Source organism: Neisseria sp. P0013.S005 (assembly GCF_051958425.1).
GTDB classification, from domain to species: Bacteria; Pseudomonadota; Gammaproteobacteria; order Burkholderiales; family Neisseriaceae; genus Neisseria; species Neisseria subflava.
In genome coordinates this window covers 56,053-171,395 of sequence record NZ_JBQCVL010000004.1, presented here as the reverse complement: position 1 = coordinate 171,395, position 115,343 = coordinate 56,053, and the positions used below count along the sequence as shown (strand labels likewise).

The 115,343-nt window shown below is 49.5% G+C and carries 100 protein-coding genes, 2 tRNA genes and 2 pseudogenes (2 of these 104 only partly in view); 43 read left to right on the top strand and 61 right to left on the bottom strand.

The window, feature by feature from the left end; genetic code table 11:
* On the top strand, positions 1-626 hold the 3' portion of the coding sequence (locus ACTHTA_RS06045) for a glycosyltransferase family 2 protein (protein ID WP_440364281.1). The gene continues 97 nt to the left of window position 1, outside the view; 626 of the gene's 723 nt are visible here — the last part of the coding sequence; its start codon lies off the left edge, out of view; it ends in the stop codon at positions 624-626.
* Entirely contained in the window at positions 590-832 is a 243-nt protein-coding gene (locus ACTHTA_RS06040) for a hypothetical protein (protein WP_241479498.1), read from the top strand. Before ACTHTA_RS06045 ends, ACTHTA_RS06040 begins: the two co-directional genes overlap by 37 nt.
* A 65-nt stretch (positions 833-897) precedes the next feature.
* On the opposite strand, the gene ACTHTA_RS06035 is transcribed toward ACTHTA_RS06040, so the two are convergent.
* Positions 898-2,574, bottom strand: a complete 1,677-nt coding sequence (locus ACTHTA_RS06035; protein WP_440364282.1) for a formate--tetrahydrofolate ligase — start codon at positions 2,572-2,574, stop codon at positions 898-900.
* A gap of 177 nt (positions 2,575-2,751) precedes the next feature.
* Here ACTHTA_RS06035 and ACTHTA_RS06030 point away from each other — a divergent pair, with 177 nt between their 5' ends.
* Complete coding sequence (locus tag ACTHTA_RS06030) at positions 2,752-3,183, top strand: EamA family transporter (protein WP_063076147.1); 432 nt, start codon at positions 2,752-2,754, stop codon at positions 3,181-3,183.
* Between the two features lie 70 nt (positions 3,184-3,253).
* Here the strand turns inward: ACTHTA_RS06030 and ACTHTA_RS06025 are convergent, their stop codons facing one another.
* Complete coding sequence (locus tag ACTHTA_RS06025; RefSeq protein ID WP_137041143.1) at positions 3,254-4,396, bottom strand: extracellular solute-binding protein; 1,143 nt, start codon at positions 4,394-4,396, stop codon at positions 3,254-3,256.
* A gap of 308 nt (positions 4,397-4,704) precedes the next feature.
* Here ACTHTA_RS06025 and rpsT point away from each other — a divergent pair, with 308 nt between their 5' ends.
* From rpsT to lpxH, 6 genes are all read left to right on the top strand, one after another.
* Positions 4,705-4,968 (top strand): 30S ribosomal protein S20, encoded by a 264-nt coding sequence (gene rpsT / locus ACTHTA_RS06020; RefSeq protein ID WP_002212556.1) that lies wholly within the window; start codon positions 4,705-4,707, stop codon positions 4,966-4,968.
* Between the two features lie 168 nt (positions 4,969-5,136).
* Positions 5,137-6,276, top strand: a complete 1,140-nt coding sequence (locus ACTHTA_RS06015; RefSeq protein WP_440364283.1) for a phospholipase A — start codon at positions 5,137-5,139, stop codon at positions 6,274-6,276.
* Positions 6,277-6,427: 151 nt separating this feature from the next.
* Positions 6,428-7,129, top strand: coding sequence for a DUF502 domain-containing protein (locus ACTHTA_RS06010; protein WP_070630594.1), 702 nt, complete (start codon positions 6,428-6,430; stop codon positions 7,127-7,129).
* 64 nt (positions 7,130-7,193) lie between these two features.
* Positions 7,194-9,002, top strand: a complete 1,809-nt coding sequence (gene aspS, locus ACTHTA_RS06005) for an aspartate--tRNA ligase (protein WP_049328847.1) — start codon at positions 7,194-7,196, stop codon at positions 9,000-9,002.
* Positions 9,003-9,243: 241 nt separating this feature from the next.
* A complete protein-coding gene (locus ACTHTA_RS06000) occupies positions 9,244-10,629 on the top strand; it encodes a PIG-L family deacetylase (protein ID WP_308887634.1) in 1,386 nt (461 codons plus the stop codon).
* 153 nt (positions 10,630-10,782) lie between these two features.
* Entirely contained in the window at positions 10,783-11,493 is a 711-nt protein-coding gene (gene lpxH / locus ACTHTA_RS05995; protein WP_440364284.1) for a UDP-2,3-diacylglucosamine diphosphatase, read from the top strand.
* Between the two features lie 71 nt (positions 11,494-11,564).
* Here the strand turns inward: lpxH and serB are convergent, their stop codons facing one another.
* Positions 11,565-12,395 (bottom strand): phosphoserine phosphatase SerB, encoded by an 831-nt coding sequence (serB, locus tag ACTHTA_RS05990; RefSeq protein WP_308887636.1) that lies wholly within the window; start codon positions 12,393-12,395, stop codon positions 11,565-11,567.
* Between the two features lie 551 nt (positions 12,396-12,946).
* On the opposite strand from serB, the gene ACTHTA_RS05985 reads away from it, so the two are divergent.
* The 4 genes from ACTHTA_RS05985 to argC all read left to right on the top strand — a co-directional run bounded on the left by ACTHTA_RS05985 (position 12,947) and on the right by argC (position 21,020).
* Complete coding sequence (locus tag ACTHTA_RS05985) at positions 12,947-15,154, top strand: TonB-dependent siderophore receptor (RefSeq protein WP_308887638.1); 2,208 nt, start codon at positions 12,947-12,949, stop codon at positions 15,152-15,154.
* A gap of 194 nt (positions 15,155-15,348) precedes the next feature.
* Positions 15,349-17,568 (top strand): TonB-dependent siderophore receptor, encoded by a 2,220-nt coding sequence (locus tag ACTHTA_RS05980; RefSeq protein ID WP_308887639.1) that lies wholly within the window; start codon positions 15,349-15,351, stop codon positions 17,566-17,568.
* Positions 17,569-17,805: 237 nt separating this feature from the next.
* Positions 17,806-19,527, top strand: a complete 1,722-nt coding sequence (locus tag ACTHTA_RS05975; protein WP_308887655.1) for an ABC transporter ATP-binding protein/permease — start codon at positions 17,806-17,808, stop codon at positions 19,525-19,527.
* A 446-nt stretch (positions 19,528-19,973) separates the two neighbouring features.
* A complete protein-coding gene (gene argC, locus ACTHTA_RS05970) occupies positions 19,974-21,020 on the top strand; it encodes an N-acetyl-gamma-glutamyl-phosphate reductase (RefSeq protein ID WP_308887640.1) in 1,047 nt (348 codons plus the stop codon).
* A gap of 75 nt (positions 21,021-21,095) precedes the next feature.
* On the opposite strand, the gene ACTHTA_RS05965 is transcribed toward argC, so the two are convergent.
* Complete coding sequence (locus tag ACTHTA_RS05965) at positions 21,096-21,371, bottom strand: hypothetical protein (RefSeq protein ID WP_003748371.1); 276 nt, start codon at positions 21,369-21,371, stop codon at positions 21,096-21,098.
* Between the two features lie 261 nt (positions 21,372-21,632).
* Here ACTHTA_RS05965 and ACTHTA_RS05960 point away from each other — a divergent pair, with 261 nt between their 5' ends.
* From ACTHTA_RS05960 to ACTHTA_RS05950, 3 genes are all read left to right on the top strand, one after another.
* Positions 21,633-22,319 carry a S24 family peptidase gene (locus tag ACTHTA_RS05960; protein WP_003680158.1) on the top strand — a complete coding sequence of 229 codons (687 nt, stop codon included), beginning with the start codon at positions 21,633-21,635 and terminating at the stop codon, positions 22,317-22,319.
* A 132-nt stretch (positions 22,320-22,451) separates the two neighbouring features.
* Positions 22,452-22,790, top strand: coding sequence for an iron-sulfur cluster insertion protein ErpA (gene erpA / locus ACTHTA_RS05955; RefSeq protein ID WP_003680162.1), 339 nt, complete (start codon positions 22,452-22,454; stop codon positions 22,788-22,790).
* A 330-nt stretch (positions 22,791-23,120) separates the two neighbouring features.
* On the top strand, positions 23,121-23,795 hold the full coding sequence (locus ACTHTA_RS05950; protein WP_440364433.1) for a hypothetical protein: 675 nt from the start codon (positions 23,121-23,123) through the stop codon (positions 23,793-23,795).
* Between the two features lie 80 nt (positions 23,796-23,875).
* On the opposite strand, the gene ACTHTA_RS05945 is transcribed toward ACTHTA_RS05950, so the two are convergent.
* Positions 23,876-26,065: a primosomal protein N' gene (locus ACTHTA_RS05945; RefSeq protein ID WP_440364434.1), complete on the bottom strand. Its 2,190-nt coding sequence runs from the start codon at positions 26,063-26,065 to the stop codon at positions 23,876-23,878.
* A gap of 135 nt (positions 26,066-26,200) precedes the next feature.
* Here ACTHTA_RS05945 and ACTHTA_RS05940 point away from each other — a divergent pair, with 135 nt between their 5' ends.
* Complete coding sequence (locus ACTHTA_RS05940; protein WP_036473591.1) at positions 26,201-26,992, top strand: DsbC family protein; 792 nt, start codon at positions 26,201-26,203, stop codon at positions 26,990-26,992.
* 135 nt (positions 26,993-27,127) lie between these two features.
* On the opposite strand, the gene ACTHTA_RS05935 is transcribed toward ACTHTA_RS05940, so the two are convergent.
* The 7 genes and pseudogenes from ACTHTA_RS05935 to ACTHTA_RS05905 all read right to left on the bottom strand — a co-directional run bounded on the left by ACTHTA_RS05935 (position 27,128) and on the right by ACTHTA_RS05905 (position 37,067).
* On the bottom strand, positions 27,128-27,811 hold the full coding sequence (locus ACTHTA_RS05935; RefSeq protein ID WP_003679823.1) for a 2,3-diphosphoglycerate-dependent phosphoglycerate mutase: 684 nt from the start codon (positions 27,809-27,811) through the stop codon (positions 27,128-27,130).
* A gap of 102 nt (positions 27,812-27,913) precedes the next feature.
* Positions 27,914-28,666 (bottom strand): class I SAM-dependent methyltransferase, encoded by a 753-nt coding sequence (locus tag ACTHTA_RS05930; protein ID WP_308887642.1) that lies wholly within the window; start codon positions 28,664-28,666, stop codon positions 27,914-27,916.
* Between the two features lie 48 nt (positions 28,667-28,714).
* Positions 28,715-30,343 (bottom strand): sigma-54 dependent transcriptional regulator, encoded by a 1,629-nt coding sequence (locus ACTHTA_RS05925; protein WP_313971076.1) that lies wholly within the window; start codon positions 30,341-30,343, stop codon positions 28,715-28,717.
* Entirely contained in the window at positions 30,336-31,922 is a 1,587-nt protein-coding gene (locus ACTHTA_RS05920; RefSeq protein ID WP_003686765.1) for a two-component system sensor histidine kinase NtrB, read from the bottom strand. The genes ACTHTA_RS05925 and ACTHTA_RS05920 overlap by 8 nt, the downstream gene beginning before the upstream one ends.
* A gap of 69 nt (positions 31,923-31,991) precedes the next feature.
* A complete protein-coding gene (gene parC / locus ACTHTA_RS05915) occupies positions 31,992-34,295 on the bottom strand; it encodes a DNA topoisomerase IV subunit A (protein WP_308887644.1) in 2,304 nt (767 codons plus the stop codon).
* A gap of 208 nt (positions 34,296-34,503) precedes the next feature.
* Positions 34,504-35,826 (bottom strand): annotated as a pseudogene (locus ACTHTA_RS05910) (MFS transporter).
* 197 nt (positions 35,827-36,023) lie between these two features.
* Positions 36,024-37,067, bottom strand: a complete 1,044-nt coding sequence (locus tag ACTHTA_RS05905; RefSeq protein ID WP_003686780.1) for a LacI family DNA-binding transcriptional regulator — start codon at positions 37,065-37,067, stop codon at positions 36,024-36,026.
* A gap of 252 nt (positions 37,068-37,319) precedes the next feature.
* Between ACTHTA_RS05905 and pgi the strand changes: the two genes are divergently transcribed.
* Complete coding sequence (gene pgi / locus ACTHTA_RS05900) at positions 37,320-38,960, top strand: glucose-6-phosphate isomerase (protein WP_440375732.1); 1,641 nt, start codon at positions 37,320-37,322, stop codon at positions 38,958-38,960.
* Positions 38,961-39,131: 171 nt separating this feature from the next.
* Here the strand turns inward: pgi and ftnA (ACTHTA_RS05895) are convergent, their stop codons facing one another.
* Positions 39,132-39,629 (bottom strand): non-heme ferritin, encoded by a 498-nt coding sequence (gene ftnA, locus ACTHTA_RS05895; protein WP_003686798.1) that lies wholly within the window; start codon positions 39,627-39,629, stop codon positions 39,132-39,134.
* A gap of 16 nt (positions 39,630-39,645) precedes the next feature.
* Entirely contained in the window at positions 39,646-40,131 is a 486-nt protein-coding gene (gene ftnA / locus ACTHTA_RS05890; protein ID WP_003686837.1) for a non-heme ferritin, read from the bottom strand.
* Between the two features lie 911 nt (positions 40,132-41,042).
* Here ftnA (ACTHTA_RS05890) and ACTHTA_RS05885 point away from each other — a divergent pair.
* Together ACTHTA_RS05885 and ACTHTA_RS05880 are read left to right on the top strand one after the other, a co-directional pair.
* On the top strand, positions 41,043-41,216 hold the full coding sequence (locus ACTHTA_RS05885) for a hypothetical protein (protein WP_224783520.1): 174 nt from the start codon (positions 41,043-41,045) through the stop codon (positions 41,214-41,216).
* Between the two features lie 284 nt (positions 41,217-41,500).
* The gene (locus ACTHTA_RS05880) at positions 41,501-42,751 is read left to right on the top strand and encodes an AmpG family muropeptide MFS transporter (RefSeq protein ID WP_440364465.1); all 1,251 of its coding nucleotides are present in this window, start codon (positions 41,501-41,503) and stop codon (positions 42,749-42,751) included.
* A gap of 73 nt (positions 42,752-42,824) precedes the next feature.
* Here the strand turns inward: ACTHTA_RS05880 and hpf are convergent, their stop codons facing one another.
* The 7 genes from hpf to ACTHTA_RS05845 all read right to left on the bottom strand — a co-directional run bounded on the left by hpf (position 42,825) and on the right by ACTHTA_RS05845 (position 48,156).
* Entirely contained in the window at positions 42,825-43,139 is a 315-nt protein-coding gene (gene hpf, locus ACTHTA_RS05875) for a ribosome hibernation-promoting factor, HPF/YfiA family (RefSeq protein WP_003679851.1), read from the bottom strand.
* 49 nt (positions 43,140-43,188) lie between these two features.
* Entirely contained in the window at positions 43,189-44,544 is a 1,356-nt protein-coding gene (gene rpoN, locus ACTHTA_RS05870) for an RNA polymerase factor sigma-54 (RefSeq protein ID WP_440364462.1), read from the bottom strand.
* A 140-nt stretch (positions 44,545-44,684) separates the two neighbouring features.
* Entirely contained in the window at positions 44,685-45,419 is a 735-nt protein-coding gene (lptB, locus tag ACTHTA_RS05865) for an LPS export ABC transporter ATP-binding protein (protein WP_440364463.1), read from the bottom strand.
* 70 nt (positions 45,420-45,489) lie between these two features.
* On the bottom strand, positions 45,490-46,020 hold the full coding sequence (lptA, locus tag ACTHTA_RS05860; protein ID WP_308887648.1) for a lipopolysaccharide transport periplasmic protein LptA: 531 nt from the start codon (positions 46,018-46,020) through the stop codon (positions 45,490-45,492).
* Positions 46,001-46,582: an LPS export ABC transporter periplasmic protein LptC gene (gene lptC, locus ACTHTA_RS05855; protein WP_308887649.1), complete on the bottom strand. Its 582-nt coding sequence runs from the start codon at positions 46,580-46,582 to the stop codon at positions 46,001-46,003. Before lptC ends, lptA begins: the two co-directional genes overlap by 20 nt.
* Positions 46,579-47,115, bottom strand: coding sequence for a KdsC family phosphatase (locus tag ACTHTA_RS05850; protein WP_003686818.1), 537 nt, complete (start codon positions 47,113-47,115; stop codon positions 46,579-46,581). The genes lptC and ACTHTA_RS05850 overlap by 4 nt, the downstream gene beginning before the upstream one ends.
* Before the next feature lie 66 nt (positions 47,116-47,181).
* Positions 47,182-48,156: a KpsF/GutQ family sugar-phosphate isomerase gene (locus tag ACTHTA_RS05845; RefSeq protein ID WP_049328826.1), complete on the bottom strand. Its 975-nt coding sequence runs from the start codon at positions 48,154-48,156 to the stop codon at positions 47,182-47,184.
* 134 nt (positions 48,157-48,290) lie between these two features.
* Here ACTHTA_RS05845 and tal point away from each other — a divergent pair, with 134 nt between their 5' ends.
* From tal to ACTHTA_RS05825, 4 genes and pseudogenes are all read left to right on the top strand, one after another.
* Positions 48,291-49,346 carry a transaldolase gene (gene tal / locus ACTHTA_RS05840; RefSeq protein WP_308887651.1) on the top strand — a complete coding sequence of 352 codons (1,056 nt, stop codon included), beginning with the start codon at positions 48,291-48,293 and terminating at the stop codon, positions 49,344-49,346.
* 152 nt (positions 49,347-49,498) lie between these two features.
* On the top strand, positions 49,499-50,386 hold the full coding sequence (gene gluQRS / locus ACTHTA_RS05835; protein ID WP_308887652.1) for a tRNA glutamyl-Q(34) synthetase GluQRS: 888 nt from the start codon (positions 49,499-49,501) through the stop codon (positions 50,384-50,386).
* A 238-nt stretch (positions 50,387-50,624) separates the two neighbouring features.
* A complete protein-coding gene (locus ACTHTA_RS05830; RefSeq protein ID WP_003686784.1) occupies positions 50,625-51,359 on the top strand; it encodes a LytR/AlgR family response regulator transcription factor in 735 nt (244 codons plus the stop codon).
* A gap of 105 nt (positions 51,360-51,464) precedes the next feature.
* Positions 51,465-52,354 (top strand): annotated as a pseudogene (locus ACTHTA_RS05825) (IS5 family transposase).
* A gap of 276 nt (positions 52,355-52,630) precedes the next feature.
* Here the strand turns inward: ACTHTA_RS05825 and pilC are convergent.
* Positions 52,631-55,858 (bottom strand): PilC family type IV pilus tip adhesin, encoded by a 3,228-nt coding sequence (gene pilC / locus ACTHTA_RS05820; RefSeq protein ID WP_440364464.1) that lies wholly within the window; start codon positions 55,856-55,858, stop codon positions 52,631-52,633.
* 396 nt (positions 55,859-56,254) lie between these two features.
* Between pilC and carA the strand changes: the two genes are divergently transcribed.
* The 13 genes from carA (at position 56,255) to ispH (ending at position 70,979) form a co-directional block, all read left to right on the top strand.
* Positions 56,255-57,385 carry a glutamine-hydrolyzing carbamoyl-phosphate synthase small subunit gene (carA, locus tag ACTHTA_RS05815; protein ID WP_440375733.1) on the top strand — a complete coding sequence of 377 codons (1,131 nt, stop codon included), beginning with the start codon at positions 56,255-56,257 and terminating at the stop codon, positions 57,383-57,385.
* A 149-nt stretch (positions 57,386-57,534) separates the two neighbouring features.
* Entirely contained in the window at positions 57,535-57,792 is a 258-nt protein-coding gene (locus ACTHTA_RS05810) for a SemiSWEET family transporter (protein ID WP_070613328.1), read from the top strand.
* A 166-nt stretch (positions 57,793-57,958) separates the two neighbouring features.
* Positions 57,959-58,348 carry an endonuclease domain-containing protein gene (locus tag ACTHTA_RS05805; protein ID WP_440364067.1) on the top strand — a complete coding sequence of 130 codons (390 nt, stop codon included), beginning with the start codon at positions 57,959-57,961 and terminating at the stop codon, positions 58,346-58,348.
* A gap of 671 nt (positions 58,349-59,019) precedes the next feature.
* Entirely contained in the window at positions 59,020-60,012 is a 993-nt protein-coding gene (locus ACTHTA_RS05800; protein ID WP_308887894.1) for an endonuclease NucS domain-containing protein, read from the top strand.
* Between the two features lie 39 nt (positions 60,013-60,051).
* Positions 60,052-63,267: a carbamoyl-phosphate synthase large subunit gene (carB, locus tag ACTHTA_RS05795; protein WP_308887895.1), complete on the top strand. Its 3,216-nt coding sequence runs from the start codon at positions 60,052-60,054 to the stop codon at positions 63,265-63,267.
* Positions 63,268-63,672: 405 nt separating this feature from the next.
* Positions 63,673-65,352 (top strand): type IV-A pilus assembly ATPase PilB, encoded by a 1,680-nt coding sequence (gene pilB, locus ACTHTA_RS05790; RefSeq protein WP_440364066.1) that lies wholly within the window; start codon positions 63,673-63,675, stop codon positions 65,350-65,352.
* Positions 65,353-65,431: 79 nt separating this feature from the next.
* Positions 65,432-66,673, top strand: a complete 1,242-nt coding sequence (locus ACTHTA_RS05785; RefSeq protein ID WP_137041172.1) for a type II secretion system F family protein — start codon at positions 65,432-65,434, stop codon at positions 66,671-66,673.
* A 1-nt stretch (position 66,674) separates the two neighbouring features.
* Entirely contained in the window at positions 66,675-67,562 is an 888-nt protein-coding gene (locus ACTHTA_RS05780; protein ID WP_154953898.1) for a prepilin peptidase, read from the top strand.
* Positions 67,562-68,182, top strand: a complete 621-nt coding sequence (coaE, locus tag ACTHTA_RS05775; protein WP_308887898.1) for a dephospho-CoA kinase — start codon at positions 67,562-67,564, stop codon at positions 68,180-68,182. The genes ACTHTA_RS05780 and coaE overlap by 1 nt, the downstream gene beginning before the upstream one ends.
* A complete protein-coding gene (gene yacG / locus ACTHTA_RS05770; protein WP_003682475.1) occupies positions 68,179-68,361 on the top strand; it encodes a DNA gyrase inhibitor YacG in 183 nt (60 codons plus the stop codon). Before coaE ends, yacG begins: the two co-directional genes overlap by 4 nt.
* A gap of 81 nt (positions 68,362-68,442) precedes the next feature.
* Positions 68,443-69,342 carry a glycine--tRNA ligase subunit alpha gene (gene glyQ / locus ACTHTA_RS05765; protein ID WP_440364065.1) on the top strand — a complete coding sequence of 300 codons (900 nt, stop codon included), beginning with the start codon at positions 68,443-68,445 and terminating at the stop codon, positions 69,340-69,342.
* Between the two features lie 148 nt (positions 69,343-69,490).
* Entirely contained in the window at positions 69,491-69,997 is a 507-nt protein-coding gene (gene lspA, locus ACTHTA_RS05760) for a signal peptidase II (protein ID WP_263340404.1), read from the top strand.
* Between the two features lie 13 nt (positions 69,998-70,010).
* Positions 70,011-70,979: a 4-hydroxy-3-methylbut-2-enyl diphosphate reductase gene (gene ispH, locus ACTHTA_RS05755; protein ID WP_308887900.1), complete on the top strand. Its 969-nt coding sequence runs from the start codon at positions 70,011-70,013 to the stop codon at positions 70,977-70,979.
* 121 nt (positions 70,980-71,100) lie between these two features.
* Here the strand turns inward: ispH and ftsZ are convergent, their stop codons facing one another.
* The 28 genes from ftsZ to mraZ form a co-directional block, all read right to left on the bottom strand.
* The gene (gene ftsZ, locus ACTHTA_RS05750) at positions 71,101-72,300 is read right to left on the bottom strand and encodes a cell division protein FtsZ (protein WP_070633188.1); all 1,200 of its coding nucleotides are present in this window, start codon (positions 72,298-72,300) and stop codon (positions 71,101-71,103) included.
* Positions 72,301-72,552: 252 nt separating this feature from the next.
* Entirely contained in the window at positions 72,553-73,800 is a 1,248-nt protein-coding gene (gene ftsA, locus ACTHTA_RS05745) for a cell division protein FtsA (protein ID WP_308887901.1), read from the bottom strand.
* Positions 73,801-73,874: 74 nt separating this feature from the next.
* A complete protein-coding gene (locus tag ACTHTA_RS05740; RefSeq protein ID WP_308887902.1) occupies positions 73,875-74,594 on the bottom strand; it encodes a cell division protein FtsQ/DivIB in 720 nt (239 codons plus the stop codon).
* Positions 74,584-75,498 (bottom strand): D-alanine--D-alanine ligase, encoded by a 915-nt coding sequence (locus ACTHTA_RS05735; RefSeq protein WP_049328387.1) that lies wholly within the window; start codon positions 75,496-75,498, stop codon positions 74,584-74,586. Before ACTHTA_RS05735 ends, ACTHTA_RS05740 begins: the two co-directional genes overlap by 11 nt.
* Before the next feature lie 87 nt (positions 75,499-75,585).
* A complete protein-coding gene (gene murC, locus ACTHTA_RS05730; protein WP_308887904.1) occupies positions 75,586-76,995 on the bottom strand; it encodes a UDP-N-acetylmuramate--L-alanine ligase in 1,410 nt (469 codons plus the stop codon).
* A gap of 265 nt (positions 76,996-77,260) precedes the next feature.
* Positions 77,261-78,088 (bottom strand): class I SAM-dependent methyltransferase, encoded by an 828-nt coding sequence (locus ACTHTA_RS05725; RefSeq protein ID WP_308887906.1) that lies wholly within the window; start codon positions 78,086-78,088, stop codon positions 77,261-77,263.
* A 134-nt stretch (positions 78,089-78,222) separates the two neighbouring features.
* Complete coding sequence (gene murG / locus ACTHTA_RS05720) at positions 78,223-79,290, bottom strand: undecaprenyldiphospho-muramoylpentapeptide beta-N-acetylglucosaminyltransferase (RefSeq protein WP_003685904.1); 1,068 nt, start codon at positions 79,288-79,290, stop codon at positions 78,223-78,225.
* Positions 79,291-79,294: 4 nt separating this feature from the next.
* Positions 79,295-80,557 carry an FtsW/RodA/SpoVE family cell cycle protein gene (locus tag ACTHTA_RS05715; protein ID WP_440364064.1) on the bottom strand — a complete coding sequence of 421 codons (1,263 nt, stop codon included), beginning with the start codon at positions 80,555-80,557 and terminating at the stop codon, positions 79,295-79,297.
* Between the two features lie 271 nt (positions 80,558-80,828).
* Entirely contained in the window at positions 80,829-82,325 is a 1,497-nt protein-coding gene (locus ACTHTA_RS05710; RefSeq protein WP_440364063.1) for an amidase, read from the bottom strand.
* Positions 82,326-82,528: 203 nt separating this feature from the next.
* On the bottom strand, positions 82,529-83,113 hold the full coding sequence (locus ACTHTA_RS05705) for a L,D-transpeptidase family protein (RefSeq protein WP_440364062.1): 585 nt from the start codon (positions 83,111-83,113) through the stop codon (positions 82,529-82,531).
* A 13-nt stretch (positions 83,114-83,126) separates the two neighbouring features.
* Entirely contained in the window at positions 83,127-84,464 is a 1,338-nt protein-coding gene (gene murD / locus ACTHTA_RS05700; RefSeq protein ID WP_440364061.1) for a UDP-N-acetylmuramoyl-L-alanine--D-glutamate ligase, read from the bottom strand.
* 45 nt (positions 84,465-84,509) lie between these two features.
* Positions 84,510-85,973, bottom strand: a complete 1,464-nt coding sequence (locus ACTHTA_RS05695) for an SEL1-like repeat protein (protein WP_308887912.1) — start codon at positions 85,971-85,973, stop codon at positions 84,510-84,512.
* Between the two features lie 61 nt (positions 85,974-86,034).
* Positions 86,035-86,559, bottom strand: coding sequence for a hypothetical protein (locus tag ACTHTA_RS05690; RefSeq protein WP_154953887.1), 525 nt, complete (start codon positions 86,557-86,559; stop codon positions 86,035-86,037).
* Positions 86,560-86,583: 24 nt separating this feature from the next.
* Entirely contained in the window at positions 86,584-87,657 is a 1,074-nt protein-coding gene (locus ACTHTA_RS05685) for a hypothetical protein (RefSeq protein WP_154953886.1), read from the bottom strand.
* A gap of 22 nt (positions 87,658-87,679) precedes the next feature.
* On the bottom strand, positions 87,680-88,165 hold the full coding sequence (locus ACTHTA_RS05680) for a hypothetical protein (protein ID WP_308887914.1): 486 nt from the start codon (positions 88,163-88,165) through the stop codon (positions 87,680-87,682).
* A 139-nt stretch (positions 88,166-88,304) separates the two neighbouring features.
* Positions 88,305-88,916: a hypothetical protein gene (locus ACTHTA_RS05675; protein ID WP_154953884.1), complete on the bottom strand. Its 612-nt coding sequence runs from the start codon at positions 88,914-88,916 to the stop codon at positions 88,305-88,307.
* A gap of 130 nt (positions 88,917-89,046) precedes the next feature.
* Positions 89,047-89,526: a group II truncated hemoglobin gene (locus tag ACTHTA_RS05670; RefSeq protein WP_070633156.1), complete on the bottom strand. Its 480-nt coding sequence runs from the start codon at positions 89,524-89,526 to the stop codon at positions 89,047-89,049.
* A gap of 115 nt (positions 89,527-89,641) precedes the next feature.
* On the bottom strand, positions 89,642-90,724 hold the full coding sequence (mraY, locus tag ACTHTA_RS05665; RefSeq protein ID WP_003685861.1) for a phospho-N-acetylmuramoyl-pentapeptide-transferase: 1,083 nt from the start codon (positions 90,722-90,724) through the stop codon (positions 89,642-89,644).
* A 101-nt stretch (positions 90,725-90,825) separates the two neighbouring features.
* Positions 90,826-90,975, bottom strand: coding sequence for a hypothetical protein (locus tag ACTHTA_RS05660; protein WP_003685853.1), 150 nt, complete (start codon positions 90,973-90,975; stop codon positions 90,826-90,828).
* Positions 90,976-90,990: 15 nt separating this feature from the next.
* Entirely contained in the window at positions 90,991-92,355 is a 1,365-nt protein-coding gene (locus ACTHTA_RS05655; protein ID WP_308887915.1) for a UDP-N-acetylmuramoyl-tripeptide--D-alanyl-D-alanine ligase, read from the bottom strand.
* 50 nt (positions 92,356-92,405) lie between these two features.
* Entirely contained in the window at positions 92,406-93,137 is a 732-nt protein-coding gene (locus ACTHTA_RS05650; protein ID WP_440364060.1) for a hypothetical protein, read from the bottom strand.
* A gap of 40 nt (positions 93,138-93,177) precedes the next feature.
* Positions 93,178-94,038 (bottom strand): peptidase, encoded by an 861-nt coding sequence (locus tag ACTHTA_RS05645; RefSeq protein ID WP_308887918.1) that lies wholly within the window; start codon positions 94,036-94,038, stop codon positions 93,178-93,180.
* Between the two features lie 24 nt (positions 94,039-94,062).
* Positions 94,063-94,584: a M23 family metallopeptidase gene (locus ACTHTA_RS05640; RefSeq protein ID WP_308887929.1), complete on the bottom strand. Its 522-nt coding sequence runs from the start codon at positions 94,582-94,584 to the stop codon at positions 94,063-94,065.
* A gap of 180 nt (positions 94,585-94,764) precedes the next feature.
* Entirely contained in the window at positions 94,765-96,243 is a 1,479-nt protein-coding gene (locus ACTHTA_RS05635) for a UDP-N-acetylmuramoyl-L-alanyl-D-glutamate--2,6-diaminopimelate ligase (protein ID WP_308887919.1), read from the bottom strand.
* 26 nt (positions 96,244-96,269) lie between these two features.
* Entirely contained in the window at positions 96,270-98,018 is a 1,749-nt protein-coding gene (locus ACTHTA_RS05630) for a peptidoglycan D,D-transpeptidase FtsI family protein (protein ID WP_308187376.1), read from the bottom strand.
* 78 nt (positions 98,019-98,096) lie between these two features.
* Complete coding sequence (gene ftsL, locus ACTHTA_RS05625) at positions 98,097-98,360, bottom strand: cell division protein FtsL (protein ID WP_003681879.1); 264 nt, start codon at positions 98,358-98,360, stop codon at positions 98,097-98,099.
* A gap of 64 nt (positions 98,361-98,424) precedes the next feature.
* The gene (rsmH, locus tag ACTHTA_RS05620; RefSeq protein ID WP_154953877.1) at positions 98,425-99,387 is read right to left on the bottom strand and encodes a 16S rRNA (cytosine(1402)-N(4))-methyltransferase RsmH; all 963 of its coding nucleotides are present in this window, start codon (positions 99,385-99,387) and stop codon (positions 98,425-98,427) included.
* A complete protein-coding gene (gene mraZ / locus ACTHTA_RS05615) occupies positions 99,384-99,839 on the bottom strand; it encodes a division/cell wall cluster transcriptional repressor MraZ (RefSeq protein WP_003748265.1) in 456 nt (151 codons plus the stop codon). The genes rsmH and mraZ overlap by 4 nt, the downstream gene beginning before the upstream one ends.
* Before the next feature lie 402 nt (positions 99,840-100,241).
* Between mraZ and ACTHTA_RS05610 the strand changes: the two genes are divergently transcribed.
* The 3 genes from ACTHTA_RS05610 to ACTHTA_RS05600 all read left to right on the top strand — a co-directional run bounded on the left by ACTHTA_RS05610 (position 100,242) and on the right by ACTHTA_RS05600 (position 101,658).
* Complete coding sequence (locus ACTHTA_RS05610; RefSeq protein WP_313970993.1) at positions 100,242-101,393, top strand: class I SAM-dependent methyltransferase; 1,152 nt, start codon at positions 100,242-100,244, stop codon at positions 101,391-101,393.
* 106 nt (positions 101,394-101,499) lie between these two features.
* Positions 101,500-101,576 (top strand) — tRNA-Met (locus ACTHTA_RS05605).
* A 6-nt stretch (positions 101,577-101,582) separates the two neighbouring features.
* Positions 101,583-101,658 (top strand) — tRNA-Ala (locus ACTHTA_RS05600).
* A gap of 141 nt (positions 101,659-101,799) precedes the next feature.
* On the opposite strand, the gene ACTHTA_RS05595 is transcribed toward ACTHTA_RS05600, so the two are convergent.
* The 6 genes from ACTHTA_RS05595 to ACTHTA_RS05570 all read right to left on the bottom strand — a co-directional run bounded on the left by ACTHTA_RS05595 (position 101,800) and on the right by ACTHTA_RS05570 (position 106,658).
* Positions 101,800-102,204, bottom strand: coding sequence for a ClpXP protease specificity-enhancing factor (locus ACTHTA_RS05595; protein WP_003685902.1), 405 nt, complete (start codon positions 102,202-102,204; stop codon positions 101,800-101,802).
* Positions 102,205-102,215: 11 nt separating this feature from the next.
* Positions 102,216-102,821 (bottom strand): glutathione S-transferase N-terminal domain-containing protein, encoded by a 606-nt coding sequence (locus tag ACTHTA_RS05590; RefSeq protein WP_039861850.1) that lies wholly within the window; start codon positions 102,819-102,821, stop codon positions 102,216-102,218.
* 215 nt (positions 102,822-103,036) lie between these two features.
* Positions 103,037-103,822, bottom strand: coding sequence for a cytochrome c1 (locus tag ACTHTA_RS05585; RefSeq protein WP_308887922.1), 786 nt, complete (start codon positions 103,820-103,822; stop codon positions 103,037-103,039).
* 14 nt (positions 103,823-103,836) lie between these two features.
* Positions 103,837-105,186, bottom strand: a complete 1,350-nt coding sequence (locus ACTHTA_RS05580) for a cytochrome b (RefSeq protein WP_308887923.1) — start codon at positions 105,184-105,186, stop codon at positions 103,837-103,839.
* An 18-nt stretch (positions 105,187-105,204) separates the two neighbouring features.
* Positions 105,205-105,786, bottom strand: coding sequence for a ubiquinol-cytochrome c reductase iron-sulfur subunit (gene petA, locus ACTHTA_RS05575; RefSeq protein ID WP_308887924.1), 582 nt, complete (start codon positions 105,784-105,786; stop codon positions 105,205-105,207).
* Between the two features lie 122 nt (positions 105,787-105,908).
* Complete coding sequence (locus tag ACTHTA_RS05570; protein WP_313970992.1) at positions 105,909-106,658, bottom strand: Nif3-like dinuclear metal center hexameric protein; 750 nt, start codon at positions 106,656-106,658, stop codon at positions 105,909-105,911.
* A 174-nt stretch (positions 106,659-106,832) separates the two neighbouring features.
* On the opposite strand from ACTHTA_RS05570, the gene ACTHTA_RS05565 reads away from it, so the two are divergent.
* A complete protein-coding gene (locus ACTHTA_RS05565; RefSeq protein WP_308888318.1) occupies positions 106,833-107,759 on the top strand; it encodes a LysR family transcriptional regulator in 927 nt (308 codons plus the stop codon).
* An 81-nt stretch (positions 107,760-107,840) separates the two neighbouring features.
* On the opposite strand, the gene ACTHTA_RS05560 is transcribed toward ACTHTA_RS05565, so the two are convergent.
* From ACTHTA_RS05560 to ACTHTA_RS05545, 4 genes are all read right to left on the bottom strand, one after another.
* Entirely contained in the window at positions 107,841-108,491 is a 651-nt protein-coding gene (locus tag ACTHTA_RS05560) for a TIGR01621 family pseudouridine synthase (RefSeq protein WP_308888317.1), read from the bottom strand.
* A 1-nt stretch (position 108,492) separates the two neighbouring features.
* Positions 108,493-109,071 carry a TMEM165/GDT1 family protein gene (locus ACTHTA_RS05555; RefSeq protein ID WP_003748247.1) on the bottom strand — a complete coding sequence of 193 codons (579 nt, stop codon included), beginning with the start codon at positions 109,069-109,071 and terminating at the stop codon, positions 108,493-108,495.
* 296 nt (positions 109,072-109,367) lie between these two features.
* Positions 109,368-110,525 (bottom strand): molecular chaperone DnaJ, encoded by a 1,158-nt coding sequence (gene dnaJ / locus ACTHTA_RS05550; protein ID WP_440364059.1) that lies wholly within the window; start codon positions 110,523-110,525, stop codon positions 109,368-109,370.
* 155 nt (positions 110,526-110,680) lie between these two features.
* Positions 110,681-111,025, bottom strand: coding sequence for a hypothetical protein (locus tag ACTHTA_RS05545; protein WP_440364058.1), 345 nt, complete (start codon positions 111,023-111,025; stop codon positions 110,681-110,683).
* A gap of 250 nt (positions 111,026-111,275) precedes the next feature.
* Here ACTHTA_RS05545 and ACTHTA_RS05540 point away from each other — a divergent pair, with 250 nt between their 5' ends.
* Positions 111,276-111,572, top strand: coding sequence for a hypothetical protein (locus ACTHTA_RS05540; protein WP_440364057.1), 297 nt, complete (start codon positions 111,276-111,278; stop codon positions 111,570-111,572).
* A gap of 199 nt (positions 111,573-111,771) precedes the next feature.
* Complete coding sequence (gene leuS / locus ACTHTA_RS05535) at positions 111,772-114,402, top strand: leucine--tRNA ligase (RefSeq protein WP_440364056.1); 2,631 nt, start codon at positions 111,772-111,774, stop codon at positions 114,400-114,402.
* A gap of 261 nt (positions 114,403-114,663) precedes the next feature.
* Here the strand turns inward: leuS and ACTHTA_RS05530 are convergent, their stop codons facing one another.
* On the bottom strand, positions 114,664-115,343 hold the 3' portion of the coding sequence (locus ACTHTA_RS05530; RefSeq protein WP_308888314.1) for an iron-containing alcohol dehydrogenase. The gene runs 550 nt beyond the window's last position; the window shows 680 of its 1,230 coding nt (coding positions 551-1,230); its start codon lies beyond the right edge, outside the window — the gene reads right to left on this strand; the stop codon is at positions 114,664-114,666.

Genomic DNA, 115,343 nt, shown 5'->3' with positions numbered 1-115,343 from the left:
TCATCGCCATCAACGATGCTTCAACAGACAAAACCGGCGAAATCCTCGAGGCTTATGCAGCCAAAGATTCACGTTTGCAGGTTTTCCATCTTCCGGAAAACAGGGGCGAACCGTTTGCCTGCCAATTTGCCATGGATATGCTCAAAGACGTAGAGGTCGAATATGTGGCACGAATGGATACGGACGATATTTGCGCCTTGGATCGTTTTGAAAAACAGATTCAGTTTTTAGACAACCATCCCGAAATCGACATTGTCGGCAGCCAAGCCACCATCTTTTTTGATGACCAAACCGGAAGAGAACCCGTTTTAAGCGACCTCCCCCTGCTCGACAAAGACATTAAAGCCTTTCTCTCCTTTGCCGCCCAAAACATGTTCAACCCCACCACCATGTGGCGGCACGATAGCATTAAAAACCTTGGGATAAACTACACCGCGACAGAAACCGCTCCCGATTTCCATATGTGGGTACAATGCGCCCTACATGGCAAAACCTTTGCCAACCTGCCCGAGTCTTTGTTGTCTTACAGGATACACACAGCTCAAGAAAGCAAAAAAGAGACAAAATCAACAGATCCGTCCAATACACCATGGAATTATGGTTCAGCCACCTTTTCCCTGAATTAAACCCAGTAGAAGTCACCCTCTTAAGCCGAATCTTGCATGAAAAGCAACTGCGTTTAACCACTGAAGAACTGAAAACCATTTTTGCCGCTTATGACAGAATCAGCAAAGACCGCAGCATTTCATTGTTTGGGGAAGACCGCAATACGATGTTCGACATGATAGACAATTTCTTCAATTTCTTAAAAAGCCGGTTGAAATTCACTTAAATCATAAAAGGCCGTCTGAAACCTCGGTTTCAGACGGCCTTTATCTATTTCAAAATCAATCTAAATCAGAACAAGCCGTGAATCATGCCTTCTGCGTCCACATCAATTTTCTCGGCAGCCGGAACTTTCGGCAGACCCGGCATCTTCATCATGTTGCCGCACAAGGCAACAATGAAGCCCGCACCGGAAGAAACGGTAATGCCGCGCACGGTAATGCGGAAGCCTTCAGGGCAGCCTAAGAGTTTGGCGTTGTCGCTCAGGGAATATTGGGTTTTCGCCATGCAGACGGGCATTTTGTCCAAGCCCAGTTTTTCCAGCGAGGCGATTTCGGCGGATGCTTCCGCGCTGAAATCGACGTCTTCCGCGCCGTACACTTTTTGGGCAATCGCACGGATTTTGTCTTTAATGCTCAACTCGACATCGTAGGCGAAGCGGAATTCGTTGGGTTGGTTGTCGATGGCGTTGACGACTTTGCGCGCCAAATCCGCGCCGCCCGCGCCGCCTTTGCCCCACACTTCGGTCAGGGAAACTTCGACACCGTGTTCGGCGCAGGCTTTTTCAATCATCGCCAACTCGGCATCAGAGTCGGACACGAAGCGGTTGATAGCGACGACGACGGGCAGGCCGAAGACGTTTTTCAGGTTGGAAATGTGTTTCAGCAGGTTGGGCAGGCCTTTTGCCAAGGCATCGAGGTTTTCTTCGCCGAGGTTGGCGCGTTCTACGCCGCCGTTGTATTTCAAGGCGCGGACGGTGGCGACGACAACGGCTGCGTCGGGTTTTAAACCGGCAAGGCGGCATTTGATGTCGCAGAATTTTTCCGCGCCCAAATCTGCGCCGAAGCCTGCTTCGGTTACGGCGTAATCGGCAAGGTGTTTCGCCAAACGGGTGGCGGTAACGGAGTTACAGCCGTGGGCGATGTTGGCGAACGGACCGCCGTGTACAAATGCCGGAGTGCCTTCGATGGTTTGCACCAAGTTAGGCTTAATCGCATCTTTAAGCAATGCCGCCATCGCGCCATTTGCTTTCAAATCTTTGGCGTAAACAGGGCTGCCGTCTTTGGCGTAGGCGACAAGGATGTTGCCCAAACGCTCTTTCAAATCGCTGATGTCTTTGGCAAGACAGAATACCGCCATGACTTCGGAGGCAACAGTAATGTCGAAACCGTCGGGACGCATCACGCCGTCAACAGGTTTGCCCATGCCGTCGATGATGTTGCGCAACTGGCGGTCGTTCATATCGACCACACGCCGCCACAGCACACGTTTGGGGTCGATGTTCAACTCGTTGCCTTGGTAGATGTGGTTGTCGAGCATAGCGGCGAGCAGGTTATTCGCCGCGCCGATGGCGTGGAAGTCGCCGGTGAAGTGCAGATTGATGTCTTCCATCGGCAAAACTTGGGCATAGCCGCCACCTGCCGCACCGCCTTTAACACCAAACACCGGACCCAAAGAAGGCTCGCGCAGGGCGATCACCGAGTCTTTGCCGATATGGCGCAACGCGTCCGCCAAACCGATGGTCACGGTGGTTTTACCCTCACCCGCAGGAGTCGGATTAATGGCGGTCACCAAAATCAGACGGCCTTGTTTTTGCGGCAGCTTGAATGCCTCGGCAGGATTGATTTTAGCTTTGTAATGGCCGTAGGGTTCGATGTTGTCAACGTTCAAACCCAGCTTGGCGGCAATTTCACCAATCGGGCGCATGGTGGAAGACTGGGCAATTTCAGCATCGGTTTTGAAGCTCATGATTTTCCTTTATTGAGAGAGGGAAAGGCCGTCTGAAACAATCTCAAGAGACGGCTGGAAGAAAAAGAATATTCGTTCTATTATAACGTTTTCCAAGAATAAACCGCAGTGAAAATTTCGATATTTCATCAACAAGCGGATTCATATTGTCAACAATTCAAAACAAAAGGAAAAAACATGAGCAGCAACGCATGGCTGTTTTGGGCATTGGCATCGGCAGGCTTCGCCTCATTGACCGCCATCTTCGCCAAAATGGGTTTACAAGGAATAGATTCCGATTTTGCCACCTTTATCCGCACCTTGGTCATCCTCGCCGCTTTGGTATTGTTTTTAACCTATACCGGCAAATGGCAGGGCGTAAACGGCTTTACCGGCCGCAACTGGACATTCCTCATCCTATCCGGCCTCGCTACCGGCGCATCCTGGCTCGCCTACTTCAAAGCCCTGCAATTGGGCAACGCCTCGCAAGTCGCCCCCGTCGACAAATTCAGCCTGGTCTTGGTTGCCCTGATGGCCGTCGTTTTCTTAGACGAACGGCCAAGCACGCAGGAGTGGGTAGGCTTAGGCTTGGTAACCGCAGGCGTATTGACTTTGGCTTTGAAACGATAAAGATTGGGAAATCAAAAAAGGCCGTCTGAAAAATTTCAGACGGCCTTCGCTTCAAACAATCAGCTCAATATTAATTTGAACCGACTTTGATTTTCTGCCACAAGTTGACAGACAGTTTTTTTGCATCTGCGCTCATTTGAGGCATGACGAAACCGTCTTTCATGTCTTGCTCGTTCGGGAAAATAGAACGTGTGTTCACCAGCTCGGCAGGCATTTTTTCGCGTGCAGGTTTGCTGGCCGGCGCGAAGGTTACGGCGATACCGTTTTTCGCAGCCACTTCGGGATCCAGCGTGTAGTTGATGTACTTGTGGGCATTGACGACGTTTTTCGCATCGGCCGGAATCAGCCAAGATTCGATCCAGAAGCCCATGCCTTTCGGAGTCAACACTTCGATGCCGACATTGTTTTTCACTTCTTCAGAACGCGCTTTGGCCAAGTTCAAATCGCCGCCGTTACCTGCCGCCAAGCAGATGTCGCCGCGCGCCAATTCGTCAATGATGGAAGGACTGAAACGCTTCACGTCAGGACGGATGGTTTTCAAAACTTCTGCCGCCGCTTTCAAATCTTCAGGATTCGAGCCTTTAGGATCTTTACCCAAGTAGTTCAACAAAATTGGAAACATTTCGCTCGGGGTATCCCACAAAGCGATGCCGCAAGATTTTAGCTTGTTGGTGTATTCAGGTTTAAACAGCAAATCCCAGCCGTTTTCAGGCAGCTTGCCGCCCAAAAGCTCTTTACCCTTCGCCGTAATCGCCAAAGTGTTCACGCCGGAGAAGTAAGGCACGGCGTATTGATTGCCCGGGTCGGCGGTTTCCAACATCTTCAGCAATTCAGGGTCGATGTTTTTATAGTTCGGAATCAGATCCTTATTGATTTTTTGGTATGCGCCTGCCTCAATTTGGCGCGGCAGGAAGGCAATACCGGGCACAACCAAGTCATAGCCGGATTTACCGGTCAGCATTTTGGCTTCCAGCGTTTCGTTGTTTTCATACAAATCGTAAGTCAGCTTCAAATTGTTGGCTTTTTTGAAGTCTTCGACTGTGCTTTCGTCAACGTAGTTTGACCAGTTGTAGATATTCAAAGTATCGGTAGCGGCTGCCTCGGCATTGGCAGCAGGCGCGCTGCCTGCTTGAGGTTGCTCGGCTTTTTTCTCGCCACCGCCGCACGCGGCCAAAGACAATGCGGCCAATACGGCTAATACAGATTTTTTCATACGGGCAGATTCCTGATGAAAGAGTGGTTAATGTCAATAAATAAGAAACCCTGCACCCCATAAACACCCCGGCGCAGAGTTAGGCTATTGTAATGGAAACGTAAGCAAACGCAAAGCAATATCCATCTGATTTTTATTGAAATAAGGCAAAGCAACACCATCTTTTTACCAAAAGCGTTGCACCGGCTGTCGTTTTTGGGCAAAATACGGCTGATTTGCGCGCGTTTATAGAGAAAAAGCTTGCATATAAGGAAATCTGTCTTTAAAATTGCGCGTTTACAGAATTTATTTTTCAGGAGATATTCAATATGGCAAACAGCGCACAAGCCCGCAAACGTGCCCGCCAGTCGGTTAAACAACGCGCCCACAACGCCAGCCTGCGTACTGCATTCCGTACCGCTGTGAAAAAAGTGTTGAAAGCAGTTGAAGCCGGCGACAAAGCTGCTGCTCAAGCAGTTTACCAAGAATCTGTTAAAGTCATCGACCGCATCGCTGACAAAGGCGTATTCCACAAAAACAAAGCAGCCCGTCATAAAAGCCGTCTGTCTGCTAAAGTAAAAGCTTTGGCTTAATACTGACGCAGATGCCGGAAATCCTGACAACCAAAGCAGGATAATCGAGCTGATACAATGCCCCTGAGGTCTTGCCTTTCAGGGGCATTGCCGTATCCACAGTCCAAACCGACTAAATAAAACCATTTACCCTTTCATCAGGCCGTCTGAAAAACAACGGAAACTCTCATGAACAAGATGTTGAAACATTCCCTAAGTATCGGATTCATTGCTGCCGCCCCACTGGCCGCCGCCGATACCGCCCTGCACTGCACCACCATTCAAGACAATGCCACCCGTTTGGCGTGTTACGACAACATCTATTCGGCGCAACTTCCCCCTCAATCCCCACTGCCGCAAGCGCAAACCGAAACTACCAAAACACCGGTTGACCTCGAACAAAGCGTCCGCAAGAGCATTGAGAAAAAAGAAGCGGCCATCGTATTCGACAACCCTACCCATCCGAATATTTCAGACGACGTATTAAGCGAAACTGCCGACAGCTACACGCCTTTAAGCCTGATGTACGATTTGGATAAAAACGACATACGCGGCCTGTTGAGCGTACGCGAGCACAACCCTATGTACCTCATGCCCGTTTGGTACAACAGCAGCCCCAACTACCACCCGGAATCCCCCAGTCGCGGCGTAACCACGCAGGAAAAATTCAGCGAGCAGAAACGCCTCGAAACCAAAATGCAGGTTTCCTTCAAAAGTAAGATTGCCGAAGACTTATTCAAAACTCGTGCCGACGTATGGTTTGGCTATACCCAAAAATCCGACTGGCAAATCTTTAACCAAGGCCGCAAATCCGCACCGTTCCGCAATACCGACTACGAGCCTGAAATCCTCATTACCCAACCCGTTAAAGCAGACCTGCCTTTCGGCGGTAAACTGCGCATGGTCGGCGCAGGTTTTGTTCACCAATCCAACGGTCAAAGCCGCCCCGAATCCCGCTCATGGAACCGCGTTTACGCCATGGCCGGTATGGAATGGGGCAAGCTGACCGTCATTCCTAGAGTTTGGATGCGCGCCTTCGACCAAAAAGGAGATGACGACGACAATCCGGACATCAACAAATACATGGGCTACGGCGACTTGAAAGTCCAATACCGCTTCAATGACAAACAAAATGTTTATTCCGTCCTGCGTTACAACCCGAAAAGCGGACGTGGTGCCATTGAAGCTGCTTACACCTTCCCACTCAAAGGCAAACTCAAAGGCGTTGTCCGCGGTTTCCACGGCTACGGCGAAAGCCTGATTGACTACAACCACAAACAAAACGGCATCGGCTTCGGCCTGATGTTCAACGACTGGGACGGTATCTAATTCCCCCATATTGTTTCAGACGGCCTTTGCAATCAAGGCGGCCGTCTGAAACAATAAAACAAAACAAGCCATTCGTTTAAAATACTCGTTTCCTAGCGCCCAAACGCGTATAATGCAAAGTTTGGGCAAAACTTGCCGGAATGAAACAAAGATGACAGAAGCCGCAGCCGAAAGCGGAAAAATCGCCAAGGCTTTAAAGAAATACCTGATTACAGGCGTACTGGTTTGGTTGCCGATTGCCGTAACCATCTGGGCGATGACCTACATCATATCCGCCGCCGACAGACTGATCAGCCTATTGCCGGAAAGCTGGCAACCCCAGCATTTCTGGGGGTTCAATATACCCGGTTTGGGCATTGTTGCCGCCACCGTCGTCTTGTTCGTTACCGGCGTATTTGCCGCCAACGTTTTAGGCAGACGGATTCTCGGCGCATGGGACAGCCTTTTGGGACGCATTCCCGTCGTCAAATCCATCTACTCCAGCGTTAAAAAAGTTTCCGAATCCCTGCTCTCCGACAGCAGCCGCTCGTTCAAAACCCCCGTACTTGTTCCCTTTCCGCAACCGGGCATTTGGACGATAGCCTTTGTTTCCGGTCATATCCCCGACAAACTCAAAGGCAGCCTGCCGCAAGATGACGACTATATTTCCGTTTACGTCCCAACCACACCCAACCCGACCGGCGGCTATTACATCATGGTTAAAAAAAGCGACGTTCGCGAACTGGACATGAGTGTGGATCAGGCATTGAAATATGTAATTTCGCTGGGCATGGTCATGCCGGACGACTTACCGGTTAAAGTCCTACCCGCCCAAAAGCCGTCTGAAGACGGTGATACCGAACATAACAATTAAGGTCTTCTTTTTTCAGACGGCCTTTCCTTCTTTTTCAAATTGAACAATATAAAAAGGTGATTTTATGCGTACCAACTATTGCGGCCTTATCAGCGAGCAATACTTAGACCAAACCGTTACCGTCAAAGGCTGGGTACACCGCCGACGTGACCACGGCGGTGTGATTTTTATCGACCTGCGCGACCGCGAAGGCATCGTTCAAGTCGTTATCGACCCTGACACTCCGGAAGCATTTGCCGCTGCCGACTCTTCCCGCAACGAATACGTTTTGAGCATTACCGGCCGTGTACGCAACCGTCCAGAAGGCACTACCAACGACAAAATGATTTCAGGCAAAATCGAAATCCTTGCCAAAGAAATCGAAGTCTTGAACGCTGCCGCTACGCCTCCGTTCCAAATCGACGATGAAAACATCAGCGAAAACGTTCGCCTGACCAACCGCGTTATCGACCTGCGCCGTCCGGTGATGCAGCGCAACCTGCGCCTGCGTTATCAAGTCGCTATGGGCGTTCGCCGTTATCTGGACGCGCAAGGCTTCATCGACATCGAAACCCCGATGCTGACCCGCTCCACGCCCGAAGGCGCGCGCGACTACCTCGTGCCGAGCCGCGTTCATCCGGGCGAGTTTTTCGCACTGCCGCAATCGCCGCAATTGTTCAAACAACTGTTGATGGTGGCGGGTTTCGACCGTTACTACCAAATCACCAAGTGCTTCCGCGACGAAGACCTGCGCGCCGACCGACAACCTGAATTCACTCAAATCGACTTGGAAACCTCGTTCCTGAACGAGGATGAAATCATGGACATCACCGAAGGCATGGCCAAACAAGTCTTCAAAGATGCTTTGAACGTAGATTTGGGCGACTTCCCACGCATGCCTTACTCTGAAGCCATGTTTTACTACGGCTCTGACAAACCGGACATGCGCATCAACTTGAAATTTACCGAGTTGACCGACCTGATGAAAACGGAAGAATTCAAAGTCTTCCGTGGCGCAGCCGACATGAAAGGCGGCCGCGTGGTCGCTCTGCGCGTACCGAACGGTGCAAAATTCAGCCGCAAAGAAATCGATGAATACACTAAATTTGTCGGCATCTACGGCGCGAAAGGTCTGGCATACATCAAAGTAAACGATGTGAGCAACCTTTCCAACGGCGAAGACAGCGGCCTGCAATCTCCAATCGTGAAATTCCTGTCTGAAAACGCCCTGAAAGAAATCATCGAGCGTACCGGCGCGCAAAACGGCGACATCATCTTCTTCGGCGCAGACAAAGCCAAAGTCGTGAACGAAGCCATCGGCGCTTTGCGTATCAAAGTCGGTTTGGAACACGGCGCGGAAAACGGCTACTTCGTGGACGAATGGAAACCTTTGTGGGTCGTCGATTTCCCGATGTTCGAATACGACGAAGACGGCGACCGCTGGGCAGCCATGCACCATCCGTTCACCTCGCCCAAGCCCGGTCATGAAGACCTGATGGTTTCCGACCCTGCAAACTGCCTGGCCCGTGCCTACGACATGGTATTGAACGGCTGGGAAATCGGCGGCGGCTCTATCCGTATCCACCGTGCAGACGTACAAGAGAAAGTGTTTGCCGCACTGAAAATCAGCCCTGAAGAGCAACAAGAGAAATTCGGCTTCCTCTTGGACAACCTGAAATTTGGTGCGCCTCCTCACGGCGGCCTTGCATTCGGTCTTGACCGTCTGGTTACGCTAATGACCGGCGCCGAGTCCATCCGCGACGTGATTGCCTTCCCGAAAACACAACGCGCCCAATGCCTGTTGACCAACGCGCCAAATGCGGTGGACGACAAACAGTTGCGCGAATTGAGCTTGCGCCTGCGTCAGAAAGCAGTTGAAACAAAAGAAGTATAATTTACCGGCTTAACCTTTAAAATATCAAGGCCGTCTGAAAAATTTGAAATTTCTTTCAAATTTTTCAGACGGCCTTTCTACATTTTGGTCGTTTATATATATATAATCAACCGCAAACTGTTTTATTTTAAACGTTTACTTTAATGACGTTAGAGTGTGAAAATTAACCGTTTGTAATAAAAACAAACAAATAGTCTTCGCAAGCAATATCATAGCTGTTATACAATAAAGGAACCTGACAATGTTTCTAATACTAACGGGGCTGATACTGACTTTTTTTGTTACATTGTTTATTATTACTTCAATTATTCATAAAAAACAGTTTGCCTACAACACACACCAAGACTATAACTATCCCTCCCTCCCCTCTACCGCGCATGCTACCCTCAAGGGTGGCAGCCTGACTTTGCCCGCCACTATCCGCGGGCAAGATACCGTTATTGCCAAACTCCGTATCAAATCCACTTGGGCAGGATTGCTGGTATTGCCTTTTGTTGAAACCATTTCATCTAAGGGAAAATGGAAGCAATATTTCGAATACGGCGCAAAAGGCGTGCGCTATATCAACCTGAGCGATACCTTCTCCGACAGCGACAAAACCATCCGCCTGGAAGGCAAATACCTAACCTTGCCCGACCAAGAAATCGAACTCTCTGTTTATCCGCGTGAAAACCTCGACGGCAAAAAAATCCTTGTCCTCGCACCCCATGCTGACGATGCTGAACTCAGCGCATACGGTTTGTATGAAAAACACGCCGCCAATTCAATGATCTGCACCTTAACTGCCAGCGAAGGTGGCAGCTTCCACTATGGTAACCTTTACAGCACGTGCGACTGCGACACTCAGGCCCAATATCTGCAAAAAGGTCGGATGCGTGTTTGGAACAGCCTGACCGTCCCCCTTTTGGCCGGCGTGCCGTCTGAAAACATCCTGCAACTGGGCTACTTCGACAGCACATTGACCGCCATGCGCCAAAATCCGGAAAAAGAGATTAAATCGACCAAAATCGATACGGCTGACGTCGATATTTTCCGCCGTGCCAACACCTCCACATTGGCGCAACAACTCAAGCCCGGCTCAACCTGGAACAGCTTGGTGGACAATCTCGGCTATCTGATAGAAACATTCCAGCCGGACATTATCGTGTCGCCTTCTCCCAATATTGACACGCATCCCGACCACCAACACACAACGCTGGCCGCCATCGAAGCCCTGCGCAAAATCAATTACCGCCGCGGCAATCTATTTTTGCACACCATACATTATCTGAGCGACGACTTCCCAATTGGCAAAGTAGGCTCTTCCCTCAGCCTGCCACCGCTTGCCGAACAGCCGTTTTATTTCCAAGGCATCTATTCCCATCCTTTGGATAAAGAAGAACAAAACCGCAAACTTCTTGCCCTGGACGCCATGAACGACATCCGCCCCAATTCAGACGGCTATATGCGTTGGAGCACCATGATATTCAAAGGCTTAAACAAACTGCGGCACCACATCCTCCATCTCGACAAAGACTTGGTCAACCGCTTTGTCCGCAGCAACGAATTCTTCTATAGCGTCCCCGTTACCGATCTGTACCAAGAAGAGACGCTGAAAAAAATCACCTATCAGGGCAAAGCCCAATAAACCATAAAGGCCGTCTGAAAAAATGTTTCAGACGGCCTTTATCACACCAAATCAAAACAACAAAATCACCGCATTACAAACGAAAAACACCAAGTCCAAATCCAAACGCGACAACCCAAGTTATAATAAAACCCTTCCCATACGCCCCACATCATCATGCCGATTTACTTTATCGCCGATTTGCACCTGAGCGAATCCCACCCCCAACTGACTGCACTCTTCCAAAAATTTATCCAAGAAAAAGCCGTCCATGCCCAAGCCGTGTACATCCTCGGCGACCTTTTCGATTTTTGGATCGGCGATGACGAAAACAGCCCTTTGGTTCAAACCATCAAACAAACCATCTGCAGCCTGACCGAGCGCGGCGTCGCCTGCTATTTTATCCATGGCAACCGCGACTTCCTCATCGGCAAAACCTTCGCCCGCGATACCGGCATGACCTTACTGCCCGAATACACCGTGATCGACCTATTCGGCACACCCACCCTACTCTGTCACGGCGATACCCTCTGCACCGATGACCATTCTTATCAAAAATTCCGCCGTACCGTCCATCAAAAATGGCTGCAACGCCTGTTCCTACTCCTGCCGCTCACACTCCGACTGAACATCGCCACCAAAATCCGCAAGCAAAGCAAACAGGACAAACAACACAAAACCGCCGACATCATGGACGTCAATCCAGCCTTTACCCACGAAACCGTCCAACGCTTCCACACGCCCCTGCTCATCCACGGTCATACCCACCGCGAAAACATTCATCGCAACGCCGATTACACCCGCATTGTACTCGGCGACTGGCGCGATAATTACGCCTCCATTCTCGAAGTTGATGCCGAAGGCTACCGTTTTATCGCCTTATAAAACATCAGGCCGTCTGAAAACCGGTTTCCCGATTGTTCAGACGGCCTGACTGACAAACATCCTCAAACGGTTTACGCAAACCAACCGCGTATCCGCTCCAAACCACCAAAGCGCACACACGCATCCGCATTCGCTTCGGTTTTCGGTTTTGCCCGATAAGCAATGCCGAACCCCGCCTCCCGTATCATCGGAATATCGTTCGCACCATCTCCCACCGCCACCACCTGCCACGGAGCCAAACCCAGTCGCTCACGATATTCACGCAATAAATCCGTCTTAGCCTGCGCATCGATAATCCGTCCTTTCAGACGGCCTGTCAGCTTGCCGTTTTCCACTTCCAACACATTCGCAAAATGGAAATCCAAGCCCAAACGCCGTTGCAGGCGTTCCGTAAAGAACGTAAACCCGCCCGACACCAGCATAAACTTCACATCATTCCGTTTGCACTCTTCCAACAAAAATTCCGCGCCCGGCGATAGCTGTAACACATTCTCGTACACCTCTTCCAACACGCGCTCGTCCAAACCGGCTAGCAAAGCCACACGCTTACGCAAAGACTGCTCAAAGTCCAGCTCGCCGCGCATCGACTGCTCCGTAATCGCTGCCACCTCATCTTTCAGCCCGACACCGGCCGCAATCTCATCCACACACTCAATCGTAATCAGCGTCGAATCCATATCGCTGACAATCAGTCCCAAATCAGCAAAAGCCACATCCGGCAACACCGCGCCATCTATCTGCTGCGCAATCAACGCCGCACGCATCTCTTCCGTCAATTCAAAATCATCATCAACCGGCACGCGCAACACCGACTTTTCTGATGACGCAGACACCAAACCGCCAAACGCCGACCAGTCGCATGCGCCCAAATCCCCATGTTGCAACACCAAAATTTTCTTCATCTCATTCTCCTCATACCCCAAAACCTTTACAAACCACATCCAGCTTAAAACAACGAAACCGTATTTTTGCAAAGGCCTTAAAAAACCAAAACAGCATTATAGCCGAACAACCCCGGCAATTTTCAGACGGCCTGTAAACAATTCAACTAGAGCCACCAATACCAATCCCTGCATCAACTAAACAAGTCATGACTCAAAAATTTGATTTAGGACAAGCTGTTTAAAAAACTTTGCAAGTAACAGATAACTTGTTATTGCTTTTTCTTACAGTTTCGATATAGTTCTTTATGGCTAGTTTGGCACTACCCCTTATATCTAGCTTTCATTGCATTACCACCTCCATTCGTTGCCAACGGCTCCCTTTCCGATGGCAACCTTTTTTTGACCCGATGGTTTGACAATATTAAAATTGAATCAAATAAAATGATTCGAGGATTTATATTTAATTTTTAAAACAAAACGGCTTATAAAAAATAACGGCTCAATTTAAACAGATATTGCTGCCAATATTTAAAAACAAACAGACCTTTCTTTATTAAGGACCTCATAAAATGCATCATTCTAAGAAACTATTCAAACTGAGCACACTTGCCCTCTGCCTTGCTGCATTACCCCAAGCTGCACAAGCTGCCGAAGAGGTACAACAGGCTGAAGTGGAACAAGTTACCGTAGTGGGTAAAAACAAAAGCCTGCGCACTGAAAGCCAAAACAGCTACACAGTATCCGCCTTGCGCTCAACCACAGGGCTGGTGCTCTCTCCGCGGGAAATTCCCCAATCTGTCAGCGTCATTACTAAAAAACAAATTGAAGACCAGGGCATCACCGACTTAGAAGGTGCGTTGCAAAACGCCACGGGCATCAATGTTTTCAAAAGCGGCGGACGCACGCATTTCATGTCGCGCGGCTATTTTATTGAACAGTTTGAAGAAGACGGCATTGCCACGCAACTCGGCTCTCCCGGCGGATTCGGCTTAGGCGGCCCGGCCGGTGACCCGACCAGTGCAACCGATATGGCCATGTACGACCACATTGAAGTGGTGCGCGGTGCGGCAGGTTTGACACAGGCAAACAACGAACCCGGCGGCACGGTAAACGCCGTCCGCAAAAAGCCGACTGCAAAACGCCAGCTTTCCGCCGATTTGATGGCAAACTCATGGGGCAAAGTAAACAGCGTCTTTGATGCATCCGGCACCTTAAGCCAAGAACACGGCCTGCGCGGACGCTTTGTCGGCTCGGTTGGCAGCAACAAAACCTTCAAAGACCAATCCGGCGGCCGCGACGTCCTTCTGTATGGCGTGATGGACAAAGACATCGGCGACAACAGCAAACTTACCTGGGGCGCAAGCTATCTCAACCAAACCGAAACACCCGATCCGGACGGTCTGCCTATGCGTGCAGACGGCAAAGAGTGGAAACGCAGCCGCTATCTGGGTGCGGATTGGAACGAAGCCCGCCTGAAAAAATACAATCTTTTTACCGAGTTTGAACATTATTTCAACGACAACTGGAAACTGAGCAGCAAGTTGGACTGGCGTAAGAACACCAGTTCAAAAGAATATTACACGCTGGGTGGCACAGGTAACGGCATCGGCACAGACGGTCTGGGGACCACATACAGCTTCGACCGTTACGATGCTGGCAACCGCCAGTTCACTTTCCAAAACAACCTGACCGGCCGCATCTTTGCTTTCGGCCAAAATCACGATCTCTTCTTCATGCACAGCTATTCCAAAGAGAACGTGAACTCAAGCAACCGCTGGTTTGATGACAGCAGTACCTATGACGCAGATGCCTTTAACGGCAGCGAAAAAGCCAAACCCGATTGGGATTCCGCCACAGCCAAAGCCCGTGGCGGTGACGGCCGTTATACTACCCATGCCTTTGGTTTGGGCGCGCGCATCAATCCTACCGACAAACTGCACATCATCGCAGGCGGACGCTATACCAGCTGGAAACGCGACTTCTATTGGGATCGCAACCTCAAAGACGGGGTAGCAGGTTCATCAGACTCGCTCAAACGCAACCGCTTCATCCCCTATGCCGGCATCACTTACGACATCACGCCTAAACAAAGCGTTTACGCTGCCTATACATCCATCTTCAAACAAACGATGAACCGCGACTACAACGACAACCTGCTGCCTCCGATTATAGGACGCAACTACGAACTCGGCTGGAAAGGCGAATGGAACGAAGGCCGTCTGAACACCTCAGTCGCCCTCTACCGCACCGACAAAGACAACAACAACCAACGCGTCAATGCCAAACCGCACGCCTATTGGGAACCGCTCAACCAAAGCAGCCGCGGCTTGGACGCCGAAATTTCCGGCAGCCTGACCGACCGTTGGCAAGTTTACGCAGGCTACACCTTCAACCGCAGCACCAACCGCAGCAGCGTTACCGGCAATGTTGAATCTCGCCGAAAAGGCTACAACTTCAGCAGCCATACGCCGAAACATATGTTCCGCCTCTACACCAGCTATATCCTGCCGATTGATGACGGCAAATGGACGGTCGGGTTGGGGGTAAAGAGCAGCAGCAAAACCGCCAATTCCTACGGTTCCATCAAGCAAGGCGGCTACACCATTTGGAACACCAACGTCCAATACCGCCCGAGCAAAAACCTGCAACTGGGGCTGGCAGTCAACAACCTGACCGACAAACGCTACTACGAAAACCAATACAGCCGTGCCGCCAACAGCGGCAACTTCTACGGCGAACCACGCAATGCCGTGTTCAGCCTGAAATGGAAGATGTAGTCCGTCTGCGGTAGCAAAATTAAAAAAAAACAATAACTAAATCATATTCGGCAATCTACCCGACCTGATCCTGACAGACAGGAAGCAATTGCCGTTGTTGTAAACGTAAGGGGTCGTCTGAAAACTGCTGTTTGAGTTTTCAGACAGCCCCTTTTTCCATAAAAACCTCTTAACCCCCACCTAAAGGAGCTGCGATGAACCATCCGATTCGTTATGCCTACCTGCTTGCCGCCGTCCCGCTGCAACTTTCCGCCCAAACCACCGAACGGACGGAACATGTTGACCTGCCCACCGTTAACGTAACCGGACAAAGCCGTACTGCTTCGCGCGACAGTTATACCGTGCCGGTCATGTCCACCGCCACCGGCCTGCCGATCTCCCCAAAAGACACGCCGCAATCCGTCAGCGTCATTACGCGCAAACAGATGGACGATTCGGGCGCGACCACGCTGGAAGACGCATTGAAAACCACCACGGGGCTGAATATTTACAAACAGGGTTTCCAAACCCGCTTTCAATCCAGAGGCTTCGACATCGCGCAGATCAGCGAAGACGGCGTCAATTCGACTGTCTGTACCATGTGCGGCAATAATCCGCACGATGCCAAACAACTGACCGACACCGCGCTTTACGACCACATCGAAGTCGTGCGCGGAGCAACAGGTCTGCGTAAAGCGCAAAGCGAGCCGGGCGGCAGCATCAACGCCATCCGCAAACGCCCGACCGCTGCGCCGCTGCTTGAATTTGATGCAACCGCCGACCGCTTCGGCACGCTGCGCACTTCCGCCGACGTATCGGGATTCCTCAGCCGCGACAATGGCTTGCGCGGGCGCGCGGTTGCCGTACTTGAAAAAAACAAAAGCTGGCGTAAAAACAGCGACGGCAATAAAGGGATCATTTACGGCGTTATCGACAAGCAAGTCGGGGAAAACGATATGCTGACGTTGAGTGCGATGTACCACCGTGAAAAAGATGTACCTTCCCTGTTCGGACTGCCCGCCAATCCCGACGGCAGCGACCTACGATTGCCGCGCGACAGCTATTTGGGTGCGAACTGGAATCGTGCTGATTACAAAAAAGCCAATATGTTCGCCGAATGGAAGCACTATTTCGGCGATCGTTGGAATCTGACCACTTCCGTTGATTACCGCCGCAACAAATCCGTTACCGAATATGGTTACGTCCCGCAGCGGCAAAATATTTCGCCCGCAGGCACATTGAGTGACGGTTATACTGGCAGAAGCGACCGCAACAACAGTCAATGGACTGTGCAAAGCGATTTAGAAGGAAAATTTGATTGGTTCGGCCGCGAACATGAGTTTTACGCGGGCTATGAATACACCAAAGAAAAATTCGATAATATGTGGCGAGGCACACCCTTGAAAGATGGCAACTATCCTGTTTTTTCTTGGACGGGTGATGAAATTGCCAAACCTGATTGGAACACGACCCGCAATCTCGAAATTCGTAAAACCGTTCCCGACACCCACACGGCGACCATAGCCACCCGCCTGAACATTGCCGACAAATGGCACATCCTGCTCGGCACAAGTTACAGCCGCTGGCGGCAATCACAATATCTGTCATGGATGAAAACCCCCGACAGCCACTATAAAAAAGGCCGTTTCATCCCCTACGCAGGCATTACCTACGATATCACCCCGCAACAAAACCTATATGCAAGTTACACCAGCATTTTCAAATACTCGGGCGATTATTACGACATCAATGACAAGCTCTTGCCGCCTGTAATGGGCAACAGCTACGAAATCGGCTGGAAAGGCGCGTGGAACAACAATAAATTGAACACCACCCTCGCCTTGTTTCAAACCGAAAAACACAACCAACCCACAGATACATGGTTGGGTAAAGACCTTGCAACGGGCAATATCCGTCCTTGGGTACGCGGCGACCGCGCCATCTACACGCCTGTACGCATGGAAAGCCGCGGTATTGATGCCGAAATTGCCGGCAACATCACCGACGACTGGCAGATTTTTGCGGGCTATACCTTCAACAAAAGGCGTTATACCTCCACTGCTGCCGCCAAAACCGCAGAGCGCAACGGTCGCGGGGTCGATTTCAGCCAGCACACGCCCCAACATATCTTCCGCCTCAATACCATGTACCGCCTGCCCGGTGCGGCGCACAAATGGACGGTGGGCGGAGGTGTGAACGTCCAAAGCAAATCCAGCCCGATTATAGTGAACGGAGAGAAACAATATTTGGGCGGTTACGCCGTTTGGCATGCAACCGTACAATACGAACCCTCCAAACACACCAAGCTCAGCCTGAAAGTCGACAACCTGACCGACAAACGCTATTACGAAAGCTATGCCCACCGCGCTACCTACCAAGGACATTTCTACGGACAGCCGCGCAATGTAACCTTGAACTTCAAGTGGAAGATGTAGCCGTTGTATGAAGCGAGGTCGTCTGAAAACACAATCCGGCTTTCAGACGACCTCTTACCCCTGCCGTCATACCCGTTCATACCGACATGACGGCATCGGTATTTTCATTTGAACATCTGCAAACAGTCGTCTAAAACCCATCAGGAAACAAAAGCGTCGGATAGCGTGTCTGATACCGTTATCCCGCCGATGCAGATTTTCAGACGACCTCCCGTTATTTGTACCAACACACCATCCATGAACATCCTCAAAAAATTCTTTTACCTTGCCCGCCCTTTTTGGTCGGGGGCACACGGCCGCCTCCAATGGCTGATGCTCGCCGTTTTGATAGGGTTTACCCTATTCTCCATCACCATCAGCGTTTGGATAGCCGCGTGGGACAAACGTTTCTACGACGCACTGGCAGCGTTTGACGGCGCATCTATGCCTTCGCTCATCGTTGAATACCTCGGCTACATGGCGATGATTATCGGCTGCATCGTCTGCGGCAACTGGCTGCAAAAACGCCTCATCTTCCGCTGGCGCACCCACCTGACCGAACAATTCCAGCAAAACTGGCTCGAAGGCCACAAACACTACCGCCTGCGCCTGATCGGCGAACCCGACAACCCCGACCAGCGCATCGCCGAAGACATCTACCTCCTCGCCGACAAAAGCATCGGACTGTTCCTCTCCTTCATCAATAATATTGCCAAATTTAGCGCGTTCGTCGCCGTATTGTGGACGCTCTCCGGCGTACAGACTTTCAACATCGGCGGATACAGCATTACCGTTTACGGCTATCTTGTTTGGGTTGCACTGATTTATTCTATCTTCAGCACCATCATCGCCCATCTTGTCGGCCGCAAACTCAAAAACCTCAACATCGACCGCCAGCACCGCGAAGCCGACTACCGCGCAGCCCTTTTACGCGTACGCGATCATGCCGAACAAATTGCTTTCTACAACGGCGGCGAAGCCGAAACAGGCCGTCTGAAACAGCGCTACCTCCGCATCCGCGACAACTGGCGACGGTTGACCAACTGCGAATTCCGCCAAGAAACCTTCTGGGCGACCTATGTCCGCATCAGTATCTTCATCCCCATCCTCGCCACCCTGCCCATGTACCTCGCCAAAACCATGACCTTCGGCGACATGATGCAGACCCGCACATCGTTTGCCCGCGTTCAAGACAGTTTCGGCTGGTTTACTGACGCATACCGTCGCCTGATTGAATGGGCGGCAGTCGTCGAACGCCTCTCCGGTTTTCAGACGGCCTTGGAACAAGCAGAACAAGAAGGCAGAAGCGCCGCCCGCTCAACGTCCGCATCTGCCCCAACTTTAAATAACCGCCGCCACAGCGGCACCCTCGCTCTGCAAAACCTCACCGTCTACACCCAAACCGGCAGCCCCCTGCTTACTGATATTCACCTCCAAGCCCGTTCTCCCGAATGGGTATTGCTTGAAGGCAGAAGCGGCATCGGCAAATCCACCCTGCTGCGCGCCCTCGCAGGCTTGTGGCCGTATTACCAAGGCAACTTCGCCCTCGAAGGTAGCCGCCTGTTCTTCCCACAACGCCCTTACCTGCCTGCGGACACATTGCGTCAAACTGTCAGCTACCCTTATACGGCCTGCCAAGACGACCATTTGATTCAAACCGTTTTGGAACAAGTCGGCTTAAGCAGCCCCACGGGTCGGTTGCACACGTTGATGAACGATTTGGACACTTCACACGAATGGCACGGCATCCTTTCCGGCGGAGAGCAGCAACGCCTCAGCCTCGCACGCGCACTGCTGCACAAACCGCAAATCCTGTTCCTGGATGAAGCCACCAACCAGCTCGATGACGAATCCGCCCTGATGTTGATGCAGACCCTCAAGCAACATTTGCCCGATACTTTGGTCATCGGTATTAGCCACCAACCCAAGATTCAAGCCCTGTTTGATAGCTCACTGAATTTGAATGAAAAAATTATTTAAATGTTAAAATGTGCAAAACGCTTGCATTCAATTTTAACAAGGGATATAGTACTAAGTAACTAGTTCTTATTGATGAGAGCTACTCCTTGGATACTTGCCTCCGGTTCTCCAACCCGGGGGCGTTTTTTTGCGTTTTTATTTTGTGTTTGTATGAATAGGATAAAGACGAAATATAAAAGGTTTTCAAAACACGAGGCCTAGAATATTTATAAAATACTGACTATAAATAAAAAATATCAATCTCAAATCTATAGTCAAATAAAACCGCAAACCGCGTTTTCCCAAACTTTCAGGCCGTCTGAAATCCTCTCTTCAATATCGTTAATCCCATATTTCAGACGGCCTGTTTAACCCTCTATTGCAAAGCTTGGCACAAGCACCGCTGACCGACGGCAATTAATTACTATATAATCAAACGCATTGTTACCCTACAAAGGAGCCACACCATGACCACAAAAATTAAAATTGGTATCGTCGGTGCAACCGGTTACACAGGCGTTGAATTGTTACGCCTGCTCAGCAATCATCCTAACGCAGAAGTTACTGCCGTCACCAGCCGAAGCGAAGCCGATATTGAGGTTGTCGACTACTTCCCCAGCCTGCGCGGTATTTACGACCTTACATTCCAAACACCCGAGGATGCAGGGCTTGGCCGTTGCGACCTCGTGTTCTTCGCTACACCCAACGGCGTAGCCATGAAAGAAGCACCGGCCCTTGTGGAAAAAGGCATACGCGTGATTGACCTGTCTGCCGACTTCCGCATCCGAGACATCCCCACATGGGAAAAATGGTACAAAATGACCCATGCCGCGCCGCAACTCGTTTCCCAAGCAGTGTACGGCTTGTGCGAACTTCACAAAGACGATATCGCCAAAGCCATGCTGGTGGCCAATCCAGGTTGTTACCCTACCTGCGTTTCCCTGCCCTTATTGCCGCTGCTTCAGGCTGGCCGTCTGAAAGCCAACGCTCCTCTGATTGCCGACTGTAAATCCGGTGTTTCCGGTGCAGGCCGCAAAGCCAGCACCCACGCCCTATTGTGCGAAGCAGGCGACAACTTCAAAGCCTATGGTGTCGGCGGCCACCGCCATCTGCCTGAAATCCGACAAACCCTGTCCGGACTGCAAGACCATGTTTCAGACGGCCTGATTTTCGTGCCACACCTTGTTCCGATGATACGCGGCATGCACGCTACCCTGTATCTGCACCTGCAAGAACATACTGATCCTGAAGCCTTGCTGCGCGAATACTACCGCGACAGTCCTTTTGTCGATATTTTGCCTTCAGGTTCAACACCTGAAACCCGCAGCGTGCGCGGTGCTAACCTTTGCCGTATCAGCGTTCAAAAAGCGCCAGATCAAGACAATGTGTGGATTGTTCTTTCCGTCATCGACAACTTGGTTAAAGGCGCAGCCGGTCAAGCCGTGCAGAATATGAACATCATGTTCGGCCTACATGCAACCACTGGCCTGACTAATGCACCATTGATGCCTTAAGCCATCCTTTTAAAAACACAAGGCCGTCTGAAACTTTGATCGTTCAGACGGCCTTTATCAATTCATTCACAAACATTACTCATACACCACGCCGGCAAGCATTTCTTCTTCATTCAAGTTGCCGTACTGTTGCTCCCAATCGTGGGTAGCCTCCACCATATCGCATTCTTTGGCAAAAGCCAGCAGCCTACCGTCCATCTGATCCAGACTCAAGCTGCCCAAGCGTTCGCATTCCGAAGCCGTCAGATTACCGTCCGCCTCATGCGCCTCCGAAGATCCGAAAGGCAGAGCAAAAAAACCCAGTACCAACGCCAGCAGCACCCAAAAAATATTTTTACGCGAACGAGTCATCTCACACCTCTCATCATAATCATATAGCAGGTTTAAATCAGAAAAACTAAACCAAATAAAATTAAACTAAGAAAAATCGAATAGAAAATTAGAAATATCGATTCATCTAAGACAAAACGAATAATACTAAGGAAAAATAGAATATGCAATACTTTTTCTTAGATGAAGTAATTTTTTTCTTACAATTTTATAAAAACTAAGGTAAAATACACTCAAATCGTCCAAACTATATAAAAAACATACCTCCATAAAGGCATAAACATGGATACCTTTAAAGACCGCCTGGCTTTCTTATGGAAAGATGAAGCCCGCCAAGCCAAAATTGCCGCCGACATCGATATGACCATCGCCGGATTCAGCCGTATCTGGAACGAAGGCGGTCTGCCGAAATCGGAAACGCTAAAAAAAATCAAACAACTTAAAGGCTGCAGCATAGACTGGCTTTTGACAGGCGAAGGTTCTCCCTTCCCTGATTCCGAAGCCCCAAAAGCCACGGCAACCGACACACTGGGCAACCCTGTCGATATAGACGAATTTGTCTTCGTACCGCGTTACGACATCCAAGCCGCGGCCGGACACGGTCAGCTCGTCGGCGATGAGCAACCCATGTTCGCCATGGCGTTCCGACGCTATTGGATTGAAAATTATGTAACGCGCGACATCAAAAACCTTTCCGTTATCTCAGTCAAAGGCGACTCGATGGAAGGCGTGCTGAATGATGGCGACACCATCCTCATCAACCACGGCCAAACCACGCCGCGCGACGGCCTCTATGTTTTGCGCCTCAACGAAAACCTTTTGGTCAAACGCCTGCAACTGATACCCGGCGGCATCGTCAACGTCATTTCTGCCAACGAAGCCTACCCTACTTTTGAAATCGACTTGAAAAACCCAACCGACGACGTTGCCATCATCGGCCGTGTCGAATGGTTTGGCAGAAGTATCTAAATCTGACATACTGATGCTTGAAATTTCTGCCATGCCCTCCATGTAAGCTGGCAGACCCTGTCTGCACAAACTTGCCTTGACTAACGGTTTGCGCGACAATAGTAAAAATATTCATATAAAAGGAATCACATCATGTCAGACGAAAGCCCTATTATCTTTACTGACAGCTGCTGCACCAAAGTTGCCGACCTGATTGCCGAAGAGAACAATCCCGATTTGAAATTGCGCGTATTCGTCAACGGCGGCGGTTGCTCTGGCTTCCAATATGGTTTTACCTTTGATGAAATCAAAAACGACGACGATTTTGAAATCCAGAAAAACGGCCTGACGTTCTTGGTTGACCCGATGAGCTACCAATATCTGGTTGGTGCGGAAATCGACTACACTGAAAGCCTGCAAGGTTCTCAATTCGTCATCCGCAATCCGAATGCAGAGACAACTTGCGGTTGCGGTTCGTCCTTCTCCGTATAAACAGTCCGTTTTTGCCACAAAAAACAGGCCATCTGTATCTTCAGACGGCCTTTTGTGTGAATTTATTTTAAACAATTTTAGATTTACCTTATAATATCGGGCGTGAATATTTACTCTGCAATAGACATAACATTGGACATGCATATTTCCATATAAATAAAAAATTATTGTCCAGCCGATTAACGACACAAAGGCAAACCGTACTTGGTCTGCCTGAGACTGCAGCCTCTGTTCTGGCTCGTATCATAAGCCAAGACAGCTCAAACACAATAACAAAACCTTAGGCCAAACCCATTTGGTTGACGCAGTCGAAATACTCATGGGATATCAATGAGCAAACAAGAAAAATTTTTCGACGTATACGTTTCCTATCCGCCGAACACGGATAGGGAGCGCATCCATGCCTGCCTGTATGAAAACCTGCCCGAAAACGAAGTTGAGAGCCTGATTCAAGCCTTGACCGCGCGTCCGCAAGCCATTGTGGCCGAGAAATGCACCCAAGACGAGCGAGAAAATGCGCAGCATTACTTCGGCTATTTGGGTTTGGACGTGATCGTCCGTCAGGCTATGGAATTGGAAGCGGTTGAAGAAGAAGCCGTATTGGCAGTCAACACTCCCGACCCTATCCAATGCCCCGTCTGCATGACGATTATTGACGAACTAGATTCACAGGAATGTAAAACCTGCCACTTTGATTTGACAGAAAAAAATGAGCTTGCCATCCAGCGCAAGCGCATTGAATGGCAGGAAAGAATCTCTTTCGAGCATAAAAAACAAACCGAAATTGCCCACAAGCTCAAATATGAACGTGAGCAGGAAGAGAAAAAACTGCGCAAAAAAATCCGTGCCGAATTGGAATCCCAATTACGCAAAGAGTTAGGCCAAAATCCTGAGCTGGCCGCACTTGCAGCGAGGAAGAAAACACGGTTTCTGCTTACAATGGCTATCGTATTCGCCGTTTTGAGCCTGCTTGCACTCGGCTATATCGCTGCAAAATTCTTCTAAACTGATTTCAAAACTTAAGGCCGTCTGAAAAACAGATTTTCAGACGGCCTTTTATTTCCTTATTGATTGAACCATTTCAATCAAGCCTCTTGCACATCAACATCCACCGACCATCGGATTTTGCCGTCGCGGTTTTGCTGCAATACCTGCACCCACAAACTCACGGCGCGGTGCAAATCCTGTCGGGACAGAGATTCGAGGAAGATTTGCGCGCGTTCGCGTTCGGCGAGGCGCACCATCAGCATAGGGGCGGCGCCGAACTGGGAGACGCTTTCGGGCAAAAGCGGGGCAAGGGTTTCTTTGGCGGCGTTGAGAAATTCCATCGCATCGGCAACACGCAGCGCGTCGGCGCGGACGGCGGTCTGGAAACCGAAGGGCGGCATGGCGAACATTTGCCGCTCGTTCAATTCGTTTTCGGCGAACACGGCGTAATCCTGCGCTTTGACGGCGGCGAAGACGGGATGTTCGGGCAGTTGGGTCTGTATCAACACCCTGCCGGGTTTGTCGGCACGCCCCGCCCTGCCGGACACCTGCATCAGCTCGGCGAACAGCCTTTCCGGCGCGCGGAAATCCGCGCTGTACAGGCTGCCGTCGGCGTTTAACACGATAACGAGGTTGAGCCGCGCGAAATCATGGCCTTTGGCGAGCATCTGCGTGCCGACCAAAATGTCGATTTCGTTGTCGGCGATACGGCGGTACAAATCCGCCCAGCCGTTTTTGTGCGCGGTGCTGTCCCTGTCGACGCGGACGACGGCTGCCTTGGGCAGGAAGGCGCGCAGGGTTTCTTCGACGCGCTGCGTGCCGTGTCCGACGGCGGTCAGGTCTTGGTTGCCGCAGGCGGGGCATTTGTACGGGATGGGTTCGCGGTGGTCGCAGTGGTGACAGCGCAGTTGGCGGGCGCGTTGGTGCAGCACCATTTTGGCGGAGCAGTTCGGGCAGCCGAAGGTATGGCCACAGTCGCCGCAAAACAGTGCGGGCGCGAAGCCGCGCCGGTTGAGGTACACCAGCGACATACCGCCCGCTTCAAAGTTCTGTTTCAAAAGCTGCAAGGCTTGCGGCGAGAAGCCGTTGTCGAGTTTCAGACGGCCTACATTAAGTATTTCCACTTGCGGCAGTTGTGCTGAAGCATGAGCGCGCTCAGTCAGTTGCAGCAGGCGGTACGCGCCGCTTTGCGCCTTGTGCCAACTCTCCAAGCTGGGCGTGGCGCTGCCCAAGACGACGGGACAGCCGCTCTGCTTCGCCCGCCACACCGCCAAATCGCGGGCATGGTAGCGCAATTCGTTGTCCTGTTTGAACGAGCCGTCGTGTTCCTCATCGACCACAATCAGCCCGACATCAGGCAAAGGCGTGAACACCGCCAGCCGCGTGCCAATCACCAGCTTCGCCTGCCCCAACATCGCGCGTAAATAATCCTGCGTGCGCCTGCCTGCCGCCATTTGGCTGTGCAACACAGCGGTCGGCACGTCGGCAAAACGGTTTTCCACCCGCTTCAAAAGCTGCGGCGTGAGGTTGATTTCGGGCAACAGAAACAACACCTGCCGCCCCTGCGCCAACACTTTCGCCATCGCATCAAAATACACCTCGGTCTTGCCGCTGCCGGTGATGCCGTACAGCAAAAACGGCTGAAATTTACCAAAGGCCGTCTGAATTTCATCGGAAGCCTTCTGCTGGTCGGCGTTTAATACAAATTCAGAGTGCGAAGCCTGCCCGTGGTACGACCTCAATACAGGTTTCGCCGCTTCCGTCGTTTCAATCCAATCCTGTTCCGTCCAATCTTCGATTAACTTCGCCGCCTGCGCGTTCACCTGCTTCAACGCCGCCATCGTCATCCCGCCCGACAGCAGCGCATCCCACAAAGCCGCTTTTTTGTTAAACCGCGCCGGCGGCGGCGTTTGCGCCCTGCCCGCTTCGTTCAGCGCGTAAAACAACGGCGGCTGCGGCATTTCCACCGCGCGCGTTTCCTTCAAACCCTGCGGCAGCGCGGCAAACACCGCCTGCCCCGTCGGATAGTGGTAATAACGCGACGTAAACGAGAGCAAATCACGCCAGTTTTGAGGCAGCGGCGGCTCGTCCGAAAAGGTCGTCTGAATACTCAAAATCCGCGCCGCATCCATATCGGGCGCAATATCCGTTTCCCACACAATCCCGACCACGGTTTTATTGCGAAAAGGCACAAGCACCCGCGTTCCCGGAGGAAGCGGCTCGGAATGGGAATAAGTCAAAAGGCCGTCTGAAAGCGGCACGTTTACGGCAATACGGTGATAGAACATACAAACAATCAAATTATTTTTTCGTATTTTAACAGCCGAAAGCTATTTTCAGACGATAATTTGAGCCTGAGTACAATGCAGACATGACAGAGGTTTGATACAATGCCTTACTTTCAACACACGCAAGTCTCTCGCATGAAAACCAAGTTAATCAAAATCTTAACACCGTTTGCCGTCCTTCCTTTGTTGGCATGCGGTCAACCTGCCGTATCCAATGCCAACGCGGCGCCTGCCCCTGCTGCCAAAGCGGAAGCGCCTGCCGACAAATCCGTTGCTGCTTCTTTGAAAGCGCGTTTGGAAAAAGTCTATGCCGCCCAAGATTTGAAAGTTTTGAGCGTCAATGAAACACCGATTAAAGGCATTTACGAAGTTGTCGTCAGCGGCAAACAAATCATCTATACCGATGCCAAAGGCGACTATATGCTCGTTGGCGACCTCATCAACGTCAACACGCGCCAAAGCATGACTGAAGAACGCGCCGCCGATTTGAACAAAATCGACTTCGCTTCCCTGCCTTTGGACAAAGCCATCAAAGAAGTACGCGGCAACGGCAAACTGAAAGTCGCTGTTTTCTCCGATCCGGACTGCCCGTACTGCAAACGCTTGGAACATGAGTTTGAAAAAATGACCGACATCACGATTTATACCTTCATGATGCCGATTCCAAGCCTGCACCCTGATGCCGCGCGCAAAGCCGAGCTGTTGTGGTGCCAACCTAATCCGACCCAGGCATGGATCGACTGGATGCGCAAAGGCAAGCTCCCAAGCGGCAAAGCAAACTGTGAAAACCCTGTTGCAGAAACCACTTCGTTGGGCGAACAATTCGGCTTCAACGGTACACCAACCGTGGTCTTCCCTAACGGCCGCAGCCAAAGCGGTTACAGCCCTATGCCCCACCTCAAAGAAATCATCGAGAAAAACCAGTAATACAGGGTTTAATCTCCATAAAGGACGCTTTACGCGTCCTTTTTTGATGTTGCCCGCCATCAACTGCCTTCAGACGGCCTCAAAACAGACAAATATAAAAAAGGATGTGTCCAACACGTCCTTTTTCCCTTTACCTTACAGGTAGAATTTTTCAATCACTTTCAGGTTTTCATCCAATTTGTACACCAGCGGCTGACCGGTTGGGATTTCCAAGCCCATGATGTCTTCGTCGGAAATGCCCTCGATGTGTTTGGCCAAAGCGCGCAGGGAGTTGCCGTGTGCCGCAACCAATACACGTTTGCCGCTCAAGATGGCCGGAGCGATTTGGTCTTCCCAGAAAGGCAGGACGCGCTCGAGGGTAACTTTGAGGTTTTCGCCATCAGGTACGACATCGCTAGGCAGGTTGGCATAGCGGCGGTCGTTGTGGGCGGAGTGAGGATCTTTAGGATCCAGCAGCGGAGGCAGGGTGTCGTAGCTGCGGCGCCAAATGTGGACTTGCTCGTCGCCGTATTTTTCTGCGGTTTGTTTCTTATCCATACCTTGCAGCTGACCGTAGTGGCGCTCGTTCAAACGCCATGATTTAATTTGTGGAACAAACAGTTGGTCGGATTCTTCCAAAACGATGTTACAGGTTTTGATGGCACGGGTCAGAACGGAGGTAAAGGCGATGTCAAACTCGTAGCCCTTCTCTTTCAACTTTTTACCTGCTGCCGCGGCTTCTGCCAAACCTTGCTCGCTCAGCTTGACGTCGCGCCAGCCGGTGAAAAGGTTTTTCGCATTCCATTCGCTTTGTCCGTGACGGATGAATACTAATTCCATGATAGTTTGCTCCAATGAAGTTTGGGAAAGGGTATTTATATCATACTTTGCCGCCGCGCTGATAACGCCGGCGGTTTCTTTTGATATGTTGCAAGTTTGCTTTTAGTCTTCAGACGGCCTTGTCGGAAGGTAAACGTCAAAACGTGTGCTTTTGCCTGTGTATTGATAAGCAGGTTTGCGCCCGTCGAGAAATTCGCCCAAGCGCGGGCGTTTGACGACAATGCGTTTTTTGGCGGTATTCAACGCTGCGTCCAACAACTCGGCTTCGTCTTGTGCCGCGCCGACCAAGTCGTGAAAGTAAGCCATTTCTTTTTTCACGGCGGCGGTTTTGCGGCGTTCCGGATACATTGGGTCTAGGTACACCACATCGGGCCTGCCTTTTTGCGTTGCCAATTCTTGCATTAAATCAACGGCATTGCCGAAGTGCAAAGTAATGCGTTGGGCAATCTCCCGTGTTTCTTCACTTTGGCCTGCCCTGTTGAGGCCATCTGAAAGTAGACAGGCAACGGCGGGATTTTGTTCAAAAGTTTGCACATTCAAACCCAACGAGGCAAGCACAAAACTGTCGCGCCCCAGTCCGCCGGTAGCGTCCCAGACAGTCGGTTGCGTAGTGTGGTTAACGGCTTTGGCAATCAACTCGCCTCCACCTTTAGTACGCCGATAATGGGCGGCACCTCCATCAAAATCAACGCGGACACGGCCTTTTTCACCGGCGCGGCACAAGCTGATTCCGCTTTCGTCAGCGATAAGGAAACTGCCTTCTTCAGGCTGCCGGTCGATAACGGTCAGCCCGAAAGGCGCGGCAAGGCTGCAAAGTTCGGTAGATGAAGTTTCGTCAAAATAAATCTTGTACATAAGGCTTATGTTTCAGACGGCCTTGAAAACTCAGGCCGTCTGAACGTTTTAATTGATGTCCAAGCGTTCCATGCGGTAGCGCATAGAGCGGAAGCTGATGCCCAAAAGTTTGGCGGCTTGGGTACGGTTGTAACGGGTTTGCTGCAAAGCCTGCTCGATGATGCTGCGTTCCACTTGGTCGAGGTAATCCTGTATCTGCATGGTCCGCGGATCAAACGGCGGAATCGGGCTGTGATTGAGTGTAGTTTCGCGTGCGTCAGGTTCGGCAATATCGTCAAAAGAGAAGCCGCTGCGTTCAGCCTTAACCTGTGGGGCGTTTTGAATCTGCAAGTCATCCACTTGTATCACTTGGCCGACCGTCAGTGCGACGGCGCGTTCGAGGATGTTTTCCAACTCGCGGAAGTTGCCGGGATAGCTGTAATGCAACAGGGCTTCTTGGGCTTTCGGGCTGAGTTTGTAGGTTTGATTGCCGTGACGGTGTTTGTACAGCAGATACAAAATCAGCACGCCCAAGTCTTCGCGCATTTCGCGCAAAGGCGGCATGTGCAGGGTGACTACGTTGAGGCGGTAATACAAGTCCTGACGGAATGCGCCGCTTTCAACCAAGGCTTCGAGGTTTTTATGGGTTGCACAAATAATGCGCACATCCACAGAGGTTTCCCGCGCATCGCCGATACGGCGCACGGCTTTTTCTTGAATGGCGCGCAGGAGTTTGACCTGCATGGCAAGCGGCAAATCGGCAACTTCGTCAAGGAACAAAGTGCCGCCGTCAGCATGTTGGAAAAAACCTAAACGGTCTTGATCCGCGCCAGTAAAGCTGCCTTTTTTGTAACCGAAAAATTCGCTTTCCATCAGGTTTTCAGGAATGGCACCGCAGTTGACGGCAATAAACGGTTTGTCGGCACGGTCGGACAGTTCGTGAATCGTGCGCGCCGCCTGCTCTTTACCCGTACCGGACTCGCCGGAGATATAAACGGGAACAAGGCTGTGGGCCAATCTGCGAATCAGGTGGCGCACTTCGACCATTTGCGGCGAGGTGCCCAACAGGCGCGGCATATCGTCCTCGCCTTCCAATATAGGTGCGTCTTGTTGCAGAGCAGGATTGATGTTACCGGCCGAAAAACGCTCTTTTAAGGAATTGAGTCCTTCCGGAACAGTTAAAGGCCGGTTAAATTCACTCTGTACGCTCTTAGGAGGCGTAACAACAGGCTTGGCCGGCTGAGGTTCGGGTTTATACAGGGCGGCAGAAACTGGCGCAGGCTGCGATTTGACTTTTTCAGACGGCGTGGGTTCGGTAGTATTGTCTGAAACCGATACTGCCGATTTAACCAATGAACGCAACTGCGACAGCGTAATCGGTTTTTGCAGATAATCAAACGCCCCTGCTTTCAAGGCTTCAACGGCTTGGTCGGCATTGCCGAAGGCCGTAATCACGGCGACGGGTGTGTCGAGCATCAACTCATCGATGTATTGGACAACCTCGAGGCCGGAGCCGTCGGGCATACGCATATCGGTCAGCACCAGCGAATAATCGTTGTTGCCCAGCTTGTCTTTGGCTTCTTCAACACCAGCCGCAGTATCGACGCGCAGACCCATTTTCATCAGGGTCATTTCCATCAGGTCGCGGATGTCTGCCTCGTCATCAACAACCAAAACCGGCTCTTGCAATTTATTCATCCCGCGCCTGCTCCTTCGGTAAAATCAATTCAAACCCATTCATTTCAGGGTGATAATGCAGCTGCCCCATATTGGCGTGTGCCAACTCGCGTGCGACGTAAAGCCCTAAGCCGGTGCCTTGTTTTTCGGTAGTGTAAAACGGCTCGAACAAATGATTTCGTACATCAGGCGGCACGCCTTTGCCGTTGTCCGCCACTACGATGGAAATATGCATCCTGCCGCTAGGGCGGATAAGGACGGTAATGGCGTTTTCGTCCTGACGGCTGTGTCGCCACGCATTGTTGCACAAGTTCCACATCACTTGCTGCAAGTGCATAGGATCGACCAATACGGTCAGATTGTTGCCGTCCATATTCATGCGCAGACAGCCGATGGCATCGGGATTGTTCAAGGTAAATTCCTGCTTGAACTCCAACCAGAATTTCATCAGATTAATCGGCTGGCGGCTGATGTTGTCTCGTTTGTTAAACAGGGATACGTCTTCCAACATCTTGTCGATGCGTTGGATATTGCTGTCGATGATGTTGTAGAGCTTGGCCTTGAGCGCGTCTGCCTCATTGCCCTCTTGCAACAAATCGCTGGCATGACGGATGGCGGACATCGGGTTGCGGATTTCGTGGGCAAGGTTGGCAGTCAACTGTCCGAGCGAAGTCAGCTTGGTGGACATGGCCTCCGCAGCCACTTCACGCAATGAGCGGACGTACAACATCAGCAGCTCGGTTTGCTCCTGAATCAGCGGAACGGCACGGACGTGCATGGCGTGTTGGAAAATATGGATATCGGTTTCAAAAGGTTTGTCGGGTTGACGCTGCCAGCGTGCGACCAGTTCGCCAAACACGATTTCCTGCTGATCGATAATCAGACTGGGGAAATAGATTTTTGCCTGCTTGTTAAACAGCCACACGCGTTGGGTCGCATCAATCACCACAACCGCTTCCTGAACGCGGTTCAAAACCAAATGGTTCAAGCCGCTGATACGGCGGTATGCCAGTTGATGGCGGCTGGCGGACTCTGTAGCCTGCTCCAAATAACGGGCGGCAAACGATGTCAACATTGCCACCAGATAGCCTGCGCCGATCAGCATCAAAGAATTCGCCATTGATTTCGCGTCCCAATTAAACGAATCGAAACGCATACTGCCGTCTAAAAACAGGTTCAAAATAAACAACATTGCCGTATAACCTGCATACAGCATGGGATAATGGCCATAACTGAGCAGACACGACGTAGCAACAAACGGCAAAACCAAAATCCCGAAACCGGAAGCCGTACCGCCGGAGATATACACCAAAACCATCATCATGGTGATGTCGACCACGGCGCTGGCATTGGGCAAATCCAAAGACTGCCACTGCCAGTCCGGACGGAACACGGAGAGCATAATCAGGAAGAAATACAGCGTTACCCAGATATAAAACGCAACGTCCGGCAACGAAACGCCAATCAGGTTGCCGCCTGTGTAGCTGCCGAACGCGTGCAAAACCAAAAGCGGTAAGACGATGGCTATTCGGGCAATGTTGATTACACCGGGAATCCGCTCCCTCAGATTACCCAGTTCTTGAAGATTGGCTCTGTTCATAAGTGAACCTTTTTTATTATCATGCAATGTCGTATAAATTTAATTTATTTAGATATATTTGTTCTTGTTTCAGGACAAACTTTTCAGATGGCCTGAGATTTCCAATACCTTGCCTTTTTTACCGCGTTTGCCGTCAATATCGGCAATACGCAGTTTTTCCTGATATTCTGCACCGCGTCGGCCGACCGATACAACGGTAAACTCAGGAGAGGTCGTCACCATAATGTGTTCCAAAGATGCACCATCGGCCAGCGACATCAACTGCAAACCGCGCCCTTTGGACATGACTTTGAGTTCGCCGATGGAAAACGCCAAGAGGCGGTGGTCGCTGCTTGCCAGTACAATTTTGCAGTCGGGGTTGATGAGCGAAGAGGCATAAACCGCAATCGGCGGCAGGACGGTTTCGCCGCTGTCCACGGTCATCACCACTTTGCCCGCTTTCACGCGTCCGACCATATCGCCCAACTTGGCGATGAAGCCGTAGCCGCCGCTACCTGAGAGCAGGTAATGTTGCTCGGGTTGTCCGGTGAGCATGGCGACGGGTTTCGCGCCGTTTTGCAGCTCGATTAACGATGAAACCGGCACACCGTCGCCGCGTCCGCCGGGGATTTCGGCGGCATCGAGCGTGTAGGTTCTGCCCAATGAATCCAGGATGACGACGGGCAAAACAGTACGGCCTTCAAGGGTTTGTTTGAGGCGGTCGCCTTCTTTGAATGCGGTTTGGCTCAAATCGAGGTTGTGTCCGGCACGGCTGCGTATCCAGCCTTTTTCCGACAGAATCAGCGTGATGGGTTCATCGGCGGTGGTTTGTGTCAGCACGGCGCGCCCGGCTTCTTCCACCAGCGTGCGGCGCGCGTCGCCAAACTGCTTCATGTCCGCCTGCATCTCTTTGATAATCAGCTTGCGTTTTTCGTTTTCGTCGCCCAAAAGAATATTCAGACGACCTTGTTCTTCGCGCAACTCGTTCAATTCTTTTTCGAGTTTGAAACCTTCCAAACGCGCCAACTGGCGCAGGCGGATTTCCAAAATGTCTTCGGCTTGGATTTCGGTCAGCCCGAACGCCGCCATCAAATCAGTTTTCGGGTCGTCTGATTCGCGGATGACTTTAATCACTTCATCAATGTGCAGAAAGACTTTCAGACGGCCTTCGAGGATGTGCAGCCGTTTTTCCACTTGGTTCAAACGGAATTTCAGACGACGTGTGACGGTCACGACGCGGAAATCCAGCCATTCCTGCAAAATCGTTTTCAGGTTTTTCTGCGCGGGGCGGTTGTCCAGCCCCATCATCACCAAGTTCATGGACACATTGCCTTCCAGCGAAGTCTGCGCCATCAGTGTGTTGATGAAGGTATCGGTATCGATGCGGCTGGATTTCGGTTCGAACACCAGTCGCACGGGATGTTCACCGTCGGACTCGTCGCGCACGCGGTCGATTAAATCCAGCATCAGCTTTTTGGTATTGAGCTGGTCTTGGTTGAGCTGCTTTTTGCCCGCTTTCGGTTTCGGGTTGGTTTGCTCTTCGATTTCGGCAAGGATTTTGGCGGAGTTGGCGTTCGGTGGCAGTTCGGTCACAATCACGCGCCATTGTCCGCGCGCCAGCTTCTCGATTTCGTAACGCGCACGCACGCGCACGCTGCCCTTGCCGGTTTCGTAAATCCGGCGCAATTCGTCCGCCGGCGTGATGATTTGACCGCCGCCGGCAAAATCGGGAGCAGGGATGTACTGCATCAGGTCGGCGGTTTCCAGCGTCGGCTTTTTCAACAACGCAATCGCCGCCTGCGTAACTTCGTTCAAATTGTGCGACGGAATTTCGGTTGCCATGCCCACCGCGATGCCTGACGCACCGTTGAGCAACACCATGGGCAGACGGGCGGGCAGGTGCAGCGGTTCGTCAAACGCGCCGTCGTAGTTCGGCACAAAATCCACCGTCCCCTGATTGATTTCGGACAACAGCAATTCCGCAATCGGCGTCAGCCGCGCTTCGGTGTAACGCATCGCCGCCGCCCCGTCGCCATCACGCGAACCGAAGTTGCCGATGCCGTCGATTAAGGGATAGCGCAAGGTAAAATCCTGCGCCATGCGAACCATCGCCTCATAGGCAGAACTGTCGCCGTGCGGGTGGTATTTACCCAAAATCTCGCCGACCACGCGAGCCGACTTCACCGGCTTCGCCCCCGCCGTCAAACCCATATCGCGCATGGCAAACAGAATACGTCGTTGTACAGGCTTTTGGCCGTCTGAAACTTCAGGCAATGCGCGGCCTTTAACCACGCTCATGGCGTATTCGAGATAGGCACGTTCGGCGTATTGACCTAACAGCAGGTAGTCTTCGCCGATAGGAGATGGGCTTGGAGCGGAAATGTGTTCTGTCATCAGGATGGTAAAACGAAATAAATTAAAGGGGGATATTGTAAAGCAAAATCGGTAGTCATAGCCAATTTGAGTGATGAACGGTAGTGCGGCGACAATAAGGCTTACCGAATCAGGTCAGCAAATGGAATCCGTTTCGACAAAAAAGGCCGTCTGAAACCATTTCATGTTTCAGACGGCCTTTTCATTTTGGTTTTAAATCAAAACTTCGTTATTCTGTAGTAGCCGGTTTAGCCGCAGTTTTAATGGTTAAGGTCAACGCGGCGGCAATGGCGAGGAAAACACCGGCAAACGTCATCGCGTTGGCAGGGTTTGAACCCAAGAAGGTTTTGTACACCCAGCCGAAAGATACGGTTTCAATCAGCATTGGAATCACAATCATCATGTTCACAATACCCATGTACACGCCGTAACGTTCTTTCGGAATAGAACCGACCATAATCATAAACGGCACGCCCATCATACTTGCCCAACCGACACCGAAACCAATCATCGGGGCAAACATCAGGTATTTGTTGCCGATGTGCGGAATGGTGAGCAAGGCCAGCGCGGCAAGGGTTACGGCAAAGGCGTGAACATATTTGGCGGCATATTTGCGCGCCATCCACATCAGGCCGAAGGCGGAGATAAAGGTTACAACGTTGTAGAAACCGTTTACCAAACCGGTCCATGCAACCGCTTGACTATACGCTTCGGTATTTTCAACAGTCGAATCCCAAACGGATTGGACGATACTGTGGGAAATATATTGCCAGTAGATAAAGAGTGCGTACCATTGGAAGAGATACACCAAAGCCAGTTGCCACAGGGCAGTCGGCATTTCGCATACAGCAACGATAATATCTTTAACAGCATGAGCCGGACCACTTGGTTACGCCTTAATAGCCGCCATTTCCGCAGGACTAGGCTCGCGTTCGGATGTCGATAAAACAGTAACCAAAACCGAACCGATAGAGCAAACCGCACCAATATAGAAGGAACCGAATACCCAATACGGGATACCCGCTTCGGAAGTTTGTTGCAACCAGCCGATTTGCTGGGAGATGTAGAGGGAAACGTTGGCCAGGGTAATACCCAAACCGGTAAACACAGACTGCATCAAGAAACCGGTAGATTGCTGATGTTCGGGCACAGTATCGGCAATAAAGGCACGGAAAGGTTCCATTGCAGTGTTGTTACTGATGTCCAAGAGCCACAGCAGCAATACGGCCACCCACAATGCGGTAACGTGCGGATAAATAAAGAGACAGAGGCTGCAGCCGATGGCGCCAATCAAGAAATACGGACGGCGGCGGCCCAATCCCGGCACCCAAGTGCGGTCACTCATCGCACCAATCATCGGCTGCACCAGCAAACCGGTAATCGGGCCTGCCATATTCAAAATTGGCAACTGGCTCGGATCGGCATGAAGAAAGCTGAAAATCGGATTAATCGCAGTTTGCTGCAACCCGAAGCTATATTGGATACCGAAGAAACCGAAGTTCATCAGCATAATCTGGCGAAGTGTCATCGCCACTTGTGGGGAGATTTTCATAGGAAGGCTACTCCTGGGTAATAAACTATGGAAACAACAAACTCCAATTTCAGCAGTATGACGCTTTTATTATATTTGGGCTGCCCTTTTTACTAAGGCAACTCCGTTTTCAGACGGCCTTTATTTTGACCGTTTGCATGATTCTTATTTTGATGTGTGTTTGTATTGTTTAAAGTTTATTTTCAGGCCGTCTGAAACTATTTATTAATCACAGACTGACGCCAGATGGTTTCCCCAACGACCTTGACTGACTGAACCGAGCCGGTCGGGTGTTCAATGTGTTGAAACAGCAAATCCGCCGCCATCGCGCCCATGCGCAAATAGGGCAACTCTGTACTGGTCAACGGCGGAAACAGCGTCTCCGCAATCGCGCTGTGGTTATCATAGCCGGCAACCGAAACTTGCTCGGGAACCCGCATGCCGCGTGTCCTCAAAATCCCGTACACGCGCACCGCCATTTCATCGTTGCCGCAGCAAATTACCATCGGCGGAAGCGGCAAAGACAGCAGCTTCAAAATAGCCGAAATCAAAGACCCGCTGTCGTTGCTGAAGTCAGGATAGCCGGTTTGCACCAAATCAGGATCGAAGACGATATCCGAATCAGCCAAAGCACGGCGGTATCCGGCCAATCTCAATCTCGTCGCTTCCACACCCGGCTGCAAAGTCACATAAGCAATCCGTTTGTGTCCGCTTTGGATAATCCGGCGCACCAAGCCATACTGCCCTGCTTCATCATCCGGCAAAACCGCCGGCGTACCCACTGAATCAAAACAGTTGACCAACACCATCGGACAACGGTTGGGCACTTCCGGCAGCAATACTTCCTGATGGAAACCTGCCACATATAAAATCCCCTCGGCACGATGCTCCATAAAGGTACGAATCAGCGGCTCCATCTGACCGGGCTGCCCCAGCTTGTTGTCGATGTCGGCAATCATCAAAATCTTGCCTTGTGCACGAATCTGCTGCTGAATGCCCTTAATCAAGAACATATCCGGTATGCCGTGTCCGCCCGTACTCTCGCCTATCCGCGAAATGGCGCCGGTAATCAGACCGACCAATCCGGAACGGTGTGACCGCATAATCCGTGCCGCAGAAGACGGGATATAGCCCAAAGCAGCAATCGCTGTTTCTACTTTGGAACGGGTTTTCTCACTGACCGGCGCATCGCTGTTAATCACCCGACTGACCGTCTTGGGAGATACCCCGGCATAAGCAGCGACATCATAAATTGTAGCCATCTTACGGACCCGCCCCGACAAGATTTCAATAATGTTACATAGGATAACACAGCAGACATCGGTGTCATACCCCCTTTTTTTACAGAAACTTGATGATAATCAACCGTTTATATTGCATTTTGCATACATTTCTTAAACAAAACCGCCCCTACCACCTCCCAAAAGTTGTCCAAATTTGTTAAACTACAAACAACTACAAAAAGCAGAAAATAGATACCCTGCTTGTTTACCGTTACATACTAAGGAAACGAAATGTCCGCATACTCAGACGCATGGCAGGCTTTGGAAGCCCATCATGCCGATACTCAACACGTTACCCTGCGCGAACGCTTCGCCGCAGATGCCGAACGTTTCAACAATATGCACGAAATTCTGCACGGTTTGTTATTTGATTACAGCAAAAACCGTCTAGATGAAAACACCCTAGATTTATTGTGCCAACTGGCCGAAGCAGCCGATTTGCCACAATATATGCAGGCCATGAGCAGCGGTGAAAAAATCAACACCAGCGAACACCGCGCCGTCCTCCACACTGCCCTGCGCCTTCCTGCCAATGCCCAACCTGTTTACGTTGACGGCGAAAACATCGTGCCCAATGTTCATCACGAACTCAACCGCGCACTCGAGTTCGCACGCCAACTTTTAGACGGCACGCACGCAGGCATTACCGGTAAAGCGATTACCGACTTGGTTCACATCGGTATCGGCGGCTCCGATTTAGGGCCGCGCATGGCCACACAGGCGCTGCAGCCTTATTGGCAAAACATCCGCGTCCACTTTGTCAGCAACTCCGATGATGCCGACTTGACCCAAACCCTTCTCGGCCTCAACCCCGAGACCACCGTATTCAGCATTGCCAGCAAATCGTTCCGCACGCCGGAAACCCTGCTCAATGCCTACGCCGCGCGTACTTGGTACCGCGATGCAGGTTTGCCCGATTCCGGCATCTACCGACACTTCTGCGCCATTTCCGCCGATGTGGCCACCGCCCAAAACTTCGGCATTTCCCCCGACAAAGTCTTCGCCATGTCCGACTGGGTCGGCGGCCGCTATTCCGTCTGGTCGCCCATCGGCCTGCCGCTGATGGTTGCCGTCGGCGAAAAAGCGTTCCGCAAAATGCTGGCCGGTGCGCATGCGATGGATACCCACTTCTTCGAAACGCCATTCCGCCGCAACATTCCCGTCCTGATGGCGCTCATCAATGTTTGGTACAACAACTTCCAACATTCAGACGGCCAAACCGTTGTCCCATACAACCACAACATGCGCCTCTTTACCCCATGGCTCAACCAACTCGATATGGAAAGCCTCGGCAAACAGCGTACTTCAGACGGCCAACCCGTTTCCTGCACCACCGGCGGCATTGTCTTCGGCGATGAAGGCGTCAACTGCCAACATGCCTACTTCCAGCTTCTGCACCAAGGCACGCGTCTGATTCCCGTCGACTTTATCGTCCCCATGACTACAGTCTACGGCAACCACCGCCAACACCGCTTTACCGTTGCCAATGCCTTCGCCCAAGCCGAAGCGCTGATGAAAGGCAAAACCTTAGACGAAGTGCAAATCGAATTGGCCGCCCTACCCCAAGACGAACGCGACCGCCTTGCACCGCAAAAAGAATTCCCCGGCAACCGTCCGAGCAACAGCCTGCTCATCGACAGCCTGACGCCTTTCAACCTCGGCATGCTGATGGCTGCTTACGAACATCGTACTTTCGTTCAAGGCGTGATTTGGCGTATCAACCCCTTCGACCAATGGGGCGTGGAATACGGTAAAGAGCTGGCCAAAACCATCGAACCCGAACTCGAACGCGGCACGCCTGCACACGACAGCTCCACCAACGGTCTGATCGCCTTCTACCGCAACTGCAACGCAAGATCGAAGGCCGTCTGAAAATAAAATGCCCGTAAGACAAGCATATCTGCCTGTCTTACGGGCATTTCAAAACCTAATCGGCGGTAAGAATGAACCGTTAAAGCACCGCACTTTTAGACAAAAGTAGCTAGATTTTGATATAAAAAAAGGCTAAATCGATAATGACTTAGCCTTTTTCATCAGACTTGATTAGTTGTTTGTTGTTAATGCGCCTAAATCTTTATCAACTAAGAACAAACCTTTACCATCTTCACCAAGAAGATTTAATTTATCCAAAATTCCACTGAATAATTTTTCTTCTTCATGTTGTTCAGCCACATACCATTGTAAGAAGTTAAAGGCAGAGTAGTCTTTCTCTTCAAAAGTTCTACCAACTAATTCATTGATTTTAGAGGTAATTAACTTTTCATGTTCATAAGTTAATTCAAGTACTTGTTTCAATGATGAAAATTGATGAGGTGGTTCATCAATTTGTGTGATGATAGCCAATGCGCCGGTCTCATTTAAATAAGTGAAGAGTTTACGCATATGCTGCATTTCCTCAGCCGCATGCTCTGATAAAAATTTTGCAGCTCCTTCGAAACCTTGTTGTTCGCACCAGGCGCTCATTTGTAAATATAAGTTAGAAGAATAAAACTCTAAATTCATTTGATCATTTAATAGTTTAATCACGCTATTTGATAACATTTTATTTCTCCTATTCTTATAAAGTTTTTAATTCACGATCAATGTAGTAGAGCGCTGTACCACTTTCACCAAGAAGTTTGAATTTATCAACAATACTGTTAAATAATTTTTCTTCTTCATGCTGTTCAGCTACATACCATTGTAAGAAGTTAAAAGTAGAGTAATCCTTTTCTGCAAAAGTACTCTCAACTAACTCATTAATTTTAGATGTCACTAGTTTTTCGTGTTCAAGTGTTGTTTCAAAAACTTCTTTTAATGAAGCGTAATCGTGTTTAGGGGCGTCAATTTTACCTAACAAAGGCATTCCACTGGTTTCGCTCACATAAGTAAACAACTTTTGCATATGTTCCAATTCTTCATCGGCATGACGAAGTAAAAATGCTGCAGCGCCTTCATAACCATGTTTATGGCACCATGCACTCATTTGCAAATAGACATTTGATGAATACAACTCGAGATTAATTTGTTCGTTTAATTTTGCTGTAATTGACTTACTTAGCATAACTAACTCCTTTTCTTAATGCGGTTAATAGATGTATCACAATACAAAATTTGTATTTGCGGATGAATTTTACTCATTTTATTGAGAATAGTCAATTTTATTTTATCAATTTTTATTGTAACACATTAATTTAAAAGGATTTTATAAATAAATCATTCTCATTTGGTTCCATTTAATGAAATGAGTTATCAATATCGCCTTTGCCTAAATTCTCTAGAGAAATGATGAGGTGTTGGAAGGAGAATCGTAGATTTCCAAAGTTTTTTGCTCTCACTTATCAACTCCAAAATACTGGATAAATAGAAAACATGAAAATTCAATGTTTTTTATAGAATTACGCATCAAAGCGATATAGTTTCAAAGTAGGTTATCCTTAATATTTGAATGTGACAATTACCATTTATTATTTAACATAATATACATATTGTTGAAAAATCTACTGGTTAACTTCAATCAGGGAAAGCATGAAGAAGTTAGGAAGTTAGTTGGAAAGTTGATTAGGGTAGATTTTATTCAAATGAAAGACTAGGCTATGAAATCAAAATTTGTGTATAAGTTACTGGTAATTTCAAAGTACCTGTATATTTTAATTTGTATATCAATACCGATCGTTTTTATTTATGAAAGCTACCAAGAAGATAATGTTGATTTTATGATTTATATTCATGCTTTTATTATTTTTTCCATATTGGGTGTATTGACTCAATATTCTATGTCTAATTTTTTTGAAAAGGAAAAATAACATGATTGAACTATCCATTTAGGATCTGGAACTAATTTATGGAGGAGGCTTAGGAGAGAGAATCCTTCAAGGAGGAGCAAATGGTGCATAAATAGGAGGATCAATTGGTGCAGGTATTGGTCTGGGTGTCGGTATAGCTTTTGGCAGTATTCCTGCCGGACCAGCTATTATGGTCGGTGGCACAATTGGTGCTGCTGTTGGTGCTGCAACTGGTATGGGTGTTGCAGCATATGAGTATTACCAAGAAACTCAGCCTAAAGGGACAGTAACGGTCGGTCCGATTTCTGCTTTTGCTGTGGACAAATCAGGAAACGGCTACACTGACGGCACAAATTACCACTGATATTTCTCATCGTTCAAACGATCTCTAGGGGTCGTCTGAAACTTTCTTAACTTCAATTTTATGAATACACCCAAGCAACCCTTCTTCCGTCCTGAAGTCTCCGTTACCCGCCAAACCAGTTGTTCCAACAAAAGGCCGTCTGAAACTTAATTGGTCAAAGTTTCAGACGGCCTTTATTCAATAAAGATAGCAGAAGCTCATTCGCCATATCCCCCATCTTTGCTACAATATCCCTTTTCTTTTTTATTGATTCCACTATGACAACCGCACCCCAACCCAGCACTATGCAGCGAATTTTCTCGCGCAGTATGCTGATTTGTATCTTTACAGGCTTCACTTCGGGGCTGCCGCTTTATTTTCTGATCAACCTGATTCCGGCATGGTTGCGCAGCGAATATGTCGATTTGAAAACCATCGGCCTGATGGCACTTATCGGGCTGCCTTTCACTTGGAAATTTATCTGGTCTCCCGTCATTGATTTGGTCAGATTACCTTTTTTAGGACGGCGACGCGGTTGGATGCTGGTTACGCAAATTGGTTTGCTGCTGACCTTGCTCATTTACGCCTTCCTAAATCCTGCTCAGCATTTATATGTAATTATGGGCTTATCGTTGGTGGTCGCCTTTTTCTCTGCCAGCCAAGATATTGTATTGGATGCATTTCGACGCGAAATTTTGTCAGATGAAGAATTAGGCTTAGGCAACTCTATCCACGTCAATGCCTACCGTATCGCCGCTTTGGTACCCGGCTCGCTCAGCTTGATTCTGGCCGACTTAATGCCTTGGCACAACGTATTCATCATCACGGCGCTATTTATGTTGCCGGGTCTGCTGATGACCCTGTTTTTAGCCAAAGAGCCTGATATTCCCCCAACTGTGCCTCGTACATTTGCCCAAACAGTCTCTGACCCTTTCAGTGAGTTCTTCTCCCGCAAAGGAATCAAACAGGCCATATTGGTATTGCTGTTTATCTTTCTCTACAAACTGGGCGACAGTATGGCAACGTCTCTGGCAACGCCGTTTTATCTGGACATGGGCTTCAGCAAAACCGACATCGGCCTCATTGCCAAAAATGCCGGTTTATGGCCTGCTGTCATTGCCGGTATTGTAGGCGGTATTTGGATGATAAAGCTCGGCATCAATAGAGCTTTGTGGATTTTCGGCGTGGCGCAATGGGTAACGATTCTAGGCTTTGCTTGGCTGGCAAATTTTGGCAAATTCGAAACCATCACACTAACAGAGCAAATGATGCTTGCAGCTGTAATTGGTGCAGAAGCAGCTGGCGTAGGTCTGGGTACAGCAGCATTTGTTGCCTATATGGCTCGTGAAACCAATCCAGTATTTACGGCCACACAATTAGCCCTCTTTACCAGCCTGTCAGCCGTTCCCCGTACATTTATCAATGCTTCGGCAGGTTATCTGATTGAAGCGATGGGTTACTTTAATTTCTACTGGCTGTGTTTTGCTTTGGGCATACCGGGTATGTTGTTGCTGTTTAAAGTAGCACCGTGGAATGGCGAAAAAGTGAGTAACTAGATTGCCAGTCTAAAACATCTAGTAAAACAAAAGGCCGTCTGAATGTTCAGACGGCCTTTATTATACAAAAGCTTTATTCGGCAGCAGGTTTGACAGTACTGCGGACATCGCCGCTTTTTTCTTTATGTTTCAAAACAGCGCGGTCGAGCTTGTCCATCAAAACATCAATCGCGGCGTACATATCCTGTTCAATCGCTTCAACGTGCAAATCTTTGCCTGCCAGATGCGCATCGGCTTCGGCTTTTTGATTGACTTTTTCCACCGAGAGCGTAATGGTCACGGAGATGATGTTGTCGGCGTGGCGATTGATTCGTGCCAACTTATCGGAAACATAGTTTTTGATGGCTTCGGTAACATCAAAATTCAGACCGGTGATTTTCAGATTCATGATACAGCTCCTTCGGTTGATTAGTCCGTCAAAACGGATCGGAATATATCTACTCGGTAAATTTTCGTTTGTGTGCCGGTGGGATGTCTAATGATTCTCTATATTTTGCAACTGTACGTCTGGCGATTTCAATGCCGCGTTGTTTTAATAATTTAACGAGGGTTTCGTCCGAATAGGGTTTACTGCTGTCTTCACTTTCAATCAGCTGGCTCAATACGGCTTTGATTGCGCCTTGGCTGAACCCTTCGCCGTCATCGTCGGCATTCACTGCCTGTGTGAAGAAATAGCGTAACGCAAACAGGCCGCGCGGGCAAGACAAATATTTCTGATTGGCGGCGCGCGAGATGGTGCTTTCCGCCAAACCCAATTCGGCGGCGGCATCTTTCATCAGCATGGGCGACAGGCCGATTTCTCCGAAGATGAAAAAATCTTCCTGATTTTTGACGATATACTGGGCAAGGCGGAGGACAGTGCTTTTACGCAGCTCCAAAGAGTCGATGCGCTGCTTGGCTTCGTTGATTTTTTCCTTCCACTCCGGTGCGCCCTCTTCCGCTGATTTCATCAGGTCGCAATATTCCTGATTGAGCTGCAGCTTCGGCCAAGCCGCCTCATTGCTGATGACTTCCCAGCCGTCCTTGCCCTCTTTGACCCAAACGTCAGGCTGAATATAAGGCGTGGGCGTGGCAGAGGCAAAGCCGTAGGCTGGATAGGGATTGAGCTCAGCAATCATATCGAGCGCGGCTTCTATGGTTTCGCTGTCGGTATCGGGATAGAGTTTGCGGAAACGCAGAACGTTTTGTTTGCGGTTTTTGCCTAAGTCTTGAAGCGAACTTTGCACCAAATGCGCGGCCATTTGTCGGGCAGGAGAAGCCGGCAAACGCATCAGCTGCAGCATGAGCGACTCGGTCAAATCCGCCGCCGCCACGCCGGGCGGATCAAAGGTTTGCAATATATCCAGCGCATTTTGCAGGGCTTCTTCGTCCAGCATCCATTCCAACGGCGTGTGGTCGATGATTTCTTCGAGGCTGTCGGTAAGGTAGCCTTGTTCGTCCAAAAAATCAATCAAGACATGAACATAGGCTGCTTCCACTTGCGAGAGCGGATGCTCGCACACTTGGGCATGCAGATAGTGTTTGAAATCCTCTTCTTCGGCGATGTTGCTCCAAATATCTTCGGCATCGTCGCCGCTCAACTGCTGACCTACACGCGGCATGGTGACGGCACGATTGAGCCCGCTATCGGCAAACTCATCGGTTTCCGGACGCTCAAGCAGAGGATTGTCTAACAACCAGTCTCCCACTTCGCGCTCAAGCTCAAGACCCGACATCTGCAAGATGCGCAAAGACTGCTGCAGCCGCTGGTTGAGCTGCTGGGTCTGTTTGAGTTTAAGGACGAGTGAAGACATAGTGTTTTTTTCAAAGTGTATGGATAGTTTTTCAGTATTATATTTGTATTCTTAGTAATTATTTCAATATTTATAGCTACCCTCAATTGAAATGAGAGCCTCGTGTGAAGCCGGTTTTACGATTACCGTCAAATATGCATTCAATATTTGAAATTTTCACCCAAGTAAACCGAACGGACTTGTTCATTATTGACCAAATCATCCGGCTTGCCTGAAGCCAATACAGTACCGTCGCTGATGATATAGGCACGGTCGCAGATGCTGAGGGTTTCGCGCACGTTGTGGTCGGTAATCAATACGCCGATACCGCGTGATTTGAGAAACTCGATGATTTTCTGAATATCGATGACGGCAATCGGGTCAACGCCGGCAAAAGGTTCGTCCAGCAAAATGAAACGCGGCTGCATAGCCAACACGCGCGCGATTTCGACACGGCGGCGTTCGCCACCGGACAAGAACGGCGCAGGGTTGTTGCGCAGGCGTTCGATGTTCAAATCGGCCAACAGTTTTTCAAGTTCGGCATCGATGCGGCTTTTGTCCTTCATGCTGATTTCCAAAATGGCGCGGATATTTTGTTCCACGGTCATTTTGCGGAAAATCGAGGCTTCCTGCGGCAGATAGCCGACGCCGAGGCGGGCGCGCTCGTGAATGGGCAGGTGGCGCAACTCTTGTCCGTCCAGCATCACGCTGCCTGCATCGGCGGCAATCAGGCCGACAATCATGTAAAAGCTGGTGGTCTTACCCGCGCCGTTGGGACCGAGTAGGCCGATGACTTCGCCGCTTTCGATTTCCAGGGAGAAGCTTTTGACGACTTGGCGTTTTTTGAAACTTTTTTGCAGGTTTTGAACCACAAGACGGCTATTGTTTGCGCTCATATTCTGTTGACTTTCGATATTGACCTCAGGCCGTCTGAACCTTTTTCAGACGGCCTTTTTGTGTGTTTTCTTATTTGTTTTTCTGCGTGCTGGACGGCTGGATGACAACGCTGACGCGGCCGGAATTGGCGGCGGATTTCACACCGGATTTGGCGCCGCCGTTGATGGTGTAAACCTCAGTTTTGGTGTTGTAAGTGATGACCGCACCTTCGGCCACATCGCCGCCGCGCTGTACTTTGGCATTGCCGGTCAGGGTAACCAGACTGGCTGCGGAAGAATACGTGACGGTATTGGCTTGGCCGTTGACCACGCCTTTGCCGCCGTCCAACTCTTGGCTGAATTTGACGGGCGAGCCGGTGGCTTTCATCAACTGCTCGCTTTTGTCGTTGCGCGAAACGGTCACGCTGCCTGCGCGGATATTGAGCGTGCCTTGTTTGATGATGACGTTGCCGGAAAAGGTAGTGCTTTGGTTGTTTTGGTCAAGCGAGCCTTGGTCGGCTTCGATTTGAATCGGCTGCTTGCTGTCGCTTTGCAGGGCAAAGGCCGGGCTGGCGGCAAAAACGGCAACAAGGGCTAAGGTTTTACAAATTTTTTGTATCATAAATTGTGGCTTTCACTTTGGAAGGGAAATTCAGCAAACCGGTTTTGTGGTCATAAGTCATGCCGTTTGCCTGACCGCTGGACTGTCCGTATTGGAAAGTAACGGGACTGTCGGTATAGGCGTATTGCGCTTCGGTATCGACATTCAAACGTTCGGTTTTGACGATGCCGGCCAAACGCTTGGCATCTGCCGCTTTGTTTAAGACGACATTCTGTTCAAAAACGACTTTTTTGTTTTGAATATTGTACGCGGCCTTGTCGCTGCCGACTTCGTACAGCAGGCTGCCGTCGCGGTAAAACGAAAGATGCGGTTTGTCCAAATGCACGTCCGCGCTATTCGGATATTGGACGGCATCGACCGCGCTCAGGTTTTCTTTCAGACGGCCTTCTTGGTCAAAACGTTTGCCGTTGATGCCTTTCATCGAATATTGCGGCTCATTCGGATTGAGGACGACTTCTTCGACCTGCACTTCGCTGATGCGGCCGAGCCACGCCGCCAATGCGCCGAGTGAAACGGCCAACACCAGCGGAAAGGCGATTCCGTAACGCCATCTGATTTTCATCGTACATACTCTTTCAAAGCAGGTTCAAGCGTACCTTGCGCCTGCATAATCAAATCGCACACTTCACGCACCGCGCCTGCGCCGCCGGAACGTCGGGTCACATAATGGGCGTATTGCAAAGTAAACCAATGCGCTTCAGGGACGGCGACCGCCAATCCGCAACGCACCATCACGGGCAAATCGACGACATCGTCGCCGACAAAGGCGCACTCATGCTCCTCCACACCGGCCTGTTCGCGTAATTGGGCGTAGGCGGCACGTTTGTCGTGAATGCCTTTGAAGTAATAGTTGATACCGAGCTGCTTCACGCGAATACCGACGGAAGGCGCATCGCGGCCGGTAATAATCGCCGTTTGCACGCCGCTGGCCTGAAGCATTTTCAAACCGTGGCCGTCCAAAGTGTGGAACGATTTGATTTCTTCGCCGTTGTCGCGGATAAAAATGCGGCCGTCGGTCAAAACGCCGTCCACATCCAGTATCAGCAGTTTGATACCTAAAGCGCGTTGTTGCAGATCGGAAGAGAGGTTTTGCATAAGGTTTCCTTATTTCAGACGGCCTATTCTAGCATAAGGCCGTCTGAAAACGTTTTTGCTGTCGATTCAGACAATTCGTGCCATCAATAAATCGTGCATGTTCAGCGCACCAATCAGTACGCCGTTTTCTTCGACCACTAGCAAACCGTTCACATGGCCGCTTTGCATGGCTTTCAAAGCTTCGGTGGCAAGGCGGTCAGCAGAGATGGTTTTTGGAGAAGCGTGCATGATGTCGTCCACTTTCAAACCGGCAAAGCTGTCGCGTTCTTGAAACAGACGGCGCAAGTCGCCATCGGTAAATACGCCTTTCAGACGGCCTTCGGCATCGGTTACCGCCAACATGCCCAAGCCTTTTTCACTCATGCGGACAATGGCCTCCTTCAACGGCGTGCCCAACAAAACGGCTGGCAGGGCTTCGTCTTTGTGCATAATATCCGCCACGCGCAACAGCAGGCGTTTGCCCAAGCTGCCGGCCGGATGGCTTAAAGCAAAATCATCCGGCGTAAACGCACGCGCCTGCAGCAATACCACCGCCAGAGCATCGCCCAAGGCCATCACGGCGGTCGTACTGGAAGTCGGCGCAAGGCCGAGCGGACAGGCTTCTTTGGAAACCGCCGCGGTAATATGGATATCGGCATGGCGCGCCATGGTCGAAGTCGGATGGGCAGTGATACAAATAAGCGTGATGTTTTTGCGTTTCAACGCTGGAATAATCGCCGCAATTTCGTCGCTTTCGCCGGAATTGGAAATGGCAACCACGACATCGTTATCGACAATCATGCCCAAATCGCCGTGCGCCGCTTCGGCAGGATGGACGAAAAACGCAGGCGTGCCGGTGGAAGCCATGGTCGCCGCCATTTTGCGGCCGATGTGTCCGGACTTACCCATGCCGGCAATTACAACCCTGCCCTTGCAGTGCAACAACGCTTCTGCCGCACGGACAAAGTTGTCGTCCAACGCCGCCGCAATTTCACGCAAACCTTCGGCTTCCGTATTCAATACATCACGCGCCCAGTCGAGATAAAGTGTGTTTTCCGCCATCAAAGCTACCTTTCGTGCTTGAATTTAGGTTTGTTTTGCCCAAATTAATCAGCCGTAAACTGTTCAAATTCATCGAATCGGCGTAGCATTACCGCCACTTCACAAACAAACCTATTATGTAAAAGGAATCTGAGATGACTATTTTATCGGACGTTAAAGCATTAGGACAACAAATCTGGTTGGACAATCTCTCCCGTTCGCTGGTACAAAGCGGCGAATTGGCAGAAATGCTGAAACAAGGTGTGTGTGGCGTAACTTCCAATCCTGCCATTTTCCAAAAAGCCTTTGCCGGAGACGCGCTGTACGCCAATGAAGTAGCCGCACTCAAACAGCAAGACCTGACCCCGAAACAACGCTACGAAACCATGGCGGTTGCCGATGTGCAAGCCGCCTGCGACGTGTGCCTTGCCGAACACGAATCCACCGGCGGCAAAACAGGCTTCGTCAGCCTCGAAGTTTCGCCTGAATTGTCCAAAGACGCACAAGGCACGGTTGAAGAATCGCGCTGCCTGCACGCTGCCATCGGCCGTAAAAATGCCATGATTAAAGTACCGGCAACCGACGAAGGCATCGAAGCGCTTGAAACCCTCGTTTCAGACGGCATCAGCGTCAACCTGACCCTGCTCTTCTCCCGCGCCCAAACCCTCAAAGCCTATGCGGCCTACGTGCGCGGCATTGCCAAACGTTTGGAGGCAGGACATGACGTTTCCCATATCCAAGTTGTCGCCAGCTTCTTTATTTCCCGTGTCGATGCCGCATTGGACGCCACCCTGCCCGATCACCTCAAAGGCAAAGTTGCCATTGCGCTGGCCAAAGCCGCCTATCAAGATTGGGCGCAATACTTCGGCAGCAGCGAATTTGCCGCACTTGCCGAAAAAGGTGCCAACCGCGTACAACTTCTGTGGGCATCTACCGGCGTGAAAAACCCTGCCTATCCTGACACTTTATACGTTGACAGCCTGATTGGCGCCCATACCGTCAACACCGTTCCCGATGCCACACTTAAAGCCTTTATCGACCACGGCACGGCCAAAGCCACGCTGACCGAAGGCGCGGACGAAGCACGGGCGCGGCTCGCCGAAATTGCCGCGCTCGGCATAGATGTCGAAACCTTGGCGGCGCGTTTGCAGGAAGACGGTTTGAAACAGTTTGAAGAAGCTTTCGCCAAACTGCTGGCTCCCTTGGCTTAAGCGGATTGAACGGACGGCCGAGAAACTTAAATCATTTTGAAAAGTCTCAGGCCGTCTGAAACCCAAATTCGGGCGTGTACGGCACGCCCTTTTCTATCACGATTTGAACACCGTGCAGGCATACTGCCCCTGCTCTACAAAAACACCCTGCCATGTATATAGGACGTTTCGCTCCCAGCCCTACCGGCCTGCTTCATATCGGCTCCCTACTGACCGCCGTTGCCTCCTATGCCGACGCGCGCGTTCATCAGGGCAAATGGCTGGTCCGCATTGAAGACCTTGACCCCCCGCGCGAAATGCCCGGCGCCGCTGCCGACATTTTGCGCACGCTCGAAGCTTTCGGTTTTGAGTGGGATGGCGAAATCGCCTATCAAAACCGCCGTTACGACCTGTATCAAGACACCCTCAACCGCCTCAAAGCAGCCGGGCTGGTGTATCCCTGCTATTGCAGCCGCAAAGACTGGCAGGCGGCGGCAACACATGGCGCAGACGGATTTGTATATAACGGCCGTTGCCGCAATCCTCAGCAAAGACCCGACACGCAAAACAAAACTCCGGCATGGCGCATTCAAGTTCCCGATCGCGTGATCGGTTTTTCAGACGGCATTGTCGGACATTACGCACAAAATCTGGCACACGATATCGGCGATTTTGTCCTGCTTCGTGCCGACGGCTATTGGGCATATCAGCTTGCCGTGGTTGCCGACGATGCCGATCAAGGCATAACGCATATTGTCCGCGGTCAGGACTTGCTCGTTTCCACGCCGCGCCAAATCTATCTGCAACAATGCCTCGGCGTTCCCACACCGGCCTACGCCCACCTTCCCCTATTGACCAACAATCAAGGACAAAAATGGTCGAAACAAACCCTTGCCCCGGCTTTGGATTTGAATCAAAAAGAACAACTCCTACGCCAAGTCCTAACCTACCTCAACCTACCCGATGCACCTACCGTGAACCGTCCGCAGGAATTGCTTGATTGGGCGGTAGTACACTGGCAAATGGACAAAATCCCAAAATCGTCCATTATCACAGACTGAATTAGCACGATTACAACAAAATTACTCTAGGTATTACAATATTTCATAAAATTATGTAAGTAATCTTCTGATTCATCCCAAACCATGCCCAAGAAGCGAAAAATCATGTATATTTTGAAAATTTCCTAAAATTGTCACAAACTGATAATTTCAAGGTTGTAACAACATACGGCTGACGCGTTATTGAGGATGACAAAACGCGGCAGATCTCCCACGATACAACAAAAAGAATACCGCTATGCCAAGTGCCATTATTGTAGAAGACGAAGTATTAGCAGCAGAACGCTTACGTGTATTATTGGAAGAGTGCAATGTCGTACTGCTCAACGTCTTTCACCATGCCATGCCAGCATTGGAGTGGCTGAGCGTCCACGAAGTCGACATCGTCTTTGCCGACATCGGCATGCCGGAAATCGACGGTCTCGAGTTTGTCGAACGCATTAAGCGTACCGCCAAGCGCCAGCCGGAAATTGTATTCACCACAGCCTATGAAGAACACGCCCTGCGCGCGTTTGAGCTGGCTGCCGCAGACTATCTGCTCAAACCAATCAAAATGACCCGCCTGCAAACCGCGCTTGACCGCATCATCGAGAAAAACCGCGAAAAAGCAGACAGTTTCACCCATTTCAAAGTGTACAACCGCGAACGCATGGTTGAAATCCCATGGCAACAGGCGCGTTACCTGATGGCGGAACACAAAACCGTCTATCTGTTTACCGGCGACGGCCACAGCTACGAATTACCGAAAACATTGGTTTACTGGGAAGAATTGCTGGGCGATAAAGTCATCCGCATCCACCGCAATGCCCTCGTCTTCCGCCACACCCTCGACAGCCTGATTCGACTGGACGATGACGAAAACGACGAATACGCATCCACATGGGGGGCTAAAATTCTCGATATTCCAACTCCGTTGCCTGTCAGCCGCCGACAACTGTCCACCCTGAGGAAAATCATTAAAAACAGCATCTAACAATGCGCTCCTTGATCTGAAAAGATATTTTCAGACGACCTGACACCTTTGCAAAATCCGCCCAAAATCCCCTAAATTCCCACCAAGACGTTTAGGGGATTTCTCATGAGCACCTTCTTCCGGCAAACCGCACAAGCCATGATTGCCAAACACATCGACCGCTTCCCACTATTGAAGTTGGATCAGGTGATTGATTGGCAACCGATCGAACAGTACCTGAATCGTCAAAGAACCCGTTACCTCCGAGACCATTGCGGCCGTCCCGCCTATCCCCTGTTGTCCATGTTCAAAGCCGTCCTGCTCGGACAATGGCACAGCCTCTCCGATCTCGAACTCGAACACAGCCTCATCACCCGCATCGATTTCAACCTGTTTTGCCGTTTTGACGAACTGAGCATCCCCGATTACAGCACCTTATGCCGCTACCGTAACTGGCTGGCGCAAGACAACACCCTGTCCGAATTGCTGGAACTGATTAACCGCCAACTGACCGAAAAAAACCTAAAAGTAGAGAAAGCATCCGCCGCCGTCATTGACGCCACCATTATTCAGACCGCCGGCAGCAAACAGCGTCAGGCCATAGAAGTCGATGAAGAAGGACAAGTCAGCGGCCAAACCACACCGAGTAAGGACAAAGATGCCCGTTGGACAAAGAAAAACGGCCTCTACAAACTCGGTTACAAACAACATACCCGTACCGATGAGGAAGGCTATATCGAGAAACTGCACATCACCCCCGCCAATACCCATGAGTGCAACCATCTGTCCCCTTTGCTGGAAGGTATAGCCGAAGGCACGACCGTCTATGCCGACAAAGGCTATGACAGTAAGGAAAACCGGCAACATCTGAAAGAACATCAGTTGCTGGATGGCATTATGCGCAAAGCCCGCCGCAACCGTCCGCTGACGGAAGCGCAAACCAAACGCATCTGAAGGCGATGAGTTTGAACCTGTTGAAAGCGGCCAACAGGCTAAGTGTGCCTGCTGCCGCCTAAAAGGCGGTTGGATACCTGATTGATCAGGTATCCAAGGTGAATTACGGGGATATTTGAGTAGAATCAGTGGATATTTGAAACAAAAACAGCCGAAAACCTGTGTTTGGGTTTCGGCTGTTGGGGGAAAGACTTTTTTGCAAAGGTCTCAGATAGTATGGCAAGGCGAGGCAATACCGTACTGGTTTAAATTTAATCCACTATAAAACAAAGGTCGTCTGAAAACCTGTTTCCAAGTTTCAGACGACCTCTTGGTCTTCATTCGTTTGCACGAACCAATCAGAAAAACAGCTCGCGCCAGCTGATACGTTTCAAACCACAGATATGACCACCCTCAACTGCCAGAGACTCACCCTTATTTAACAGTAGGCTGCGGGTTACTTTATTGGAGAAGCATTTGTTATTTGGCGTACTCGACGTAACAGAAAGCTCTTTATCCGTACCCGTACCACCTGAATCCCCGTCTGCGGTCACAGGGGAATCATCCAATTTGCTCGGATTGAGGAAGGTAAAGTTGATAACCCCATCCTGAGTCAAACCATTGGCGTATTGCATACCAAAGCCGTCCAGCTTCCGAATAACGGTATCAGGCGTAAAACGCGCGCTGCGTGCGTTCAATGCACCTCCATTATCAGCATTCACACCAATGAACGAAGTTTTTGCTGCAGTTTTCACGCTCGTACTTGCTGGTAAACAAACATCGGCACCTGCAGATTTTTCCTCTGTAACAGAATCATAGCGACGCACAGTCACAACAGCAGTACGCAAGATCATAGTCGGTTTGACGTTTACCCGTTCACCATCACGCAAATCGATTTTCCAACCTTTTTGGGTTTTGGCAACCTGGTTGTTAGTTAGATAAATATAGCCTTCTTTTCCTTTTTCTTCAGGACGAAACTCTTGTTGCTGCAAATCACTTTCGGAAGCAGCGGTTACGGTCTGATTCGGTGTCAAATCTTCATAAATACCGTAAATAGATTGCTTGTCTTTATTGGTCAGATCATTTTGATAAATCTCACTGCCCGTACCGAAAATCACGACATATTCGTTTACTCTGCGGCGTGAAACGGCAGGTGCGGAGGTAATCGGTTTGCTGGGTGAACCCGTAAAGATTTTAACAACCTTCCAGTTGTCCGGTTTTTCGCCGCGCAGGTCAAAACGATACATATTACCTCCACGGTCGCCCGCATACGCAACATCAATTACACCATCAAAATCAGTGTCCACAAGGGTCGGCGTGGACAGACCGCCTACACCGTCTTGAACTTCGATTTTTTTCAACAAATCGCCCGGTGCTTTACCTGTATCGTTACCACGCTTATCGCCTGTACCAACTTCCTTACCTAGCATTTCATATACATACAATGCTGTTTCATTTTTCGTATCGGCTTTATCTTCAACACGATAACCGCTGGCAAGAAAACCTGCATAGCGAATGTTTTCTTTTATATCTACACGTCCGTTATCGGCAGGTCTGCTGACCGAGACACGCCCAATTTGCGGCGTACCAATGGTATAGCCCAATGTGTTTTTCTCACCTTTGATGGTTTCAAACAATGGAACTGTTTTATTCCACTCGGTATCAGTGACATCCAAACCTGTTTTGGTAGCTTTATCTACATTACCGCCGATATTCAGGGCATAGGCACCACGACCACCCTGACCCATCGCACCAAACATAAATACGCGCTGAGTATCATTTTCAGAAGTCTGACGCAAGGTAAATCCGCCGTTAACCATATATTCATGATTGGTAATAGACGACGTATAGCTGTCTTTGGCAATATTTTTCAAAACTTTTGCCAAAGTAACCGTCTTCACATTATTACCATCTGCGACATCCCGCTCCATTGTCGAAGGGATGTAGCTGACTTTCAGTTCATACGGATGATTTGCATCTGACGAGGTTTGGAACAAATGCACCATGCCGTCATTCGCAGCCGCAACCATATATTTCTGACGCTTGATCGTATCGTTGCCAACTTTATACTTGGCCTTATTACCGACATTACCGACAGCAGCAACCGAACCGTCCAAAATATCGCCCAAATCACGCTGATCACCTTCCCGAATACGGTAAACTTGGCTGTACGGTGTGTTTTTTGATTTATCTTGTATTGATTTATCATCACCGATACGCCCCGTCCAATTCAGCAAATCACGCCATTCATCCGAATTTTTACCATTAGCTGCATCTGCAATATCAAAATAGGCATTGTTTAAAGTATTATTGGGAATATTATTAATAAAATAAGTACTTGAACCCGTATTAATCAGGGTTTTACGGTTTGCAAACGACGGGTACAGCTTCAATTCTTCACTACGACGACCATCCTTCCCTAATCTTTGGAAAATAATCTGGCTACTCCAAGAGTTTGTTTTCAAACCGATAACTGCCGACATCTCAGGCAGGCTGCTGCTGGTCGTTGCAGGCGCGGTCGCACCAACATCGTCGTAACCCACATTTTTCGTGCCAGGTTTAATCTGCTCTACAATGTCGTTAAATACCTTCGACAAACTTTCGGGTTTATCTGCCTCATAATAATACTCGGGGCGGCTGGCAGCCAGCTCCAAATACCTCCTTCCTGAGGGCGAAATACCTTGCCCGAAGCCTACGGTAAAGGTCTGCACCAGTTGTTTACTGTAATCGGCAGGATCTTTAGGATCGCCGTTCCAGCTTTTACCTGTATCATCCGTTCCTTCGGTTTTAAAATCCTGCTCTGCAAGTTTTTTACTGAAGAAAGCTAAGCCATCATCCATATCCCAAGAGGTATCATATGCCCCCAATTTCTCATTCCGACAATAACCTGCCTGCCTATACCCAAAATAATTATATGCTTCTCTATACTTTGGTTCTTCCAGAGAAATATTTCGTCCATAATAATCCGAATAGCGGCTTAAATCCCCATATTTAAAATCAGACTTAGGCCATTTGTATCCTCTATCATCCAAACTACAGCTAAAATTGGCATCACCGTCAGACATCAAAACCACATATGATTTCTGGCAACGGTATTTCACATTCGGCATCACAATTTGACTGACCAACTCGAAATAACGCGAGGTAGTCGGCGTACCTCCTTTGGCCTTAATCCTTTTTACCCTTTCTTCAATCTCAGTTGCCGGTATGGTAAATCCTTTGTCATCAGGAGTATCGCTCATACCGCTATTATTTAAAGTCTGCAATGCCCAGTTAAATGTACTACCATGTTCCTTCAAAACTTTACTTAACGCATCCCTTGTAATCTGAATACGGGTTTGACTGCCAATATATTCATCCATACTACCTGAATCATCAATAAACAGCATAATGTTGTGTTTAACTTCGGGCTGTTTATCAATTTTAGATTCATTTTGCAGATACAGTGGGACTTTGGCGAACTCGCCTGCTGCGGCATTTGCCACCCCGCTCATCAAGGCGAGCGCGGAGGCGATGCTGTAAATCATCGGACGGATGGAGCCGGGGCAACGTGAAGATTTGTTTTTCATAATGCGTTCTTTTTTCATAAAATCGTCGGTTGACGGATGATGACGTTGTTTTTATTTTCTCGGAATGCGATTCTAACATTTACGATGTCATTTATGTGGGGTTCGGGCTGTTTTTTTTGTCTAATGTGGCGAACAATGGCGAAAATGAAACAGACTTCATGATTGTAAAGGGAAAATCCGTTGCCAAACCACAGCTTGAACGATATGGCTTTTTGACGTAGAATGCATTGCTTCTACGGCATAGGCAGCTATGTCTGAAAAAGCACGTTACACGGCAAAATCAAAGCTGCGGAGCGTGTTTTTTTTTAGCCGAGATTTCCGAAGGCTGTCTTTTTTGTAAACAATTTTTATTTTTCAGACGGCCTGACCCATTTTTTTTCGAACCGACCATCATCAGGCAAACAGGATTCCATCATGACCACTCCGGCTCTTCTCGTTCTCGCTGACGGCAGCGTATTTCACGGCACATCAATCGGTTACGAAGGTTCGACTTCCGGCGAAGTCGTATTCAACACTTCCATGACCGGCTATCAGGAAATCCTAACCGACCCGTCCTACTGCAAACAAATCGTTACCCTCACCTACCCCCACATCGGCAATACCGGCACCAACGCCGAAGACGAAGAAAGCCGCAGCGTTTATGCCGCAGGCTTGATTATCCGCGACCTGCCGCTGCTGCACAGCAATTTCCGCGCCTCCGAAAGCCTGCACGACTATCTGGTGCGCAACAAAACCGTCGCCATCGCCGACATCGACACCCGCCGCCTGACCACGCTGCTGCGCGAAAAAGGCGCACAAGGCGGCGCGATTCTGACCGGCGCGGACGCCACAGTTGAAAAAGCGCAAGAACTCATCGCTGCGTTCGGCAGCATGGTCGGCAAAGATTTGGCAAAAGAAGTTTCCTGCACAGAAGCCTACGAATGGACCGAAGGCGAATGGGCGCTGGGCAAAGGTTTCGTTACCCCTACCGAACAGCCGTTCCACGTCGTCGCTTACGATTTCGGAGTAAAAACCAACATCTTGCGTATGCTCGCCTCACGCAGCTGCCGCCTGACCGTCGTCCCCGCCCAAACCAGCGCGGAAGAGGTGTTGGCGCTCAATCCTGACGGCGTATTCCTGTCCAACGGCCCCGGCGACCCCGAGCCTTGTACCTACGCCATCGAAGCCGTACAAAAACTGATGGCTAGCGGCAAACCCATCTTCGGCATCTGCTTGGGACACCAGCTCATCAGCCTTGCCATCGGCGCAAAAACCCTGAAAATGCACTTCAGCCACCACGGCGCAAACCACCCCGTGCAAGACTTGGACAGCGGCAAAGTCGTCATCACCAGCCAAAACCACGGCTTCGCCGTCGATGCCGACACCCTGCCCGCCAACGCAAGGATTACCCACAAATCCTTGTTCGACAACACCTTGCAAGGCATCGAACTGACAGACAAACCTGTATTCTGCTTCCAAGGCCACCCCGAAGCCAGCCCCGGCCCGCAGGATGTCGGCTATCTGTTTGACAAATTCATTGACAATATGAAAGCGGCAAAACAATAAACCGCCTTTTCAGATGACCTCTCAACTCAACAAAGGTCGTCTGAAACCCGATAAAAATCAAAACATAAAAAACAAAAATTCAGACGACCCCTCAACACAAAACATCGTCTGAAAAATCCCCTCAATCCTCAAATCAGAAAGGAAAACTCATGACTGAAAAACAAATGCGCGTACTCTCTGTCGTCGCTACCCTGACCGCCGTAGGCATGTACGTTTCCTACATCCCGCAAATCCAAAACAACCTAGCGGGCAACCCCGGCTCGCCGCTGCAACCCCTCGTCGCCGCCATCAACTGCACATTATGGGTTGCCTACGGTTTTTTGAAAGAAAAACGCGACTACCCCGTCATGCTGGCAAACGCCCCCGGCATCATTTTGGGCTTGATTACATTCTTCACCAGCTTTTAAGGAAGTTTTCAGACGGCATGTGCAAAATAAAAACGTAAAAGGTCGTCTGAAAAAAGATTGTCTTGCCGCAACATTTAATTCAATCAGCAACCCCATCCCCTCTCCCGTGGGAGAGGGCTAGGGAGAGGGCAGCAAGGCTTGCACAAACAGCAACCCGACAACAAAAATGAACCCGCCCGAAAAACTATTGACCGCCGACAACCCCGCCCTGCATCAACGCGCCAAAGCCATGCGTCAAGAAATGAGCGAGGCGGAAGCAAAATTGTGGCAGCACCTGCGGGCAGGCCGCCTGAACGGCTATAAATTCCGCCGCCAGCAGCCGATTGGAAACTATATTGTTGATTTTATGTGCGTAACGCCCAAGCTGATTATCGAAGCAGACGGCGGGCAGCACACAGAACAAGCCGCATACGACCACGCGCGAACGGCATATCTCAACAGCCTGGGCTTTACCGTGCTGCGTTTTTGGAACCACGAAATTTTGCAGCAGACAAACGACGTACTGGCGGAAATCCTGCGCATGTTGCAAGAATTGGAAAAGCAGCCTGCACGGTAGCAGATAGCTGATTTTGATTGGATTTTTGAAAATTATAGGGTGCAAGCCGACTGAATTGAGCATTTATAAAGGTCGTCTGAAAAGCAAAAAGCAGCCTGCACAACCTGTTTCCTTGCAGAACCCTTAGCCCCAACAGCCGCCCCGTTCTCTCTCCCGTGGGAGAGAGCTAGAGAGAGGGCAACAAGCCGCAAGGCTTGTATTGGGATGGTTAGGGTGTTGATGAAGGTTGCCGCCATTCGAGGAATGCCCTCTCCCCAGCCCTCCCCCACGGGGGAGGGAGCGGTACAGCAGGTTTTGCGGTTTCAGGTGGTTTGAAAAACAACTTAAATTTACAACCGTTGATTGCAGGTCGTCTGAAAAGTAAAAAGCAACCTACACAACCCGTTTCCTTGAGAAGCCTTAGTCCCAACAGCCACCCCGTCCTCTCTCCCGTGGGAGAGAGTTAGAGAGAGGGCAACAAGCCGCAAGGCTTGTATTGGGGAGATTGCGGTGTTTGGAAAGATTGCTGCAATTCGGAGAATGCCCTCTCCCCAACCCTCCCCCACGGGGGAGGGAGCAGGTTGCAGCAGATTCATGCGTTGCAGGGAAAATAGAGAACGCGTGCGTGCATACAGCACACACTCTATATGCGGGCTACAGCTTGCTTATTTTTAATTTATGAAAGCGTCTCAATGAGCATTTTTAAAATTAATATAAACAATCAAACTTCTACCATGCTGGAATTAAAAGCATTCAAAGACAATCACATAAAAGAGCGGGATGTACAGAACATTATTAAATCTAATCCTCAAATTTTAGGCGAAGATTTGCTTATTATTAGTGAAGAATTAGCTCCATGTGAAGATTCTAAAAAACGGTTAGATTTATTAGCACTGGATAAATCTGGGAAACTGGTTGTAATGGAACTGAAACGGAATGACGACGGTTTTCACATGGATTTACAAGCCATCCGCTATGCCTCAATGATTAGGTTATTTAGTATCCAAGACGTTATAAGGCATTACCAAGATTACACACAGGGAAATGCAGAGGAAGATTTTACCGATTTCTTAGACCAAGAAATCGACAAATTAGATTTTGATAACATTAGAATTATTTTGGTCAATCAAGATTTCTCCAGAGAATTAACCAATTCTGTATTATGGTTAAATGAGCAGGGCTTAGATATCAAATGTATCAAGATTACTCAGTATGAAATAAACAACGAGCTGATTTGGGATGTAGATACTATTATTCCCGTCAAAGAGACCGAAGAATACCAGCTAAAAATCAAAGAAAAGAAAAATTCAGACCAAGAAATAAAACGTGAAATTAACAGCAGAGATTATACAAAATACACATTTAACGGCAAATCTGACCTAACAAAAGGCCGTTTGGTTTTGGAAGTTGTTAGAAAATATTGCAAAGACTACCCAGAAGCCAACTTTGCCAAATTGAGTCAAATTTTCCCTAAAAAATTACAAGGCTCAAATGGTGTATTGAATATATTTAGCGAGCTTAAAGATTATCAAAAAGAAGGTAGATTTTATATTAAGGATGAAGAAATCATTCAATTAAAAAATGGTGAACAAATATCAGTTTGTTCACAATGGAGAAAAGATAGTATTGACAATTTTATTGAACATGTTAAGCAGACTCTTGGTTATGAAATAGTTGCTCAATAATGAAATTTAAAAACCTGAATATCTTGTGAGAAAGTAAAAATGCCCAAACGTACCGACCTAAAATCCATCCTTATCATCGGCGCCGGCCCTATCGTTATCGGTCAGGCCTGCGAATTTGACTATTCGGGCGCACAGGCCTGTAAGGCTTTGCGTGAAGAAGGCTATAAAGTCATTCTGGTGAATTCCAACCCCGCCACGATTATGACCGACCCTGAAATGGCGGATGTTACCTACATCGAGCCGATTATGTGGCAGACGGTGGAGAAGATTATCGCCAAAGAGCGTCCTGATGCGATTCTGCCCACGATGGGCGGTCAGACCGCGCTGAACTGTGCGCTGGATTTGGCGCGCAACGGCGTGCTGGCGAAATACAATGTCGAGCTGATTGGCGCGACGGAAGACGCCATCGACAAGGCGGAAGACCGTGGCCGCTTTAAGGAGGCGATGGAGAAAATCGGCCTCTCCTGCCCGAAATCCTTTGTCTGCCACACGATGAATGAAGCCTTGGCGGCGCAGGAACAGGTCGGCTTCCCGACTCTGATTCGTCCGTCTTTCACGATGGGCGGTTCGGGCGGCGGCATTGCCTACAATAAAGACGAGTTTTTGGCGATTTGCGAACGCGGTTTCGATGCGTCGCCCACGCATGAGCTGCTGATTGAGCAGTCCGTCCTCGGCTGGAAAGAGTACGAGATGGAAGTGGTGCGCGATAAGGCGGACAACTGCATCATTATCTGCTCGATTGAAAACTTCGACCCGATGGGCGTGCATACGGGCGACTCGATTACGGTTGCGCCGGCGCAAACGCTGACGGACAAAGAATACCAAATCATGCGCAACGCAAGCTTAGCGGTATTGCGCGAAATCGGCGTGGACACGGGCGGCTCGAACGTGCAGTTTGCGGTGAACCCTGAAAACGGCGAGATGATTGTGATCGAGATGAACCCGCGCGTGAGCCGTTCGTCCGCGCTGGCTTCCAAAGCGACGGGTTTCCCGATTGCGAAAGTGGCGGCGAAGCTGGCGGTCGGCTTTACACTGGACGAGTTGCGCAACGACATCACCGGCGGCCGTACGCCTGCGTCGTTCGAGCCTTCCATCGACTATGTGGTAACCAAAATCCCGCGTTTCGCGTTTGAAAAATTCCCCGCCGCAGACGACCGCCTGACCACGCAGATGAAATCGGTGGGCGAAGTGATGGCGATGGGCCGCACGATTCAGGAAAGTTTCCAAAAAGCCCTGCGCGGCTTGGAAACGGGCTTGTGCGGCTTCAATCCGAGAAGCTCCGACAAAGCGGAAATCCGCCGCGAACTGGCCAACCCCGGCCCTGAGCGTATGCTCTTTGTGGCAGACGCGTTCCACGCGGGCTTCACGCTGGAAGAAATCCACGAAATCTGCGCCATCGACCCTTGGTTCTTGGCGCAAATCGAAGACTTGGTGAAAGAAGAGCAGCAGGTAAGTGCAGGCTGCCTGCAAGATTTGGATTTCGCCGCCCTACGTCGTCTGAAACGCAAAGGCTTCTCCGACAAACGCATCGCGCAGCTTTTAGGCGTAAAAGAAAAAGAAGTGCGCGAACACCGCTACGCGCTGAAGCTGCATCCCGTGTATAAACGCGTCGACACCTGTGCCGCCGAATTCGCCACCGAAACCGCCTACCTCTATTCCACTTACGAAGAAGAATGCGAAGCGCGTCCTTCCGACCGTAAGAAAGTGATGATTCTCGGCGGCGGCCCGAACCGTATCGGTCAGGGCATCGAGTTTGACTACTGCTGCGTTCACGCCGCGCTCGCCCTGCGCGAATCGGGCTTTGAAACCATCATGGTGAACTGTAACCCCGAAACCGTGTCTACCGACTTCGACACCAGCGACCGCCTGTATTTCGAGCCGCTGACGCTGGAAGACGTGTTGGAAATCGTCCGCACCGAAAACCCGTGGGGCGTGATTGTGCATTACGGCGGTCAAACCCCGCTCAAACTCGCCAACGCGCTGGTTGAAAACGGCGTGAACATCATCGGCACGTCCGCCGACAGCATCGACGCCGCCGAAGACCGCGAACGCTTCCAAAAAGTGTTGAACGACTTAGGCCTGCGCCAGCCGCCCAACCGCATCGCCCACAACGAAGAAGAAGCGCTCGTCAAAGCCGAAGAAATCGGCTATCCGCTGGTCGTGCGCCCGTCTTACGTCCTCGGTGGCCGCGCCATGCAGGTCGTCCACTCCGCCGAAGAGCTGCAAAAATACATGCGCGAAGCCGTGCAGGTATCCGAAGACAGCCCCGTGTTGCTCGACTTCTTCCTGAACAACGCGATTGAAGTCGATGTGGACTGCGTTTCAGACGGCAAAGACGTCGTTATCGGCGGCATCATGCAACACGTCGAACAGGCAGGCATCCACTCCGGCGACTCCGGCTGCTCGCTGCCGCCCTACTCGCTCAGCGAAGAAATCCAAGACGAAATCCGCCGCCAAACCAAAGCCATGGCGTACGCGCTGGGCGTGGTCGGCCTGATGAACGTCCAGTTTGCCGTGCAGGACGGCGTGGTGTTCGTGTTGGAAGTGAACCCGCGCGCCAGCCGCACCGTCCCCTTCGTCTCCAAAGCCACCGGCGTGCCGCTCGCCAAAGTCGGCGCTCGCTGCATGGCGGGCATTTCCCTGCAAGAGCAAGGCGTGGAAAAAGAAGTCGTCCCCGATTTCTATGCCGTTAAAGAAGCCGTGTTCCCCTTCATCAAATTCCCCGGCGTGGACACCATCCTCGGCCCGGAAATGCGCTCCACCGGCGAAGTGATGGGCGTGGGCGCAAGCTTCGGCGAAGCCTACTACAAAGCCCAACTCGGCGCAGGCGAACGCCTGAACCCGACCGGCAAAATCTTCCTCGCCGTGCGCGACGAAGACAAACCGCTCATCGTCAAAACCGCGCAAAACTTCCAAGCATTAGGCTACGGCGTCTGCGCCACACGCGGCACTGCCGAATACCTGAAAGAGCACGGCATCATCGTGCAAGCGGTGAACAAAGTGCAGGAAGGCCGCCCGCACATCGTGGACGCGATTAAAAACGGCGAAATCGCGCTGGTGGTCAACACCGTCAGCAGCTCGGCACAATCCATCGCCGACAGCCACAGCATCCGCCGCACTTCCCTCACCCAACGCGTGCCGCAATACACCACCATCGCCGGCGGCGAAGCCATGAGCGAAGGCGCAAAAAGCCGCGACCACCTGGGCGTGTACAGTGTACAGGAATTGCATGGCCGTCTGAAAAACAAAGCCTAATCAATCCTATCGGATTTAAATAGCTAAAAGGCCCCGTCTGAAACCTGATTGCTCAGTTCCAGACGGCCTTTTCATATTTCAAATTCCAACCGTCTGTCCATCAAAACAACCTTTTCTGCCATCTCCAAACAAGTAATAGCAACATGAAATATAATTTCGTTATTGATTGGATTCATACGACAAAATTGTTGTTTTTTCATCATAATCCAAAAATATCGAGTTTAACGCCTATTCTCCTTGCTTTATAATGGCCGTCTGAAATAAAAATACAATTAAAGCAGAAGCATGTCTTTGCAACTTAAGCAGATTTGCATAATTAAATATATGCTTTAATCATAATAATGATCAAATAATACGGCTTTCCTCTAAATTAAAGGGAAAACTGCACAAGAAACGGAAAATAAAATGAGTGTCGGATTATTGCGTGTTTTGGTTCAAAGCCAGACCATCTCAAATCAACAAGCGGAACATTACAACAGCCTTTTACAATCGGGCAAAGAAATCCTGCCCAACCTGTTTTCAGACGGCATCATCTCCCCTAAAGCTTTGGGAGAGTTGGTTGCGCGCGTATTCAGCTATCCCCTTTTGGATTTGCGCTACTACCCGCGCAATAATGTAGTCAGCGACATTCTGACGGAAGAGAAAATGGTGCAAAACCGTTGCATTCCGATTTTCAAACGCGGACGCAAGGTTTATTTCGCCGTATCCGATCCGACCCAAATCCAAAAATTTCAAAAAATTGCTTTTGCTTCAGGTTTAAGTGTCGACTTGGTAGTAGTTCCAGACGACCAGCTCAGCTCATTGCTGGAATGGCTAGGTCAACGTTCGACCACCATTCTGAAAGAAATCAACGACGAACATGAAGCAACGCAGCAATCGCAATCGCTTTATATCGACAATGAAGAAGCTGAAGACGGTCCAATCCCCCGCTTCATCCATAAAACCTTATCCGATGCCCTGAACGCGGGCGCATCGGATATCCACTTTGAATTCTACGAGCAAATGGCGCGCGTTCGTTTCCGCGTGGACGGACAATTGCGTGAAGTCGTACAGCCTCCTGTCGCCGTGCGCGGCCAGTTGGCATCGCGCATCAAAGTGATGGCGCGTTTGGATATTTCCGAAAAACGTATTCCGCAAGACGGCAGAATTCAAATTGCCTTCCATAAACACGGCCGTCCGATTGACTTCCGTGTCAGCACATTGCCGACGTTGTTTGGCGAAAAAGTGGTAATGCGTATCCTAAATTCCGATGGTACATCGCTCAATATCGACCAGCTCGGCTTAGAGCCTTTCCAAAAAGAAATGCTGCTTGAGGCCATCAACCGCCCTTACGGCATGGTGTTGGTTACCGGTCCGACAGGTTCGGGCAAAACCGTTTCACTCTATACCTGCCTGAGTATTTTGAACACGGAAGATGTGAACATTTCGACGGCCGAGGATCCGGCCGAGATTAACCTGCCGGGCGTCAACCAAGTCAACGTCAATGAGAAACAAGGTCTGACGTTTGCTGCCGCACTCCGATCCTTCTTGCGCCAAGATCCTGATATTATTATGGTCGGTGAGATCCGAGACTTGGAAACCGCCGACATCGCCATTAAAGCCGCCCAAACCGGCCACATGGTTTTCTCGACCCTGCATACCAATAATGCACCGGCCACGCTGTCCCGCCTTTTGAACATGGGCGTAGCGCCTTTCAATATCGCCAGCTCGGTCAGCCTGATTATGGCGCAAAGGCTGTTGCGCAGACTGTGTCCAAACTGCAAACGCGAAGTTGAACGCCCGCCGGTTCCGGCATTGAAAAAAGCCGGCTTTACCGATACGGACTTGGCTCAAGATTGGAAACTCTACCGCCCGGTTGGCTGCGACAGCTGCCGCGGCAAAGGCTTTAAAGGCCGCGTCGGTATTTATGAAGTCATGCCGGTCAGCGATGAAATGCAAAAAGTCATTATGAACAACGGTACAGAAGTTGATATCATGAACATGGCCTATCAGGAAGGCATGGTAGACTTGCGTCGCGCCGGCCTCATGAAAGTCATGCAAGGCCTGACCTCGTTGGAAGAAGTGACTGCTCATACCAATGACTAAACTGCCATATTTTCGAAAATTAAAATAAAGCGGCACGGGGAAACAGTCCGCTTTATTTCTTACTAACAAGGGATAACACATGGCTCAAGCAGAGCAAAAAAGAAGTCTGTTCGGCTCAAGAAGCAAAGGCAAGCGTTTTACTTTTGAAGGAAAAAATACCGAGACCGAACGTCTTGTCCATGGTGAAGTAGTTGCCAAAGACGAAGAAGAAGCACGCAAGAAACTCCAACGCAGAGGCATTCGTCCTTTGCGTATCAGCAAAGTTAAAACCGCACGCAAACGCCGTATTACCCAAGAAGACATTACAGTGTTCACCCGCCAACTGGCAACGATGATGAAGGCAGGCTTACCGCTGATGCAGGCTTTTGAAATCGTTGCGCGCGGCCACTCCAATCCGAGCATGACCGAAATGCTGATGCAGGTTCGCTCCGATGTCGAACAAGGTAGCGCATTGGGTAAATCGTTCTCCAAATATCCAAAATATTTCGACCGCTTTTATTGTAATCTGGTTAGCGCAGGCGAGTCCGGCGGCGTACTGGAAAGCCTATTGGACAAACTGGCTGTCTATAAAGAAAAAACGCAAGCCATTAAGAAAAAGGTTAAAACCGCACTGACCTACCCGATTGCCATTATCGTGGTGGCAATTGCGCTTATCTTCATTATGATGATGTTTGTACTGCCTGCCTTTAAAGAAGTTTATGCCAATATGGGGGCAGAGCTGCCAAGCCTTACCCAACTCGTCATGAGCTTGTCCGATTTATTCGTCGACTATGGCTGGATTATGATCATCCTTTTGATTGTTTCCGCCTTCGGCCTGTACAAACTCCATGAAAAATCGCCTACCTTCCAAAAACGAATCGATGCTCTGATTTTGAGACTCCCTGTTTTTGGCGCCATCGTCCGTAAAGCAACCATTGCCCGTTGGGCGCGTACGACTTCCACCCTCTTCGCAGCCGGCGTTCCTTTGGTGGAAGTATTAGATTCAGTTGCAGGCGCATCCGGCAATATTCTCTATGAAGAAGCCACTCAAGACATCCGCGCCAAGGTAACCCAAGGTCTGTCGCTGACATCCAGTATGCAAAGTACGGATATGTTCCCCAATATGGTGATCCAAATGGCGGCCATCGGCGAAGAGTCAGGCTCTTTGGACGATATGCTGAACAAAGCTGCCGAATTCTACGAAGATGAAGTAGACAACTCCGTCTCCCGATTGTCTCACTTGATGGAGTCTATCATCATGGTGGTATTGGGTTCGCTCATCGGTATCTTGCTGATTGCCATGTATCTGCCGCTGTTTAACTTGGGTAATGTCGTAGGTTGATATGCTTGATAGTATTTACTCTGCCATCGACGCCCTCTCCGTTCTTGCGCCATTCGCCATTCCTTTAGCCGTTATTTTAGGATTGCTGATTGGCAGCTTTCTAAACGTTGTCATTTATCGCACGCCGATAATGATGGAACGCGAATGGACACAATTTTCTAAAGAGCATTTGGGCATCAAGCTGACAGATGAAGAAAAACAGCCATTTAATCTGTGTAAACCGAATTCACGCTGCCCAAAATGCAAAAACCCAGTCAAACCTTGGCAAAACATCCCCATCCTCAGCTATGTTTTACTGGGCGGGAAATGCCACTCCTGCAAAACCGCTATCGGCATACGCTATCCGCTGATTGAGCTGCTGACAAGTGTCTTATTCGGTATTGTCGCGTGGCAATACGGCTGGTCATGTACAACTATTGGCGGATTAATTTTGACTGCCATATTGATTGCGCTGACCTTTATTGATGCCGATACACAATATTTACCCGACAGCCTGACTCAGCCCCTAATCTGGATCGGCCTGCTGTTTAATCTGAATGACACATTCGTACCCCTGCATTCAGCCGTTTTAGGCGCAATCGCAGGCTATATGAGCCTTTATACTTTATGCGCCGTCTATAAACTTCTGACCGGTAAAATCGGCATGGGCAATGGCGACTTCAAACTTTTGGCCACGCTCGGGGCATGGCTGGGCGTAGGTATCTTGCCTGTTCTGATCTTCATGGCTGCCTTAGTCGGACTGGTGGGCGCACTCATTGCCCGCGTCGGTAAAGGTCAATATTTTGCTTTTGGTCCCAGCCTTGCTGTAGCAGGATGGATTATTTTGGTTGCCAATGCACCTATTACCCAACTGGTACAATGGTGGCTCGTACAATCAGGATTCCGATAATGACATTATGGATAGGCTTGACCGGCGGTATCGGTAGCGGTAAATCATCTATTGCCCAAATGTTTGCCGAACTTGGCGCACCCATTATCGATGCCGATGCCATCAGCCGTTCACTGACTGCTGAAAACGGTGAAGCCCTTCCTGCCATCCGCCAGCTTTTCGGCGATGAGGTTTTTGACAGTGAAGGCCGTCTGAATCGTATGGCTTTACGGGAAGAAGTTTTCAGACGGCCTCAATCCAAAAAACAACTGGAAAATCTGCTTCTGCCATTAATATTAAACAAAATCCAACAGCAGAAACAACAACTTACCTCCTCCACCTACGGCATTATCGATGTACCGCTTTTGATTGAGAATCCGGCATTTGAAGCGGAGACCGACCGTATTTTAGTCGTAGATGTTCCAGAGTCCGTCCAAATCGAACGCGTATATCAACGCAATGGTTTTTCAGAAGAACAAACGCGTCAAATCATAGCCACCCAAGCTTCTCGAACTGACAGACTGCTGCATGCCGACGATGTATTGGACAATACCCATAACATGGAAGAAGCAAAAATCAAGGTTGCCCGCTTGCATCAATACTATCAATCCATTGCACAATCACTGAAAGAAACTGCATGACCGCACCTGTTGTAAAATGTCCAACTTGCCACAAAGAAGTCGTTTGGAACACCGACAGCCCCTACCGCCCTTTCTGCAGCAAACGGTGCAAACTCATTGATTTAGGCGAATGGGCACAAGAAAAATACACCGTTTCTTCGGAAGACGACCCCTTTTCAGACCTGTTGGACGGCAAATAAACTGCGCTGCTTCCTTCAGCCTATCCAAAACAGGCTCAAAACAGTAAAATACCCTCTTTATTCCAATCTATTCCATCCACCATGCTCACCTTCCAACAAATTATTTTCAAATTACAAAACTACTGGGCAGACAAAGGCTGTACCCTTATCCAACCTTTCGATATGGAAGTCGGTGCCGGTACTTCGCATCCAGCCACCTGCCTGCGCGCGTTAGGCCCAGAGCCTTGGTTTGCCGCTTACGTTCAACCCAGCCGCCGCCCCAAAGACGGCCGCTATGGCGACAACCCCAACCGTCTGCAACACTACTATCAATTCCAAGTTGCGCTCAAACCTGCACCAGCCAATATTCAAGACCTCTATCTCGACTCCCTGCGCGAATTGGGTATCGACCCTAAAGTACACGACATCCGTTTTGTCGAAGACGACTGGGAAAACCCTACGCTCGGCGCTTGGGGCTTGGGCTGGGAAGTTTGGCTCAACGGCATGGAAGTAACCCAATTCACCTACTTCCAACAAGTCGGCGGTATCGACTGCTCCCCTGTACTCGGCGAAATCACCTACGGTATCGAGCGCCTTGCCATGTATCTGCAAGGCGTGGAAAATGTGTACGACCTCGTTTGGGCAAAAACTCTTGATGGTAACATCGTCACTTATGGCGACGTTTATCATCAAAACGAAGTCGAACAATCCACCTACAACTTCGAATACAGCGATGCCGATTGGCTCTTGCGCCAATTCAACGACTATGAAGAACAAGCCAAACGCCTACTTACAGTTGAAGACACCAGTCTTGCCCTGCCTGCTTACGAGCTTGTACTCAAAGCCGGCCATACGTTCAACCTCTTGGATGCACGCGGTGCCATTTCCGTTACCGAACGCGCAACCTACATCGGCCGTATTCGTGCACTGAGCCGCATCGTTGCTCAAAAATTCGTTGAAAGTCGCGAGAAACTGGGCTTACCATTGCTTAAAAACCAATAAACCCGCACATGCTTACCACGCCGCCCTTTGATACATTCAAGTGGCGGCGTTTCTATTTTCAGACGGCCTTAACGTCGATGCCATCGCAAACACTTCCAGCCTGCTTTAAGGTAAAATAAGCCCTTTATTACATAAGCCGTCTGAAAACATGAGTTCATCCTCTACTGCAAAAATTCCCTTTTTCTTACTTTCCCTTGTTGCCATCATTCTTGACCAACTGAGCAAATGGGAAATCTTGAAACACTTTACCGAAGGCGAACGCCTCAATATCATTCCAGACTTTTTTGACCTGACCCTTGCCTATAATCCAGGCGCGGCATTCAGCTTTTTGGCCGACCAAGGCGGCTGGCAAAAATTCTTCTTTTTAGGTCTGGCAGTCGTTATCAGCCTATATTTAGCCCGTGCCATCTGGCGTGATGAGTTTGGCCGCTGGGGCAAACTGGGGGCTGCCATGATTATCGGTGGCGCGATTGGCAATGTGGTTGACCGTCTGATTCACGGCCACGTTGTCGATTTTCTGCTTTTCTATTGGCAAAACTGGTTTTACCCCGCATTTAACATTGCCGACAGTTTTATCTGCGTTGGCGCAGTTTGCTTGGTAATAGATGGTTTGCTGCACAAAAAAACACCTTCAAACGACACAAAGGCCGTCTGAAAACGGAACACACATGACTCAAAAAACCATTATCCTTGCCAATCCCCGCGGCTTCTGTGCCGGTGTTGACCGTGCCATCAGCATTGTTGAACGTGCACTCGAAGAATTCGGCGCGCCTATTTACGTCCGCCATGAGGTCGTTCACAACAAATTCGTCGTCGACAATCTGCGGGCAAAAGGTGCCGTATTTGTCGATAACTTGGCAGATGTCCCAAAAGGCGCAACACTGATTTACTCAGCTCACGGCGTATCCAAAGCAGTCCAGGAAGAAGCGGCACAACGTGGTTTCCGCGTTTTTGATGCCACCTGCCCTCTGGTAACCAAAGTCCATAAAGAAGTAGCCCGCCTCGATGAGCAAGATTACGAAATTATCATGATTGGCCACAAAGGCCACGTCGAAGTAGAAGGCACGATGGGACAATTACCTCCGGGCAAAATGTTTCTGGTTGAGACAGTGGAAGATGTAGCCGGACTGAACGTCAAAAATCCTGACAAACTTGCCTACGTCAGCCAAACCACTTTATCGATAGACGAAACCAAAGACATCATTGCAGCTTTAAATCAACGCTTTCCAAATATCCGTAATCCGCACAAAGAAGATATCTGCTACGCCACAACCAACCGCCAAACTGCTGTTAAAGAATTGGCCGAAGAATGCGATCTCGTAATTGTTGTCGGTTCACCCAACTCTTCCAACAGCAACCGCTTGCGAGAAGTAGCCGCATTGCGCGGAGTTGATGCCTATATGGTCGATAATGCCTCCTATCTGAAAAAAGAATGGTTTGAAAACAAAACCAAGGTCGGTGTAACTGCCGGTGCATCTGCACCCGAAGTCTTAGTCCGAGAAGTATTACAAACCATTCAAGACTGGGGACACGAAACCATCCGCGAAGGAGAAGGCACAGAAGAAAGCATTGTATTTGTCTTGCCCAAAGAGTTGCGTCGTGAGGGCGAAAACAAACAGATCCTAAATAAAGGGTAAGTTTGTTATTTGCTTTATTTGAAAACTTAAGGCCGTCTGAAAATTTTCAGACGGCCTTAAGTTTATTCTGCTAATAAAAAAGACCCGCCTTTAAGGCAGGTCTTTTCATGCATGATCCTGATTATTTATCAGAAGTATGTTGCTGACGGCGCAAGATAGCCGGAATTTCAAAGTCATCCAGTACAGACTGGTTGCTGAAATCAGCCGCTGTCAGATTCATAGAACGGATATTGCGGTTGGTACGAACCAAGCTTTCAGCGCTGCTTTGGCTTTTAGCTTGAGGCGCTTCTTCCGCACCGCGTACCAATTGTTGGGTACGGGCAGCAGCGCGCAGTTGGTTGTCAGTACCGTTTTCTTTCAAGCCGGTAGCAATGATGGTAATACGGATAGCGTCTTCGCTCATGCTCTCGTCTTCGGCAGCACCAAATTTGCATTCCACTTCAGGGTGTGCATTTTGGTTGACAATACGCATAATCTCGTTGAACTCAGACATTTTCAGACAACCGGGAGCAGTGGTAATGTTTACCAATACACCGCGTGCGCCATCCAAAGTAACGTTATCCAAGAGTGGGCTGGAGATAGCTTGATCGGTAGCCAAACGGGCACGGTCGATACCTTGTGCAAAACCTGAACCCATCATGGCGATACCGCGATTGCTCATTACGGTTTTCACATCGGCGAAGTCCAAGTTGATCATGTCGCTAGGGCAAGTCACCACTTCGGAAATACCGGCAACCGCATCACGCAACACATTGTCTGCCGCACGGAAAGCTTCACGCATGGTCACGTCTTCGCCCAAGGCAGTCATCAATTTGTCATTCGGAATAATAATCAGGGAATCGACGCGCTCTTTGAGCTGTTCCAAACCTGCTTGAGCGATATGTACGCGTTTGCCTTCGTAAGCAAACGGACGGGTTACAACCGCAACGGTCAGGATACCCATTTCTTTTGCGATTTCAGCCACAACAGGAGCAGAGCCGGTACCTGTACCACCACCCATACCGGTAGTGATGAACAGCATGTTTGCGCCGCGGATGGCATCTTCGATGGCTTCGCGATCTTCTTGAGCAGCGGCGCGGCCGATTTCAGGATTTGCACCGGCACCCAAACCGCGAGTCAGGTTTGTACCCAATTGAATGCGTTTAGCCGCATTGTTTTTAGCCAATGATTGCGCATCGGTATTGGCACTGATGAACTCAACACCATGAATAGTGTTGGCAACCATGTTGTTAATGGCATTACAGCCGCCGCCGCCCAAACCGATAACTTTAATAACAGCAGGGCTCGTTGCTGATTCTGCTACGTCGTAAACAAATTCCATTCAATAATCCTCCGCGCCCCGCTTTATAAGGACGGTTCAAAAATAACTTATTATCCGTATTATATAAGAAGTATCCAGATACTGGCAAAAATCTTCTTACCATTCGGCTGTCGGCGTTATATTTTTACTACATTTTTTAACAGAAAATATACAAGTTTTAAATTATCCACTTGACAATTATTTAAAACCGTTTAATTTCACTTAAATATTCAGGACAAACGGTTGGTACACCGCCTGCCCTGAAAACTTTTATCAGAAATTGTCTTTAACGAATTTCATCAGTCTTGCCCACAGACTGATTTTTTCAGCCTGATCATGAACCACAATGGCACCTGTCACCGGCGCGCCGTCTTCCTCTCCCCTTGCCGCCTGCAAAAGACCGATGGCGGTTGAATAGCGTGGATTACGGATACGCTCAGATACACCACCCATTTCCTGTGGGACACCGATACGTGCCGGCAGGTTGAAGATTTCTTCCGCCAACTCAACAATACCGGTCAACATAGAAGCACCACCGGTCAAAACGATGCCGGAAGTCAACACTTCTTCAGGGAAGCCGGAGCGGCGCAATTCGTTCAGTGTCAATTCCAAAATTTCTTCTACGCGCGGGCCGATGATTTCAGCCAATACACGGCGTGAAATTTGACGTGATTGACGGTCGCCAACGCTGGGAACTTCAATCATTTCATCCAAGCCGTCCATACTCGGAATCGCGGCACCGTAATGGATTTTGATGTACTCGGCTGCACTGTGCGGCGTACGCAAGGCTTGTGCCAAGTCTTTGGTAATTAAATCGCCGGCAACGGGAATAACCGCAGTATGGCGGATTGCGCCATTGGTATAAACCGCGATGTCGGTTGTACCGCCACCGATATCTATGACGCACACGCCCAAATCTTTTTCGTCTTCAGTCAAAACGGCATGACCGCTTGCCAAAGGCTGAAGCATGATTTGATCCATTTGCAGGCCGCAACGTTGGATACATTTTTGGATATTTTGCAAAGCAGTGTTCGCACCGGTAATGATGTGTACACGGGTATCCAAACGCACGCCACTCATGCCGATAGGCTCTTTCACGCCTGGCTGGTTGTCGATGATGTACTCTTGAACCACGGTATGCAAGATATTGTGATCAGGCGGAATATTGATGGCTTTGGCCGTTTCGATGGCACGATCGATGTCGGTTTGCGATACTTCACCATCTTTAATTTTGACCACGCCTTGTGAATTCAGGCTGCGGATATGGTTACCGGCAATACCGGTGACGACGTGGGAAATTTTGGTATCTGCCATCAGCTCGGCATCTTCTACCGCCTGACGAATGGCTTGCGCAGTGGCGTCAATGTTGGTCACCATACCTGCACGCAGACCGCGTGAAGGGCTTTGACCCAAGCCAACAATGTGGATTTCGTTATCTTCCCGAATCTCACCGATTAAGGCGATGACCTTGGACGTACCAATGTCTAAGGCACTAATATATTTATTTTGTTGTTGTTCCATAATTGCTCGTTCGCTATGTTGTCTGACTGACGGTTTGATTATTTTTGAAACAAGATTGCTTCACGTCTAATCGGCTATTCACTGTCGGAAGGGTTTTCAGACGGCCGGTAACGGACTGAAAAACCATCCTTATAACGCATATCGACATACTCGATACGGCTTTGTTTTTCACGCAGCAACGATGGCCAAATCTGGGCAAACTGCTGCAAACGTTTGATTTCGTTTTCACGCCCCAATCGCACGGTAATGCCGTTGTTCAATACAAGCAGCCATGCTGAACGCGGCGTGTAGATCAATTCTTTGATGGTCAGTTTCAACGGATTCAAAATACCGGAAAAGTCCGCATAATGTTTGACCATGTCTTTGCCTGTCCCCTGTTGCCCTTCAAATATAGGCAGGTCCTGTTTCAGGCTTGCGGCAAACACATTGCCCTTACTGTCCACCAAGCCGCCTACGCGCCAGTGTGCAACCGGCACACGCTCGGTCAGGATAATTTCCACGGTTTCCGGAAAACGGCGGCGTACCATTGCCGAGTCAATCCAAGGCAATTCCTGAAAAGCGGCCTGCGCCGAATCAATATCGGCGCGGAACATATTACCCTTGATATGCTCTCTTGCAACGGTTTGCAATTCTTTGCTGGAAGCATATTTCAGCTTGCCCTGAATGGCAATCTGTTTCACAGGGAAATATTTGGAATTGTAAAGCCAAGCTATGCCCGAACCTATCAGTAGAAAGGTCATCAGCACCAATAGCCGGCGGGTCAGTCGACCCAGTGCGCCTGCATCATCCCACATGAGCGGTCTTCAAAATCTCAATACATAAATCAGCAAAATCCACGCCGGTATGGCCCGCAGATTTTGGCACCAAACTGTGGCTGGTCATGCCGGGCAAGGTATTGATTTCCAAGAGATACAGTTTACCGTCTGTATCTTTCAGAAAGTCCACGCGCGAACAGCCGTCCGCACCAATCGCCTGCGCGCCACGCACAGCGAGTTCGCGCATCAGGTTTTCCTCCGCCTCGCTCAAGTCTTCGGACGGACATTGATAAACAGTGTCGTCGCGGTTGTATTTGGCTTCGTAGTCGTAGAACTCGGTAGCCGGGATGATGTGTATGCTGGGCAGGCCTTTGCCGTTCAATACCGGGCAAGAATACTCGCCGCCGCCGATAAAGCGTTCGGCAATGATTTCACCCTGCAAGTGTTTCAATTCTTCGTAAACGCTTTTCAGACGGCCTTTTTCTTTTACTTTTACCACGCCGACGCTACTGCCTTCTGAGGCAGGTTTCACAAACATCGGCAGGCCCAATTTTTCTTCAACGGCATCAAAGTCGCTGTCGTCATGCAATACGACAAACTCAGGAACAGGCAAGCCCACAGCCTGCCAAATCAGTTTGCAGCGGTATTTATCCATACCCAGCGCAGAAGCAGCCACCCCGCTACCGGTGTAAGGAATACCCATCAGTTCCAACGCGCCTTGAATCGCGCCATCTTCGCCAAAAGTGCCGTGCAGAATATTGAAGGCCGTCTGAAAACCTTGTGTTTTCAATTCAGATAACGGGGTTTCTTTGGGGTCGAACGCATGGGCATCGACACCTTTGCTTTTCAAGGCTGCCAAAATAGCGGCGCCGCTGTCCAGCGAAACTTCGCGCTCGCTGGAGAAGCCACCCATCAACACGGCCACTTTGCCAAAATTCTGCATAATTTCCACTTTCTTAAATACTGATACAGGCCGTCTGAATATTGTTCAGACGACCTATCTGTCCTCAAAGGCCAATATGCCTGTTTATTATGATTGTTTCGACAATTCCACCAATGCAGACGGAACGCGGTTAATGCTGCCGGCACCCATATTCAGAACGACATCGCCGTCTTGCAAAACATTCAGCAGCATTTGCGGCAGGTCGGCAACGTTTTCGCAGTAAATAGGCTCAAGTTTGCCCAATACGCGGATGGCGCGCGCCAAGGCGCGGGAATCGGCTGCGGCAATCGGCTCTTCGCCTGCGGCATAAACTTCGGTCAACACCAGCGCATCAACGGTATTGAGGACTTTGGTAAAGTCTTCAAACAAATCGCGTGTACGGGTATAACGGTGCGGTTGGAAAGCCAATACCAAGCGTTTTTCAGGGTATGCACCGCGCGCAGCGGAAAGGGTTGCCGCCATTTCGACAGGATGGTGTCCGTAATCGTCCACCAACAGCGCGGTTCCGCCGTTGGGCAGCTTGATGTCGCCGTATTTTTGGAAGCGGCGGCCAACACCTTCAAAACCGAGCAAGCCTCGCTGAATCGCTTCGACGGATGCGCCAACTTCCAGCGCAACGCCAATAGCCGCCAACGCATTGAGGACGTTGTGGCGGCCGGGCATATTCAAAACAACCTCAAACGGCTCTTGCTCATGTCCTTTCATTTGAACATGAACGGTAAATTTCATTTGCGCTCCGATGTTTTCAATATCGGTTGCGTAGATATCGGCAGTATCATCCAGGCCGTAAGTAGCGTAAGGTTTGCTTACTTTTGGCAAAATCGCGCGGACGTGTTCGCTGTCGATACACAAGAACGCTTTGCCGTAAAACGGCATACGGTGAATGAAATCCACAAACGCCTGATGCAGCTTCTCAACGCTGTGGCCGTAAGTGTCCATGTGGTCTTCGTCGATATTGGTCACGACGGACATAATCGGAGTCAGGTACAGGAAAGAGGCATCGGATTCATCGGCTTCTGCGACGATGTATTCGCCTTTACCCAAACGGGCGTTGGTACCTGCGGCATTAAGTTTGCCACCGATAACGAAAGTCGGGTCAAGACCTGCAGCGCCGAGGATGGAAGCAGTCAGGCTGGTGGTCGTGGTTTTGCCGTGCGTACCGGCAATGGCGATGCCGTCACGGAAGCGCATCAGTTCCGCCAGCATCAGAGCGCGGGGAATGACAGGGATTTGCTGCTCCAGCGCGGCGACGACTTCGGGATTGTCTTTTTTGACGGCGGTAGAGGTAACGACGACATCCGCACCGTTGACGTGTTCGGCGGTATGACCGGGATAAACTTGAATACCCAAGCTGCTCAAATGCTCGGTAACGGCATTACGCGCCTGATCCGAACCGGAAACTTTAAAGCCCAAATTGTGTAAAACTTCGGCAATACCGCTCATGCCGACGCCGCCGATTCCGACAAAATGGATGTTGGTAACTCGATTTTTCATCATAATGTTGCGTTCCGGTGGATTTTCGATGCGTAAAGGCGTTATTTTAAAGGGCTATCCGCTTCTGCGCCATAGTTTTCTTGTAAATTAAAGATGTTTTGGCATACAGGATTTCACATTGGTTGCAATATGGGTAAAAAAGGGGCGGCACTTGGCGGTGAATCTTTGCTATTTTGCCTATTTTTAAACTTGATTTCAGCTACCAAAACACCAGCAAAAACAAAATATAAGGTCGTCTGAAAACCGTTTTCAGACGACCTCGTGCTTATCAACTGGATGGCACTTGTATCCTCATCAAGCGCATATCCAGTTTGCACCGTCCCCACGCGGTCGCATACAAAAGGCGCAAAAGCCACGGATAACGCGGTTTGCAGACGCTGCTCAAACCGGCTTCTTCAATAATTTCCACACCCGGCATCAGCCGCAGAATGTCGTCCACTCCGCTTATCGCCCAGCGGAACTCGGGCGGCTTGTCCATTTTACCGAGCGCGTCGTGGTGTTTGCTTTGTCCGATGTAGGCTTTGGGGATAGTGTCAAAAGCAAGTTGGGCATTCGGCAGACGGCGAGCAACCTGTTTGAAAAAATCCTGCACTTGCGTTTCTTCGAAATACATCAACACGCCTTCGATCACGAGCAACACGGGTTTGCCGTGCGCTGCGACGGTGTTCATCCACGCTTCGTCAAACATGGACGCGCCCAGATAATGATTGTCCGATTCAGACAGCAGCATGCGCCGCACTTCAATCACTTCGGGTAAATCCAAATCATACCAAGCGGTAATGCGCGGCTTGCCCAAGCGTTCGTAACGCGCATCCAGCCCCGCGCCGATTTGCACGACGACGGCATCGGGATGTTCGGCGATAAAGTGCCGGGTCATATCGTCCAACAACTTCGCCCGCCCGCAACAGCCGACCTGCGATGCTTTGGCTTTAGCAAACTTTCCGAAGTCGTAGTCAATCTTGTCCAACATCCGCACGGCTTCGTCATCGCGCAAAAGCGGCTGCGCCCTACCCTGCTCTACGGCCTTTGCCCACAGGGGAATCAGCATGGTACTGGACAGGACAGAAACGGTTTCGGGAGAGATTTTTTCGGACATGGCAGCCTCCAATGAGAGAAATTCCTATTTACATCATACTCCCGCACAATACGGCTGCCAAGTTGCAAAAAGATCGTCTGAAACCCGTTTCTTGGTTTTCAGACTACCTCTGTTTCGTTCATCACATTATGTCATCATGCCGTACACGCGATAGCGGCTTCCGCCACATCGTCCGCACTGTGCGGCAACGCCAACGTACGGGCATTTTTCGCCCATTTCAGGCATTTTTCACGGTTTAATCCGCCGAGGATTTCGGCCAGTTTTTCTGCCGTCAGTTGAGTTTGCGGCAGCAGCAAACCAGCTTCGGCCTGCACCATAAAGCGCGCATTAGCTGTTTGATGGTCGTCTACCGCGTGCGGATACGGCACCAGCAATGCACCCAAACCTGCAACCGTCAGCTCGGCAATCGTCAGCGCGCCGGCACGGCAAATCACCAAATCGGCATCACGGTAGGCAGATACCATATCGGTAATAAATTCGACGCACTCGGCCTGCACACCCAACGCATCGTAATCCGCCTGCAGGTTGCCCAATTTATTGCGGCCGGACTGATGATACATTTGAGGACGGGCCGCCTCAGGCAATAATGCCAAAGCTTGCGGAACGGTTTTGTTCAACACATCCGCACCCAAACTGCCGCCCACCACCAAAACTTTCAGACGGCCCTGACGGTTTTCAAAGCGTTCTTCAGGAACAGGCAATGCCGCAATATCGGCACGGACAGGGTTGCCCACCAATCCACCTTCATGCTGGAAGGCTTTCGGGAAAGCGTACAGAACACGTTTTGCCCAACGCGACAATTGGCGGTTGGACAAACCGGCTACGGCGTTTTGCTCGTGAATCACAATCGGCACACCGGAAATTTTTGCCGCCAAGCCGCCGGGGAAAGTAACGAAACCGCCAAAACCGATAACACACTCGACACGGTGTTTCTTAATAATCTGCTGCGCGGCTCGGACAGTTTTATACAGCGTAAACGGCAACATCAGCTTGCGCTTGATGCCGTTGCCGCGGATCCCTTTAATGGCCAGCGTTTCCAAGCGTATGCCGTATTGCGGCACGATACGCTCTTCCATCGAATCCTGACTGCCCAGCCAAATCACATGATGGCCGCGCTTTTGCAGCGACTCGGCAACCGCCAATGCAGGGAAAATATGACCGCCCGTACCACCGGCCATCAGCATAAAAGTTTTACCGCTCATGGTTTTACTCCACCGAATAACCGCGCATTTTTTGGCGGTTTTCATAATCAATGCGCAATAACAAAGTAATGCACACCAGCATGATAAAAACAGCCGAACCGCCGTAAGACATAAACGGCAAAGTCAGGCCTTTAGTGGGCAGGATACCGATGTTTACACCAATATTGAAGAAACTTTGAATACCAATCCAAATACCGATACCGTTGGCAATGTACGCGCTGAACATCAAACCCGAATCACGCGCCTGCTTGCCGATGGAAAACGCACGCCACACCAGCCAGCCGTAGCAGAACACCAAAACCAGCATCCCGACAAAGCCAAACTCCTCGCCGATAACGGCAAAAATAAAGTCCGTATGCGCTTCAGGAAGATAGAAACGTTTTTCCAAACTTGCACCCAAGCCTTCGCCAAACCAGCCGCCGCGCGCAATCGCCATCAAGGAATGCGTTAGCTGATAGCCTTTACCCAACGGATCGCTCCAAGGGTCCAAAAACGCCGCCACACGCGCCATACGGTAAGGCGCGGCCAAAATCAACAAGCCCATACCGCTCACAACAGTCGCCACCAATACGGCAAAATATTTCCATGGAAAGCCTGCCAAAAACAGCATACCCATGGTGATCACGACAATTACGACAAACGAGCCAAAGTCCGGCTGACCCATAATCAAAACCAAACCGACCGCCACCAACATAATCGGCAGAATCAAGGTCTTAAACTTGCGGAAACGTTCCTTTACCCTTACCCGAGCTTCACTTTTAAAAGGGCTGCACACCAAATCGCTAATACCGGTAAACAAAGACGACCAACCCAAAGAATCCAAATCGCGCAACATTTCTTCACGGCGCGTAAACAGACTGGACAAATACAAGACCGTCGCCAATTTGAAAAATTCGGTCGGTTGCAGGTTGAGCGGCCCGATATGAATCCAGCGCGTCGCACCGTTAATCTCGCGGCCGACAAACAAAACCAGCAACAACAGCAAACCCGAAACAGCAAAATAAAACGGAATAATCCGCCGCCAGAAGCTCATCTTCAGCAGGAAAAGCGGCAAGCATATGGCCACCGTAAACAGGATAAACATTGCCTGCTTAGACACAAAAGAAAACTGGCTACCCCCTTCCGATGCCGCATACGCAATAGAAGCCGAATAAATCATAATCAGGCTGAAGACCGTCATTAAGACGACCATCCACAAGAGAGAAACATCAAACTTCCGACCATCGCGCGCAATCGGCCGGTCAAGCATTTTGGAAAGACTAATCATGAAAACATCCGTAACGGCTTGAATAAAATATTCAGACGGCCTGCAAATGGGCAAGAGGCCGTCTGAAAAAATGAATTAACGTTATTTTAAAGGTTTATTTCCAAACCAACAATTCAGATTCTTTAAAGATGTCGGATCCCGACGTTCTTTGCGCCCTCTCCTACCCTTTGATACCAGCAAAAGGCCGTCTGAAAACACTTTTATATTTTCAGACGGCCTTGTATAAATCTTTTCTTCAGGAAAATAGGCTACTTTTTATCTAATGCAAACCCTAAGCCAACTGCTGTATTTCCGCCCATGGCTGTATCTGTTCCAACTGCGCGGCGAGGCTAAGCAGCGTGTCTTCGCGCCCGTGGGCGGCGGCGAATTGGGTGCCAACGGGCAGCCCGTTATGCCGGTAAAGCGGCACACTCATGGCGGGGTTGCCGCTCATGTTCAGCGGCGACGTATAGCCGACGTATTGCAGCGCGGCGGCGGCTTCTTTTTCCAAAAACGGGTTGTTTTTCAACAGAAAACCCAAGCGCAGCGTGCCGAACAGCAGGCGCATGGCTTTTTGCGCGGCGGGCGGCGGCATCATCTCGCCGATTTTCGGCGTGGTGCGCGGGCAGACGGGCGTCATCAACACGTCGTAGCGCGTGAAAAATGCTTTGGCGGCACGTTCCTGCGCCAGCATCACGTCGCGCGCCCAAGCCATTTCACCCGCGCTGATTTGCCGCCCCTGCAGAATCATTGCCCACGTTGTCGGCTCAAGCAGGCGGTGCGGCAGTTTTTGTCCGGTTTCGTATTGATATTGGTAGAACAGTTTTGCTGTTTCGCCCATGACGATGATGCGGGCGGCGCGGTTGAGTTGTTCGGGCGGCGCAAAATCGGGGGTGGCTTCTTCCAATTCGTGTCCCGCGTCTTGCATCAGTTTCAAACTATGGGCGAACGCGGCTTCCGTGCCTTCGTCGTTGCCGCCGCCAAACCATGTCTGCTTCCAAAAAGCGATTTTCAGACGACCTGTTTCTTGTTTCAGGCTGTCTGCAAAACCGTTTTCGGGCGGCGGCGGGCAGGTATACAGGGCGCGGGCTTGGGTTCGGGCGGCGATGTCTAGCAAAACCGCGCTGTCGCGTACGCTGCGGGTCAAGACATGGTCGCATACCAAACCCTGCCATGCCTCCGATGCGTTCGGCGCGTAACTGCTGCGGCCGCGCGTGGGTTTCAACCCGAACACGCCGCAGTTGTGCGCGGGTAAGCGGATGGAACCGCCGCCGTCGCTGCCGTGCGCTGCGGGTACGACGCCCGAAGCCACTGCCGCCGCCGCGCCTCCGCTGCTGCCGCCTGCGGTGTAATCCAAATGCCACGGATTGCGCGTGATGCCGTAAATTTCGGTTTCGGTAACGGCATATGCGCCCCATTCGGGCGTGGTGGTTTTGCCGAACACGCGCAGCCCCGCATCGAGATAGGCCTGGGTCAAATCGCTGTTTTGCTTGGCAATGTAATGCTGCATCATGCGCGAACCCGACCATGTCGGCGCGCCTTCCCAATCCGCCAGCAGGTCTTTGAGCAAAAACGGCACGCCCGCCAGCGGCGTATCGGCATTTTCAGACGACCCCTGCCACGCCGCCGCGCGTTCGCGCAAATCGTGCGCCAACAGATTGAGCTTGGGATTGATTTCGTCCAAGCGGCTTAAAGCAGCCTGCAACACTTCATCGGCGGAGACTTCTTTTTTGCGGATCAGCTCTGCCAAACCGACGGCATCGTAACGGATGTAGTCTTGAAAATTCATGGGTTTTCCTTTCGGATTGATAAACACACGTTTTGTCGGTCAGGCATGGCTGCCCGCCGCCTCGCCGTTTGCCCGCATAGGCAAATCTTAAGAAACAGTAACACGGGTTAAAGGAAAAGAACAAATTTATCGTTGCTGTAAAAAGGTCGTCTGAAACCGCCTTGACGTTTTCAGACGACCTTTGAGGCGATGGCGCACAAGGCTTACGGCAAAATCTCAATTTCCGCGTTATGTTTCACGCTGCGGTAGAGTTCGTCGATTTCCTCGTCCGTTACCGCGATGCAGCCGTCGGTCCAGTCTCTTTGCAGATGCCTTTTGCCGATAGAACCCCAGCCGTTTTTGATGCCGTGGATTTTAATCAACCCGCCCGGGCTTTTGCCTTGTGCCGCCGCGTAGGCTTTGTCGGCTTCGTTAGGGTAGGAAACGCCGAGGTTTTTGTGGTACGCGCTGTTGGGATTGCGATCGTTGATGCGGTATTTCCCTTCGGGCGTTTTACCGTCGCCTTCAAAGTGTTTATGCCCGACGGGCTGCTTGCCCAGCGCAATGGGATAGGTTTTCAGCAACTTGCCTTTCGAGTACGCCGACATGGTGCGCTTGCTTTTATGTACGACCAATCTGTCGATAACGGCATTTTCGGGCAGCGGCGTTTCGCTTGGCGCGGCAACGGTCTGTTCGCCTGATGTCGCAACGATCTGCTCGGAACGGATGGGCATGGAATACCAAACCACTCCGGCAGCGACTGCCAAAAGCAAGACCGCCGCCAAACTGATTTTCAACCCTCTTTTCATGTTTCAGACGGCCTCACAAAGCCTTAAACGCTTCGATAAACACTTCCGAACGGTGTGCATAGCCTTTGAACATATCGAAGCTCGCACAGGCGGGGCTGAGCAGCACGATATCGCCCGCTTCGGCTTGGGCGTATGCCGTCTGAACCGCTTCTTCCAAAGTGGCGCAGTCGGTCATATTCAGACCGCAGCCGTCCAAATCGTGGCGGATTTGCGGCGCATCGACGCCGATCAGGAACACGCCTTTTGCCTTGCCGGCAAGCGCATCGCGCAGGGGCGTAAAGTCCTGCCCTTTGCCCATGCCGCCCAAAATCACGAAGAGCGGATTTTGCAAACCGGCAATCGCGGCGGCGGTCGCGCCGACGTTCGTGCCTTTGCTGTCGTCGATAAACACCACGCCGTTTTTCTCGCCGATTTTTTCCACGCGGTGCGGCAGGCCTTGGAAGGATTTAACGTGTTCGAGCAACTCATTTCGCGGCAAACCGACGGCCTCACACAAAGCGACGGCAGCCATGACGTTGGCGGCGTTGTGCAAGCCTTGTAACGGAATGTCTTGCGTGGCAATCAAATCTTCATTGCCCTGTTTCAGGCGGCCTGTCTCACGTTCCAACCAAAAATCGGCTTTATGTTCCAACGAAAACCATTTCACCTCGCGCCCGGCACGCTTCATAGCGCGACAGAACGCATCGTCCGCATTCAAAACCTGCACGCCATCGCCACGGAAAATCTTATCCTTGGTATGCGCATAGTCGAGCAGGTCGTCGTAGCGGTCGAGATGGTCTTCGGAAATGTTCAGTACCGTCGCCGCAGTCGGGCGCAGGCTTTCGGTGTTTTCCAATTGGAAACTGGAAAGCTCCAACACCCACACGTCCGCCTTCTTGCCTTCACGCTGCAATTCCGCCTCCAAAACCGGCGTACCGATATTGCCCGCGATAACGGTATCCAGCTCGTACTTGATGCAGAGATAGCCCACTAGACTCGTTACCGTAGTTTTGCCGTTGCTGCCGGTAATCGCAATCACCTTGTCGCCGCGGCGGTTCACAATGTCCGCCAGCAATTCAATGTCGCCCAACACGCGTCCGCCGTTTTGCTTGAACGCCTCAATATCCGGCTGACGCTCGCTGATACCGGGGCTGAGCGCCAGAATATCGAAACCATTGTCCAGCGCATCTTTCAGACGGCCTGTGTAAAACACCAGCCCGTCAAACATCTTACCGATTTGCGACACGCGCTCGGCTTTCAGCTCCGCATCATAAGCAGCAACCTCCGCGCCGTTTTTGCGCAGATAGGCAATCATGGAAATACCCGTACCGCCAAGTCCGGCGACGAGGATTTTTTTATTTTGAAAAGTCATTTTGGTTTTATCCTAAGCTTTTTCAGACAGCCTTTGAATAAGGATTCAATATCCTGCCTGATTAAATACACGATAAACATCACAACCTTGTTGTAGTCCGTTATTACAAGCCTTACCAAACCACTCGTTGGCAATCTTATAGTTCTGACGAACACCTTCTCCTTTGGCATACATCACACCCAAATTGTATTGAGCTTCTGCAAACCCTTGTTCTGCCGCCTTGCGATACCACTGCTCTGCCTGTACAAGGTCTTGATGGACTCCTTGCCCATTAGCATACGCCACACCCAAATTATATTGGGCATTAGCCAATCCTTGTTCTGCCGCCTTGCCAAACCACTGCACTGCCTGTGCATAGTCCTGGCGGACTCCTTGCCCATTGGCATACATATTACCCAAATTATATTGGGCTTGAGCATACCCTTGTTCTGCCGCCTTCCGATACCACTGCTCTGCCTGTACAGGGTCTTGACGGACTCCTTGCCCATTGTCGTACATCACACCCAAATTAAATTGGGCATTGGCCAATCCTTGTTCTGTCGCCTTGCGATACCATTTGACCGCTTCAACATAGTCTTTGCGGACACCTTGTCCTTTTTCATACATCACACCCAAATTAAATTGGGCTTGAGCATGCCCTTGTTCTGCCGCCTTGCTAAACCACTGCACTGCCTGTGCATCGTCTTGACGGACTCCTTGCCCGTTGGCATACATCACACCCAAATTAAATTGGGCTTGAGCAATCCCTTGTTCTGCCGCCTTGCCAAACCACTGCACTGCCTGTGTATAGTCCTGACGAACTCCTCGCCCATTGTCGTACATCACACCCAAATTATATTGGGCTTGAGCGTACCCTTGTTCTGCCGCCTTCCGATACCACTGCTCTGCCTGTACAGGGTCTTGACGAACTCCTTGCCCTTTGGCATACGCCACACCCAAATTATTTTGAGCTACAGGATCCCCTTGTTCTGCTGCCTTGAGATACCATCGCGCTGCCTCTGCATAATCTTGACGAACTCCTTGTCCTTCGTAATACATCTTACCTAAACTAAATTGGGCTTCTGCAATCCCTTGTTCTGCCGCCTTGCCAAACCACTGCACTGCCTGTGTATAGTCCTGACGAACTCCTTGCCCATTGTCGTACATTACACCCAAATTATATTGGGCTTGGGCATACCCTTGTTCTGCCGCCTTCCGATACCACTGCTCTGCCTGTACAGGGTCTTGACGGACTCCTTGCCCTTTGGCATACATCGTACCCAAATTATTTTGAGCTGCAGGATACCCTTGTTCTGCTGCCTTGAGATACCATCGTGCCGCCTCTGCATAATCTTGATGAACTCCTCGCCCTTCGTAATACATCTTACCCAAACTAAATTGGGCTTTAGCATTTCCTTGCTCCGCAACTTGAAGCGTTTCCTTAAAATCCGGCACATTATCAGCCCAAACAGCCTGTGCTAAGCCTAAAGACAGCAGGGCTACCATCATTTTTTTTAATAATTTATTCATTCTAAAATCCATTTCTTTCAAATTATTATTTCTGTTTTATCCTAGTTTTTCAGACGACGTTTTATTTCTTTCTCGGTTTTGCCTGACGATAGCCGTTACCGACATTTTTACCTGTATTGATACAAATGCGCCCTTCACATATGTAGGCATCCGACTCAGCAAATGCTTTGGCAGTTTCAATGGCATGTTCATAACTCTCCAATTCCGCACGCCTATCAGCCAAATCAACAACCGTATATCGCACCACCACAAACAATATAATGACAGCAATAACTAATACTACGCCTATGCCGATATACCAGCTTTTGATAATTTTATTGAGCTTTCCCACTTCACGATTTAATTCATCAACTGCCTTCTTATACCCTTCACTTGCTAAGCCCAACGACTGCTCAGTTTCTTGTCGGATAGTCTTCCCTGCATTGTCAACTATATTACCAACCTGTCGTCTGAACCGGTCAGACTCCTCCGACAAAGCACGCTGTTGCTCATTAATTCGGCCATCAATTTTCTTCCCCTGTTCGATAATGTCCGCCCGCAACATTACCAACACCTTTATAGCCTCATCAAATTTCTTATTGTCCATTTAAACCTTCCCTGATATACAGATTTAAAGCGTTCTGACCATTGCCTGGCTTGAATGTACCAACTCCTGTTGCCGCTCCAATTCCTGCTGTTCTTTATATTCAGCCAACAGATTTTCTCCCCGCCTCAGCATACGCTGACCTTCTTCCGACTGCACCAGACTTTTACCCAACGCATCCAACTGACTGCTGTCCGCAGACAAAACTGCAGCGTATAAATCACTGCCGTTCAAATTGTCCCAGTCAGGCAAATTATAGTTGAAAGAGGACTTATCTTGAATTTGTTTGACAGGCTCTCCATTTATATCAGTGACCGTCTCACTTTCCACTGGCAAACCACGTTCATCTTGACGCAAATAATCAGTATTTACCGTCTTGATAGTTTCGTTTTTTTCGTCGTAAGTTTTGACTGTTTTACCTATAAGGTTGCCATCTTGATCGTAATGATTGGTTTGAGAATTGATGGGATTAGGTACAGAAACAAACATTGAATCACCGATATAATCAGGTCTTATTGGCTCATTATGAAATTTACTGACTATTTCGTTGGACATCGTTACAGCCAAATATTCAGGAGCGTTATAAAATTTATGTTTCACGTCATCTGATGCAAAAGGCTTGTTATAACTGTCCATTTCAACATCAGATTTTGCCAAATTAGGATCAGTTGCATGAACCAACTCATGAAACAAAACATTAGCAGCAGATTGGACACCTAATGAAACTTTTTTCCCATTAATTTCAGAAAAAATCTCTGCCGATTGATTAGGGTTCCAAAAGATAATCCCATCAGTATTATTGGGTCTTAGTGGATAAAAAGTGTTATCTCCCTCTTTAAAGATTACGATATGAACACCCATATCAGAAGCCTTTTGAATCAACGAATTAGCTTTTTCATTTTGCTGCAAATATTGCAAAGCCAAGTCTAATTTTTTGACATCATCAGAATCCGCCGGCATTAAAGCATTGACTTTTGTTTTATCAAACTCTTTCGTCTCATTACTGTAAGCGTTATTTTCTATTAAAACTCTCCCAAAAGTTTCCTTATTTTGCACACTGGCAACAAAACCTTTTTTATTAAAATCAACACCGCTTGTCATAAACAGCTCCAACCTAAATTAATCATTTCAGGATATTTTGATTTGGGTCTATCGTATTAAATAACTCTTTTAATCCTTTTGAATCCAATAAAATCAAAAATCTCTCATCATTTTTAATAATTTTACTGAATAAAAAAGCTTCTCCCTCTGCTGCCTCTCGAGTAAGTATTTGGACAGAATGGGTGTTATACTTAATTTCAATCAATATCAAATATACTGAATCAAATTGATCACAGGGATTTAATGTACTTTTAATTCTATTAAAACCAGAGAAAAAATGAGAAAAGTCTTTTGGTTCTAAACGGTAATGGACAGATTTTGTACCAAATAAGTCCTTATAACCCAAACCTTCCCCTACTCTTTGTTTAATTTGCTCAGCAGTAGAAATGGGCGAAAATGATTCAACAAATCCATAGAGAGCATATACATCGATAGATTTAACACCCTCACTAGGAATTTGTATCACCTCATCTAATTTTTTTGTATTCTTAGCAAAATAAGTATTCATATTATGCAACTCCTGTTTTTTCGAAATGTTCACATCTTTTACCAAAGTTTCTGTTTGGCAAGCTGATAATGTTATACAAAAACTAATTCCAAGTAGAAATCTCAACATATCTATCCTTTCTTATATCTTTTCCACAATTTTAAAAATATAGATAACTGGGAATTTCAAAAACTTCTCCGCAGCGGCTCACTCCATAATAGCTTCTTGTTTTTTCAATTTTCTGATAAACACGCTTTTGTTCTTCATCCATTTTAAAATTTGGCCTTATTTGCCAATACTCCAACATTACATATCCATAAAATTTCCCAGTGAATTTATAGACATATTTAACCGGACCGCTACCGTCATTAATATCACCTATATATACATGACAGCAATCATCATTAAATGATTTAAAATTAGCAATATCAAAAGTCTCAGAATTTTTAGAAAAATCTTGATTTTTTTTATACCCACCCAAAGAAATATCTGAATCCTTATTTATCAACAAAATTATTGCATCATTAACCATTTTTTCTTTTGAATATTCAGAAAAATACTTTCTGTCCCTAATGCAATATCCTTTATCTACGATTTGCGACATACCCATATATAAAATTAACGGGGTAACAATGATTAAAATTGCTATACATCGCCGCACTTTTATAGGAAGTTTGCACGTATATTTATAAATTCTCCATACGATGTACACAATAATAGGAAAAAAGACTATTCCAACTAACCACATCAGCATTATTCCTACAACATCCATATTACCTCCTGTTTTAGTCGTAGGCTGGATTCAGAATCCGACCTTTTCATGATTTGAGTTTAAAGTCCCCTTTTATCATGATGATTAATCTATTTTTACATTTGCTATCATAATCACTTTTCAGACGACCTCAACCTTCAAAATAACTGTCCACGCCATATTGCTTTAAAACGTTTTTCAATTCGGGAATGCGGATTACGGGATCAACCGCCATCGGCGGCATAGGCGGTTCGACACCGTCTTCGTTTTGATTACGACACCAATCTGCCATGGCAAAAACTTGGATTAAAACCGGCTCAGCAAGTGCTTTGTCGATGTCCAGTTCGCTCATGGCTTGGGCAAAGCAGGCGATCCATTCGTTGCGGACTTGTACGTTGACGGCAAAAGGCATATGGCGGGCGCGCAGTTGGGGATGGCCGTATTTTTCGACAAAGAGTTGCGGGCCGCCGAGCCAGCCGCTGAAAAATTCGTAGAGCTTTTCGCGTATCAGGGTCATGTCTTCGCCATGCATTTGGCGCAAGGCTTGGTATTGCGGCTCGAGTTCCATCAAGTCGTAGAAACGGTCGGTCAGGGTGCGGATGCCGGTTGCGCCGCCGAAAGATTGGTACATGCTTGGGGACTTTCTGTGTGGATTATTGCGAGATTTATTTTGAGACGTAGGATTCAGGCAAGCATGCTTACCTTACATAATGGCCGTCTGAAAGTTTCAGACGGCCTTTGGAGATTTAGCGAATTTTGAGGGTACTTAAACCAATCAATACCAAGACGATGGTAATAATCCAGAAACGGACAACGACTTGGGTTTCTTTCCAGCCTTTTTGTTCGTAATGGTGATGAATCGGCGCCATCAAGAAGATGCGTTTTTTGGTGCGTTTGTACCAACCGACTTGCAACATAACGGAAATGGCTTCAACAACAAACAGGCCGCCCATGATGACGAGGACAAATTCTTGGCGGATGATGACGGCAACGGTACCGAGTGCCGCACCAAGCGCGAGTGCGCCGACGTCGCCCATAAAGACTTGTGCCGGATAGGCGTTAAACCACAAAAAGCCGAGACACGCTCCACACATGGCGGTACAGAAAATTACCACTTCGTTTGCGCCGGCAACGTAAGGTAATTGCAGGTATTGGGCAAATTGGGAGTGACCGCTGGCATAAGCAAAGATGGCAAGACCGGCGGCAACAAGTACAACGGGGAATGCGGCCAAGCCGTCCAAACCGTCGGTCAGGTTCACGGCATTGGATGTACCGACGATGGTCAGGTAGGACAATACTAAGAAGCCGACGACGCCCAGCGGCAATGCAACTTGTTTGAAGAAGGGAACAATCAGGATATTGTTGGCAGAGTTTGTCGCAAGGTAGAACAATGCCAAACCAGCGATGATGGCAACGCTGGACTGCCACACCATTTTGAATTTGGCAGACACGCCGTTAGGATCTTTATAAACCACTTTGCGCCAGTCGTCATAAAAACCGAGTGCGCCGGTAGCGAGCAAGACTCCTAAGAGAATCCAGATATAAGGATTTGCCCAGTTGCCCCACAAGATTGTGGACACGGTAATGGCGGTCAAAATCAGCGAGCCGCCCATGGTTGGCGTACCGTTTTTGATCAGGTGGGTTTGAGGGCCGTCGGTACGGACGGCTTGACCGACTTTAAGCGCAGTCAACTTGCGGATGGTCCACGGACCCAACAATAATGAAAATACCAGCGCAGTCAGCGCAGCCATCACGGCACGGAATGTGGTGTATTGAAAAATATTCAGACCGGTTAACCAGTTACTGAAATGTGCGAGCCATAAAAACATGGGGCTTCCTTTTTTGTTTTTGTTGTTACAGCGGGCTTATTGCCCAATTAAAAATAAATCGGTATGCCGTCTGAAATTGCAGACGGCCTTGTTGAGTAAGATTATTTCTCTACCACGCAAATCGGATAGTTTCCAGGATTCTTTCCACCACCCAAATCCAAGCAGGTATCTTCATAAATAAATGCCTGTACTTTCATTCCGGCATAAAACGCGGCAATCAGCAAACCAGCCAATAGAAAAATCTTTTTCATATTTCAGACGGCCTTTTACGCAGTTGTTGTTGCCAACGCCTCGACTACTTCTTCCATCTTCATAAAGCGCGAGCCTTTGACCAATACAGTAGCGCGTTCAGGCAAATCGTGGCTCAACACTTGAATCAGCGGATCTTTGTCAGCAAACCACAAACCTTCCGCGCCAAACGTTTCCGCTGCTTCAACGCTGTTGTCGCCGACAAAATACGCGGCCTCGATACCTTTATCCCGTGCATACGCACCAACTTCGGCGTGCATGGCGGCGGCTTCATCCTCACCCAATTCGCCCATATCGCCCATCACAAAAATACGCGGCGCAGGCATAGCGGCAAGCACATCAATGGCAGCTTTCATGCTATCGGGGTTGGCATTATAAGTATCGTCAATCAAAGTTGCATCTTTAATGCCTTGCTTGATATTCAGACGGCCTTTGATATTGCTGAAATTTCTCAGGCCGTCTGAAACTTCGGCAAGGCTCAAACCTGCCGCCAAAGCCAGAGCAGCGGCGGCTACGGCATTATGTACATTGTGGCGGCCGGGGACTGGCAACACCACGGCAACACGTTCATTGCCACGCACCAAATCAAATTCGCAGGACAACGGTTTCAACTCAATATTTTCTGCATGGACATCGCCACTGGCAACACCGAAAGTCTGAGCATTCAATTGCGCAGTAGCAGCTTCAAATGTAGCGATATTGGCATCTTCGCACGGAATCAGCGCAATGCCGTCTGAAAGCAAACCTTCGTAGATTTCACTTTTTGCTTTAGCAATATCGCCGACACCATCAAAACCGCAACCGACATGCGCGCGCAAAGCGTTATTAACCAAAGCAACATTCGGACCGGCGATTCGGGTCAACAAAGACAATTCGCCAAAATGGTTCATACCCATTTCAATGACGGCATAGCGATGTTTTTCGTTCAGTTTCAACAAAGTCAGTGGCAGGCCGATATGATTGTTGAAATTGCCGGCAGTCGCCAACACAGCTTCATCACCGAATCGATGACGCAATACGCCGGCCAACATTTCTTTAACCGTCGTTTTACCGGATGAGCCGGTAATACCAAAGACAAACGGATTCACATTTTCACGCCACGCCTTCGCCAGTTTTTGCAAAGCCGCAAGCGTATCGTCAACCTTCAGCGCGCCTTTCAAAGCCGCACAATCTTCGCGCGAAACCACAACTGCCGTTGCCCCCGCTGCCAATACATCTTCAACAAAGTCATGCGCGTCAAAGCGTTCACCGGCAAGCGCGAAAAATACATCGCCTTCCTGAATATCACGGCTGTCTGTAACAATACGCGAAACGGGTTGATTTTCAGACGGCATCGGAAGGCCAAGGGTTTGGCAGATGAAATTTAGGTCTAGTGGTTTCATGGTTTCTTTCGTTTGTTTTTTTCAAACAGACATTTTGTTGCAAAGGCATTTTACACTTTGGCAGAAGGCAGCAACTCTTCGACGAGCACCTTTAAAGCGCGCCTTCCTTCTCGATTTCTGGTACTGGGATGAGGTGCTCGGTAACATATTATTTCCTTATCACCTTCAAAAGAAAATTTTTCCAGTTTTCCCTTATTCAAGCCGTTTATGCCTTGACCCGAGCCGGACAAATCAGGAAAGCACTCCCTCCGCGCCGCTACGCCGCCGTCTCCGCTCACGAAAAGAATAATCTGTGGCTTTAAAATTTCAATTTGGGCACGTAACAATTTACAGGAAAGTGTTTTTATATCTTCGAACCAATCCGAATGTTTAGGATGTTTAGTTTTATAGTCCACCGCAAAAATATTAGCCCACAAGATGCCCTCATTCCCACTTCGCTTGGCAACCTTGCGGACGAAATTGAAAAATGTTGCTCCTTTTGTGTTTCTTTTTAAATCCCCAGTCAAATTCCGCCAAATAAAATCTTTGCTTAACGACATCAGTTGCCTTACATTTTCGGCATGATATTCATCAAATTTCTTGCTATCGTACCAACTTCGTGTTTCTCGACCGACAATCAGAATTTTATGTTCTGCGCTTTCATAATGCTCAGGGACAAAGCCCAAATGGATATTGGATAATTTATTGTCTTTATTGCTAATTGCACGCAACAAGTTCTGATGTTCCGGTTTGTTTAAAATCTCTACATACTTATTCAGCAATAATTCTTGTAAATCAATCACTTGACGTATTCCTGTACTATTGAAACCGATTTTCCCACACTCAACTACCGATTTTTCCATACTCTTGATAATCGGAGAAACACAAGATGATGGTTTTACCGTTTTTACGATAAGGGTGGCAGAGGCTGTAATGACCGTCTTCCGCTTCATAGCGCATTTCCTGGGTTTGTCCGGCAAATACTTTTTGCAGGTATTCGCGCTCCTTCAAATCCGGGGAATAGACATAGTCCGTTTTCTTGACCGCTACTTTCTCACCATTTCGATTCACGACAAAATTATCGCTACCTTCTGCATTCTGATTGGTGGTAGGCACGACTTTGTCACTCAGGGTAAGACGGGAGGAGTCGGCTGAAAAAGCCAGATAAACCGGTTTGTTGTCGATCTTATCCGGCACTATAATCACGGCAGACTTAAAAGACGAATTGTCTTTAGCCATCAAATCCAGGATTTCCGACGTTTTTCTGATATACGCCAAGTCGAAACGGTAATCAGCCAACGCATCTATTTGAGCAGGATTGTCTTTGACGATACGCTCCGACGATTGGATTAAGATGTCACGTTTTTGTTGAATTGTCAGGTAATTGCCACCGAACAACAATGCCGCCAACAAAGGAAATACTGCCAACAACAAAGATAAGGTTTTCCGGCCACCTTTGCTTTCTTCCTCTTGTCCTCGCTCGGCGATACGGGTCAAATTCAGCATGATGTTCAGTATCAAAGCACCCGCCATCACGGCAAAAATCCCTAGAATACTCATCAGGAAAATTTCCGTAATGTATTCGCGGAACACCTTAAGCCCGAAAACATTGGATAGAATCAGAACAAATACCCAGTACACCAGCAGTGTCACTGCCACCATACCGACGATATTCGTTGCCTTAACCAATTTCTTTGCGTTCATACTCTCAAATCTTGTTCAGACGGCCTATCTGCTCTGATTAATCAGCGGATACGGATTCACCGCGCCGCTCGGCAGATACACGCCGTAATGCAGGTGGGCCGGTGTGGTTCTAGCGTTGCCGGTTTTACCGACATAGCCGATGACCTGCCCTTCTTTTACTCGTTCATACAGACGGATACGGGCAAATTTATTGAGGTGAGCATAGTAATGCCACGCACCCGGCCCTTGGATACCGATAACTTTACCGCCCAATCGGTTGCGTCCGATTTTGGTTACGATACCGGGCGTGGTACTGCGTATCGGCGTATTTTTCTTAGCAAAAATATCCACACCTTCATGCCTGCGCCCCTGACTGCGGGCTGCACCCCAAGTGTCGTCAAAACGCTTGCCTTTAACAGGATTGGGCAGGCTTTGCTCGGCCGGAGGCTGTTGCGCCCTCAACTGCTCGATTTCGGCAGTAGGACGCGGAAGTTGTTTGGTGGTACAGCCTGCGAATAAAACTACAGCTGCACTGATTAATAAGGTTTTTGTCGGCATTTTCAGCATCAAATCGGTCTCCTTGTTGTTCAGACGGCCTTGTTAAAAAATCCTCTGAAACAAACAACTGTGATGGGTTTAATGGCTGACGTGCCGTAATGCGTGTGTCGTATTGCTTTTATTGTATAGGTTTAAATCTTTTTCAGACGGCCTTAAGGTTTCGGGCCGTCTAAATATTTGCGTTATGGCTTAACTGCGCTCTGCCAATGCTTTTTCTGCAATTTCAAAATCGGAGAAATGGTGCTTCACGCCTTGTACATCCTGATAGTTTTCATGCCCTTTACCGGCAATCAGAATGATGTCGTTCGCGGCAGCCTGCTCAACCGCATAACGGATGGCAACAGCGCGATCAACTTCGACACGCTCAGGATTAGGTACGGCAGGCAAAATATCGTTGATAATTTCTTGCGGATTTTCCAAGCGCGGGTTGTCGCTGGTAACCACCACTTTATCGGCACCCTGAACTGCTGCCGCACCCATCAATGGGCGTTTACCGCGATCGCGGTTGCCGCCGCAGCCGAATACACACCACAAAGCCGCACCCTGCGGTTTGATTTCCTGCAAGGTGGAGAGTGCTTTTTCCAATGCGTCGGGCGTGTGGGCGTAATCGACAACGACCAAAGGTTTGCCGCTGTTCATAATGCAATCCATGCGGCCTGAAGCAGGACGGATTTTTGCCAGCACATCCAATACTTTATCAAGCGGATAACCGTTGGCACAAAGCAAGGCGATGCAGGCGGCGAGGTTTTGCGCGTTGAACCGTCCGAGCAGGCGGGTGCGACATTTTCCTTCACCCCACGGGGTTTGGAATACGGCTTCCATGCCGTCTGAAGAAGCGGTGAAATCGGTAATGCGGATATCGGCTTGCTCGCTGAATCCGTAGCCGTAAACGGCTAAATCGGGACAGTCTTTTTTCAGACGGCCTACCAGTTCTGCGCCGTATTCATCATCGACATTGATGATGGCATGTTGCAGACCATGCCAGTAGAACAGGCGCGACTTGATGGCACCGTAGGCTTCCATGGTGCCGTGGTAATCGAGGTGGTCGCGGGTGAGATTAGTGAAGATTGCACTGCGAAACGGCACGCCGTTGACGCGCGATTGGTCAAGGCCATGGCTGGAAACTTCCATCGCGGCGGCTGTTGCGCCTTGTTGACGGAAACGGTAGAGCAGGGTTTGGACATCGACGGGGGCGGGGGTGGTGTGCGTGGTTTCTTCCAATGCGCCCCAAAAGCCATTGCCGACTGTGCCGATAATAGTGGTTTTTTCGCCCAACAAATCGGCGGCTTGCGCCAGCCATTGTGTGATGGATGTTTTGCCGTTGGTGCCGGTTACGCCCCAGACTTTGAGGTCGTCTGAAACATTGCCATAAACTTGCGCCGCCAACATGCCGGCACGGTGTTTCAAATCTTTAATGCCTTGATTGGGAACGTTCCATTCGGGATTCCATGTGAATTTGCCGTCATCATCCCAAAAAACAAAGGTCGCACCGTTGGCGATGGCGGCAGGAATATAGCTGCGGCCGTCTGTATATTCGCCCTGACAGGCAACGAAAATGTCACCCTGTTTAATTTGTCGGCTGTCTGAATGCAACAAACGCCCTGCTGCGTTTTCACACAGCAGAGGCGGAAAGTTGGTTTCAGCCAAGGGGGTTAACTTGCTGAACATAAACAATATCTCTTTGATTGTTTGGATTATGACGGTACTTTGACAGTAGCGGTATTACTTAAAGGCTTGGTCGGGGAAACGCCCAAGATGTTCAAACTTCCGCTCATGACTTCTTTGAATACGGGACCAGCAACCACGCCGCCGTAATAGCCGTTGGCAGTAGGTTCGTCGATGGTAACGGCCACGATCACGCGTGGATTTTTAGCCGGAGCAAAGCCGATAAACGTACCGACGTGTTTGTTGTCCACATAGCGGCCATTGACCAGTTTACGCGCCGTACCGGTTTTCGCACCTACGTCGAAACCATCCACAGCACCGGCAGTACCGGTACCGCCGGCTTCAGTAACGGAAACCATCAACTCGCGCACTTTTTTCGCAGTAGAGGCTTTGATGACGCGCTTGCCTTTAGGGGCAACCGCTTGTTTTTCAAAACTTACCGGCAACAATTCGCCGTCATGGGTCAAGACAGTATAGGCTCGCGCCAATTGCAATAAGCTTAATTGCAGACCATAACCGAAAGACATGGTTGCCTGTTCGATTTTTTGCCATCTGCGCCAGCTTCTCAACAAACCTGCAGTCTCGCCAGGAAAGCCTGAATGCATACGCACGCCCACACCTAAATCGTGATAGAAATCGTACATTTCTTTAGGCGTAAACATGGCAGAAAGTTTACTGGTACCGACGTTGGAAGATTTTTGCATAATGCCGCGCACATCCAAAGTAGGATAAACGTGGGTATCTTGTACGGTAGCCGGACCGATTTTGTAAGGCAGGGTGTTGAACGTATCGGTTGCATCCACTTTGCCTGAATCCAATGCTTTGGCAATGGTAAACGGCTTCATGGCAGAACCAGGTTCAATCATATCGGTTACGGCGCGGTTGCGGCGCTGTTCGCTATTGGCCTGACCCGGTTGATTCGGATCGTAAGCCGGGCTGTTGACCAAAGCCAAAATCTCGCCGGTTTGCGCATCCAATACCACAACCGCACCCGCTTTGGCTTTGTGATAAGCCACAGCCTTGTTCAACTCGTCATAAGCCAGCGTTTGAATACGCTGATCCAAAGACAAAATCATGTCTTGGCCGTTTTTAGGCACGCTGTTGCGTGGAGAGTCGAGACTGTCAACGATATTGCCTTTATTATCGCGCAATACGACTTTCGCACCATCCTCACCGCGCAGGCTGTCTTCACGGGAAAGCTCCAAGCCCTCCTGACCTTTGCCGTCGATATTGGTAAAACCGATAACGTGCGCAAACAGATTGCCCATCGGGTAATGGCGTTTCAATTCTTTTTGGAATGCGATGCCTTTAATGCCCAATGCTTTGATTTCTTCTGCTTTCTCGTAGCTGAGTTGACGTTTCAGGTAGATAAAGCCTTTGTCTTTTTTAGACAATTTATTTTTCAAAACTTCAACAGGCACATCGGCAATGGCCGACAGTTTTTCTAATTGTTCTGCAGTCGGCATTTCTTCCATACCGGAAGGCATGGCATACAATGATTCGGTAGGCGCACTCAAAGCCAATGTAGCGCCATTGCGGTCGGTAATCATACCGCGTGATGCCGGCAGCGGAAGCGTACGCACAAAACGTTGGTCGCCCTGATTTTTCAAAAATTCATGCTGACTGGTTTGCAGATAAACCCCGCGTACCAACAGACCGGTAAATGCCAGCGCAACAGCGCCCAGCACCAAACCGATTCGCCCGTTACTTGTCAGCGGCTTTTTCGTTTTTGTTGTTCCAGACAGCATTTGAGGTTTATATTCGTTCTTAATTAACATGTTGAACTTCTCATGACTTAGCTGCTCAGTGAGCCATCAAATCCCGTAAATCTTGCACTAATGCAAGGCTCTATATTCTTATTTTTTGCGTTCCAGCATAGCCGTATTATGCGCACCCGGCGGAAGCAGATGTTGCTTTTCGGCCGCCACTTTAATCAACTTGTGGTTTGCCAATCTTGCTTGCTCCAATTTCAAGCGCGCGTAATCCTGTTCCAACTGAATTTCCCGTTTTTGTGCCTTATCCAACTCGATAAAATGCAAACGGGACTGGTTTTGCTTAAACACTACGGCAAAGGCTGAGACCGTCACCAAAACCAGCAATAAAATATTCAACTTACCCATCTCAAACTTTCAGACGGCCTGCCAACAGGACTATCTCTTACGACAGCGTTTTAGACGCCATCCCCTATTCAACAACCGAAAATTCGCCACTGCTTCGCTCCGCCACACGCAAAACTGCACTACGCGCACGCGGATTGGCTTCAGTCTCTGTCGAACCCGGTTTGATTGCTTTGCCCACAGCCTTCAAAGGCGGCTGAGGCAAATCCGCTTCCTTAACCACTGCCCAACGGGGCAATGGCGCATGTTGCGAATATTTTTTAATAAACTGCTTCACAATTCTGTCTTCCAGCGAATGGAACGCAATGACAGCCAAGCGTCCACCCTCTTTCAGACGGCCTGCAACTTGCGGCAAAACTGCCTCTACCTCTTCGAGCTCGCGGTTAATAAAGATGCGAACTGCTTGGAAGGTGCGCGTTGCAGGGTCTTGTCCGCGCTCACGAGTACGGACGTTTTGCGCCACAAGCTGCGCCAGCTTGCGGGTTGTATCGATGGGACTCTCCTCGCGTTGCGCAACAATGGCGCGCGCAATCTGGCGACTAAACCGCTCTTCACCATAATTCTTAATTACCTCGTGTAAATCCTGTTCGGATGCAGTTGCAATCCATTCTGCCGCAGACATCCCGCGAGTCGGATCCATCCGCATATCCAACGGCGCATCAAAGCGGAAACTGAATCCGCGGCTGCCATCGTCAATTTGCGGCGACGAAATCCCCAAATCAAAAAGCGCACCGTCAATCTTATCGATACCCAACTCATCCAAGGCCGTCTGAAATGTTTCAAAACCATTGTGTACGACACTGACACGTTTATCTTGCGCCGCCAGCTCATTGGCTACCGCAATCGCCTCGGGGTCTTTATCAAAAACAACCAAACGACCCTGCTCACCCAAACGCGACAAAATCAGCCGGGAATGCCCTCCCCTACCGAACGTACCGTCCACATAAATCCCGTCTTCACGGATTGCCAACGCATCCACCGCCTCATGCAACAAGACAGAAACATGCTGATAATTTTCAACTTTACTCACAATTGCAAATCCGTTTGACTCAATTGGAAAGCCAACTCATCAGGATCAATATCCAAAGCCTGATTCATTTCCTCTTCCCAATGTTCGCGACCCCACAACTCCATACGGTTTGCACGGCCAACCAAAGTAACTTCTTTTTCAAAATCCACGCGTTTGCGCAGATTGGCCGGAATCAAAACGCGTCCGGCGCTGTCCCATTCCAAAATCTCCGCATTGTGCAGCAGTAAATTCTGATACCGTTGCAAAGACTCATTGCCAGCCACTTTCAACTTCAAAATCTGCTCGGCTTTTTCTTCCCAAACGGGCTCGGGGTACATCAATAATTTTTTTCGAGAATCCAGAGTAACCACAATTGCAGGCGTATAACGGCGCAGCAAAATATCGCGGAATTTGGCAGGAATCGCCAACCGCCCTTTACTGTCCATACTCAATTCATGAGCACCGCCAAACACATCACACCCCAAATTCGATTAAAATAAAACTAGAGTGGGATTAAAAATCCCACCTTCCTAAAATATTTCGTTTTCACTCCTACGGAACACTTTTTAGGAAAAAGTAACCACTCTCACCCACTATGCCCCACTAACCGACACTATAAGAAATTTTGGCAATCAGGTCAAATCAACCCTTTATCTGAAATGAAACACTAAACACTTAAAATTCAATAGCTTATATATACAAAAATGCATGGCAAATTAATATGTCAGTCATCTCATATAGCATAAAACACTATATATAGTATTATTTGTGTTTTTAAAATACTATATATAGTATTTTTATACTCGATTACCACCCCTGTCACAAGGGGCTATAATATACAAACAAATTCAAATTTTTTACATTATCTAACAGTCATGAAGCCACAACTCCCCCTCCCTTCCCCTGATGCACAAACCTCTTCAGCACACCTGACCAAGCTCATAAAAAACGAAATTAAACAACATCAAAACTGGATATCCTTCTCCCGTTTTATGGAGCTTGCCCTTTACACACCTCAATACGGTTATTACAGCGGAGGCAGCCATAAAATCGGCACAGACGGCGACTTCATTACTGCCCCTACCCTCACCCCCCTATTCGGACAAACCCTTGCCAAACAACTTGCCGAATTACTGCCGCAAACAGCAGGCAATATCTACGAATTTGGTGCAGGTACAGGTCATCTCGCTGCCACACTCTTGCAAAACCTTTCAGACGGCCTGAATCATTACTACATTATTGAGCTATCGGCAGAGCTTGCAGAAAGACAACGCCAACATATTCTTGAGCATACTTCCCCCGAAACAGCCGCCAAAGTCATCCACCTCACTACATTGCCCGAACATTTTGACGGCATCATCATCGGCAACGAAGTATTGGATGCCATGCCGGTTGAACGCTTGATTTATCAAGACGAAGGGTTTCAACAAATCGGCGTCAGCCTAGAGAATGACGAGCTAATCGAAGTCATCAGACCATTGACCCAAGCCGAACTTACGCAAACAGCCGCCTTATACTTCCCTCCCCTTCCCTCATACACAAGCGAGCTGCATCCGGCACAATATGCCTTTATCCAAACCCTGGCCGCTAAATTGCGGCGCGGCGGCATGATATTTATCGATTACGGCTTCGATGCCGCTCAGTATTACCATCCGCAACGCAAGGAAGGTACATTCATCGGCCACTATCGCCACCATACCATCCATGATCCATTTTTCAATATCGGTCTGACCGATTTAACTGCGCACGTCAATTTCACCGATATCGCACGCGCCGGCACGGAATCAGGTTTGGACTTAATCGGCTACCTGCCCCAATCTTATTTCCTGCTTAATCTCGGCATCACTGACCTGCTGGCACAAATCGGCAGCCCGGATTCGGTTGAATATATCCAAGCCGCTGCTGCAGTACAGAAACTGATACATCAGCACGAAATGGGAGAACTTTTTAAAGTGATCGCTTTTGGCAAAGACATCGATATCGATTGGACAGGCTTCAGCCACGGCGATATTTGCCATAAGCTATAGCCTGACAAATTACTTTTTATTTTTTAAAAACAATAAGAAATAAAAAAAAGCAAAATTAGCGCTTGCCAAATATTCAAAAAAAACTATAATAGCGACTTCACGAAACGGCGAATTAGCTCAGTCGGTTAGAGCAGAGGAATCATAATCCTTGTGTCCGGGGTTCGAGTCCCTGATTCGCCACCAAATTTCGGGGGTATAGCTCAGTTGGTAGAGCGCTTGCATGGCATGCAAGAGGTCAGCGGTTCGATCCCGCTTACCTCCACCACTAAACAAAAAAGCTCTTGTTAAACACAAGAGCTTTTTTGTTTGGCTTAATTAATAACTGATTGCCCATTAATTTTGCCACTTCAATACCCCCAATCAATAAAGGCCGTCTGAAACATTTCAGACGGCCTTTTGTCTTTAATTACTTCACAAGCTTCAATACTTTCTTCGGTTTATCTTCCGCAGATTCAGCTTTTTTATCTTCGGCCTCCGCAGCTTCAACAGAAGCAGGCTGATATGGTTCTACCTCAAAACCCATACCCTCTCCACTTTCACGGCCAAATATACTGACAATATGACCGACCGGAATCCAAATCTCGTGCGCTACGCCGGAAAAGCGGGCAGAGAAATTGACCCATTCGTTGTCGATATTCAAGTTATGGCTGGCGGTAGGACCAATATTTAAAACAATTTCATTGTCACGCACATACTGCATCGGCACACGGGTATGTTCATTTACCCAAGCCACGATGTGCGGTGTTTGGTTATTATCCAAGCACCATTCATACAAAGCACGCAACAAATACGGTTTGGTTGAAGTTGCCATAGATCCGTCCTTTAGCGGCGCATGGCTTTTTCAGCCGGCGTTAATGCTTCAATGAAGGCTTCGCGTTGGAAAATACGCTCGGCGTATTTCAGCAAAGGCGCAGCAGATTTACCCAGTTTGATGTCGTAATAGTCCAAACGCCACAACAGTGGAGACAAGGCAACATCAATCATGGAGAAGTCGTCGCCCAAGATGTATTTGTTTTTAGTAAAAGATGGTGCCAACAGTGTCAAACCATTGCCAATGGCTTCACGCGCTTTAGCTTGTTCTTTATTGGTAGATTCAGGGTTTTCCAACACTTGCACCAAGCTGAACAATTCTTTTTCCATACGGTACAGCACCAAACGGCCGCGACCGCGCATAACAGGATCGCCCGGCATCAACTGAGGATGAGGGAAACGCTCGTCAATGTATTCGTTGATAATGTTTGATTCGTGCAAAATCAAATCACGCTCAACCAGAACCGGTACTTGGTTATACGGATTCATCAAAGCCAAGTCTTCAGGTTTATTGAACACGTCCACATCTTTGATTTCAAAATCCATGCCTTTTTCGTACAGCACAAAACGGCAGCGCTGGCTGAATGGACAAGTAATACCTGAATACAATGTCATCATAATCTTTTACTCCTGATAAATCTTTTCAGACGGCCTTAAGCCTTATAAAAATTCAGAAAGAATTATACATAATTTCAAACACTTAATCCAGAAATTTCACATATCATGTTGTTTATATTAAGTAATTTTAAAATTTACATTATTTTCGCATAAACCAATTTCACAAACAAAAAAGGCAAACCTGAAACAGGTTTGCCTTTTTTGATTCAAAAGAATTAGTGAACGTCTTTCCAGAATTCTTTTTTCAGGAAGTAAGCCAATGGCAGCATTACCGCAAACAGGAATGCCAGAACCATGTAGCCGATGCGGTGGCGTTGCAACTGAGCAGGCTCGCCCATGTACACCAAGTAGTTCACCAAGTCGCGCACATAAGTATCGTACTCTTTTTGGATCACTTTACCGTTAGGCAGGCGACGGCTTTGCAGACCAGTAGATTCCCAATACAGCTTAGGAGTCAGGTTGCCATGCTCGTCTTTAATCATAACGGGCTGACCTTTGGCATCCAACTCAACGGCTTGAACACCTTGTTGCTGCCACAATGGGTGAGGCATACTCGCACCAGCCAAAACAGTATTGTTCCAACCAGTCGGACGAGTTGGGTCTTTATAGAAGCCGCGCATATAGGCGTACAGGTAGTCTGCACCCTTAGAACGGGCAATCAGGGTCAAATCCGGCGGAGGCGCACCCAACCATTTGGAGGCATCTTTCGGATCCATTGCCGCTACCATGACATCACCAACGTTGTCTGTTGTGAACATCAGGTTTTTCTTGATTTCATCTTCAGTCAAACCGATGTCTTTCAGACGGTTGAAGCGCATACCGCTTGCAGAGTGGCAAGACAAACAGTAGTTTGTAAAGATTTGCGCACCGTGCTGCAGGCTGACTTGGTCACGCAGGTCGATATCGACTTTTTCGTAGTGTCCGCCGCCGCTGGCGACGGCTGCACTCATAGGTACTGCCAGCAATAAGGCAGCAAACCAGTTTTTCAGAGCTTGTTTCATTTTCGCTGCCCTCATCAGATATTGGTTGCAAACAAGTAAGCACCAACAACGGTAATACCGATGTAAACAAAGAACATAATTTTTTGTTTAGTAGTGCTCATGGTTACGCGTTCAGGAACTGGTTTGTTGGTATCCAGTTTGGTATAGAACGGCATACCCAGGAAGAATGCAAAGTAGACGAAAGACAGGATACGTGCAACCAAAGTACGAGTATCAGTTGCTACCATTGCACCCAAAATACCCAAACCGATGAAGGCAATAATGAACAGAACCAACGCCGTTTTGAAGATTGGGCCGCGATAGCGGACAGATTTAACCTCGCCTTTATCCAACCAAGGCAACAAGGCGATCAATACAACTGCTGCACCCATACCGATTACACCCCATACCTGAGTACCGGCAAAGGAAGGAATCGCACGCAGAATTGCGTAGAACGGAGTGAAGTACCATACCGGCGCAATGTGCGGAGGTGTTTTCAGCGCATTCGCTGCATCGAAGTTTGGCGCTTCCAAGAAGTAACCGCCGCCTTCAGGTGCAAAGAACAACACAGAACAGAAGACAATCAGGAATACAACGACGCCCAAGATGTCTTTAACGGTGTAGTAAGGATGGAAGGGGATACCATCGCGTGGAATACCGTTTTCGTCTTTGTTTTTCTTGATTTCAACACCATCAGGGTTGTTAGAACCCACTTCGTGCAGGGCGATGATGTGTGCCACGACCAAGCCGAGCAATACCAAAGGTACAGCGATAACGTGCAGGGCGAAGAAGCGGTTCAGAGTAACGTCGGAAACGTTGAAGTCACCGCGGATCCAAGTGGACAAATCAGGACCGATAACAGGGATGGCCGAGAACAGGTTAATAATTACCTGCGCACCCCAGAAGGACATTTGACCCCAAGGCAACAGGTAACCCATAAAGGCTTCTGCCATCAATGCCAAGAAAATCAGGGAACCGAAAATCCACACCAATTCACGAGGTTTTTTGTACGAACCGTAAATCAGACCACGGAACATGTGCAGATAAACGACGATGAAGAAGAAAGATGCGCCGGTGGAGTGCATATAGCGGATAATCCAGCCGCCGGACACGTCGCGCATGATGTACTCTACTGCGGTAAAGGCAGCAGGCAGATGGTAGGCGTTAAGGTTGCCGTCCGGTTTGTAGTTCATGGTCAGGAAAATACCGCTGACGATTTGAATTACAAGGACGAGCAGAGCCAAAGAGCCGAAGTAATACCAGAAGTTGAAGTTCTTCGGCGCATAGTATTGAGCCAAATGCTCATTCCACATTTTAGACAGAGGGAAGCGATCGTCCATCCAGCCTAACAATGCTTTTGCTTTGCTATTGGTTTGGTTTGCCATAATTATCGTTCCTTATTTTTAGTCTTCGCCCACCAAAACAGTCGTATCGCTCAGATATTTGTAAGGCGGTACAACCAAGTTGGTCGGTGCAGGAACACCTTTATACACGCGGCCTGCCATGTCGAATTTCGAACCGTGGCAAGGGCAGAAGAAGCCGCCTTTCCAGTCTGCGCCCAAATCCGCAGGGGCAACGTCGGGACGGTAAGTCGGAGAGCAACCCAGGTGGGTACAGATACCGATAGCGACGAGGAGGTTCGGTTTGATCGAACGGTGCTCGTTTTTACAGTTTTCGGGCTGATGATCCACATCGGAATTAGGATCCGTAACTGCGCCATTCAAACTTTTCAAGTCTTTGAGCTGTTGATCTGTGCGATTGACCAGCCAAATCGGTTTGCCCTGCCATTCGGCAGTCAGCATTTGACCTGCTTCGATTTTGCTGACATCTACTTCGACAGCAGCACCGGCAGCCTTAGCTTTCTCCGATGGGAAGAAGCTGGCCACGAAAGGCGTAGCTACGCCCAGAGCCGCCACACCGCCTGCACCGCATGTAGCCAGTGTCAGGAAACGGCGGCGGCCGTTGTTGATTTCTTGATTATCCATTATTCAGTCGTCCTAAAATTTTGGGAATACCGAGCCATTAAACAGCGTAATTCTACCTAGTTTGTTGTAATACTCAAAGCATTATTTAAAATAAGGTAAAGTTTTATGATATTTCTCAATACTCAAGCAGGATTGTTTTCATCAAAGTGAACCACTTTGATACCGAATTTTTCTGCCACGGCATCGCCTAAGGCGCGTACGCCGTAACGTTCGGTCGCATGGTGGCCGGCACTGATAAATGCCACACCCGTTTCATTGGCAAGATGATATTGCGCTTCGGAAATTTCACCGGTCAGATACGCATCGACACCTTCGTCTACTGCCGTCTGAAAAAATCCCTGCGCACCGCCGCTGCACCAGGCAATACGTTTGATTTCGCGTTCAAAATCACCGATAACGGTCGGCTTGCGGCCGAATACCGCCTCAATGCGTTCAGACAACTGCGCCAATGTTTGCGTGGTTTTCAGACGGCCTGTATTCAACAGATTTTGCTCGCCGAATTGTTTTTCGAGCACCCAATCGAGTTTCTCGGCCAACTGCGCGTTATTGCCTAGTTGCGGGTGCGCATCCAGCGGCAGGTGGTAGCCCGCCATATTGATTTGGTGTTGCAGCAAGGTTTCAATGCGTGCTTTTTTCCAACCGGTAATCGTGACAGGCTCGCTTTTCCAAAACATGCCGTGGTGAACCAAAAGCAGATCTGCCCCCTGCCCTACGGCAAAATCGATTGCAGCTTTGCTGGCGGTAACAGAAGTGGCGATTTTGGCAACTTCTTCTTTGCCTTCAACCTGCAAACCGTTGGGCGCATAGTCCTTAAACAGCCCTACCTGCAATGTCTCATCGCACCAAGCCAAAATTTCGCGGCGTAAAGCCATATTCCGCTCCTTATATCTATCTTCAAAAACAGCTTCGCATTCTAACCGCAAAATCTGTTTATACCTCAAATTCTTACATTCCGATTTCAGCAATCATTCCCAACATTAATCATTTGCACATCATCATGAATTATTTTAATATACCCACCTTACCCACAGGCCGTCTGAAAACACATGGACTCTATTATCGAATTGCGTCATCTCAAAACCTTGCTGGCTTTAGAAGAAACCGGCAGTGTTTCCCTTGCCGCCAAACGGGTTTTCCTGACCCAATCCGCCCTGTCGCACCAAATCCGCGCCTTGGAAAATTATTACGAAACGCCGTTGTTTGAACGTAAATCCACACCTTTGCGCTTCACTCCGGCCGGTATGCGCCTATTGCAACTGGCGCGCGAGCTGTTGCCGCAGGTTGCCGCCGCCGAACGTGATTTGGTACGGATTATCGAAGGCGAAGCCGGCGAACTCAGGCTTGCCGTCGAATGCCACACCTGCTTTGACTGGCTGATGCCTGCCATGGGCGAGTTCCGCCCGTTATGGCCGCAAGTTGAATTGGACATCGTTTCCGGCTTCCAAGCCGATCCGGTCGGCCTGCTGCTGCAACACCGTGCCGACCTTGCCATCGTTTCCGAAGCCGAGCCGCTCAACGGTATCAGCTACCGTCCCCTGTTTGCCTATGAAATGGTCGGCATCTGCGCAGAAGACCACCCGCTTGCCGACAAAGACGTTTGGGAAGCCAAAGACTTCATCGACGAAACCTTAATTACTTATCCCGTCCCCGACGAAATGCTGGATTTGCCCAAAAAAGTGCTGCTACCCAAAGGCATTAATCCGCCGCGCCGCCATAGCGAGCTGACCATCGCCATTATTCAACTGGTTGCCAGCAAACGCGGCATCGCCGCCCTGCCCTATTGGACAGTCATGCCGTATCTGGAAAAAGGCTACGTCGTCCACCGAAAAATCACTTCAGACGGCCTGCAAAGCAAACTTTATGCAGCCATTCGTACGGAAGATGCCAACAAAGGCTATCTGGACAACTTCTGCCAAATCACACATGACCGCTGTTTTGCCGACTTGCCGGGTTTGAACGAATTGGAAATGTAAACTTGAAATAATCAAAAGGCCGTCTGAACAATTTTCAGACGGCCTTTTTTAATTTTAATATACACAAAAATTTCACTGCTTCTATTCGGATTCATCCGAACCCAAACACGCCGACAAATCGATTTCAGACAGCCATGTCTTATCAGGCGCAACCCGAATATCGAAATGCTCGCCGCGATAGTCGAAAACCAAACGCCAAGCGTGCAGAAACAGATGTTCCGCCTCATCGCCGCCATACAGCGTATCGCCCAAAATCGGACTGCCTATGCTTTTCATGGCCACGCGCAGTTGATGGGTTTTGCCGGTAAACGGTTGCAACACAAACAGGCGCAAACCGGGCTTCAGGCTTTGGCTGCTGAAACGGGTAACGGCAAAATTATCCTCATCACGCGTCAGCCTCCATGTACCGCGCCGCGAACGCGCCATACCGCCTTTCACCCAGCCCTGCTTTTTCGCCGGCTTGTGCGTACCGAGTGCCAAATAAATTTTACGCATGGTTTTCTCGGCAAACTGTGCCGACAAAGCCGCCGCGCTGTCGCGGTTTAACGCAAACAGCAATAAGCCGCTAGTGGCTTTATCCAAACGGTGAATCAACCACACGCGTTCAACGCCGAGCTGCTGCGCCAGCGAAGCGGTCAGGCAAACATCCCCTTCCGATTCACTGTGCACCGATACGCCGCAAGGCTTATTGATGACCACAAAGTCTTTGTGCTCAAAAACAATGTCCCACATTTCAGACGGCCTTCAACACAATACCGTCGCCAAGCAGGGTCAAAATACCCAGCAGGCAGAACAAGATACACGCAGCAATGCGCACTGCTTTGGCCGGAATTTTGCGCATCAGCATTTCGCCCAAATACACGGCAGGCACAGAAGCAATCATCAAACCTGCAATACTGCCGACCACGACCAGCAGGATAGATTGGTATTTTGCCGCCAAAAGAACTGTTGCAATTTGCGTTTTATCGCCGATTTCTGCCAAGAAAAACAGGACGACCGTTGCTGTAAATGCGCCGTATTTCAACCACTTACTATCAGGGTCTTCGTCTTTGTCCGGCAACAGCAGCCATAAGCCGACCGCAATAAAGCTGCCGCCGACCACCCATTTCATGACTTCGGGCGAAATAGCGGATGCCAGCCAGACACCGAGTGCGGCTGAAACAAGATGGTTCAACAGGGTTGCAATAAAGATACCGGCAACAATCGCGTTTTTGTGGGCAAAACGTGCTGCCAAAAAGAGCGCGAGCAATTGCGTTTTATCGCCGATTTCGGCAATGGCAACGCCCAGCGTCGAGGAGAAAAAAGCTTCCATGATTTAAGATACTCAACCGAAAAGCGGGCAAACAGAAAGCGCTGTGCATACCGCCCGCAAGGGTATGGACAACGCTTACGTCTTGCCTGTCTTCCGATAAAGCAGAGAAGATACCGCTGCCACGGCCGCATAAGCCGATTATGTTGACAACGGTTTCGGCATTGCGCCGAATGGCTACTCCCGTAAGAGTGAAGCGGGAATTGTAAGGCAAACCATAGCTTGAAGCAATAAAAAGAAAAACAAAAGGCCGTCTGAAACCTGATTCAAGCAGGTTTCAGACGGCCTTTCTAAAGCGATTAATTATCGGAGAACAAATCGCCTACTTTTTCCCAAAACGATTTTTTGCGCGGGGTTTGGCTGAGGTCGAGGCCGGAGGAGATTTTTTCAAATTCTTCCAGCAACTCTTTCTGACGATCGGTCAGGTTGACCGGCGTTTCGACCAAAATGTGGCAGTATAAATCGCCGGTCGAGCTGGAACGCAGAGACTTGATGCCTTTGCCTTTCACGCGCATACGGCGGCCGGTTTGCGTTTCTTTCGGAATGTGCAGTTTGACTTTGCCGTCCAAAGTCGGCACTTCGACTTCGCCGCCCAATGCGGCAATGGCAAAGCTGATCGGCAGTTCGCAATGCAGGTCCAAGCCGTTGCGCTCGAAAATTTTGTGCTGTTTTACGCGGACATTGACGTACAAATCGCCTGCCGGTGCGCCGTGTTGACCCGGCTCGCCCTCGCCGCTCAAGCGGATGCGTTGACCGTCGTCAATACCTGCCGGAATGTTGACTTCAACCGTTTTGCTGGTTTTGGTGCGGCCTTCGCCACGGCATTTGACGCAAGGATCTTTGATTTCTTTGCCTGTACCGTGACAAGTCGGACAAGTCTGCTGCATTTGGAAAATGGCTTGGCGGACGTGTACCGTACCTGAGCCGTGACAGGTCGAACAAGTCGATGCAGATGTGCCCGGTTTGGCACCTGAGCCGTGGCAGACATCACATTCTTCGTAAGTCGGAATGTTGATGCGTTTTTTCACGCCTTTGGCGGCTTCTTCAAGCGAAATCTCTATGCCGACTTGCAAGTCCGCGCCGCTGTAATCCGGCTGACGGCCGCCTGCGCTGCCGCCACCGCCGAACATTTGGCTGAAAATATCGGAAAAATCGAAGCCTTGCGCACCACCGAATCCGCCTTGGCCGCCGAAACCGCCAAAGCCACCGAATCCGCCCGCACCTGCGCCCTGCTCGAACGCGGCATGGCCGTATTGGTCGTACATGGTACGTTTTTCCTTGTCAGACAAGGTGTCGTAAGCTTTTTGGACTTCTTTAAATTTTTCTTCCGCTTCTTTGTTGTCAGGGTTGCGGTCGGGATGGTATTTCATTGCCAGCTTGCGGTAGGCTTTTTTGATTTCATCGTCGCTAGCGCTGCGGGCAACACCAAGGGTTTCGTAATAATCTTGGGTACTCATAATTTTGATAGTGTTTTGAATAAATTTGAACTGGGTCGGATATGTGGGCGGAAGGTAAAAAACTCAAGTGCAAAGAATAGTTATAAATCAGAAAGGTTGTCTAAGATAACTTAGACAACCTTTCTGAATAAATAATTTATGACAATCACTAACGATTAACAGCGACCTGCAGCTTTTAATAAAGCATTACAACTTGGATTGCCTTGTGATCCTTTTTTGCCTTTGTTTGCATGAACATTTGAACCAGAGCACAATGCATCAGAAGAGACAGCGCCCATCACAGTAGTTACATAGCAAGAATATGATCTACCACCTGTCGTTGCCACAAATTTTACTGAATCCACGTCACCATGACGATTGGAAATCGTTATACGTTCAGCAGGAACGTTCAGTGCAAATGCGGCTTTATTTTTTAATGTATTGTCCGAAATAGTTTTATTACCTACCACCCCACAGGCAGATAGTGCTAATACTACCAATAAACTTAATGCATTTTTCATGCTAATCAACCTTTAATATTGAGTTATCGTCACAGCCCTATTCTAAGAAAAAAAAAATAAAGTCAATCTTTTTTGCAAGTTAGCATAGTTGTAATTGTGTCCTAATCATTCATCCTCTGCACTTTTTGTTTGTTGCAGTAGGACTATGAACAGTCAACTATGATACATTTTTATAATATTCTTACCATTTTTATCTTTGAAAGACTTCCTCTATAATGAAAAAACCGCTTCCTTTTTATGCCTGATGCTGATGGCGACCGCTGTCCAAGCCGCGCCGTCCGACAGCGAACGCATTGCGGCACTGGAGCGCCAAGTAGCCAAACTGACTGCCCAAGCAAACCGCCTGCTGAGCGAACGTTTGGACGAGCGTTCCGCACGCAGAAACAACGAAGTTCATGTATGCGCGTTGTCGGCATTTACCGACACATTCCGTACCGAAAACGTCAACCGCGGCCGCGCACGCTTGGATGTGATTCAGCAATGCCGCCGCCAGCACGCGGAAATGTTCTGCAAGGAAGAAGCCGTCCGTTGCCAGACTTACCGTTAACCTTTCATACTCAGGCCGTCTGAAACCCTGTTTTCAGACGGCCTTTTGATTGTTTGCGTTCTTCCATGTCAAAACAAACGGGAAACAACAATGCCAAAGCGGTTTGACATGATGTTACGACACAAGCAATCCGCTTCTGAATCCGCTATAATCTGCGTTTGATTTTATTTTCCAACGCCTTTGTATAAAGCGAAACATCATGCAAGAACAATATCAACCCGCCGCCATTGAGCCTGCGGCGCAGAAAAAATGGGACGACGCCCGTATTTTCAACGTCTCCGAAGACGCTTCCAAACCAAAATACTACTGCCTCTCCATGTTCCCCTACCCCAGCGGCAAGCTGCACATGGGGCATGTGCGCAACTACACCATCGGCGACGTATTGAGCCGCTTCAAACTCTTAAACGGCTTCAACGTCATGCAGCCTATGGGTTGGGACGCGTTCGGTATGCCTGCGGAAAACGCGGCGATGAAAAACAATGTCGCCCCTGCCGCATGGACTTACGACAACATCGAATACATGAAAACCCAGCTCAAAAGCCTGGGCTTTGCAATTGACTGGGAACGCGAAATCGCCACCTGCAAACCCGAATACTACCGCTGGGAACAATGGCTGTTTACCAAGCTGTTTGAAAAAGGCATCGTCTATCGCAAAAACGGTACAGTAAACTGGGACCCTGTCGATCAAACCGTGCTTGCCAACGAGCAAGTCATCGACGGGCGCGGTTGGCGTTCGGGCGCGTTGATCGAAAAACGCGAAATCCCGATGTATTACTTCAAAATCACCGATTACGCCGAAGAGCTGCTCAACGACTTGGACAAGCTGGAACACTGGCCGGAACAAGTCAAAACCATGCAGCGCAACTGGATCGGCAAATCTCGCGGTATGACCGTACGCTTTGCCGTTTCAGACGACAGCAAACAAGGTTTGGAAGGCGATTACGCGAAATTCCTGCAAGTTTATACCACCCGTCCCGACACGCTGATGGGCGCGACTTATGTTGCCGTTGCCGCCGAGCATCCGCTGGCAACCGCCGCAGCCGCCGACAAACCCGAATTGCAGGCATTTATCGCCGAATGCAAAGCCGGCTCGGTTGCCGAAGCCGATATGGCGACGATGGAGAAAAAAGGCGTGCCGACCGGCCGCTACGTCGTCAACCCGCTCAACGGCGACAAGCTGGAAGTGTGGATTGCCAACTATGTATTATGGGGCTACGGAGACGGCGCGGTGATGGCGGTTCCGGCGCACGACGAACGCGATTTCGAGTTCGCCACCAAATACAATCTTCTGAAAAAACAAGTCATTGCCATCGGCGACAACGCATTCGACGCAAACCAATGGCAAGAATGGTACGGCGACAAAGAAAACGGCGTATTGGTCAACAGCGGCGACTTGGACGGCATGAATTTTCAGACGGCATTCGATGCCATTGCCGCCAAGTTGCAAAGCCAAGACGCAGGCGAACCGAAAACCCAATACCGCCTGCGCGACTGGGGCATTTCGCGCCAACGCTACTGGGGCTGCCCGATTCCCATCGTCCATTGCGAAAAATGCGGCGACGTCCCCGTCCCCGACGACCAACTGCCCGTCGTCCTGCCTGAAAACGTCGTACCCGACGGCATGGGTTCGCCTTTGGCAAAAATGCCCGAGTTTTACGAAACCACCTGCCCATGCTGCGGCGGCGCGGCGAAACGCGAAACCGACACCATGGACACCTTCATGGAATCGAGCTGGTATTTCTTCCGCTACATGTCGCCCAAGTTCGCAGAAGGCATGGTATCGACTGAAGCCGCGAAATACTGGGGCGCGGTCGACCAATACATCGGCGGTATCGAACACGCGATTCTGCACCTCTTGTACGCGCGCTTCTTCACCAAACTGATGCGCGACGAAGACTTGGTCAGCGTGGACGAACCGTTCGAACGCCTGCTCACGCAAGGCATGGTCGTCTGCGAAACCTACTACCGCGAAAATGCCAACGGCAGCAAAGACTGGATCAACCCCGCCGATGTCGAGCTGACTTTCGACGACAAAGGCCGCCCCGTTTCCGCCGTCCTCAAAGCCGACGGACTGCCCGTTGTCATCAGCGGCACGGAAAAAATGTCCAAGTCCAAAAACAACGGCGTCGATCCGCAAGAACTGATTAACGCCTACGGTGCGGACACCGCCCGTCTGTTTATGATGTTCGCCGCACCACCCGAACAGTCCCTCGAATGGAGCGACAGCGGCGTCGAAGGCGCACACCGCTTCCTGCGCCGTCTGTGGCGCACCGTTTACGAACACCTGAAACAAGGCGGCGCAGTCAAAGCGTTTGCAGGCAACCAAGACGGTTTATCTAAAGAACTCAAAGACCTGCGCCACAAACTGCACGCCACCACCGCCAAAGTCAGCGACGACTACGGCCGCCGCCAGCAGTTCAACACCGCCATCGCCGCCGTGATGGAACTGCTCAACCAATACGACAAAACCGACACCGGCAGCGAACAAGGCCGCGCCGTCGCCCAAGAAGTATTGGAAACCGCCGTACGCCTGCTGTGGCCCATCGTGCCGCACATCTGCGAAACCCTGTGGAGCGAATTGAATAGCGCGAAACTGTGGGAAGCAGGCTGGCCGACAGTCGACGAAGCCGCCTTGGTCAAATCCGAAATCGAAGTGATGGTTCAAGTCAACGGCAAACTGCGCGGCAAAATCACCGTCGCCGCCGACGCCTCCAAAGCCGATCTCGAAGCCGCCGCACTCGCCACCGAAGGCGCGGTGAAATTCATGGAAGGCAAGCCTGCGAAGAAAATCATCGTCGTTCCCGGACGCTTGGTGAATATCGTCGTCTAAACCGCTTTTAAGGTTTAGCCATACGGATAAAGGCCGTCTGAAACTTGGTTTTCAGACGGCCTTTTATTTTGGCTTTCAAGCCCAACCGTTATTTCATTTAAACGTAAGGTTTTCAATTAAATCAAAAGTATAAAGATATTTTTGAACCATCGTATTCAAATGAAAACCTTTGCTTTGATAAAAACAAGGTTTAGCCGAATAAAGAAAGGCCGTCTGAAACCCTATAGTCAGGTTTCAGACGGCCTTTTTATCTGCCCGATTTTATTCGCCGTAATAAGCTTTGGTCAGGATTTCTTCCATATCGGCCACCATGGCGAGGCGTGGGTTGGCCGGGGTGCATTGGTCTTCAAAAGACATCATAGCCAGCTCTTTTCTGCCGTCGAGGAAGGTTTTCTCATCGATGCCCTGCTCTTTCAAAGACATTTTGATGCCGACGTTGACCGCCAGCTCATGGCAGGCGCGGGCGAAGGATTCGACGCCTTCTGCCGGTGTGCTGCATGGCAGGCCTAAAGTACGGGCAATTTCCTGATATTTCAGATCGGCTTTGTAGTAGTTGTACTTCGGCCAAGTGGCGGTTTTCTGCGGGCGCGTGCCGTTGTAGCGGATGACGTGCGGCAGCAGGATGGCGTTGGCGCGGCCGTGCGGAACATGATATTTACCGCCGATTTTGTACGCCATCGAGTGGTTGATACCCAAGAACGCATTGGCAAACGCCATGCCTGCGATGGTGGAGGCATTGTGCATATGCTCACGCGCTTCTGGATCAGCCGCACCGTGTTTGTAGGAGCGTTCGAGGTATTGGAACACGAGCTTGATGGCTTGCAGGGCGAGGCCGTCGGTAAAGTCGTTGGCAAGTACGGAAACGCATGCTTCTACGGCGTGGGTCAGTACGTCCAGACCGGTGTCGGCGGTTACGCCGGCGGGAACGGTCATGGTAAACG

Coding starts and splice junctions, on each gene's coding strand:
- ACTHTA_RS05920 (WP_003686765.1), bottom strand. CDS start 31,922: ATGAACAGAGCCAATCTTCAAGAACTGGGTAATCTGAGGGAGCGGATT.
- rpoN (WP_440364462.1), bottom strand. CDS start 44,544: ATGTCTTCACTCGTCCTTAAACTCAAACAGACCCAGCAGCTCAACCAG.
- ACTHTA_RS05695 (WP_308887912.1), bottom strand. CDS start 85,973: ATGAATAAATTATTAAAAAAAATGATGGTAGCCCTGCTGTCTTTAGGC.
- ACTHTA_RS05580 (WP_308887923.1), bottom strand. CDS start 105,186: ATGGCAAACCAAACCAATAGCAAAGCAAAAGCATTGTTAGGCTGGATG.
- ACTHTA_RS05640 (WP_308887929.1), bottom strand. CDS start 94,584: ATGCTGAAAATGCCGACAAAAACCTTATTAATCAGTGCAGCTGTAGTT.
- ACTHTA_RS05585 (WP_308887922.1), bottom strand. CDS start 103,822: ATGAAACAAGCTCTGAAAAACTGGTTTGCTGCCTTATTGCTGGCAGTA.
- ACTHTA_RS05660 (WP_003685853.1), bottom strand. CDS start 90,975: ATGAAAAAGATTTTTCTATTGGCTGGTTTGCTGATTGCCGCGTTTTAT.
- ACTHTA_RS05785 (WP_137041172.1), top strand. CDS start 65,432: ATGGCTCAAGCAGAGCAAAAAAGAAGTCTGTTCGGCTCAAGAAGCAAA.
- ACTHTA_RS05935 (WP_003679823.1), bottom strand. CDS start 27,811: ATGGAATTAGTATTCATCCGTCACGGACAAAGCGAATGGAATGCGAAA.
- coaE (WP_308887898.1), top strand. CDS start 67,562: ATGACATTATGGATAGGCTTGACCGGCGGTATCGGTAGCGGTAAATCA.
- ACTHTA_RS05885 (WP_224783520.1), top strand. CDS start 41,043: ATGGTCGGTGGCACAATTGGTGCTGCTGTTGGTGCTGCAACTGGTATG.
- argC (WP_308887640.1), top strand. CDS start 19,974: ATGACCACAAAAATTAAAATTGGTATCGTCGGTGCAACCGGTTACACA.
- murC (WP_308887904.1), bottom strand. CDS start 76,995: ATGATGAAAAATCGAGTTACCAACATCCATTTTGTCGGAATCGGCGGC.
- ACTHTA_RS05780 (WP_154953898.1), top strand. CDS start 66,675: ATGCTTGATAGTATTTACTCTGCCATCGACGCCCTCTCCGTTCTTGCG.
- ftnA (WP_003686798.1), bottom strand. CDS start 39,629: ATGTTATCAAATAGCGTGATTAAACTATTAAATGATCAAATGAATTTA.
- ftsA (WP_308887901.1), bottom strand. CDS start 73,800: ATGGAACAACAACAAAATAAATATATTAGTGCCTTAGACATTGGTACG.
- ACTHTA_RS05565 (WP_308888318.1), top strand. CDS start 106,833: ATGGACTCTATTATCGAATTGCGTCATCTCAAAACCTTGCTGGCTTTA.
- ACTHTA_RS06040 (WP_241479498.1), top strand. CDS start 590: ATGGAATTATGGTTCAGCCACCTTTTCCCTGAATTAAACCCAGTAGAA.
- ACTHTA_RS05800 (WP_308887894.1), top strand. CDS start 59,020: ATGAGCATTTTTAAAATTAATATAAACAATCAAACTTCTACCATGCTG.
- ACTHTA_RS06015 (WP_440364283.1), top strand. CDS start 5,137: ATGAACAAGATGTTGAAACATTCCCTAAGTATCGGATTCATTGCTGCC.
- ACTHTA_RS05975 (WP_308887655.1), top strand. CDS start 17,806: ATGAACATCCTCAAAAAATTCTTTTACCTTGCCCGCCCTTTTTGGTCG.
- ACTHTA_RS05655 (WP_308887915.1), bottom strand. CDS start 92,355: ATGAAACCACTAGACCTAAATTTCATCTGCCAAACCCTTGGCCTTCCG.
- pilB (WP_440364066.1), top strand. CDS start 63,673: ATGAGTGTCGGATTATTGCGTGTTTTGGTTCAAAGCCAGACCATCTCA.
- murD (WP_440364061.1), bottom strand. CDS start 84,464: ATGACTTTTCAAAATAAAAAAATCCTCGTCGCCGGACTTGGCGGTACG.
- ACTHTA_RS05810 (WP_070613328.1), top strand. CDS start 57,535: ATGACTGAAAAACAAATGCGCGTACTCTCTGTCGTCGCTACCCTGACC.
- dnaJ (WP_440364059.1), bottom strand. CDS start 110,525: ATGAGTACCCAAGATTATTACGAAACCCTTGGTGTTGCCCGCAGCGCT.
- lptC (WP_308887649.1), bottom strand. CDS start 46,582: ATGAAAATCAGATGGCGTTACGGAATCGCCTTTCCGCTGGTGTTGGCC.
- rpsT (WP_002212556.1), top strand. CDS start 4,705: ATGGCAAACAGCGCACAAGCCCGCAAACGTGCCCGCCAGTCGGTTAAA.
- ACTHTA_RS05965 (WP_003748371.1), bottom strand. CDS start 21,371: ATGACTCGTTCGCGTAAAAATATTTTTTGGGTGCTGCTGGCGTTGGTA.
- ACTHTA_RS05705 (WP_440364062.1), bottom strand. CDS start 83,113: ATGAAAAGAGGGTTGAAAATCAGTTTGGCGGCGGTCTTGCTTTTGGCA.
- ACTHTA_RS05610 (WP_313970993.1), top strand. CDS start 100,242: ATGAAGCCACAACTCCCCCTCCCTTCCCCTGATGCACAAACCTCTTCA.
- lspA (WP_263340404.1), top strand. CDS start 69,491: ATGAGTTCATCCTCTACTGCAAAAATTCCCTTTTTCTTACTTTCCCTT.
- leuS (WP_440364056.1), top strand. CDS start 111,772: ATGCAAGAACAATATCAACCCGCCGCCATTGAGCCTGCGGCGCAGAAA.
- pilC (WP_440364464.1), bottom strand. CDS start 55,858: ATGAAAAAAGAACGCATTATGAAAAACAAATCTTCACGTTGCCCCGGC.
- pgi (WP_440375732.1), top strand. CDS start 37,320: ATGTCCGCATACTCAGACGCATGGCAGGCTTTGGAAGCCCATCATGCC.
- ACTHTA_RS05560 (WP_308888317.1), bottom strand. CDS start 108,491: ATGTGGGACATTGTTTTTGAGCACAAAGACTTTGTGGTCATCAATAAG.
- ACTHTA_RS05685 (WP_154953886.1), bottom strand. CDS start 87,657: ATGACAAGCGGTGTTGATTTTAATAAAAAAGGTTTTGTTGCCAGTGTG.
- lptB (WP_440364463.1), bottom strand. CDS start 45,419: ATGAGCGCAAACAATAGCCGTCTTGTGGTTCAAAACCTGCAAAAAAGT.
- ACTHTA_RS05540 (WP_440364057.1), top strand. CDS start 111,276: ATGGCGACCGCTGTCCAAGCCGCGCCGTCCGACAGCGAACGCATTGCG.
- petA (WP_308887924.1), bottom strand. CDS start 105,786: ATGGATAATCAAGAAATCAACAACGGCCGCCGCCGTTTCCTGACACTG.
- ACTHTA_RS05595 (WP_003685902.1), bottom strand. CDS start 102,204: ATGGCAACTTCAACCAAACCGTATTTGTTGCGTGCTTTGTATGAATGG.
- aspS (WP_049328847.1), top strand. CDS start 7,194: ATGCGTACCAACTATTGCGGCCTTATCAGCGAGCAATACTTAGACCAA.
- carA (WP_440375733.1), top strand. CDS start 56,255: ATGACCACTCCGGCTCTTCTCGTTCTCGCTGACGGCAGCGTATTTCAC.
- ACTHTA_RS05645 (WP_308887918.1), bottom strand. CDS start 94,038: ATGAACGCAAAGAAATTGGTTAAGGCAACGAATATCGTCGGTATGGTG.
- ACTHTA_RS05740 (WP_308887902.1), bottom strand. CDS start 74,594: ATGTGGGATGATGCAGGCGCACTGGGTCGACTGACCCGCCGGCTATTG.
- carB (WP_308887895.1), top strand. CDS start 60,052: ATGCCCAAACGTACCGACCTAAAATCCATCCTTATCATCGGCGCCGGC.
- ACTHTA_RS05725 (WP_308887906.1), bottom strand. CDS start 78,088: ATGTCCGAAAAAATCTCTCCCGAAACCGTTTCTGTCCTGTCCAGTACC.
- ACTHTA_RS06030 (WP_063076147.1), top strand. CDS start 2,752: ATGAGCAGCAACGCATGGCTGTTTTGGGCATTGGCATCGGCAGGCTTC.
- ACTHTA_RS05570 (WP_313970992.1), bottom strand. CDS start 106,658: ATGGCTTTACGCCGCGAAATTTTGGCTTGGTGCGATGAGACATTGCAG.
- murG (WP_003685904.1), bottom strand. CDS start 79,290: ATGAGCGGTAAAACTTTTATGCTGATGGCCGGTGGTACGGGCGGTCAT.
- ACTHTA_RS05545 (WP_440364058.1), bottom strand. CDS start 111,025: ATGAAAAATGCATTAAGTTTATTGGTAGTATTAGCACTATCTGCCTGT.
- serB (WP_308887636.1), bottom strand. CDS start 12,395: ATGAAGAAAATTTTGGTGTTGCAACATGGGGATTTGGGCGCATGCGAC.
- mraY (WP_003685861.1), bottom strand. CDS start 90,724: ATGTTTTTATGGCTCGCACATTTCAGTAACTGGTTAACCGGTCTGAAT.
- ACTHTA_RS05710 (WP_440364063.1), bottom strand. CDS start 82,325: ATGAATTTTCAAGACTACATCCGTTACGATGCCGTCGGTTTGGCAGAG.
- ACTHTA_RS05905 (WP_003686780.1), bottom strand. CDS start 37,067: ATGGCTACAATTTATGATGTCGCTGCTTATGCCGGGGTATCTCCCAAG.
- lptA (WP_308887648.1), bottom strand. CDS start 46,020: ATGATACAAAAAATTTGTAAAACCTTAGCCCTTGTTGCCGTTTTTGCC.
- ACTHTA_RS05805 (WP_440364067.1), top strand. CDS start 57,959: ATGAACCCGCCCGAAAAACTATTGACCGCCGACAACCCCGCCCTGCAT.
- glyQ (WP_440364065.1), top strand. CDS start 68,443: ATGCTCACCTTCCAACAAATTATTTTCAAATTACAAAACTACTGGGCA.
- tal (WP_308887651.1), top strand. CDS start 48,291: ATGACTATTTTATCGGACGTTAAAGCATTAGGACAACAAATCTGGTTG.
- hpf (WP_003679851.1), bottom strand. CDS start 43,139: ATGAATCTGAAAATCACCGGTCTGAATTTTGATGTTACCGAAGCCATC.
- ACTHTA_RS05630 (WP_308187376.1), bottom strand. CDS start 98,018: ATGTTAATTAAGAACGAATATAAACCTCAAATGCTGTCTGGAACAACA.
- ACTHTA_RS06035 (WP_440364282.1), bottom strand. CDS start 2,574: ATGAGCTTCAAAACCGATGCTGAAATTGCCCAGTCTTCCACCATGCGC.
- ACTHTA_RS05555 (WP_003748247.1), bottom strand. CDS start 109,071: ATGGAAGCTTTTTTCTCCTCGACGCTGGGCGTTGCCATTGCCGAAATC.
- ACTHTA_RS05945 (WP_440364434.1), bottom strand. CDS start 26,065: ATGTTCTATCACCGTATTGCCGTAAACGTGCCGCTTTCAGACGGCCTT.
- ACTHTA_RS05690 (WP_154953887.1), bottom strand. CDS start 86,559: ATGGACAATAAGAAATTTGATGAGGCTATAAAGGTGTTGGTAATGTTG.
- ACTHTA_RS06000 (WP_308887634.1), top strand. CDS start 9,244: ATGTTTCTAATACTAACGGGGCTGATACTGACTTTTTTTGTTACATTG.
- yacG (WP_003682475.1), top strand. CDS start 68,179: ATGACCGCACCTGTTGTAAAATGTCCAACTTGCCACAAAGAAGTCGTT.
- parC (WP_308887644.1), bottom strand. CDS start 34,295: ATGACAGAACACATTTCCGCTCCAAGCCCATCTCCTATCGGCGAAGAC.
- ftnA (WP_003686837.1), bottom strand. CDS start 40,131: ATGCTAAGTAAGTCAATTACAGCAAAATTAAACGAACAAATTAATCTC.
- ACTHTA_RS05680 (WP_308887914.1), bottom strand. CDS start 88,165: ATGAATACTTATTTTGCTAAGAATACAAAAAAATTAGATGAGGTGATA.
- ACTHTA_RS05850 (WP_003686818.1), bottom strand. CDS start 47,115: ATGCAAAACCTCTCTTCCGATCTGCAACAACGCGCTTTAGGTATCAAA.
- ACTHTA_RS05880 (WP_440364465.1), top strand. CDS start 41,501: ATGCAGCGAATTTTCTCGCGCAGTATGCTGATTTGTATCTTTACAGGC.
- ACTHTA_RS05940 (WP_036473591.1), top strand. CDS start 26,201: ATGAAAACCAAGTTAATCAAAATCTTAACACCGTTTGCCGTCCTTCCT.
- ftsZ (WP_070633188.1), bottom strand. CDS start 72,300: ATGGAATTTGTTTACGACGTAGCAGAATCAGCAACGAGCCCTGCTGTT.
- ACTHTA_RS05845 (WP_049328826.1), bottom strand. CDS start 48,156: ATGGCGGAAAACACACTTTATCTCGACTGGGCGCGTGATGTATTGAAT.
- ACTHTA_RS05960 (WP_003680158.1), top strand. CDS start 21,633: ATGGATACCTTTAAAGACCGCCTGGCTTTCTTATGGAAAGATGAAGCC.
- ACTHTA_RS06010 (WP_070630594.1), top strand. CDS start 6,428: ATGACAGAAGCCGCAGCCGAAAGCGGAAAAATCGCCAAGGCTTTAAAG.
- ACTHTA_RS05980 (WP_308887639.1), top strand. CDS start 15,349: ATGAACCATCCGATTCGTTATGCCTACCTGCTTGCCGCCGTCCCGCTG.
- ispH (WP_308887900.1), top strand. CDS start 70,011: ATGACTCAAAAAACCATTATCCTTGCCAATCCCCGCGGCTTCTGTGCC.
- ACTHTA_RS06025 (WP_137041143.1), bottom strand. CDS start 4,396: ATGAAAAAATCTGTATTAGCCGTATTGGCCGCATTGTCTTTGGCCGCG.
- ACTHTA_RS05950 (WP_440364433.1), top strand. CDS start 23,121: ATGAGCAAACAAGAAAAATTTTTCGACGTATACGTTTCCTATCCGCCG.
- ACTHTA_RS05930 (WP_308887642.1), bottom strand. CDS start 28,666: ATGTACAAGATTTATTTTGACGAAACTTCATCTACCGAACTTTGCAGC.
- ACTHTA_RS05925 (WP_313971076.1), bottom strand. CDS start 30,343: ATGAATAAATTGCAAGAGCCGGTTTTGGTTGTTGATGACGAGGCAGAC.
- ACTHTA_RS05735 (WP_049328387.1), bottom strand. CDS start 75,498: ATGCAGAATTTTGGCAAAGTGGCCGTGTTGATGGGTGGCTTCTCCAGC.
- ACTHTA_RS05675 (WP_154953884.1), bottom strand. CDS start 88,916: ATGGATGTTGTAGGAATAATGCTGATGTGGTTAGTTGGAATAGTCTTT.
- ACTHTA_RS05635 (WP_308887919.1), bottom strand. CDS start 96,243: ATGTTCAGCAAGTTAACCCCCTTGGCTGAAACCAACTTTCCGCCTCTG.
- ACTHTA_RS05715 (WP_440364064.1), bottom strand. CDS start 80,557: ATGATTAGTCTTTCCAAAATGCTTGACCGGCCGATTGCGCGCGATGGT.
- ftsL (WP_003681879.1), bottom strand. CDS start 98,360: ATGGGTAAGTTGAATATTTTATTGCTGGTTTTGGTGACGGTCTCAGCC.
- gluQRS (WP_308887652.1), top strand. CDS start 49,499: ATGTATATAGGACGTTTCGCTCCCAGCCCTACCGGCCTGCTTCATATC.
- erpA (WP_003680162.1), top strand. CDS start 22,452: ATGTCAGACGAAAGCCCTATTATCTTTACTGACAGCTGCTGCACCAAA.
- ACTHTA_RS05590 (WP_039861850.1), bottom strand. CDS start 102,821: ATGATGACATTGTATTCAGGTATTACTTGTCCATTCAGCCAGCGCTGC.
- ACTHTA_RS05985 (WP_308887638.1), top strand. CDS start 12,947: ATGCATCATTCTAAGAAACTATTCAAACTGAGCACACTTGCCCTCTGC.
- ACTHTA_RS05670 (WP_070633156.1), bottom strand. CDS start 89,526: ATGTACCAATCTTTCGGCGGCGCAACCGGCATCCGCACCCTGACCGAC.
- ACTHTA_RS05830 (WP_003686784.1), top strand. CDS start 50,625: ATGCCAAGTGCCATTATTGTAGAAGACGAAGTATTAGCAGCAGAACGC.